A 112,030-nucleotide genomic window follows, 5' to 3' on the forward strand; every position below is an offset into this window, starting at 1 on the left:
AATTGCCCGGTGAGGAGGAGGCGCCGACCCGCGATTATTACCGCATCGAGGACAGCGAGGGACGCCGCTACTGGCTCTACCGCCAGGGCCTCTACAGCAGCGCCGCGCAGGCCGCGCCGCCGCGCTGGTTCATGCATGGGGTGTTCGCATGAACGCGCTGACCGTCATCCCCTATGCCGAGTTCGGCATAAGTTCGAATTTCTCCTTCCTGCGCGGCGCTTCGAAACCCGAGGAACTGGTGGTGACCGCGAAGTTCTACGGTTTTGCCTCGATCGGCCTTGCCGACAGGAACACGGTCGCCGGCGTCGTGCGCGCCTGGCAGCAGGCCAGGGTGGAGAAGATGGCCTATCACCCCGGCTGCCGCCTGGTTTTCGGTGACGGCACGCCGGATATCCTCGCCTATCCCCGCGACCGTCAGGGCTGGGGCCATCTCTGCCGCATGCTGACCCAGGCCAATCTGCGCGACGAGAACGAGAAGGGCGCGACGCTGCTGGAGCTCGGCGACCTGCTCGAATGGGGCGATCGGATGTCGCTGGCGGTCCTGCCCGGCCTGTCGGCAGGCACCGAGGACGGCTTGTCGTTTATTAGCCGGCTTAAGGATCGTTTCGGCGCGGCGCTTCGGCTGGCCGTGGCACCGGATTATGCCGGCAACGATCGCTTCCGCATCGAGCAGGCGGCGTCGATGGCCGAACACGCCCGCGTCCCGCTGATGGCGACCAACGACGTGCTCTATCACGCCGCCGACCGCCGACCGCTGCAGGACGTGCTCACCGCGATCCGCCTCAACACCCCGGTTTCCGAGGTCGGGCTCGAGCTGACCGCCAATGCCGAGCGCCACCTGAAGCCGCCGCTGGAGATGGCGCGGCTTTTCCGCCGCCACCCGCAGGCGCTGGCGGAGACGCTGCGCTTCGCCGACGAGCTCACCTTCTCGCTCAGCGACCTCGAATACAATTATCCGGACGAGCCGACCGAATCCGGGCTCGGACCGCAGGCCGAGCTCGAACGCCTGGCGCGGGAAGGGGCGGTCAGGCGCTATCCGGCCGGCGTTCCCGATTATGTGCTGAAACGCATCGACAGTGAACTCGCTTTGATCGAGCGCCTGAACTATGCGCGCTATTTCCTCACCGTCCACGACATCGTCAAATTCGCCCGCAGCCAGGACATCCTTTGTCAGGGCCGCGGCTCGGCCGCCAATTCGATCATCTGCTTCTGCATCGGCATCACCGAGGTCGGCCCGGAACGCATCGACACCTTGTTCGAGCGCTTCATCTCGGAAGAGCGCAACGAGCCGCCAGACATCGACGTCGATTTCGAGCATGAGCGGCGTGAAGAGGTCATTCAGTACATCTATACGAAATACAGCACCAAGCGCACCGCCTTGGCCGCCGCCGTCATCAGCTATCGCGGCCGCTCCGCCTTGCGCGAGGTGGCCAAGGCCATGGGCCTGTCGGAAGATGTCCGCAGCGCGCTGTCCAGCACCATCTGGGGCTGGTCGACCTCCGAGCTCGGCGAAAAAGAAGCCAATGCCGGCGGCCTCGACCGCACCGATCCGCTGTCCAGACAGGTGCTTGAGCGCGCCAACGAGATCATGGGCTTCCCCCGCCATCTTTCCCAGCATGTCGGCGGCTTCGTCATCACCCGCGACCGGCTCGACGAGGTCGTGCCCATCGTCAAGACGGCGATGGAGGAGCGAAAGATGGTCGAGTGGGACAAGGACGATCTCGACGCGGTGAAGATCCTCAAGGTCGACGTGCTGGCGCTCGGCATGCTGACCTGCCTGAAGCGCGCTCTGACCTTGCTCACGCAGCATTATCCGCAGGCGCGGGACGATTACGGCCGGCCCTACAGCTTGGACTCTATCCCGCCGGAGAACCAGCGCGTCTACGACATGATCTGCCGGGCCGACACTCTTGGCGTCTTCCAGATCGAATCCCGCGCTCAGATGTCGATGCTGCCGCGGCTTAAGCCCCGCGAATTCTATGATCTCGTCATCGAGGTGGCGATCGTGCGGCCCGGGCCGATCCAGGGCGACATGGTGCATCCTTATCTGCGTAGACGACAGGGCAAGGAGAAGGCCGAATACCCCAAGCCTGAGTTGGAAGAGATCCTTGGCAAGACGCTCGGTGTGCCTTTGTTTCAGGAGCAGGCGATGAAGATCGCCATTGTCGCCGGCGGCTTCCGGCCGGGCGAAGCCGACGAACTGCGCCGCGCCATGGCGACCTTCAAGCGAACCGGCACGATCGGCAACTATGAAACGCGGATGGTCGAAGGGATGGTCGAGAAAGGCTATCCCAGGGAGTTCGCCGAACGCTGCTTCAAGCAGATCGAAGGTTTCGGCGAATACGGCTTTCCCGAAAGCCACGCCGCGTCCTTCGCGCTGCTCGTCTATGCCTCCTGCTGGTTCAAGACCTTCTTTCCCGATGTGTTCTGCGCCGCCATCCTCAACGCGCAACCGATGGGCTTCTACCAGCCGGCGCAGCTCGTGCGCGACGCGCGCGACCATGGCGTCGAGGTGCGCGAGGTCGACATCAACCATTCCGTCTGGGACTGCACGCTGGAGGCCACCGTCTTCAATCCGTCCCGCATCCTCGAGCGCCACGCCTCGATGCGCGGCGTCATCGAGACGGCGCATGCCGTCCGCCTCGGCTTCCGCCAGATCAAGGGCCTGTCCGAAGAGCGCATGGATATAGTCGTTGCCCAGCGCGGCGATGGCTATCGGTCGGTCAGGGATGTCTGGTTGCGCTCGGGCCTCGATGTCGGCGAGATCGAGAAGCTGGCGCAGGCTGATGCGTTCCGCTCGATCGGCCTCGACCGCCGCGCCGCGCTCTGGGAGGTGCGGGCGCTCGACGGCAAGAGCGCAGCCGAGAAACTGCCGCTGTTCGACCGGCCCGCTCTCGGCCTGCGCGAGCTGGAGCCGGAAACGAAACTGCCGAAGATGCCGCTCGGCGAGCATGTCGTGCACGACTACCGCTCGCTCGGCCTGTCGCTGAAGGAGCATCCCGTCGCCTTCCTGCGCGAAAGGCTGGATCGCGCCGGCGTCACCGCCAATTCCCGCCTGCCGTCGGTGCGCGACGGCCGCCGCGTCTCCGTCGCCGGGCTGGTTCTGGTGCGCCAGCGCCCAGGCAAGGGCAATGCGATCTTCCTTACGCTGGAGGACGAAAAATCGATCGCCAACGTCATCATCTGGCCACGCGTCTTCGACCGCTTCCGCTCCGTCGTCATGGGCGCGCGCTTCATCCGCGTCACCGGCAAGCTGCAGCATGAATCGGACGTCATCCACATCGTCGCCGACCGGATCGAGGATCTGACCTCCTGGCTGAGCGTGTTGCTGGAGTCCAACCGCCCGGTCATCGAGCATAATCCCGCCGAACGGCCGGCTGGATCAGAGTCCGCCGCAAGCCGCGGCCTGCCGGTCCGCCAGGATATCGCCACGCTGTCGGGCACGGCACGCCAGGTCATGCCGAAGGGGCGGAATTTTCAGTAGCAGCGATTTCCAGCACAAAAAGGAACGCAGCAGAGGCAAGAAGCGTAATCGCCGCCTGCGCAAGCACACTCATGACGGCCCGCCGAGCCGCGGCGGCCGCGGCGCCAGCATGTCCTCGGCCGAGATCGTGCGCGCCTCCGAAGGCAGCATGATCGGGATACCGTCGCGCACCGGATAGGCGAGCTTCGCCACGCGCGAGACCAGTTCGCTGCGCTCGGGGTCCCAGGTCAGCGGCCCCTTGGTCAGCGGGCAGGCCAGCAGCTCCAGCAGCTTCGGGTCGACCTCGGCCTTCCGTCCGTCACGTCCGTCAGCCATGAACCCATTCCCGTACCGGCAACCTATTGCAGGCTTGACCCAAATTCATCATCCTCGCGCGCCAGCGTTATTTCGGTGATGGCGATCAGCGTCTCGGCGCGCGTCTTCAGGTCCGGCGCTTCCAGCAGCGCCTGTTTCTCGGCCGGTCCATAAGGCGCCATCATCGACAGCGCGTTGACCAGCATGCCGTTTTCGGCGCGGCTTACGCTTTCCCAGTCGGCCTCGAGGTCGTTGGCCTGCAGATAGGCGCGAAACGCCTTGAGCAGCGCCGGCCGGTCGACCTCGGCGCCGGCCGGGTCTTCATCGAGGTCGGCCAAAAACGGCCTGATCTTGCACTGCCGGAACGGCGCCTTTGCCGCGAGCTCCTGCACGATGCGAAACCGGCAGACGCCCTGCAGCGAGATCAGGTAGCGCCCGTCGCCGGTCTCGGCGAGCGAGATGATGCGCCCGGCGCAACCGACGCTGCACAGCTCGGGCTCGCCGTCATCGCGCAATGCGCCGTCAAGGCTGGGCTGGACCATGCCGATCAGCCGCGAGCCGGCCATCGCCAGGTCGATCATCTGCAGGTAACGCGGCTCGAAGACGTTGAGCGGCATGCGGCCGCCCGGCAGAAGCAGCGCCCCGGCAAGCGGGAACACCGGGATTGCCGCCGGCAGATCCTTGGCAAGCCGATAGAGTGCGTTACCGACGCGCACCGCGACCCTCCCAAAGCAACGCCGGCAAGCGCATCAAGCTGCAATCTCCTCTCGCACCGGCAAACGCGCCTCTATCGGCATCCGGCCCCGCCCTTATCTGGCGCTGACGTCCCGCTGCGCAAGCCTGCCGGCCACGACAGCCGGCAAAAAATTCACGGCAATTCGCGAAAAGTGCCTGGCGGTCAGGTTCGGCGACTTCGCCGTGGCCTCCCGTCCGGAATTGCGCAAAACCAAACTTAAAGCGGTTCGGCGATTCTGTGAAACGCCGAACCGCTCTAGGAAAACAGCAGCGACGAGAGCTTGCGGCGTGCCGCGAGCGTCGCCTCGTCGGTCATTCCCCAGGCCTCGAACAGTTTCAACAGCTGCGCCCTGGCGCCGTCGTCGTTCCAGGTCCGGTCGGCCTTGACGATCGCCAGCAGGTTGTCGGCGGCCGCGTTGCGCTCGCCGCGCGCGTTCTGGATCATCGCCAGGTCGAAGCGCGCCTGATGGTCGGCCGGGTCGGCGGCGAGCCGGCGCTCGAACTCGGCCGGATTGCCGAGCGCGGCCGCTTCCGCGGCAAGCGTCATCTTGGCGCGCAGCGCCGCCAGCGCCGGCGCGTCCTTCTTGTCCTCGGGCGCCCGCGCCAGCACGGCTTCGGCGCCTTCCGCATCCCCGGCATCGAACAGGATCTCGCCCAGGCCCGCGACCGCCTCGATCGTCTCCGGCGCCTGCTCGAGGATCGCATCGTAGATGTCGGCCGCGGTCTGGACGTCGCCGGCCGTACGCGCCTCCGCCGCCGCGGCAAGCGCGTCCGCGATCTGCGGCGCACCGCCGCCCTTGCCGCCGACCTTCTGGATGAACTGGGCGATCTGGCTTTCCGGAACAGCGCCCATGAAGCCGTCCACGGGCTGGCCGTCCTTGAAGGCGATGACGGCGGGGATAGACTGGATGCCGAGTTGGCCGGCGATCGAGGGATGATCGTCGATGTTCATCTTGACCAGCTTGACCTTGCCGCCGGCGTCCTTCACCGCCTTTTCGAGCTGCGGCGTCAGCTGCTTGCAGGGCCCGCACCATGGCGCCCAGAAGTCGACCAGCACCGGCTGGCGGCGCGATTCCTGGATGACGTCGGCGGCGAAGGTGGCGGTCGTGGTGTCCTTGATCAGGTCGGCCGCCGCCGGCGCGTCGCCGAGCGAAACCTTGGCGCGGTCGCCGCCGCCATATTGCACCGTCTGGGCGTACTGGCCGCCATTGCCGCCGAACGCGCCGCTATACGGATTGTCGTCACTCATATTCTCGCCCTTTCGGTCACGCTCTCGGGCGTCGGCGCCCGGCGCGTCATTGTCGGATTTCAAAAACCGCCTTCCATGTGGCGATCAGCCCCCGAGTTTCAAGGTAACGGGACTTTCAAGGTCATGAGACTTTCAGGATAACAGGATCGTGGCCGGTTGCCTCGACGAATCTGATCAGGTCGGCGGCGGCGATCGAGGTCGTCGCCTCATTGGTCAGCGGGTGGCCGTTGATGACGTCGTGGCTCATCAATGCCTGGTCGAGCACGATCTTCACCTTCCCTTCCGTGTCGTTGATCAGGCCGAAAACGGTGACCGCGCCGGGGATGACGCCGAGCAGTTCCATCAGCATTTCCGGCTTGCCGAAGGACACCCGGCTGGCGGCGCCGATCAGGTGGTGTATCTGTTTCAGGTCGACCACGGCGTCCTCGCCGACGGTGACGAGGAAGTAATTGTCCTTCTTGTCCTTGAGGAACAGGTTCTTGGTGTGGCCGCCGGGGATTTCGCCGCGCAGGCCTTGCGAATCGGCGACCGTGAACAGCGGCGGGTGCCGCACCGTCGTGACGGCAATGCCGAGATCGGCAAGAAAGGCGTTGAGCTCGGCTTCGGTCTTCGGCATCGGTCCTCGCGCAATCAGAAAGGGGTCATGCCGTTTACGGCCAACGGCGCCCTCGGGGCAAGGCCGCCGCAGCGATTCCAGGCAAGGCGAACGGCGGCTTTGCCCGGGGACTCGCAACCGGCCCGATTTTGGCCCCGCTTCGATGCTTTCGAAGCGAACTTCGCCGCGGGAGGAATTCACTCCAAGAAGACCGTCATTTCCCTGTTGCAATCGCCGCGCTCTTCGGCCATATAGGCGCGGCTTGCGGCCCAAGGCCGCGCGAGCGGGTGTAGCTCAGGGGTAGAGCACAACCTTGCCAAGGTTGGGGTCGAGCGTTCGAATCGCTTCACCCGCTCCAATTTCCTCAAGGAAGTTAAGCGCTATGAAAAAGGGCCGGATCGATCCGGCCCTTTTCATTTTTGCCGCTGACATACGCTGTTGGACACTCATGGCTGCCACTTGGCGGAGCCTTTCGCGGATCATTTCGCGATTGCCCCTCGCACCGGAGATACGCTAACAACGGCAAGGCAGGCCTTGGCGGGGCGCTTGTCGCGTAACGCAGGCACGCTTGCCGCAGTATCTGGCCTGAACAGGCTCCATACCCATGACCTTTCCTCTCTCATCAACGGTTACTCGGCGCGCCGCGATTGTCGATCCGGTCACCACGGGGGCGTGCGCTGCGCGGGTGCCGCGTGTACCAGCCTGATTGCTCACAGGCCGATTTGGAGGCCCGCAACGGGCTGGCGGAGGCGCTCTCGCCTCTATTGCAGGGTTTTGTTCGGGCTCCCTCCGGATCCGGGCCTGCCGAAGCGATTTATGGCTTGTTCGCGCGTTTCAAGCGACGTTTCGCCGAGCCGGCGGGGCACTGGGCGCAGAATAACCTTGCGGCGCACCGGACCATGGTCGAGACCATTTTCTATCCTTTCGGCGGCCCGGACCTGCTGTTCCCCCTTCACCTTTTCCCGCAAGCTCGAGAATATATCCTGGTTGGCGCCGAACCATGCGGTCCCTGGCCGCTCGCGGAAAGACCGGACGACTTCGCGTTGGCCGGCATAGTGGACATCTTGCGGCACTATCTCGACTGCTCCTATTTCGTCACCAAGGACCTGCGATCGCAGCTGACGGGCAGCAGCATAGGGGGCGTCCTGCCGCTCCTGATCGCGCAGATCGCCCATGCCGGGCTGCCGCTGCACCGGATCGATCCCGTCGACGGCACGGGGATCCATATCCTGTTCGGTGACCGGGCGGCGCCAATCCGCCTCACCTATTTCCAGCAGGACCTTCGCGACGAACACTGGGCGCGCGAGAGCCCGCTCAGCCGTCACCTCGGGGCCACGCGCCGCTTGGCGACCTTTGTCAAGAGCGCGAGCTATCTCCTGCACGAACCGCCCTTCGAGCGGCTTCGCGGTCTTCTGCGGGAACGGACCGATGTCCTGGTGCAGGATCCAAGCGGCATCCCCTACCGCCTGTTGCGCGACTGGGGATGGCATATCGAGCTGCATGGACGCTTTGTCGCCGATATTCCGGTGTTCGCGAAGTATGATCAGTCGGAGCTGGCCGCGGCCTATGGCGACAGGGGCGACGGTCCGGCCCTGCCCTTCGGGATCGGCTATCTCAACGACGCCGCAAGGGCCGGCCTTATCGTCGCCGTGCCTCAGCGCCGCTTATAGGGGCCGGCATGCGGCTCCTGATGACCCAACGCGCGCTTGTCGACTTCCACGGGTCGGAGATGGTCACCGTCGAGGTCGCCCGCGAAATGGCCGAGCGCGGCCACGAAATCACGGTTTTCAGCCCTCGTCTCGGCGGTGTCGCCAAACTGCTCTGGCCAAGCGGCGTGCGTGTGGTATCCCGCCTGGACGACGTGCCGTGGACCCCGGACCTGATCCACGCCCACCATCATCTGCCGGCCATGGCGGCCATGGCGCGCTTCGAAACAACGCCTGCCGTCTACTATTGTCACGGCGCCATACCATGGGTGGAGCAGCCGCCCATGCACCAGCGCATCCACTGCTACGTGATGATGTGCGAATGGATGGTGCGACGCGCCATCGCCGAGTTCGATCTCGATCCCGGGCGTGTTTCCTGCGTGCCGAACTTTGTCAACACGACGCGCTTCTCCGAGGTGCGCTCGCCGCCTCGGGAGATGCGCCGGGCGCTGCTCTTCCAGAGCAGTGGCCTGCCCGAGATCGAGCTTTCGCAACTGGAATCCGGTTGTGCCGCGCTCGGTCTCCAACTCGACAAGATCGGCGCGGCCTATGGCAACAGCCAACCCCGGCCGGAGATGCTGCTGCAGCAATATGATCTCGTCTTCGCAAGCGGCAAATCCGCGCTGGAAGCAATGGCGACCGGTTGCGCGGTGATGACGCTGGCGCCGACCCAGGCCGGTGGACTGGTGACCGTGGAGAACTTCGACCGCGGCTCCTTCTTGAATTTCGGACCCCGCTACTACAGCGGCGCGACGCCGATCAACGAGGCATGGCTGCGCCGGGAGCTTGCTCTCTATTCGCCGGAGGACGCGGCCCAGGTGACGGCAAAGGTGCGGCGCGAACGAACCCTCCAGATTGCGGTCGACGGGCTGGAAGGCCTTTATCGAAAAGCGCTGGAATCCGGTGCGCCGGAGCCGGCGGTGGGTCCGTTCGCGCCCTATCTCGAACGCCTGGCAAGCGAGGTTGACGCGATGTGGCTGGAGAGGGAAAGCTTGCCGGCGCTGCGCGGGCGCATCGCTTATCTGGAAAGGAAGCTCGCGCGGAGATGGCCGTCTCGTCTCAAAAAAATCATCAAATCCATCTCGCGCAAACGTGGGCATGAATAGGGCAGCGCGTCTTGGCGCCGCGCATGGCCCGAAAAACGTCCCCGCCTGAACCGATCGCCTGTGCGCCTTCCGTCACGGACTTCCCGCAAAATGGATCAAGCAGATGTAATCACGCGATATTTCTCCCGGGTAGTAGCATTCGCCACCCCGAAAATATCGGCAACCCGTCAGACTTGGGTCGCATGCCGAAGGGACTGTAGAACCTCTTTTGCCGGGCGCCCGACAATTATATGTTGAGCGAAAGTGCCGGAATTGATCCGGCCGGGCAGTCTCGCGGGGAACCATTCCCGCAAGTCGTTACGTTGGGGCATAGCTAAACAAAACGGCCATGAGGTTCACAGCCTTACAGGATCCGTGCGGCCAATGGATGGTATACGATCTGCGGTCCGGTTGCCCGGCGCAGATGCCGGACATGGTGCTACTGGGTCTCACGCGCGAGCAAGCGGAGGAGTTCGCCAGCCAGGCGAATGAACTCCTCTCGACACCGCGGCCGGCGGTACTTTCCCGATATTCCAGCCTTTTATCGATACTTTACTGGCCTGCGCTGGAACAATCGGACTCTGTTTCAACTGCCATGCGTGTCGTGGGAGCGCGCCGCGGTTCCGGGGCAACCACGTGGGCCAAACAAAGACTTAGGCCGGTCAGCGATTCCGTGAACACCGAGCCCGCTTTAGCTACGCTGAAACAAGGCGCGTCAATGCGGTTCGCAGCGATGCGAGATCCATGCGACGACTGGCTTGTGTGTGATCTGGCCTTCGACATCCCGGCGGAGATGGTCGGCCGGCCGCTGATCGGCCTGACGCGCGGCGAAGCCGAGCAGCTTGCCGACCTCGCCAATGCCAGGCTTGGCGGACAGACTGCCAGTTCGCCGATCCCGTTCGCCAGCGTCGCCTGAAGACCCCGGCCCGCGCATTGGCGATTCAACGCCCGTTCACATCGGATAACGTTTGCGTTCCACCCTCGTTTCAACGCCGGGGCGGCTTCTATATGTCTGCTTTGGGCCGAGAAACGCCGGCGGTGAATGGCCAGCACCGCGACACGACGCGACAGGACGGCCCGTTTCGGAAAAAGCGGTTTTGCCGCTTCTTCCATCGCAGGGAGATGTCATCATGCGTTCTTTCATCCCAAAGCTCATTGCGGCCGCCTCGATCTTCGCGGCCATACCGCTTTCCAGCGCCTATGCCGTGCACCGCCACCATAGAGCGGCGGTCGACACGACAACCACGGCGTCAGTGCCGATGGATCCGGAGGCGAGAGCCGCAACGGAGCAGCTGCTTGGCGTCAAGCAAGGTATCCGCAACGCCAGGGAGCTCGGCAAGATCTCTGAAGGCAAGGCCCGCGAGCTGATGCAGCAGGCCGATAGCATCCAGCGCGGCGGATCGGCGATCGGGCAGATCAACGAGCTGGATCAGCGGCTTCAGGACGCCACCGGCCAGGGAACCTATATGGGCGACGGCTCGGACGGCGGCTATTATCCGAACGGCTGACTAACATGCGTTCTTCGCAAGGCGGCTGCCGGTGTGATCGGGCCTTCCCAGGCTTCACACCGGCGCGCTGCCGTACAATGCCGCTGCAGCGACGGCGCCGGCATCCGTCATACCAGGCTACGCTCTTTGGCGGTCTCGCTATCTGCGCCATGCGCAATCCCGTCGCCTGACGCGTCGCATAACGCTCTTTGGGCCGCCGGTCGTCCCGGCCCTCGCGAATCTGTGATGTGACGGAGGGGCCGGCCGGCCCGCTCGACTACGCCAGCCGCGCCCGCGTTGTCCTCGGCGTCGCCAAGAGCAGGCTTGTCTCGCTTCCCGTTATGCCAGGGATCAGCCTTATGCGCCGCAGCACGGCGTCGAAATCCGTCAGCGTGGCGGTGCCGAGCTCCACCACCAGGTCCCAGCGGCCGTTGGTGGTGTGGATAGTCGAGACCTCGGCGAGGCCGCCGAGCGCCTTGACGACGCGGTCGGCGGCATGGCCCTCGATCTCGATCGTCATCACACCGCGTATCTTCTGATCGACCGCGTCGGCGCGCAGCACCACCGTGTAGCCGATGATCTCGCCGGACTTTTCCAGCCGTTCCATGCGCGACCTGACCGTGGCGCGTGACACGCCGAGATCGATGGCGAGGTCGGATACGCTGCGCCGAGCATCATGCCTCAGCAGCGTCACCAGCTTCTCGTCCAGAGCGTCCATGGCTTTCCATTTCGATCAAATCATTTGACCAATATGATAGATTAGTCTTCTCGAAATGCCAATTTTCGCCGTTCAAACCGCCAGCAGGTGATGGTTCACTCTTTCGATCAATCGCAAGGTGAGAAAAAATGCGCTGCAGGATCGTCGGCGCGCCGGTGCAGGACGGCGCGGGCAGGATGGGATGCGAAATGGGGCCGAGCGCGCTGCGCACGGCGGGGCTGGTCTCGGTGCTGGCCGAGCTCGGCCACGAGGTCGAGGACTGGGGCGCGGTCGAGAAGGCCGCGGCGCGGCCCGTGGTCCACGGCAACCTGGCGCTGAAGGCGCTGCCGGAGATCTCCGCCTGGACGGCGGCGATCGCCGAGACCGCCTACGCCGCTTCCAGGGACGCCATGCCGATCTTCCTCGGCGGCGACCATTCGATCTCCGCCGGCACCGTGTCCGGCGTGGCGCGCCGCGCTGCCGAGCGCGGCCGGCCGCTCTTCGTGCTGTGGCTCGACGCGCATCCCGATTTCCACACGCTCGACACCACCACCAGTGGCAATCTGCACGGGGTGCCGCTCGCCTATGCCAGCGGCCAGGCGGGTTTCAAGGGTTATTTCCCGGATCTGCCGCAAGCGGTCGACCCGGCCCGCATCTGCGCCATCGGCCTGCGCAGCGTCGACCCGGCCGAGCGCCGCGCGCTCACTGAAGCCGGCGTCACCGTGCATGACATGCGCGCCATCGACGAGCACGGCATCGCGCCCTTGCTGCGCGCCTTCCTGGCCCGCGTCGAGAAGGAGAACGGGCTCCTGCATGTCAGCCTCGACGTCGATTTCCTCGACCCCTCGATCGCGCCGGCCGTCGGCACCACGGTGCCCGGCGGCGCCACCTTCCGCGAGGCGCATCTGGTGATGGAGATGCTGTCCGACTCAGGCCTGGTTTCGAGCCTCGACCTGGTCGAATTGAACCCGTTCCTCGACGAGCGCGGCCGCACCGCGACCCTGATGGTCGACCTCACCGCCAGCCTGATGGGCCGCCGCATCATGGACCGCCCGACCCGCAGCCACTCCGGAAGCCTCTGACCATGACCCAGCCTTCGCGCCTTGCCATCGTCCCCTTCGTCAGCGTCGACCGCATGATGAAGCTTGTGCTCGCCATCGGCGTCGAGCGCTTCCTGACCGAGCTCGCCGCCTATATCGAGGAGGATTTCCGCCGCTGGGAGCTGTTCGACAAGACCCCGCGCATCGCCTCGCACAGCCATGACGGCGTCATCGAGCTGATGCCGACCAGCGACGGCAAGATGTACGGCTTCAAATATGTCAACGGCCATCCGAAGAACATGCGCGAGGGCCGCCAGACGGTCACCGCCTTCGGCGTGCTCGCCGATGTCGGCTCCGGCTATCCGATGCTCTTGACCGAGATGACCATTCTGACGGCGCTGCGCACCGCCGCCACCTCTGCCGTCGCGGCCAAATACCTGGCGCCGAAGGGCAGCCAAGCCATGGCCATCATCGGCAACGGCGCCCAGTCCGAGTTCCAGGCCATCGCCTTCAAGGCGCTGCTCGGCATCGATAGGCTGCGGCTCTACGACATCGACCGCTCGGCTTCCGAAAAATGCGCCCGCAACCTCGCCGGCAAGGGTTTCGACATCACCATCTGCGCGACAGGACAGGATGCCGTGGAAGGCGTCGACATCATCACCACGGTGACCGCCGACAAGCAGTACGCCACCATCCTCACCGACAACATGGTCGGCTCCGGCGTCCACATCAATGCCGTCGGCGGCGACTGCCCCGGCAAGACCGAGCTGCACCGCGACATCCTCGTGCGCTCCGACATCTTCGTCGAGTTCCCGCCGCAGACCCGCATCGAGGGCGAGATCCAGCAGCTCGACGCCGATCATCCGGTGACCGAGCTGTGGCAAGTGATGACCGGCCAGGCTGAGGGCCGCAAATCGGCCAAGCAGATCACGCTGTTCGATTCCGTCGGCTTCGCCACGGAAGATTTTTCCGCGCTGCGCTACGTCCGCGACCAGCTCCAAGCCACCGGCCTCTACGAGGAGCTCGACCTGCTCGCCGACCCCGACGAGCCGCGCGACCTGTTCGGGATGCTGCTGAGGGCGGCCGTGCAGCCGGCGACTTGAAGCCAATCGCATAGGGCGTCCCCCTCTCCGTCTTATGTAGCGCTGGTCGACCCCCACTCCGTCTCGGCTTCGCCGAGCCACCTCTCCCCCGTTCGACGGGGGAGAGGAAAGGCGCCAAGCTTCTTGCCGTCAACGCTCGTCCAGCAACGCTCCCTTCCTTTCCCTCCGGAGGGGGAAAGGTGGCGCTGCGAAGCAGCGACGGATTGGGGGAACCACCTGGCAATCAAGCCTCCGCCTGATCGGTCACGCCAGTCACAGAAGGTGTGCATAGCAGTGGGGGAGAGGTGGATCGGCGCGCAGCGCCGAGACGGAGCGGGGGCTGGCGCCGGCGTCGACAATCACAAACACTACCGCCGCGCCGCGCAGCTTTCCCTTTCGACCAGCACCGGCGCCAGCACCTCGCGGCGCGAGGGCGCGGCCGGATCGCCGAGCCGTTCCAGCAGCAGGCTCACCGCCCGCGTGCCGATCTTTTCGACTGGCTGCGCGATCGTCGTCAGCGGCGGCCAGGTGGTGACGGCATAGGGGATGTCGTCGAAGCCGACCATCGACATGTCGTCGGGAACCCGCAATCCGCGCGAGCGCAGCAGGGTCAGCGCGCCCATCGCCATCAGATCGTTGCAGGCAAACAGCGCCGTGATGTCGGGCGCCTGCGCCATCAGCTGCTCCATCGCCAGCCGGCCGCCGGCGAAATGATAGTCGGAATCGACGATCGAGGACGGCGGCAGCTCGAGGCCTGCCTCGCCAAGCGCGCGGACAAAGCCGCGCAGGCGGGCGGGGCTGGAGCTCGAATCGCGCGGCCCGCCGATGACGCCGATCTTCCGGTGGCCGAGCCCGGCCAGGTATCTGCCGGCGAGATAGCCGCCATGGTCGTGGTCGACCAGCACGGAATCGACATTGACGGACTGGATCTCGCGGTCGAGCAGCACCGCCGGCACGCTGGGCAGGAGGCGGGCGAAGACCCGCGCGTGGTCGGACGAGCCGGCGAAGATCAGCCCGTCGATCTGCTTGGCCATCAGCACCGAGAGATAGCGCTCCTCCTTCTCGGCATTGCCGTCGGAGTTGCACAGGATCACCGTGTAGCCGGAGACGAAGCCGGCATCCTCGATCTGCCGCGCGACGCTGGCGAAGAACGGATTGGAATTGTCCGGAAGCAGCAGGCCGATGGTCTTGGTCTCGCCGCGCCGCAGGCTCCGCGCCACCGAGTTCGGGCTGTAGCGCAGCGCCGCGATCGCGGCGCGCACGCGCTCTGCCGTCTCCGGCTCGACATGGCGGGTATGGTTCATCACATGCGAGACGGTAGCGACGGATACCCCCGCATGGCGCGCGACATCGGCGATCGTCGTCATGGCCCGTTCCCCTCAGCGGATCCTCCGCAACAGCCTCTCCCGGTACGCGTCTAGGATGACCGCGAGCACGATGACAAGGCCGATTACGATGGGTTTGAAATTGTCGCCGACGCCGAGCAGCTGCAATCCGGTGGAGAGCACCTGCAGGATGCAGGCGCCGACCAGCGTGCCGATGATCGAGCCCTTGCCGCCGCTGAGGCTGGTGCCGCCGATGATGACGGCGGCGATCGCGTTGAGCTCGTAGCCGACGCCGGCGATCGGGCTGCCGATGTTGAGGCGCAACAGATAGACCATGGCGGCGATGCCGGCGGTGAGCCCGCTGATGGTGAAGGCGGCGACCTTGTAGAAATCCGGATTGTGGCCCGACAGCCGCACCGCCTCGTCATTGGTGCCGACGGCGAAGATCATGCGGCCGAAGACGGTGAAGCGCAGCACGAACCAGCCGGCCGCGATCACCAGCACCGCGACCAGGAAGATCGACGGCAGGAAGCCGCCGATGATCAGGTTGCCGAAATCGACGAAACTCTGCGGCAGGCCGGTGATGGTGGAATTGTCGCTGACGACGCGGGCAGCGCCTGCCGCCATGTTGAGCATGCCGAGCGTGACGATGAAGGAGGGTATCTTCCAGCGCGTCGAGATCCAGCCATTGAGGAAGCCGCACACCGCGCCCGTCGCCATGCAGGCGAGCAGCGCCAGCGTGATGGCGACGGCCGGCGACAGGCTCTCGTCGATCATCACGGTGGCGCCGACGACCGTGCACAGCGCCAGCACCGAGCCGACCGAAAGGTCGATGCCGCCGGTGAGGATGACGAAGGTCATGCCGGCCGCCAGCACCGTGTTGATGGCGATCTGCACGAAGATCTTCAGCGCGTTGCCGGAGGTGGCGAAATAAGGGGCGGTGGCCGAGAAGAACAGCGTGATCAGCACCAGTGCCAGGAGCACGCCGGCATCGCGCACCAGGAAGCGCAGGAACTTCGCCCGGCCCGGAGAAACAGGCGCCGCCACGGCTATCTCGGACGTCTCGCTCATGGTCGCACATACTCCTGATAGGCGAGCGACAGGATGCGCTCCTGGTCGAATTCGGATCGCGGCACCTCGCCGACGATCCTGTTCCTGGAAAAGACGATGATGCGGTGGCACATGCCCATCAATTCGGGCAGGTCGGACGACACCATGATGATGCCCTTCTGCTGCGCCGCCAGCATCCAGAGCAGCTGGTAGATCTCGCGCCGCGCGCCGATATCGACGCCGCGCGTCGGCTCGTCGAGGATCAGCGTCGAGGTGCCGCGGAACAGCCATTTGGCCAGAACCACCTTCTGCTGGTTGCCGCCGGAAAGGTTGCGCACCGCCTGCTCGATCGAGCTTGCCTTGACGCGCAGCTGGCCGACCAAATCGTTTGCTGCCGCGCTCTCCGCCCGGCGGTTGAGCAGCCCGTTGCGCGAGACCTTGGCGAGATCGGTAATGGTGATGTTCTTGTCGACGGCCATGTCGAGCAGCAGGCCCTGGCTCTTGCGGTCCTCGGTGAGCAGGCTCAGGCCGTGCCGCACCGCGTCCTTGGGCGCGGCGATCGCCACCGGCTTGCCGTCGATCTCGACGACGCCGTCGAGCTTGGGATCGGCGCCGAACAAGGCGCGCATGGCCTCGGTGCGGCCGCTGCCGACCAGGCCGGCGACGCCGAGGATCTCGCCATGGCGCACGGCGAAGGAGATGTCCGGCGTCGCGGCGTCGCGCTTCAGATTGGCGACGCTGAGCGCGACCTTGCCCGGCACGATCGAAGCGTCGAAACCGTATTCGTCGGCGATGTCGCGGCCGATCATCATGCGCACAAGGTCGGGCACGGTGAGGCCCTCGAGATCGCGGGTCGCGACCAGCCTGCCATTGCGCAGCACCGTCACCCGGTTGCCGATCTCGAACACCTCGTGCAGCCGGTGCGAGATATAGATGATGGTGACGCCCTTGGCCTTCAGCCGCTTGATGATGGAAAACAGCCGTCCGATCTCCGGCGGCGTCAGCGTCGCCGTCGGCTCGTCCAGCACCAAGAGCTTCGAGTCGTAGCTCAGCGCCTTGGCGATCTCGACCAGCTGCATCTGCGCGACGCCCAAGGCCTCGACGCGCGTGCGCGGATCGATGTCGAGGCCGACTTCCTTCAGCAGCGCCACCGCGCGGCTGTTGAGCGCCCTGCGGTCGACGATGCCGAAGGCGCGGCGCGGCAGGCTTTCCAGCATCAGGTTCTCGGCGATGCTGAGATAGGGCAGGAGGTTCAGCTCCTGATGCACGACGCGGATGCCGCTCTGTTGCGCGTCATGCGGTGTCTTCGGCTGGTAGGGCTGGCCATTGAAGGCGATCTTGCCCGAGTCCGGCTGGTAGATGCCGGCCAGGAGCTTGATCAGCGTCGACTTGCCGGCGCCGTTCTCGCCCAGGATGATATGGGTCTCGCCACGCGCGATCGACAGCGACACATCGCTCAGCGCGACGGCGCCGGGAAAGATCTTTCCGACCCCTTCAAGGGAAAGAATCACGTCGTTCATGCGGCAATCCTGAACAGCGCTCTTCTACCGCAACGGCGGTACGAGCGCGCGGTCATCGTCGCCGGCAGGTGGCCGGCGACGATGACGAGACAAGCAGAACACCGGAGGGAGTCCCGGCGGCGGCTCGCCTCAGGCGGTGATCAGCTTGATGTCGGTCTTGACCCAGCCGGAGAATTTCTCGCCGGCAAGCTCGCGCAGGCCGTAGTCGATGCCCATGGCCGCCATCTGCGCGCCATACTGCTCGACGGTGGCGAGCATCTTGCCGTCCTTCAGCAGCGGGCCGACGGCCGGGATGTTGTCGAAGCCGACGACCTTGATCTGGCCGGATTTGCCGGCCGCGTCGATCGCCTTGACGACGCCGAGCGCCATCGAGTCGTTGGCCGCCATCACGCCCTGGATATCCGGATGCTGGGTGAGGAAGTTGGTCATCAGCGTGTTGGCCTCCTCGGTTTCCCAATGCGCGGTCTTGGAATCGAGCAGGTCAAGGCCGTTTTCCTTCACCGCGTCGTCGAAGCCGAGCTTGCGTTCCTTGGCGTTGTCGGCCTCGGGATTGCCTTCGAGGATAACGACCTTGCCGCCCTTGCCCAGCGCCTTGCCGAGCGCGTCGCCGGCGAGTTTGGCGCCGGCGCGGTTGTCCGGCCCGAAGAAGGCGAGGTCGATGCCGGCTTTCTTCTTGGCCTCGGTATCGAGCGAGACGTCGATGTTGATCACCTTGATGCCGGCCTTCAGCGCCTTGGCGATCGGCGTGACCATGGCCTTCGAATCGGCCGGCGCCACGACGATGATGTTGTAGTTCTGGGTGATGAAGTTCTCGATCGCGTCGACCTGCGCGGCGAAGTCGCGCTCGTCCTTCATGCCGACGGCGGCGAAATCGAACTTGTCCTTGTTCTTGGCCGCGTAGTCCTCCGCGCCGGCCTGCATCTGCTTGAAGAACTCGTTGGCGAGCGACTTCATGACCAGGCCGACCTTCGGCTTGTCGGCTGCAAGCGCCGGGCCGAGCGGCAGAGCGAGCGCGCCTGCAGCCAAGGCGCTGGTCTTCAGGAACTGGCGGCGTGAGAACGGGCCAAGCCCGTGCGTGTCCGAAATCTTGCTCATAGTCTCCTCCACTTGATTGAGCCGTAATCGGTTACGTAACCGATTACGCTACAAAGTAGATTGCTATTTTATCAGATGTCAACGTCGTGGGTAAGGACGGGAGGAGCGCCGGCGCCGAAGCTGCCGATCTCCCCGCAAGGGGGAGATTACGCCATTTGCGGTTTTCGCCACATCACCTCCACCCCAGCGCCGGCGCGACGTGCTTCAGGATAGACTCGAGGACATGGGCGTTGTAGTCGACGCCGAGCTGGTTGGGCACGGTGAGCAGCAGCGTGTCGGCCTCGGCGATCGCCTCGTCCTCCTTGAGCTGTTCCGCCAGCTTGTCCGGCTCGTCGGCATAGGTGCGGCCGAACACGGCGCGCTTCTCGGGCTCGATATAGCCGAAATGGTCCTCGCCCTCGCTGCCGCCGAAATAGGCGCGGTCCATGTCGTTGACGAGGGCAAAAATGCTGCGGCTGACCGAGACGCGCGGCTCCCTTGTATGGCCGGCTTCCTTCCAGGCGGCGCGGTAGGCTCTTATCTGCTTGGCCTGCTGGACATGCAGCGGCTCGCCGCTCTCATCGAATTTCAGCGTCGAGCTTTGCAGGTTCATCCCGAGCTTGGCCGCCCATACCGCGGTCGCGTCGGTGGCGGCGCCCCACCAGATGCGGTCGCGCAGGCCGGCCGAGAAGGGTTCCAGCCTAAGCAGGCCGGGCGGGTTGGGGAACATCGGTCGCGGATTGGGCTGGGCAAAGCCTTCGCCGCGCAACAGGTCGAGGAAGATTTCCGAATGCCGGCGCGCCATGTCGGCGTCGCTCTTGCCCTCTTCGGGCACATAGCCGAAATGGCGCCAGCCATCGATCACCTGCTCGGGCGAGCCGCGGCTTATGCCCAACTGCAGACGCCCGCCGGCGATGAGGTCTGCAGCGCCCGCGTCCTCGGCCATGTAGAGCGGGTTCTCGTAGCGCATGTCGATGACGGCGGTGCCGAGCTCGATACGCCGGGTTTTGGCGCCCGCCGCGGCAAGCAACGGAAACGGCGAGGCGAGCTGCCGGGCAAAATGGTGGACGCGGTAATAGGCGCCGTCGGCGCCGAGCTCCTCGGCCGCGACCGCGAGGTCGATCGACTGCAAAAGCGCGTCGGCGCCCGAGCGCGTGCCCGATTGCGGCGAGGGCGACCAATGCCCGAACGACAGAAATCCGATCTTCTTCATGGCTCCATTCCTGCTGCAGCGGCCCATCGACCGCTCGAACTCCCTGTTGCTCCAGCAGATAGCCAGGGCAGTGGCGCGATACAACGGACACCGAACGGATACAGACCGTCAACGGGTAAGGCCCCCCAGCGCGCCGGTCGGTCCCGTGATCCACGGCCGGCGTTGTCACACGGATGTAATGAACATTTCGGAGTGTCGGTGCCGTAGCGATTGCTACGAACCTTCCTGACGAATGGCCGACCATCATGACATCCGACGATTCCGCCGACCGGCAAAGCGCTTTCGACGATCGTGTCGAGGCGGCCTTCGAAACCCTGCCGCCGGCCGAGCAGCGCATGGCGCGCTTTTTCGTCGGCCAGAAGCAGGCGGTGCTGCTGGGATCGGCGGCCGAGATCGCCGCGCTTGCCGGCGCCAGCGACGCAACCGTGGTGCGCACGGCACGCTCGCTCGGCTTCGACAGCCTGTCGGCGCTGCGCCAGGTGCTGCTCGCGGACCTGACCGGCACGGCCTCACCCGGCAGGCGGCTGGCCCGCACCTTGCAGGAGACCGGCGGCGACAGCGCCGCGGCGCTGCGCCATGTCGTCGGCCTCCATGAAAGCGCGCTCGAGGCGCTGAAGCGGCCGGAGATGGAAGCGTCTTTCGCCAACGCCGTCGATCTCCTGGCCGCCGCCCGTCGCCGCCACATCTTCGGCATCGGCCCCTCGGGCGCCATGGCCGAATACGCGGCCCTGCAATTCAACAGGATCGGCCTGCCGAGCAGCGCGCTTTCCGTGTCGGGCGTAGCGCTTGCCGACCGCCTGCTGTGGCTGGAGAGCGGCGATGCCGTGTTGATGATGGCCTACGCACCGCTTTACCGCGAGGTCGAGATCGTCCTCGACCAGGCCGGCCTGCGTGACGTGCCGGTGGTGCTGATCAGCGACAATCTCGGGCCGCTCGTCTCCGACAAGGTGGCTGTGACGCTCCCGGTCCCGCGCGGCAAGGCAGACCACCTCGCCACCCATGGCGGCACCATGGTGCTCATCGAGGCAATGATCATCGCCCTGGCCGCCAAGGCCGGCGAGACCGCGTTCGACAGCCTGGACCGGTTGAGCGGCCTGCGCGGCGCGATCGACAAGGCATGGATAAAACGCGGGACGCGCAAGAAGTAAATGCCACTGACATAAAAATGTCAGCCAAAGAGGTATAATATACAATTGGTATTACTTTGCCTTCTCGAAACAACAGGAGAGCGAGATGACTATAAAGACAACGCTTGGACTTGCGTTGAGTTTGACGGTTCTATCCATCGCCGCGCCGGCCTGCGCCGCGGATCTGGTGCTCTATGACGCGCTCGACTTTGCCGGCCCGGTCGCCAAGGCCTTCCAGGCCAAGACCGGGCTGACCGTCGACATCGTCGAGCCCGGCAGCACCGGCGAAACGCTGGGCAAGATCGCAGCTGAAGGCAATAACCCGCAATTCGACATCGTCTGGCTCGACGGCTCCGCCGTGATGGAGCGCATGGCGGCCGACCACGTGCTGCAGCCGGTGCCGACCGACGAATTCGACAAGATCGCCTGGACCGATCTCGGCAAGTCGCTGATCCCGCAGAGCCACGCCTTCCTGCCGACCGGCACCAGCACCACCGCGATCGAGGTCAACACCAAGAAGGTCAAGGCCGACAAGATGCCGAAATCCTGGGCCGATCTGCAAGGCTTCGCCGGCAGCGTCGCCGCCAAGGACCCGAACCTCTCCGGCCCGGCCTATCAGTGGCTTGCCGGCCTGTTCCAGACCAACGGCGTCGATGCCGGCAAGGAGCTGCTCGCCAAGACGCTGACCAACAAGTCGCTCTCGGGGCTCTCCAGCGGCGGCAAGGTCAACAAGGCGGTGCTGACCGGCGACGCCTCGGTCGGCATCAACCAGGACAGCGCCATCTTCTCCAAGATCGCCGCCGGCGAGCCTGTCGCCGCCGTCTATCCGAGCGAGGGTTCGGTGTCGCTGCCGCAGGGCCTCGGCATCAGCGCCAGGACGCAGCATATGGATGCTGCGCGCAAGTTCATCGAATTCGTCACCAGCGCCGATGGCCAGGCCGCGATGCAGAACGGCGACGACACCGACTTCTTCTACATTCCGATCGTCAAGGGCGTGAACCCCAAGCCCGGCCGCGAGACCAGCATCGCCTACACCCATCTCGACGACGCGACGGCCTCGGCGCACGAGACGGAGTGGAAGCAGTGGTACAAGGAAAAGTTCGTCCAGTGACCGCGCTCGCCTGGCAATGACGATGGTGCAGAAATTCGATGCCGCCGCCGGCGGCATCGGCTCGAGCGGGTGGGCGCGCGGACGCCTGCCCGCGCTGGCGCGCCTTGGCGGGCCGCTGGCGGTCTATGCCGTCTTCGCTCTGCTGATCGGCCTGCCGCTGGCGCTCGTGCTGCTGCAGGCCGTGGTGCCTGGGCTGTTCGCGGTCGACGGCGCGCAAGGCCTCTTCAGCGCCGAGCCGCTCGCGCGCGTCTTCTCCTCACCCTATATCGCCGGCTCGATCCTGCATTCGCTGGAGCTCGGCCTGCTTGCGGCCCTGACGACGACCATGCTCGGCGGCGCCTTCGCCGTGCTGGTGCAGCGTTGCGACATCCCGCTGCGCGGCCCGCTTTCGCTGGTGCCCTGGCTGGTGTTCCTGACGCCGTCCTATCTGAAGGCGCTGGCCTGGGTGCTTTTGATGTCCTCCGGCGGCTACCTGGCGCAGCTTGGCTTTTTGCCGCCTTGGCTCGGCGCTTCCTTCTTCGGGCTGGCCGGCCTGGTCTTCGTGCACACGCTGAGCCTCTTCCCGCTCGCGGCTTTCATCATCGGCAGCGCGCTGGCGGGGCTCGGCAGCGAGCTGGAGGACGCCGCGCGCCTGTCGGGCGCCGGGCCGCTCAGGATCTGGCTGCGCGTCAACGGCCCGTTGCTGGCGCCGGCGATTGTGCTGAGCTTCATCGCCACCTTCGCCGAAGTGCTCTCCGATTTCGGCCTGGCCTCGACGATTGCCAGGATGTCGAGCTTCGGTGTGCTGACCTATGGCATCTATGCCGCGGCGAGCGACTATCCCGTCGACTTCCCGGCCGCCGGCGCGCAGGCCCTGGTGCTGCTGGCGCTGGTTCTGCTCGTCATCGTGGCCGACAGGCTGCTGCGCCGCCGCGCCGATCCGCGGCTGATTTCCGGACGGGCCAGGCCGGCCCGGCGCTATCGGCTCGGCGCCTGGCGCTGGCTCGCTTTTGCGATGGCACTGCTGGTCGCCTTCCTCGCGCTCATATTGCCGCTCGGCGCCATCGCGGTGCGGGCGCTCACCAGCACGCTCGGCAACGGTCTGGCGCCGGACAATTTCACCCTCGCCAATCTCGGCGCGGCGCTTAGCCTGCACACGGCGGCCAATGAAGGGCTCATGCGCAGCCTCTTTTACGCCGGCTTTGCGGCGGTCATCGCCAGCACGCTGGCCTTGCTGCTTTCGGCCCAGCTCGATCGTTCGAGCCCTGTCATGCGCACTGCGGTGCTTGGCCTGTCGCTCGGCGCGGTCGCGATCCCCGGCATCGTGCTCGGCTTCGGCTACATCCTGGTCTGGAACCGGCTGCCCGGTTTTCGCGACTGGCCGTTCCCGCATTACGGCGACGGCTCGCTGCTGGTCATGGGCTATGTCGCGGCGGCGCTGCCCTATTGCCTGGTCGTCATCCTCTCGGCCGTCGGCCAATTGGCGCCGAGCCTGACCGACGCCGCGCGGATCTCCGGCGTCGGCGCGGTCCGGCGTCTCATCTCGGTGACCTTGCCGCTGATCCTGCTCAGCGTCGTCACGGCCTTCCTGCTTACCTTCATCCGCACCGTGTTCGAATTGCCGATGTCGCAGATGCTGATCCCGCAAAGCGGTCCGCCGGCGCCGACGCTCATCCTGAAATTGTTCAGCCATGACCGCGACGGGCTGGCCTGCGCCATCGCGCTCGCCGCCATGGCCGCCGCCGGCGGCGCCGCGGCGTTGATCTGGTATCCGCTCAAGCGCTTCATTGCATTTGGCCGGCCGCAAGGCACTCCGGCCGCGTCGGGAGGGCCGGCATGACCGCTTCGCTCCATTGCGCCGGCATCTCGAAGTCGCTCGGCGGGCGCGCCGTGCTCAGCAACCTCGACCTCGCCATCAGGGCCGGCGAGGTGGTCTCGCTGCTCGGCCCGAGCGGTTCCGGCAAGACCACGCTGCTGCGCAGCATTGCCGGGCTGGTCGACCCTGACAGCGGCACGATCGCGCTCGGCGACCGTGTCGTCTGGAGCGAAACATCCGTCCTGCCCGCTGAAAAGCGCAGGATCGGCATGGTGTTCCAGGACTACGCGCTCTGGCCGCATATGACGGTGGCCGGCAACCTGTCGTTCGGGCTGCGCGCGCAGCGGCTCGCCGAACCGGAGATCGCCGTCCGTGTCGGCCATGCGCTGGAGGTCGCGCGGCTCGCACCCTATCGCGATCGCTACCCCTCGGAACTGTCGGGTGGACAGCAGCAGCGCGTCGCCATCGCCCGCTGCCTTGCGGCGCGGCCGGCGCTGATGCTGTTCGATGAGCCGCTCAGCAATCTCGACGCGGCGCTTCGCGAGGACATGCGCATCGAGATGATGGAGCTGGTGCGGCGCGAAGCTGCCACCGTCATCTATGTGACGCATGACCAGGCCGAAGCCATGGCCGTTTCGGATCGCATCGCGGTGATGCGCGACGGCCGCATCGCCCAGTTCGACACGCCGCGGGCGATCTACGAGCGGCCGGCCGATTCCTTCGTCGCCGGTTTCATCGGCGGCTTTTCGGTGGTGCCCGGCACCGTGCGCGACGGGCTGTTCAGCGTGCGGGGCGCCGCCGCCGACAGCCTGCGCACACCCGGGGCGAAATCCGGCGACGGCATGCTTGTGGTCCGGCCGGAAGACGCGCGGCCGGCCGAGGCGCATCCCGGCAACCGGCTGCAGGGCAAAGTGCTGTCGAGCGCCTTCCAGGGCCGCTGCTGGCGGCTGGCGGTGGAGCTCGGCCCGCAACGCGTCCGCCTCGACTGGCCGGAAGCGCCGCCGGTCGGCTCCTCGCTGGCGTTCTCGCTGCCGCCCGAACGCTGTATCGTTCTCGCCAACTGATGATTCCGAACTATAGGATGCCTGCATGCATGGCCTGACACCCATACTTTCCACCGTGACGGCCTCTTTCCTGGCCTCCTTCGTCGAGGTGGTCGAAGCCTTGACGATCGTACTCGCCGTCGGCGTGACGCGCAGCTGGCGCCCGGCGCTGACTGGCGCGGCGCTGGCGCTTGCCGTGTTGGCGGCGCTGGTGCTGGCGTTCGGACCGCTGCTGGCGCTCGTTCCCATCACCGTCCTGCAATTCGTGGTCGGCGTGCTTTTGATCCTGTTCGGCATGCGCTGGCTGAGGAAAGCGATCCTGCGCAGCGTCGGTGTCATCGCGCTGCATGACGAGGAGCAGGCCTTTTCCAAGGAGACGGCGGCGCTGCAGCGGCAGGCCGACGACCGCCGCGCCGACTATCTGGCGGCCGTCGCGTCGTTCAAGGCGGTGCTGCTCGAAGGCGTCGAAGTGGTGTTCATCGTCATCGCCGTCGGCGCCGCGCATGGCCGGACGCTCTATGCCGGCCTCGGCGCGCTGGCCGCCTTCGTGCTGGTGACGCTGATCGGCCTCGCCGTGCACCGGCCTTTGGCGCGCGTGCCGGAAAACGCCCTGAAATTCGTCGTCGGGCTGATGCTGACCAGCTTCGGCGTGTTCTGGACCGGCGAAGGCCTCGGCGCCGAATGGCCGGGCGCCGACCTCGCTCTGCTCGCCATCTTCGCCATCATTGCCGCCGCATCCTTCGCCATCGTGCGCTGGCTGCGCGGCGCCTATCCGACGCCCGCCGAAGGAGTCGCCCGATGACCATGATCCGTCTTGTCTTCAAGGAGCTCCTCGGCATGTTCGTCGACGATGGCAGCCTGGCGCTGCTGGCGCTGATCCTCATTGCACTGATCGCCGCCGCGGTGAAGTTCCTGGGGCTGCCGCCGCTCATCGGCGGCTGGCTGCTTCTCGCCGGCTGCCTGGCAATTCTTCTGCAGAGCACGCGCCGCGCCGCGCGCGGCAGGGCGCGCTGATCGCGTAACGCTGGAGATTGGCGGAAGCTTCCCAGCTTCGTCATTCCAGGGCGGAGCAGCCGCGAAGCGGCGTCGCGGAGACCCTGGAATCCATGCCGTGCCCTCAGCCGTGGAATGCAGCGAGGCAGAATTCTGCACCGTTGTGACGCTTCAAAGTAATGGCATGGATCCTATGGTCTGCGCGCGTCGCTTCGCTCCTTGCTCCGCCATAGGATGACGATCGCGATGGGCGCTTCAGACAATCTCAAAGCATGCCGCCTGCCAAGGCAAAGCATAGCCGCCGGCCAAATCCGCGCCGGAAAACTAATAGACCGTAAAAAGCGTCGGCAGGTCGCCGCTGAGGCGGAAATACTCCACCGCCTCGATGACCGGGAACAGCGCCAGGAAATAGAGCCCGTCGCGGAACGTGTTCCGCAGCGCGCGCGTCGAAAACAGCCACTGGGCCTCGTCGCGGTAAAGCAGCGGATTCGGCCAGAAGCGCGGCGTGCGGTCGGCATAGGCCGCGTAAGCCGCACCGAACTTGCCGGCGAGGTATTCGGCCTCCTTGCGCGCGGTGAAGCGGAAGACGAGGAAGCTCGCCAGCCCGAGCATCGCGGCGGCCAGCAGCGAGCCGAACATCAGGCCGATGCCGGCAGCGCCGACGGTCGAGAAGAAATAGAGCGGGTTGCGGGTCATCGAGAACGGACCGGACATGATCAGCTCGTCATTCTTCCTGCCGCCGACGAATAGGATGCTCCACAGCCGGCCAAGGAAACAGATCAGCACCATCGCGAACCCGATCGTCTCGACGATTTCGTGCCCGTCCGACCCTTCGGCCAGCGCCGGCTTGCTGAACAGGAGCAGGATGACGGCAAGCACGGCGGCCGCCTGCACGACGATCAGACGCTTGTGCTGGTCGAACGCCTTCGGCGCCGATTTGAGGGACGTATAGGCCATTCTTCTCACCGCTCCGGCGCCGACAGGGGCGCCGAGGCTTCTCTAGCTGTTCCGCCGCGGGATGACGAGGCCCGGTAGAGGTTTTCGGCCGACCTTACGAATTTGTAAGCGCGCGGACAGGCCGCGGTGAATTCGCCCGTCTAGCCTGACGATCGCCGCCAAACGCGATTTCGGGCGGCGAATGGATCATCAACCTCGGGATAATGTCATGAACAAATTTGCCCTTGCTTTCGCCTTTGCCGCTACCGCGATCATCGTTCCCTTGGCTTCGGCGATTGCCGCCCCGACGCCTTGCGAGACGGCTCTGAAGGACCTGCGCGCCGCCGAGGCCAAGGCGACACCTAACGATGCCGACAAGAACAAGGTTTCCGAACTGGAGACGAAGGGCATCGAACGTTGCAACGCCGACGACGACAAGCGCGCCGACGACTTCTTCGCCCAGGCTATGAAGATTCTTGGCAAGTAAGCGGCGGAGGAACCGGAAATGGATATCGCCATGACCGTGGCAAGCCACGCACACGAGTCCGAATTGAACCGCGTTCCGGACGTCGCCATCGATTTCTGGCTGATCAAGATCATGGCGGTGACCATGGGCGAGACGGCGGCCGACTATCTCGCCGTCAATCTCGGCCTCGGCCTTACCGCGACATCCTTGATCATGAGCGGCATCCTGGTCGTCGCGCTTGTCCTGCAGTTCGCGCAGAAGCGCTACGTGCCCTGGGCCTATTGGCTCGCGGTCGTGCTGATCAGCGTCGTCGGCACCCTGGTCACCGACAACCTCGTCGACAATTTCGGCGTGCGGCTGGAGACGACGACGATCGTCTTCTCGGTCGCCCTCGCACTGACTTTCGCGGCCTGGTACGCCAGCGAAAAGACGCTCTCGATCCACACCATCTTCACCACCAGGCGCGAGATCTTCTATTGGCTGGCGATCCTGTTCACCTTCTCGCTCGGCACGGCCGCCGGCGATCTGGTGGCCGAGCGTTTCGACATGGGTTATCTCACCACCGGCCTCATCTTCGGCGGCGTGATCGCGGCGATCGCGCTCGCCAGGTTCTTCCTCGGCCTGAACTCTATCCTCGCCTTCTGGCTCGCCTATATCCTGACCCGGCCGTTCGGCGCCTCCTTCGGCGACCTGCTGTCGCAACCGGTCGAGTATGGCGGCATGGGCTTCGGCACCACCGCCACCAGCCTGACCTTTCTCGGCTGCATCGTGGTCATCGTTCTCTATATGACGCTGAGGAACCTGATCGACGAAGACGAACAGGCGCTGCTCGACTAAACCGCTTCTCGCAAAAATGTGTTGCGGCCTTCGCTCCGGCAGCGCTTAAAAACAGATGGTTAGAGCAATTCCAGCAACGGGTGGCGCGGGATTTCCGTCAGGAACCGCGTCCAACGAAGAGATAGACCGGCCAAGAAAAAACCGCAGCCGGCGCTACCATGCCGGTGAGGTTGAGGCGGCAAGGACAGCACGGGGCGATGCGACTTCTGCTTGTTGAAGACGATCCGAGAACCGCCGACTACATCGTCAGGGGGCTGACCGAGGCCGGCCATGTCTGCGATCTGCTGCGCGACGGCCATGACGGGCTCTTCGCCGCGACCCGCAACGCCTATGACGTGATCGTCGCCGACCGCATGGTTCCCGGCCTCGACGGCCTGTCGATGATCAAGGCTGTGCGCGCCGCCGGCATCCGCACGCCGGCCATTTTCCTGACCTCCATCGGCGGCGTCGACGACCGCGTCGAGGGCCTCGAAGCGGGCGGCGACGACTATCTGGTCAAGCCCTTCGCCTTTTCCGAGCTGCTTGCCCGCATCCATGCGCTCGGCCGCCGGCCGGCGGCGCAGGAGCAGAAGACGGCGCTGCGCGTCGCCGACCTCGAAATGGACCTGATCCTGCGCCGCGTGACCAGGCAGGGCCAGCCGATCGACCTGCAGCCGCGCGAATTCAGCCTGCTCGAGGTGCTGATGCGCGGCGAGGGCCGCGTCATCACCCGCACCATGCTTCTGGAGCGCGTCTGGGACTTTCATTTCGACCCCAAGACCAGCGTCGTCGAAACGCATATCAGCCGGCTGCGGGCCAAGGTCGACAGGCCCTTCGACGTGCCGCTGATCCACACCGTGCGCAACACCGGCTACAGCCTGCATGTCCCGGCCTGATCTCGCGGCCGCACGTGCGGGGCGACCCACCGCGATCGCATGAGCGCGACACGCTCCAGCCTGCTGCGCAGCACGCCGTTCAGGCTGGCGCTGACCTTCGCCTTTCTGTTCCTGCTGGCCTTCATCCTGTCCGGCGCGATCGTCTATCAATTGATGAGCGCCTCGCTCGCCAGGCAGCTCGATCAATCGATCAAGGAGACCTATTCGCTGATCGCCGCGACCTATGCCGAGAGCGACGAGGAGGATCTCGTCTCCACGGTCAGGGACCATGCCCAGTTCAGCCAGGACAAGGACGAGATCTTTTCCCTCACCGACAAGGACGGCAACCGCCTTGCCGGGGATTTCACCGCCTCCGCGCTGCCGGACGGCTTTTCCATGTTCGCCGCCAATTTGCCGGGCGTGCCGCCCGACACCGAGTATCGCGCCTATTCGGGCGTGGTCGGCGACAACAATTTGACGGTCGCCTTCTCGCTTTCGGAAACCGAGGATCTGGAAAGGATCGTGCTGATGAGCTTCGGCTGGGCCACGCTCTTCATCACCGTCCTGGCGATCGTCGGCGGCGCCGTGCTTGCCTCGCGCGTCCAGCGGCGCCTCGACGGCATCGCCAGCACCATGGTCGACGTCTCGCATGGTCGTCTCGATGCGCGCATTCCGCTGATCGGCAGCGGCGACGACATCGACGCCGTCTCGGCCCAGGTGAATGCGGCGCTCGAGCGCCTGTCGGCGCTGGTCGACGGCATGCGCGAAGTGAGCGCCAACATCGCCCATGACCTCAAGACGCCGCTCAACCGGCTGCAGATGATCCTGGAATCGGCCGCCGACAAGACGGTGTCGGGCGAGGACGTCTCGACCGAGCTGACCGACGCCCGCGCTGAGAGCCAGCAGATCAACAGCACCTTCGACGCTTTGCTTCGCATCGCCCAAATCGAAGCCGGCGCCCGCAAGGCGCGCTTCGTCGACCTTGATGTCGGCCCGGTCGTCGAGACCATCGGCGAAGTCTATGCCGACGTTGCCGAGGATGATGGCAAGTCCTTGTCCACAGGGATTATTCCGGGTACGAAATGGTATATTCACGGCGACCGCGACCTGCTGATGCAGATGCTCGCCAATCTGGTCGAGAACGCCCTCAGGCATTGCCCGCCGGGCACCGCGATTGAGCTCTCGGTGACCAGGGAAGGCAGCCACGTCCTCGTCCATGTCCGCGACAATGGTCCGGGCATCCCCGCCGAGGAGCGCGAAAAGGTGTTCCGCCGGCTCTACCGGTTGGATGCGAGCCGCACGACGCCGGGCAGCGGCCTGGGCTTGAGCCTGGTCAAGGCGGTGGCCGACCTGCATGGTGCGGCAATAACGCTCGAGGACCGCAACCCGGGTCTCGGCGTGACAATCAGCCTTCCGGCCGTGCGAGTTCCAGATGCCTGAGGCAGGCGGAGCCCGCGTCCCGGCCGCCTTACGCATTTGTATAGCCCCCGCCAGCCGCACGAAAACTCCGGTCTCTAGGCTTGTGCCGTTCCCGCCGGATCGGGAGCGCGGCCCGACGAGGTTCGGGCCGGAAACCTCAGAGAAGAAAGGAAAGAAGATGAAAAAATCCGCCATCGCAGCCGCAGCGATCGTGGCTCTCGCCTCCGCGACCGGGGCCTATGCCAAGGCGGCCAGCGGCACCATCGCCAGCGTCGACAAGAAGGGCGATTCCTTCACGCTGAGCGACGGCAAGACCTTTGCCCTGCCCGAAAACATCGAGGTTGAGACCCTCAAGGTCGGCGAAAAGGTCACCGTCACCTATTCCGCCAAGGCCGGCAAGCTCATGGTTTCGGCCGTCCAACCGGCCAACTGAGCCGACAAGCACGACACGCCGGCAGGGAGAACCCTGCCGGCGACGCCATTCGGCGATGCTACCGCGCGGCGCCCGCCCGGCGGAAATCGGAAGGCGACATGCCGGCGAGCTTGCGGAAGGATTTGTTGAAGGCGCTGAGCGAGCCGAAGCCCGATTCCATGGCGACCCTCAGCACATTGGCGTCCTCATGCATCAACAGCGCCTGCGCGTAGCTCAGGCGCAGCAGATTGAGATATTCGTTGAGCGTCATGCCGGTCGATTTCTTGAACAGGCTCATGGCATATTTGGGATGGATGTCGGCGGCAGCCGCAATGGTCACGCAGTCGATGTCGTAGAGGAAATTCTCGGCGATGTAATCGCACATGCGCCCGACATTGCGCGAGGATTGCTGGTCGAAGGGATTGCCCGCCCCTTGCCCGGAGGCCGCTCCTGGCACCAGGCGGTAGGGCTCGAAGCGCACCCGCTCGAGCCTCAGAAGCAACTCGTTGACGGCATGCTCGGCTCTGGCCGGATCGCCCGAGCGCGCATATTCGTTCCAGCGCCTGAAATTGTCGTTGTCCGACTGGTCGGTGGCGTTGGTCACCAGGGTCGCGCCGGTCATCAGCCGATGGCGTATGTCGGCCGGCAGATGCAGGCGGAAGAAATGCACCAGCGGCAGATGCGCGCCGGCATAGACGGCGTCGTCGGAGAGGTCGTCCATCTGGTGCGGCAGGCCGCCCCAGAACAGGCACATCTCGCCGGCCGACAGCGCAATCTCGTGCTCGGCCATGCGGTAATGCACGCTGCCTTGAACGATGAAATTCACCTCGACCTGGGCGTGCCAGTGCGGCTTCAGCATCACCAACGGGTGGTTGTGGAACATCTGCAAAACAAGCGGCAGTCCTTCGACGCTGCTCGCGCCAGGCTGGTAGAATGGACGCCCCGGCATCTTACTTTCCGCCAACTTCTTATTCCCTTCGTCGGGGACAAGCCTTCCGCGCCGCATAGTCTAGCCACGCTCACAGTGAGAGAGCAAATGAAATGGGAGGATTTCAATGCGCACTACACTGACCTGCGCCGCGCTTATGCTTGCCCTGGGCTCCGGCCCGGCCCTGGCGCAGTCCGGCGAGATCACCATCTGGAGCTGGAACATCGCCGCCTCGTCGTTGAAGGCGACGGTCGAGGGCTTCAACAAGAAATACCCCGACATCAAGGTCACGGTTCAGGACCTCGGCAACCAGCCCACCTATGACAAATCGATTGCCGGCTGCGCCGCCGGCGGCGTCGGCCTGCCCGATATCGTCTCGATCGAGAACGGCGAGGCGGAGAATTACTGGAGCCAGTTCCCGGACTGCTTCGTCGACCTGCACACGCTGGGTTACAGCGCCGAGGACCAGAAGAAATTCCCCGATTTCAAACGCACCGAGCTCGAAGTCGGCGACAGGGCCTATGCGATGCCCTGGGATTCCGGCCCGGTGGCCGTCTTCTACCGCCGCGACTTCTACGAGAAGGGAGGCGTCGACCCGGCCTCGATCAAGACCTGGGACGATTTCATCGCCGCCGGCAAGAAGATCCAGGCCGCCAATCCGGGCGTGTCGATGACCAATGCCGATTTCAACGGCGACACCGAATTCTTCCGCATGATCTCCAACGAGCAGGGCTGCGGTTACTTTGCCGAGGACGGCCAGTCGATCACCGTGGCCGAGCCGAAATGCGTCGACGCCCTGACCAAGGTCAAGGAGATGAAGGACGCCGGCATCGTGTCGTCGGCCGACTGGTCCACCAAGATCACCAACAACACCGCCGGCACCGTCGCCAGCCAGGTCTATGGCGGCTGGTATGAAGGCACGATCCGCACCGAATCACCGAAGGAGAGCGGCAAATGGGGCGTCTATCTGATGCCGAGCCTGACCGCCGACGGCCCGCGCGCCGCCAATCTTGGCGGCTCGTCGCTGGCCATCACCTCGGCCTCCAAGAACAAGGAGGCGGCTTACGCCTACCTGAAATATACGCTGGAGACCAATGAGGGCCAGATCACCATGCTGAAGGATTTCGGCCTGGTGCCCTCGCTGATCTCGGCGCTCGACGACCCTTATGTCGCGCAAGGCCAACCCTATTGGGGCGACCAGGCGGTCTGGAAGGATATCCTGGCGACCCTGCCCAAGGTGGTGCCGAGCCGCGGCACGCAGTTCCAGAGCGACGCCGAGATCATCATGCGCGCCGTGCAGACCAAATATCTGGCCAGCGGCTACCCCGACGCCAAGGCCGCGCTCGACGACGCCGCCAAGCAGATCGCCGCCGCGACTGGTTTGCCGGTGAAGTAGGCGATTAGCACCTTCTCCCCTTGTGGGAGAAGGTGGATTGGCGCGCAGCGCCAAGACGGGGTGCTCCAGCGGAGTGAGACGTCGGCTTTCCCTGGAACACCCCTCATCCGGCCGCTGCGCGGCCACGTTCTCCCACAAGGGGAGAAGGAAAAGACAAGAGAAAGGAGGAAGACGATGCGCACGCAGAACGCCACCGCGTACCGCTTCCTCGCGCCTTATCTTTTGATCTTCGCCATCTTCTGGATCTGGCCGATCATCTCGTCCTTCCTGATCTCCTTCCAGGCGACGCGCACCGTGCCGTGGCGCTTCGCGCCCGCCTTCAACTGGGGCCGCCTGATCGGCGACCCCGCCTTCTACAATGCGCTGAAGAACACGCTGCTGATCCTGGTCATCCAGGTGCCGGTGATGATTGCGCTGGCGATCGTCATGGCGGTGCTGCTGAACTCGCCGCTGCTCAAGGCGCGCGGCCTCTACCGCTTCGCCTTCTTCGCCCCGGTGGTGGTCGGTGAGGTCGCCTATTCGGCCGTCTTCCGGCTGATGTTCAGCCTCGATTTCGGCATCGTCAACAAGCTCTTGAACAGCGTCGGGCTGCCCAAGATCGACTGGTTCTCCAACGTCACGCCGGCCATGGCGCTGATCATGATCGCCGTGACCTGGCGCTGGGCGGGCTACAACGCCATCATCATCCTGGCCGGCCTGCAGTCTATCCCCGAGGACGTCTACGAGGCGGCGACACTCGACCGTGTCAGCCGGCTGAAGCAATTCTTCTACATCACCTTGCCATTGCTGAAGCCGGTCATCGTCTTTTGCGCCGTGCTGTCGATCATCGGCACCATGCAGCTCTTCACCGAGCCGTTCCTGATCACCGAACGCGGCGGACCGGGCGGCGGCACCGAGACGCTCGGCCTGCTGCTCTACCGCCAGGGCTTCCGCTCGCTCAATTTCGGCTACGCTTCCGCCGTCGCCTACACCATGGCCGGGCTGGCCATCGCCATCACCCTGGTGCAGCTCTGGCTGATGAGGGAGCCGAAATGACCTCGCGCTCGCAGGCAAGGCTCGGGCGCGTCATTGCGCTGCATCTTTTCCTGACGCCGCTGGCGCTGGTCTGGCTGTTTCCGCTGTGGATGATGGTGGTGTTTTCCACCATGCCCGACAACGGCATCTTCAGCCCCGGCATCGAGCTTCTGCCGCACGACAATTTCCTCGACAATGTCGCCAACCTGCAGCGCGACACCAATTTCATCGGCGCCATCGGCATCTCGGTCTCGGTCGCGGTGACCTACACGATCCTCTCGGTGCTGCTCACCTCGATGGCCGGCTGGGCGCTGGCGCGCTACGAATTCCACGGCAAGGGCGCGGTGGTGGCGATCATCTTCGGCACCATCACGCTGCCCTACGCGGTGGTGCTCATCCCGCAATTCATCATGGTGGCGCGCGACTTCGCTCTGGCCAACACCTGGATCGCGCTGATCGTGCCGCCACTGTTCAATTCGCTGGGCGTGCTCTTCATGCGGCAGGCTTTCTCGATGATGCCGGCGGAGCTGTTCGACGCGGCGCGCGTCGAGGGCGTCAAGGAATGGCGCATCTTCCTGTTCGTGGCGCTGCCGCTGGCCCGCCCGATGCTCGCGGCGCTCGCGATCATTCTCTTCCTCGCCTCGTGGAACAACTATCTCTGGCCGCTGCTGATCAACAGCCAGCCGGGCGCGATGACCGCGCCGGTGGCGCTCGGCACGCTGATCGGCCTGACCAAGGTTTCGTGGGGCGGCATCATGGCCGGCGCCGTCATGCTGACGGTGCCGATGCTCGTTGTCTTCGTGCTGTTGCAGCGTCATTTCATCGCCGGCATCGCCGCCGGCGCGGTCAAGTAGGAAGGAGCGCAATGGCGGCCGTCACCCTCACCAATGTCGTCAAACGCTTCGGCGTCTTCGAAGTCGTCCACGGCGCCAACATCGACATCGCCGACGGCGAGTTCGTCGTCTTCGTCGGTCCGTCCGGCTGCGGCAAGTCCACGCTTCTGAGGATGATCGCCGGGCTGGAGGACATCAGCGGCGGCGACATCGCCATCGGCGGCAAGGTGATCAACGATGTCGAGCCGGCCGAGCGCGGCATCGCCATGGTGTTCCAGTCCTACGCGCTCTACCCGCATATGACCGTCGAGCAGAACCTCTCCTTCGGCCTCAGGATGAACGGCAACCCGAAGGCCGACACCGAGCGCCGGGTCAGGAAAGCCGCCGAAATCCTGCGCATCGACGAATTGATGCAACGCCGGCCGAAGCAACTCTCCGGCGGCCAGCGCCAGCGCGTCGCCATCGGCCGCGCCATCGTGCGCGAGCCGCAGGTCTTCCTGTTCGACGAGCCGCTCTCCAATCTCGACGCCGAGCTAAGAGTCCAGATGCGCGTCGAGATCTCGCGCCTGCACAAGGAACTCGGCGTCACCATGATCTATGTGACGCACGACCAGACCGAGGCCATGACGCTGGCCGACCGTATCGTCGTGCTGAAGGCCGGCAATGTCGAGCAGATCGGCGCGCCGCTCGATCTCTACGACGACCCGGCAAACCGTTTCGTAGCCGGCTTCATCGGCTCGCCGAAGATGAATTTCCTCAGCGCCAAGGTCGTGGAGATCTCCAACAGCGCGACAATCGTCGAGCTCGTCCATCATGGCGGCGCGCGGTTGCGCAAACCGCTCGCCGAAGCTTTTCCCGCCCTTGATGCCGAGGTCGTGCTTGGCGTCAGGCCGGAGCATTTCTTCGAGGCCGGCGAGGGCGATTGCGACATCCCGGTCAAGGCCGACGTCGCCGAGCATCTCGGCTCGGTGAGCTATGTCTACGCCAATGCCGGACCCGAGGAGCTGATCGTCGAGCGCGAGGCCTCGCGCCAGCGCGCCAGCGGCGATCATTTCACGGTCTCGATCAAGGCGGAACGGGCGCTGCTCTTCGACAAGGCAGGCGCAAGGATCCGCTGACCCGAAAGTTTTCTTTGCCGGCATGCCAGGCGTGGCGGCGACCCATGGAGTATTTGATATGACATCCTCATCCAAGAAAATCCGCTGGGGCATCCTCGGGCCCGGCAGCATCGCAAAGTCCTTTGCCGGCGGCGTGGCGCAGTCGCGCACCGGCACGCTCGAGGCGCTCGGCGCCCGCAATCCGGGCAAAGCGGGGCTTGCCGAGACCTTTCCAGGCGCGCGCATCCTCGACGGCTACGACGCGCTGCTTGCCGACGATGGAGTCGACGCCGTCTACATTTCGATCCCGCATCCCGGCCATGCCGAATGGGCGATCAAGGCTGCCGAAGCCGGCAAGCATGTCTTATGCGAAAAGCCGCTGGCCCTGACCGCCTTCGAAGCCGACGCCATGATGCATGCGGCACGCAAGGCCGGCACCTTCCTCGGCGAAGCCTTCATGTACCGGCTGCATCCGCAGACCCTGCAACTGGTCGAGCTGATCAAGTCGGGCGCCGTTGGCGAGGTGCGCATGATCAAGTCGAGCTTCGGCTTCGCCATGCCGGGCTTCATGCCGGAGCACCGGCTTTACGCCAACGAACTCGCCGGCGGCGGCATCCTCGATGTCGGCGGCTATCCCGTATCGATGGCGCGGCTGATCGCGGGCGCTACGATCGGCCAGCCTTTCGCCGAGCCCGACAAGGTTGTGGGCGCCGCCCATCTTGGCCAGTCCGGCGTCGACGAGTGGGCTTCCGCGCTGCTGCATTTCCCCGACGGCATCGTCGCCGAAATCTCCGGCAGCATCTCGCTCGACCAGGACAATGTGCTGCGTATCCTCGGCACCAAGGGCCGCATCGAGGTGCCCGATTTCTGGTTCGCCGGTGGCAACCGCGATGTCGGACCGGGCCGGATCGAGGTGATCCGGTCCGGGGCCGCTCGCGAGGTGATCAGCCTCGGCGAGACCTGCCACCTCTATTCCTTCGAGGTCGACGCCGCCGGCGAGGCGATCCTCGCCGGACGGCAGGAATTCGCCTGGCCCGGCATGTCCTGGGCCGACAGCCTCGGCACGCTGCGCGTCCTCGACAGATGGCGCGCCGCTGTCGGGCTCGAATACGAGATCGAGAAGCCGGCTAAGCGTGTCAACACCATCTCCGGCCGGCGGCTGCGAACCAACGGCGCCGCCATCGGCAAGCGTGACATTCCCGGCCTGTCGATGCCCGTCTCGCGGCTGGCACTCGGCTTCGAGGATTTCCGCAGCTTCTCCTCCGGCTCGATCCTGCTCGATGCCTGTTTCGAGGCCGGCGGCAATCTGTTCGACACCGGCTTTGTCTACGGCGCCGGCTACACCGAGACGCTGCTTGGCCAATGGCTCGCCAATCGCGGCATGCGCGCGCAATCGGTGATCATCGCCAAGGGCGCGCATTCGCCGCTCTGTTATCCCGACGTCATCGGCAAGCAACTGGCACAGTCGCTCGACCGGCTGCAGACCGACCATGTCGACATCTATTTCATGCATCGCGACAATCCGGACGTGCCGGTCGGCGAATTCGTCGACGCGATGGACGCGGAGGCCAGGGCCGGCCGCATCCGCGGCCTGTTCGGCGGCTCCAACTGGACGATGGAGCGCATGGACGCGGCCATTGCCTATGCCGAGAAGAACGGCAGGCAGAAGCCCGGCGCGCTGTCCAACAATTTCTCGCTGGCCGAGATGCTGGAGCCGATCTGGGCCGGCTGCGTCACCTCGTCGACCGACGCCTGGAAAGCCTGGCTGGCGGCGCGGCAGATGCCGAACTTCGCCTGGTCGAGCCAGGGCCGCGGCTTCTTCACCGACCGAGCCGGCCGCGACCGGACCGACAATGAGGAGTTGGTGCGGGTCTGGTACTCGGAAAAGAATTTCGGCCGCCGCGACCGCGCCATCGAACTGGCGCGAAAGCTCGGCAAGAGCCCGATCCATGTCGCGCTGGCTTACGTGCTGGCGCAGCCCTTTCCGTCCGTGCCGCTGATCGGCCCCCGCACGCTGGACGAGTTGGAGGACAGCCTCAAGGCGCTGGATATCAAGCTGACGCCGGAGGATGTGGCGTGGCTGGACGAGGGGCCGGAAAGGCGCAGGGCGTAGGGGATAGACCACGAGCGAAATGACGGACGTCGCGTCCCTTCGCCCCCTCTCTGCCCTGCCGGGCATCTTCCCCTCAAGGGGGGATCAGATGTCACGCCGGCTTTCGCCAATCACCAATGTTGCAGAAAAGGTGCCAGCGTCGAAGCTGCCAATCTCCCCCCTTGAGGGGGAGATGTCCGGCAGGACAGAGAGGGGGGCCTCGCGCCGGCGCCTCCTTCGTCATTCTAGGGCGGAGCAAGGAGCGAAGCGACGCGCGCAGACCCTAGAATCCATACCGTGACATTGGCCATAGAATGCAACGACCCAGAATAGCTGTTGGTCGTAGCGCCAGGTAAGATCGCCACATGACAGGCTACGTCTACATGACCGCGAGCCAGAAGGGCGGCACGATCTATATCGGTGTCACCAACGACCTTGCTCGTCGCATGCCAGAGCACAAGACCGGCCAAGGCTCCAGCTTCACCAGCCGTTACGGTGTGCAGCGTCTGGTCTGGTACGAGGAATATCTCGACATCACCGACGCCATCCAGCGTGAGACATCATTGAAGCGCTGGCCGTGCCAATGGAAGGTTGAATTGATCGAGAAGAGCAATCCTGAATGGTTCGAGTTGTTTCGCGGAATTGGCTGGTGAGCGTTCTGGACCGTGGCGGCGCTCAGGCGTCACGGCATGGATTCTAGGGTCTGCGCGCGTCGCTTCGCTCCTTGCTCCGCCCTAGAATGACGAAGGAGGCGCCGGCGCGAGGCCCCCCTCTCTGTCCTGCCGGACATCTCCCCCTCAAGGGGGGAGATTGGCAGCTTCGACGCTGGCACCTTTTCTGCAACATTGGTGATTGGCGAAAGCCGGCGTGACATCTGATCCCCCCTTGAGGGGAAGATGCCCGGCAGGGCAGAGAGGGGGCGAAGGGACGCGACGTCCGTCATTTCGCTCGTGGTCTATCCCCTACGCCCTGCGCCTTTCCGGCCCCTCGTCCAGCCACGCCACATCCTCCGGCGTCAGCTTGATATCCAGCGCCTTGAGGCTGTCCTCCAACTCGTCCAGCGTGCGGGGGCCGATCAGCGGCACGGACGGAAAGGGCTGCGCCAGCACGTAAGCCAGCGCGACATGGATCGGGCTCTTGCCGAGCTTTCGCGCCAGTTCGATGGCGCGGTCGCGGCGGCCGAAATTCTTTTCCGAGTACCAGACCCGCACCAACTCCTCATTGTCGGTCCGGTCGCGGCCGGCTCGGTCGGTGAAGAAGCCGCGGCCCTGGCTCGACCAGGCGAAGTTCGGCATCTGCCGCGCCGCCAGCCAGGCTTTCCAGGCGTCGGTCGACGAGGTGACGCAGCCGGCCCAGATCGGCTCCAGCATCTCGGCCAGCGAGAAATTGTTGGACAGCGCGCCGGGCTTCTGCCTGCCGTTCTTCTCGGCATAGGCAATGGCCGCGTCCATGCGCTCCATCGTCCAGTTGGAGCCGCCGAACAGGCCGCGGATGCGGCCGGCCCTGGCCTCCGCGTCCATCGCGTCGACGAATTCGCCGACCGGCACGTCCGGATTGTCGCGATGCATGAAATAGATGTCGACATGGTCGGTCTGCAGCCGGTCGAGCGACTGTGCCAGTTGCTTGCCGATGACGTCGGGATAACAGAGCGGCGAATGCGCGCCCTTGGCGATGATCACCGATTGCGCGCGCATGCCGCGATTGGCGAGCCATTGGCCAAGCAGCGTCTCGGTGTAGCCGGCGCCGTAGACAAAGCCGGTGTCGAACAGATTGCCGCCGGCCTCGAAACAGGCATCGAGCAGGATCGAGCCGGAGGAGAAGCTGCGGAAATCCTCGAAGCCGAGTGCCAGCCGCGAGACGGGCATCGACAGGCCGGGAATGTCACGCTTGCCGATGGCGGCGCCGTTGGTTCGCAGCCGCCGGCCGGAGATGGTGTTGACACGCTTAGCCGGCTTCTCGATCTCGTATTCGAGCCCGACAGCGGCGCGCCATCTGTCGAGGACGCGCAGCGTGCCGAGGCTGTCGGCCCAGGACATGCCGGGCCAGGCGAATTCCTGCCGTCCGGCGAGGATCGCCTCGCCGGCGGCGTCGACCTCGAAGGAATAGAGGTGGCAGGTCTCGCCGAGGCTGATCACCTCGCGAGCGGCCCCGGACCGGATCACCTCGATCCGGCCCGGTCCGACATCGCGGTTGCCACCGGCGAACCAGAAATCGGGCACCTCGATGCGGCCCTTGGTGCCGAGGATACGCAGCACATTGTCCTGGTCGAGCGAGATGCTGCCGGAGATTTCGGCGACGATGCCGTCGGGGAAATGCAGCAGCGCGGAAGCCCACTCGTCGACGCCGGACTGGCCAAGATGGGCGGCGCCCACAACCTTGTCGGGCTCGGCGAAAGGCTGGCCGATCGTAGCGCCCGCGATCAGCCGCGCCATCGATACGGGATAGCCGCCGACATCGAGGATGCCGCCGCCGGCGAGTTCGTTGGCGTAAAGCCGGTGCTCCGGCATGAAGCCCGGCATGGCGAAGCCGAAGCTCGACTTGATCATGCGCACCTCGCCAACGGCGCCCGACTTGATCAGCTCGACCAGTTGCAGGGTCTGCGGATGCAGCCGGTACATGAAGGCTTCGCCGAGGAAGGTGCCGGCCTTGCGTGCCGCATGCATCATGGCGTCGGCTTCGAAGGCGGTCAGGGCCAGCGGCTTTTCGCATAAGACATGCTTGCCGGCTTCGGCAGCCTTGATCGCCCATTCGGCATGGCCGGGATGCGGGATCGAAATGTAGACGGCGTCGACTCCATCGTCGGCAAGCAGCGCGTCGTAGCCGTCGAGGATGCGCGCGCCTGGAAAGGTCTCGGCAAGCCCCGCTTTGCCCGGATTGCGGGCGCCGAGCGCCTCGAGCGTGCCGGTGCGCGACTGCGCCACGCCGCCGGCAAAGGACTTTGCGATGCTGCCGGGCCCGAGGATGCCCCAGCGGATTTTCTTGGATGAGGATGTCATATCAAATACTCCATGGGTCGCCGCCACGCCTGGCATGCCGGCAAAGAAAACTTTCGGGTCAGCGGATCCTTGCGCCTGCCTTGTCGAAGAGCAGCGCCCGTTCCGCCTTGATCGAGACCGTGAAATGATCGCCGCTGGCGCGCTGGCGCGAGGCCTCGCGCTCGACGATCAGCTCCTCGGGTCCGGCATTGGCGTAGACATAGCTCACCGAGCCGAGATGCTCGGCGACGTCGGCCTTGACCGGGATGTCGCAATCGCCCTCGCCGGCCTCGAAGAAATGCTCCGGCCTGACGCCAAGCACGACCTCGGCATCAAGGGCGGGAAAAGCTTCGGCGAGCGGTTTGCGCAACCGCGCGCCGCCATGATGGACGAGCTCGACGATTGTCGCGCTGTTGGAGATCTCCACGACCTTGGCGCTGAGGAAATTCATCTTCGGCGAGCCGATGAAGCCGGCTACGAAACGGTTTGCCGGGTCGTCGTAGAGATCGAGCGGCGCGCCGATCTGCTCGACATTGCCGGCCTTCAGCACGACGATACGGTCGGCCAGCGTCATGGCCTCGGTCTGGTCGTGCGTCACATAGATCATGGTGACGCCGAGTTCCTTGTGCAGGCGCGAGATCTCGACGCGCATCTGGACTCTTAGCTCGGCGTCGAGATTGGAGAGCGGCTCGTCGAACAGGAAGACCTGCGGCTCGCGCACGATGGCGCGGCCGATGGCGACGCGCTGGCGCTGGCCGCCGGAGAGTTGCTTCGGCCGGCGTTGCATCAATTCGTCGATGCGCAGGATTTCGGCGGCTTTCCTGACCCGGCGCTCGGTGTCGGCCTTCGGGTTGCCGTTCATCCTGAGGCCGAAGGAGAGGTTCTGCTCGACGGTCATATGCGGGTAGAGCGCGTAGGACTGGAACACCATGGCGATGCCGCGCTCGGCCGGCTCGACATCGTTGATCACCTTGCCGCCGATGGCGATGTCGCCGCCGCTGATGTCCTCCAGCCCGGCGATCATCCTCAGAAGCGTGGACTTGCCGCAGCCGGACGGACCGACGAAGACGACGAACTCGCCGTCGGCGATGTCGATGTTGGCGCCGTGGACGACTTCGAAGACGCCGAAGCGTTTGACGACATTGGTGAGGGTGACGGCCGCCATTGCGCTCCTTCCTACTTGACCGCGCCGGCGGCGATGCCGGCGATGAAATGACGCTGCAACAGCACGAAGACAACGAGCATCGGCACCGTCAGCATGACGGCGCCGGCCATGATGCCGCCCCACGAAACCTTGGTCAGGCCGATCAGCGTGCCGAGCGCCACCGGCGCGGTCATCGCGCCCGGCTGGCTGTTGATCAGCAGCGGCCAGAGATAGTTGTTCCACGAGGCGAGGAAGAGAATGATCGCGAGCGCCGCGAGCATCGGGCGGGCCAGCGGCAGCGCCACGAACAGGAAGATGCGCCATTCCTTGACGCCCTCGACGCGCGCCGCGTCGAACAGCTCCGCCGGCATCATCGAGAAAGCCTGCCGCATGAAGAGCACGCCCAGCGAATTGAACAGTGGCGGCACGATCAGCGCGATCCAGGTGTTGGCCAGAGCGAAGTCGCGCGCCACCATGATGAATTGCGGGATGAGCACCACCGCGTAGGGCAGCGTGATGGTGCCGAAGATGATCGCCACCACCGCGCCCTTGCCGTGGAATTCGTAGCGCGCCAGCGCCCAGCCGGCCATCGAGGTGAGCAGCACCGAGAGGATCGTGTAGGTCACCGCGACCGAGACCGAGATGCCGATGGCGCCGATGAAATTGGTGTCGCGCTGCAGGTTGGCGACATTGTCGAGGAAATTGTCGTGCGGCAGAAGCTCGATGCCGGGGCTGAAGATGCCGTTGTCGGGCATGGTGGAAAACACCACCATCATCCACAGCGGAAACAGCCAGACCAGCGCCAGCGGCGTCAGGAAAAGATGCAGCGCAATGACGCGCCCGAGCCTTGCCTGCGAGCGCGAGGTCATTTCGGCTCCCTCATCAGCCAGAGCTGCACCAGGGTGATGGCGATGGCCAGCCCGGCCATGGTGTAGGCGACGGCGGAAGCGTAGCCGAAATTGAGCGAGCGGAAGCCCTGGCGGTAGAGCAGCAGGCCGAGCGTCTCGGTGCCGCCGCCCGGTCCGCCGCGTTCGGTGATCAGGAACGGCTCGGTGAAGAGCTGCATGGTGCCGATGATCGACAGCACGGCGCAAAAGACGATGACCGGCTTCAGCAATGGCAAGGTGATGTAGAAGAATTGCTTCAGCCGGCTGACACGGTCGAGTGTCGCCGCCTCGTAGACGTCCTCGGGGATAGACTGCAGGCCGGCCAGGATGATGATGGCGTTGTAGCCCGCCCAGCGCCAGGTCACGGCGATCATGATCAGCGCCATGGCCGGCGTGACGTTGGAGAACCAGTCGATCTTGGGCAGCCCGACGCTGTTCAAGAGCTTGTTGACGATGCCGAAATCGAGGCTGAACATCAGCCGGAAGACGGCCGAATAGGCGACCTCACCGACCACCACCGGGGCGAAGAAGGCGAAGCGGTAGAGGCCGCGCGCCTTGAGCAGCGGCGAGTTCAGCAGCACCGCCATGACGATCGCCAGCGCAATCATCACCGGCACCTGGATGACCAGGATCAGCAGCGTGTTCTTCAGCGCATTGTAGAAGGCGGGGTCGCCGATCAGGCGGCCCCAGTTGAAGGCGGGCGCGAAGCGCCACGGCACGGTGCGCGTCGCCTGGAAGGAGATCAGGAAGGACGAGATGATCGGCCAGATCCAGAAGATGGCGAAGATCAAAAGATAAGGCGCGAGGAAGCGGTACGCGGTGGCGTTCTGCGTGCGCATCGTCTTCCTCCTTTCTCTTGTCTTTTCCTTCTCCCCTTGTGGGAGAACGTGGCCGCGCAGCGGCCGGATGAGGGGTGTTCCAGGGAAAGCCGACGTCTCACTCCGCTGGAGCACCCCGTCTTGGCGCTGCGCGCCAATCCACCTTCTCCCACAAGGGGAGAAGGTGCTAATCGCCTACTTCACCGGCAAACCAGTCGCGGCGGCGATCTGCTTGGCGGCGTCGTCGAGCGCGGCCTTGGCGTCGGGGTAGCCGCTGGCCAGATATTTGGTCTGCACGGCGCGCATGATGATCTCGGCGTCGCTCTGGAACTGCGTGCCGCGGCTCGGCACCACCTTGGGCAGGGTCGCCAGGATATCCTTCCAGACCGCCTGGTCGCCCCAATAGGGTTGGCCTTGCGCGACATAAGGGTCGTCGAGCGCCGAGATCAGCGAGGGCACCAGGCCGAAATCCTTCAGCATGGTGATCTGGCCCTCATTGGTCTCCAGCGTATATTTCAGGTAGGCGTAAGCCGCCTCCTTGTTCTTGGAGGCCGAGGTGATGGCCAGCGACGAGCCGCCAAGATTGGCGGCGCGCGGGCCGTCGGCGGTCAGGCTCGGCATCAGATAGACGCCCCATTTGCCGCTCTCCTTCGGTGATTCGGTGCGGATCGTGCCTTCATACCAGCCGCCATAGACCTGGCTGGCGACGGTGCCGGCGGTGTTGTTGGTGATCTTGGTGGACCAGTCGGCCGACGACACGATGCCGGCGTCCTTCATCTCCTTGACCTTGGTCAGGGCGTCGACGCATTTCGGCTCGGCCACGGTGATCGACTGGCCGTCCTCGGCAAAGTAACCGCAGCCCTGCTCGTTGGAGATCATGCGGAAGAATTCGGTGTCGCCGTTGAAATCGGCATTGGTCATCGACACGCCCGGATTGGCGGCCTGGATCTTCTTGCCGGCGGCGATGAAATCGTCCCAGGTCTTGATCGAGGCCGGGTCGACGCCTCCCTTCTCGTAGAAGTCGCGGCGGTAGAAGACGGCCACCGGGCCGGAATCCCAGGGCATCGCATAGGCCCTGTCGCCGACTTCGAGCTCGGTGCGTTTGAAATCGGGGAATTTCTTCTGGTCCTCGGCGCTGTAACCCAGCGTGTGCAGGTCGACGAAGCAGTCCGGGAACTGGCTCCAGTAATTCTCCGCCTCGCCGTTCTCGATCGAGACGATATCGGGCAGGCCGACGCCGCCGGCGGCGCAGCCGGCAATCGATTTGTCATAGGTGGGCTGGTTGCCGAGGTCCTGAACCGTGACCTTGATGTCGGGGTATTTCTTGTTGAAGCCCTCGACCGTCGCCTTCAACGACGAGGCGGCGATGTTCCAGCTCCAGATGGTGATCTCGCCGGACTGCGCCAGGGCCGGGCCGGAGCCCAGGGCAAGCATAAGCGCGGCGCAGGTCAGTGTAGTGCGCATTGAAATCCTCCCATTTCATTTGCTCTCTCACTGTGAGCGTGGCTAGACTATGCGGCGCGGAAGGCTTGTCCCCGACGAAGGGAATAAGAAGTTGGCGGAAAGTAAGATGCCGGGGCGTCCATTCTACCAGCCTGGCGCGAGCAGCGTCGAAGGACTGCCGCTTGTTTTGCAGATGTTCCACAACCACCCGTTGGTGATGCTGAAGCCGCACTGGCACGCCCAGGTCGAGGTGAATTTCATCGTTCAAGGCAGCGTGCATTACCGCATGGCCGAGCACGAGATTGCGCTGTCGGCCGGCGAGATGTGCCTGTTCTGGGGCGGCCTGCCGCACCAGATGGACGACCTCTCCGACGACGCCGTCTATGCCGGCGCGCATCTGCCGCTGGTGCATTTCTTCCGCCTGCATCTGCCGGCCGACATACGCCATCGGCTGATGACCGGCGCGACCCTGGTGACCAACGCCACCGACCAGTCGGACAACGACAATTTCAGGCGCTGGAACGAATATGCGCGCTCGGGCGATCCGGCCAGAGCCGAGCATGCCGTCAACGAGTTGCTTCTGAGGCTCGAGCGGGTGCGCTTCGAGCCCTACCGCCTGGTGCCAGGAGCGGCCTCCGGGCAAGGGGCGGGCAATCCCTTCGACCAGCAATCCTCGCGCAATGTCGGGCGCATGTGCGATTACATCGCCGAGAATTTCCTCTACGACATCGACTGCGTGACCATTGCGGCTGCCGCCGACATCCATCCCAAATATGCCATGAGCCTGTTCAAGAAATCGACCGGCATGACGCTCAACGAATATCTCAATCTGCTGCGCCTGAGCTACGCGCAGGCGCTGTTGATGCATGAGGACGCCAATGTGCTGAGGGTCGCCATGGAATCGGGCTTCGGCTCGCTCAGCGCCTTCAACAAATCCTTCCGCAAGCTCGCCGGCATGTCGCCTTCCGATTTCCGCCGGGCGGGCGCCGCGCGGTAGCATCGCCGAATGGCGTCGCCGGCAGGGTTCTCCCTGCCGGCGTGTCGTGCTTGTCGGCTCAGTTGGCCGGTTGGACGGCCGAAACCATGAGCTTGCCGGCCTTGGCGGAATAGGTGACGGTGACCTTTTCGCCGACCTTGAGGGTCTCAACCTCGATGTTTTCGGGCAGGGCAAAGGTCTTGCCGTCGCTCAGCGTGAAGGAATCGCCCTTCTTGTCGACGCTGGCGATGGTGCCGCTGGCCGCCTTGGCATAGGCCCCGGTCGCGGAGGCGAGAGCCACGATCGCTGCGGCTGCGATGGCGGATTTTTTCATCTTCTTTCCTTTCTTCTCTGAGGTTTCCGGCCCGAACCTCGTCGGGCCGCGCTCCCGATCCGGCGGGAACGGCACAAGCCTAGAGACCGGAGTTTTCGTGCGGCTGGCGGGGGCTATACAAATGCGTAAGGCGGCCGGGACGCGGGCTCCGCCTGCCTCAGGCATCTGGAACTCGCACGGCCGGAAGGCTGATTGTCACGCCGAGACCCGGGTTGCGGTCCTCGAGCGTTATTGCCGCACCATGCAGGTCGGCCACCGCCTTGACCAGGCTCAAGCCCAGGCCGCTGCCCGGCGTCGTGCGGCTCGCATCCAACCGGTAGAGCCGGCGGAACACCTTTTCGCGCTCCTCGGCGGGGATGCCCGGACCATTGTCGCGGACATGGACGAGGACGTGGCTGCCTTCCCTGGTCACCGAGAGCTCAATCGCGGTGCCCGGCGGGCAATGCCTGAGGGCGTTCTCGACCAGATTGGCGAGCATCTGCATCAGCAGGTCGCGGTCGCCGTGAATATACCATTTCGTACCCGGAATAATCCCTGTGGACAAGGACTTGCCATCATCCTCGGCAACGTCGGCATAGACTTCGCCGATGGTCTCGACGACCGGGCCGACATCAAGGTCGACGAAGCGCGCCTTGCGGGCGCCGGCTTCGATTTGGGCGATGCGAAGCAAAGCGTCGAAGGTGCTGTTGATCTGCTGGCTCTCAGCGCGGGCGTCGGTCAGCTCGGTCGAGACGTCCTCGCCCGACACCGTCTTGTCGGCGGCCGATTCCAGGATCATCTGCAGCCGGTTGAGCGGCGTCTTGAGGTCATGGGCGATGTTGGCGCTCACTTCGCGCATGCCGTCGACCAGCGCCGACAGGCGCTCGAGCGCCGCATTCACCTGGGCCGAGACGGCGTCGATGTCGTCGCCGCTGCCGATCAGCGGAATGCGCGCATCGAGACGACCATGCGAGACGTCGACCATGGTGCTGGCGATGCCGTCGAGGCGCCGCTGGACGCGCGAGGCAAGCACGGCGCCGCCGACGATCGCCAGGACGGTGATGAAGAGCGTGGCCCAGCCGAAGCTCATCAGCACGATCCTTTCCAGATCCTCGGTTTCCGAAAGCGAGAAGGCGACCGTCAAATTGTTGTCGCCGACCACGCCCGAATAGGCGCGATACTCGGTGTCGGGCGGCACGCCCGGCAAATTGGCGGCGAACATGGAAAAGCCGTCCGGCAGCGCGGAGGCGGTGAAATCCCCGGCAAGGCGGTTGCCGTCCTTGTCGGTGAGGGAAAAGATCTCGTCCTTGTCCTGGCTGAACTGGGCATGGTCCCTGACCGTGGAGACGAGATCCTCCTCGTCGCTCTCGGCATAGGTCGCGGCGATCAGCGAATAGGTCTCCTTGATCGATTGATCGAGCTGCCTGGCGAGCGAGGCGCTCATCAATTGATAGACGATCGCGCCGGACAGGATGAAGGCCAGCAGGAACAGAAAGGCGAAGGTCAGCGCCAGCCTGAACGGCGTGCTGCGCAGCAGGCTGGAGCGTGTCGCGCTCATGCGATCGCGGTGGGTCGCCCCGCACGTGCGGCCGCGAGATCAGGCCGGGACATGCAGGCTGTAGCCGGTGTTGCGCACGGTGTGGATCAGCGGCACGTCGAAGGGCCTGTCGACCTTGGCCCGCAGCCGGCTGATATGCGTTTCGACGACGCTGGTCTTGGGGTCGAAATGAAAGTCCCAGACGCGCTCCAGAAGCATGGTGCGGGTGATGACGCGGCCCTCGCCGCGCATCAGCACCTCGAGCAGGCTGAATTCGCGCGGCTGCAGGTCGATCGGCTGGCCCTGCCTGGTCACGCGGCGCAGGATCAGGTCCATTTCGAGGTCGGCGACGCGCAGCGCCGTCTTCTGCTCCTGCGCCGCCGGCCGGCGGCCGAGCGCATGGATGCGGGCAAGCAGCTCGGAAAAGGCGAAGGGCTTGACCAGATAGTCGTCGCCGCCCGCTTCGAGGCCCTCGACGCGGTCGTCGACGCCGCCGATGGAGGTCAGGAAAATGGCCGGCGTGCGGATGCCGGCGGCGCGCACAGCCTTGATCATCGACAGGCCGTCGAGGCCGGGAACCATGCGGTCGGCGACGATCACGTCATAGGCGTTGCGGGTCGCGGCGAAGAGCCCGTCATGGCCGTCGCGCAGCAGATCGCAGACATGGCCGGCCTCGGTCAGCCCCCTGACGATGTAGTCGGCGGTTCTCGGATCGTCTTCAACAAGCAGAAGTCGCATCGCCCCGTGCTGTCCTTGCCGCCTCAACCTCACCGGCATGGTAGCGCCGGCTGCGGTTTTTTCTTGGCCGGTCTATCTCTTCGTTGGACGCGGTTCCTGACGGAAATCCCGCGCCACCCGTTGCTGGAATTGCTCTAACCATCTGTTTTTAAGCGCTGCCGGAGCGAAGGCCGCAACACATTTTTGCGAGAAGCGGTTTAGTCGAGCAGCGCCTGTTCGTCTTCGTCGATCAGGTTCCTCAGCGTCATATAGAGAACGATGACCACGATGCAGCCGAGAAAGGTCAGGCTGGTGGCGGTGGTGCCGAAGCCCATGCCGCCATACTCGACCGGTTGCGACAGCAGGTCGCCGAAGGAGGCGCCGAACGGCCGGGTCAGGATATAGGCGAGCCAGAAGGCGAGGATAGAGTTCAGGCCGAGGAAGAACCTGGCGAGCGCGATCGCCGCGATCACGCCGCCGAAGATGAGGCCGGTGGTGAGATAACCCATGTCGAAACGCTCGGCCACCAGATCGCCGGCGGCCGTGCCGAGCGAGAAGGTGAACAGGATCGCCAGCCAATAGAAGATCTCGCGCCTGGTGGTGAAGATGGTGTGGATCGAGAGCGTCTTTTCGCTGGCGTACCAGGCCGCGAAAGTCAGTGCGAGGGCGACCGAGAAGACGATCGTCGTCGTCTCCAGCCGCACGCCGAAATTGTCGACGAGGTTGTCGGTGACCAGGGTGCCGACGACGCTGATCAGCACGACCGCGAGCCAATAGGCCCAGGGCACGTAGCGCTTCTGCGCGAACTGCAGGACAAGCGCGACGACCAGGATGCCGCTCATGATCAAGGATGTCGCGGTAAGGCCGAGGCCGAGATTGACGGCGAGATAGTCGGCCGCCGTCTCGCCCATGGTCACCGCCATGATCTTGATCAGCCAGAAATCGATGGCGACGTCCGGAACGCGGTTCAATTCGGACTCGTGTGCGTGGCTTGCCACGGTCATGGCGATATCCATTTCCGGTTCCTCCGCCGCTTACTTGCCAAGAATCTTCATAGCCTGGGCGAAGAAGTCGTCGGCGCGCTTGTCGTCGTCGGCGTTGCAACGTTCGATGCCCTTCGTCTCCAGTTCGGAAACCTTGTTCTTGTCGGCATCGTTAGGTGTCGCCTTGGCCTCGGCGGCGCGCAGGTCCTTCAGAGCCGTCTCGCAAGGCGTCGGGGCGGCAATCGCCGAAGCCAAGGGAACGATGATCGCGGTAGCGGCAAAGGCGAAAGCAAGGGCAAATTTGTTCATGACATTATCCCGAGGTTGATGATCCATTCGCCGCCCGAAATCGCGTTTGGCGGCGATCGTCAGGCTAGACGGGCGAATTCACCGCGGCCTGTCCGCGCGCTTACAAATTCGTAAGGTCGGCCGAAAACCTCTACCGGGCCTCGTCATCCCGCGGCGGAACAGCTAGAGAAGCCTCGGCGCCCCTGTCGGCGCCGGAGCGGTGAGAAGAATGGCCTATACGTCCCTCAAATCGGCGCCGAAGGCGTTCGACCAGCACAAGCGTCTGATCGTCGTGCAGGCGGCCGCCGTGCTTGCCGTCATCCTGCTCCTGTTCAGCAAGCCGGCGCTGGCCGAAGGGTCGGACGGGCACGAAATCGTCGAGACGATCGGGTTCGCGATGGTGCTGATCTGTTTCCTTGGCCGGCTGTGGAGCATCCTATTCGTCGGCGGCAGGAAGAATGACGAGCTGATCATGTCCGGTCCGTTCTCGATGACCCGCAACCCGCTCTATTTCTTCTCGACCGTCGGCGCTGCCGGCATCGGCCTGATGTTCGGCTCGCTGCTGGCCGCCGCGATGCTCGGGCTGGCGAGCTTCCTCGTCTTCCGCTTCACCGCGCGCAAGGAGGCCGAATACCTCGCCGGCAAGTTCGGTGCGGCTTACGCGGCCTATGCCGACCGCACGCCGCGCTTCTGGCCGAATCCGCTGCTTTACCGCGACGAGGCCCAGTGGCTGTTTTCGACGCGCGCGCTGCGGAACACGTTCCGCGACGGGCTCTATTTCCTGGCGCTGTTCCCGGTCATCGAGGCGGTGGAGTATTTCCGCCTCAGCGGCGACCTGCCGACGCTTTTTACGGTCTATTAGTTTTCCGGCGCGGATTTGGCCGGCGGCTATGCTTTGCCTTGGCAGGCGGCATGCTTTGAGATTGTCTGAAGCGCCCATCGCGATCGTCATCCTATGGCGGAGCAAGGAGCGAAGCGACGCGCGCAGACCATAGGATCCATGCCATTACTTTGAAGCGTCACAACGGTGCAGAATTCTGCCTCGCTGCATTCCACGGCTGAGGGCACGGCATGGATTCCAGGGTCTCCGCGACGCCGCTTCGCGGCTGCTCCGCCCTGGAATGACGAAGCTGGGAAGCTTCCGCCAATCTCCAGCGTTACGCGATCAGCGCGCCCTGCCGCGCGCGGCGCGGCGCGTGCTCTGCAGAAGAATTGCCAGGCAGCCGGCGAGAAGCAGCCAGCCGCCGATGAGCGGCGGCAGCCCCAGGAACTTCACCGCGGCGGCGATCAGTGCAATGAGGATCAGCGCCAGCAGCGCCAGGCTGCCATCGTCGACGAACATGCCGAGGAGCTCCTTGAAGACAAGACGGATCATGGTCATCGGGCGACTCCTTCGGCGGGCGTCGGATAGGCGCCGCGCAGCCAGCGCACGATGGCGAAGGATGCGGCGGCAATGATGGCGAAGATGGCGAGCAGAGCGAGGTCGGCGCCCGGCCATTCGGCGCCGAGGCCTTCGCCGGTCCAGAACACGCCGAAGCTGGTCAGCATCAGCCCGACGACGAATTTCAGGGCGTTTTCCGGCACGCGCGCCAAAGGCCGGTGCACGGCGAGGCCGATCAGCGTCACCAGCACGAAGGCGGCCAGCGCGCCGAGGCCGGCATAGAGCGTCCGGCCATGCGCGGCGCCGACGGCGATGACGATGAACACCACTTCGACGCCTTCGAGCAGCACCGCCTTGAACGACGCGACGGCCGCCAGATAGTCGGCGCGGCGGTCGTCGGCCTGCCGCTGCAGCGCCGCCGTCTCCTTGGAAAAGGCCTGCTCCTCGTCATGCAGCGCGATGACACCGACGCTGCGCAGGATCGCTTTCCTCAGCCAGCGCATGCCGAACAGGATCAAAAGCACGCCGACCACGAATTGCAGGACGGTGATGGGAACGAGCGCCAGCAGCGGTCCGAACGCCAGCACCAGCGCCGCCAACACGGCAAGCGCCAGCGCCGCGCCAGTCAGCGCCGGGCGCCAGCTGCGCGTCACGCCGACGGCGAGTACGATCGTCAAGGCTTCGACCACCTCGACGAAGGAGGCCAGGAAAGAGGCCGTCACGGTGGAAAGTATGGGTGTCAGGCCATGCATGCAGGCATCCTATAGTTCGGAATCATCAGTTGGCGAGAACGATACAGCGTTCGGGCGGCAGCGAGAACGCCAGCGAGGAGCCGACCGGCGGCGCTTCCGGCCAGTCGAGGCGGACGCGTTGCGGGCCGAGCTCCACCGCCAGCCGCCAGCAGCGGCCCTGGAAGGCGCTCGACAGCACTTTGCCCTGCAGCCGGTTGCCGGGATGCGCCTCGGCCGGCCGCGCGTCTTCCGGCCGGACCACAAGCATGCCGTCGCCGGATTTCGCCCCGGGTGTGCGCAGGCTGTCGGCGGCGGCGCCCCGCACGCTGAACAGCCCGTCGCGCACGGTGCCGGGCACCACCGAAAAGCCGCCGATGAAACCGGCGACGAAGGAATCGGCCGGCCGCTCGTAGATCGCCCGCGGCGTGTCGAACTGGGCGATGCGGCCGTCGCGCATCACCGCGATGCGATCCGAAACGGCCATGGCTTCGGCCTGGTCATGCGTCACATAGATGACGGTGGCAGCTTCGCGCCGCACCAGCTCCATCATCTCGATGCGCATGTCCTCGCGAAGCGCCGCGTCGAGATTGCTGAGCGGCTCATCGAACAGCATCAGCGCCGGCCGCGCCGCAAGGCAGCGGGCGATGGCGACGCGCTGCTGCTGTCCACCCGACAGTTCCGAGGGGTAGCGATCGCGATAGGGTGCGAGCCGCGCGACCTCCAGCGCATGGCCGACACGGACGGCGATCTCCGGTTCGGCGAGCCGCTGCGCGCGCAGCCCGAACGACAGGTTGCCGGCCACCGTCATATGCGGCCAGAGCGCGTAGTCCTGGAACACCATGCCGATCCTGCGCTTTTCAGCGGGCAGGACGGATGTTTCGCTCCAGACGACACGGTCGCCGAGCGCGATCGTGCCGCTGTCAGGGTCGACCAGCCCGGCAATGCTGCGCAGCAGCGTGGTCTTGCCGGAACCGCTCGGGCCGAGCAGCGAGACCACCTCGCCGGCCCTGATGGCGAGGTCGAGGTTGCTGAGCACGGCGCGCCCGCCGAGCGACTTCGAGATGCCGGCGCAATGGAGCGAAGCGGTCATGCCGGCCCTCCCGACGCGGCCGGAGTGCCTTGCGGCCGGCCAAATGCAATGAAGCGCTTGAGCGGATACCAGATCAACGCCGCGGCGCCGCCGGCGGCGGCCATGGCGGCGAGCGCGATGGCGCAGGCCAGCCCGTCGCGGTCATGGCTGAACAATTTCAGGATGAGCGTCGGCGCCGGCGGACCGCTTTGCGGGATCAGCATCTGCGACATCGGCAATTCGAACACGGTGCGGATGAAGGTAAGCAGGAAGGCCGTGACGACGCTGAGCAGGATCAGCGGCAAGGTCACCGAGATGAGACGCCGGACCGCGCCGACGCCGGAGATCCGCGCGGCGTCGGTCAGGCTCGGCGCCAATTGGCCGACGGCCGAGAGGATGACGACCAGGCAATAGGGCAGCGCCGCCGCGACATAGCCCATGACCAGCAGCGAGCCGTCGCCGTAATGCGGGAACGGCCAGTCGCGAAAACCGGGCAGCCGGTTCCAGACCAGGATGTAGCCGAAGCCGAGCACGATGCCGGGGATCGCGACCGCGCCGAGCGACAGGCCAAGCACCGCAGTGCGCATGACAGGGCTCGAACGATCGAGCTGGGCCGAAAGCAGCAAGGCCAGCGTGCTGGCGATGACCGCCGCAAAGCCGGCGTAAAAGAGGCTGCGCATGAGCCCTTCATTGGCCGCCGTGTGCAGGCTAAGCGCCGCGCCGAGATTGGCGAGGGTGAAATTGTCCGGCGCCAGACCGTTGCCGAGCGTGCTGGTGAGCGCCCGCACCGCGATGGCGCCGAGCGGCAATATGAGCGCGAGGAAGGCGACCAGCAGTGCCATCGCAAAAGCGAGCCAGCGCCAGGCGCCGAGCCGATAGCGCCGGGCCGGCCTGGCCCGTCCGGAAATCAGCCGCGGATCGGCGCGGCGGCGCAGCAGCCTGTCGGCCACGATGACGAGCAGAACCAGCGCCAGCAGCACCAGGGCCTGCGCGCCGGCGGCCGGGAAGTCGACGGGATAGTCGCTCGCCGCGGCATAGATGCCATAGGTCAGCACACCGAAGCTCGACATCCTGGCAATCGTCGAGGCCAGGCCGAAATCGGAGAGCACTTCGGCGAAGGTGGCGATGAAGCTCAGCACAATCGCCGGCGCCAGCAACGGGCCGTTGACGCGCAGCCAGATCCTGAGCGGCCCGGCGCCCGACAGGCGCGCGGCGTCCTCCAGCTCGCTGCCGAGCCCCGCCAGCGCGCTGCCGATGATGAAAGCCGCGAGCGGGAAGAGGCTCAGCGTGTGCACGAAGACCAGGCCGGCCAGCCCGAAGAAGGAAGCGCCGAGCCAAGGCGGCAAAAAGCCAAGCTGCGCCAGGTAGCCGCCGGAGGACATCAAAAGCACCCAGGCCAGCGCCTTCAGATAGGACGGCGTCAGGAACACCAGCCAGGGCACCAGCGAAAGCGGGCCGCGCAGCGGGATGTCGCAACGCTGCACCAGCACGGCGAAGGCGCCGCCGAGCATGGTCGTCGTCAGGGCCGCAAGCAGGCCGAGCTCCAGCGAATGCAGGATCGAGCCGGCGATATAGGGTGAGGAGAAGACGCGCGCGAGCGGCTCGGCGCTGAAGAGGCCTTGCGCGCCGTCGACCGCGAACAGCCCAGGCACCACGGCCTGCAGCAGCACGAGCGCCAGCGGCAGGCCGATCAGCAGAGCGAAGACGGCATAGACCGCCAGCGGCCCGCCAAGGCGCGCCAGCGCGGGCAGGCGTCCGCGCGCCCACCCGCTCGAGCCGATGCCGCCGGCGGCGGCATCGAATTTCTGCACCATCGTCATTGCCAGGCGAGCGCGGTCACTGGACGAACTTTTCCTTGTACCACTGCTTCCACTCCGTCTCGTGCGCCGAGGCCGTCGCGTCGTCGAGATGGGTGTAGGCGATGCTGGTCTCGCGGCCGGGCTTGGGGTTCACGCCCTTGACGATCGGAATGTAGAAGAAGTCGGTGTCGTCGCCGTTCTGCATCGCGGCCTGGCCATCGGCGCTGGTGACGAATTCGATGAACTTGCGCGCAGCATCCATATGCTGCGTCCTGGCGCTGATGCCGAGGCCCTGCGGCAGCGACACCGAACCCTCGCTCGGATAGACGGCGGCGACAGGCTCGCCGGCGGCGATCTTGGAGAAGATGGCGCTGTCCTGGTTGATGCCGACCGAGGCGTCGCCGGTCAGCACCGCCTTGTTGACCTTGCCGCCGCTGGAGAGCCCCGAGAGCGACTTGTTGGTCAGCGTCTTGGCGAGCAGCTCCTTGCCGGCATCGACGCCGTTGGTCTGGAACAGGCCGGCAAGCCACTGATAGGCCGGGCCGGAGAGGTTCGGGTCCTTGGCGGCGACGCTGCCGGCGAAGCCTTGCAGATCGGCCCAGGATTTCGGCATCTTGTCGGCCTTGACCTTCTTGGTGTTGACCTCGATCGCGGTGGTGCTGGTGCCGGTCGGCAGGAAGGCGTGGCTCTGCGGGATCAGCGACTTGCCGAGATCGGTCCAGGCGATCTTGTCGAATTCGTCGGTCGGCACCGGCTGCAGCACGTGGTCGGCCGCCATGCGCTCCATCACGGCGGAGCCGTCGAGCCAGACGATGTCGAATTGCGGGTTATTGCCTTCAGCTGCGATCTTGCCCAGCGTTTCGCCGGTGCTGCCGGGCTCGACGATGTCGACGGTCAGCCCGGTCTTGGCCTGGAAGGCCTTGGCGACCGGGCCGGCAAAGTCGAGCGCGTCATAGAGCACCAGATCCGCGGCGCAGGCCGGCGCGGCGATGGATAGAACCGTCAAACTCAACGCAAGTCCAAGCGTTGTCTTTATAGTCATCTCGCTCTCCTGTTGTTTCGAGAAGGCAAAGTAATACCAATTGTATATTATACCTCTTTGGCTGACATTTTTATGTCAGTGGCATTTACTTCTTGCGCGTCCCGCGTTTTATCCATGCCTTGTCGATCGCGCCGCGCAGGCCGCTCAACCGGTCCAGGCTGTCGAACGCGGTCTCGCCGGCCTTGGCGGCCAGGGCGATGATCATTGCCTCGATGAGCACCATGGTGCCGCCATGGGTGGCGAGGTGGTCTGCCTTGCCGCGCGGGACCGGGAGCGTCACAGCCACCTTGTCGGAGACGAGCGGCCCGAGATTGTCGCTGATCAGCACCACCGGCACGTCACGCAGGCCGGCCTGGTCGAGGACGATCTCGACCTCGCGGTAAAGCGGTGCGTAGGCCATCATCAACACGGCATCGCCGCTCTCCAGCCACAGCAGGCGGTCGGCAAGCGCTACGCCCGACACGGAAAGCGCGCTGCTCGGCAGGCCGATCCTGTTGAATTGCAGGGCCGCGTATTCGGCCATGGCGCCCGAGGGGCCGATGCCGAAGATGTGGCGGCGACGGGCGGCGGCCAGGAGATCGACGGCGTTGGCGAAAGACGCTTCCATCTCCGGCCGCTTCAGCGCCTCGAGCGCGCTTTCATGGAGGCCGACGACATGGCGCAGCGCCGCGGCGCTGTCGCCGCCGGTCTCCTGCAAGGTGCGGGCCAGCCGCCTGCCGGGTGAGGCCGTGCCGGTCAGGTCCGCGAGCAGCACCTGGCGCAGCGCCGACAGGCTGTCGAAGCCGAGCGAGCGTGCCGTGCGCACCACGGTTGCGTCGCTGGCGCCGGCAAGCGCGGCGATCTCGGCCGCCGATCCCAGCAGCACCGCCTGCTTCTGGCCGACGAAAAAGCGCGCCATGCGCTGCTCGGCCGGCGGCAGGGTTTCGAAGGCCGCCTCGACACGATCGTCGAAAGCGCTTTGCCGGTCGGCGGAATCGTCGGATGTCATGATGGTCGGCCATTCGTCAGGAAGGTTCGTAGCAATCGCTACGGCACCGACACTCCGAAATGTTCATTACATCCGTGTGACAACGCCGGCCGTGGATCACGGGACCGACCGGCGCGCTGGGGGGCCTTACCCGTTGACGGTCTGTATCCGTTCGGTGTCCGTTGTATCGCGCCACTGCCCTGGCTATCTGCTGGAGCAACAGGGAGTTCGAGCGGTCGATGGGCCGCTGCAGCAGGAATGGAGCCATGAAGAAGATCGGATTTCTGTCGTTCGGGCATTGGTCGCCCTCGCCGCAATCGGGCACGCGCTCGGGCGCCGACGCGCTTTTGCAGTCGATCGACCTCGCGGTCGCGGCCGAGGAGCTCGGCGCCGACGGCGCCTATTACCGCGTCCACCATTTTGCCCGGCAGCTCGCCTCGCCGTTTCCGTTGCTTGCCGCGGCGGGCGCCAAAACCCGGCGTATCGAGCTCGGCACCGCCGTCATCGACATGCGCTACGAGAACCCGCTCTACATGGCCGAGGACGCGGGCGCTGCAGACCTCATCGCCGGCGGGCGTCTGCAGTTGGGCATAAGCCGCGGCTCGCCCGAGCAGGTGATCGATGGCTGGCGCCATTTCGGCTATGTGCCCGAAGAGGGCAAGAGCGACGCCGACATGGCGCGCCGGCATTCGGAAATCTTCCTCGACCTGTTGCGCGGCGAAGGCTTTGCCCAGCCCAATCCGCGACCGATGTTCCCCAACCCGCCCGGCCTGCTTAGGCTGGAACCCTTCTCGGCCGGCCTGCGCGACCGCATCTGGTGGGGCGCCGCCACCGACGCGACCGCGGTATGGGCGGCCAAGCTCGGGATGAACCTGCAAAGCTCGACGCTGAAATTCGATGAGAGCGGCGAGCCGCTGCATGTCCAGCAGGCCAAGCAGATAAGAGCCTACCGCGCCGCCTGGAAGGAAGCCGGCCATACAAGGGAGCCGCGCGTCTCGGTCAGCCGCAGCATTTTTGCCCTCGTCAACGACATGGACCGCGCCTATTTCGGCGGCAGCGAGGGCGAGGACCATTTCGGCTATATCGAGCCCGAGAAGCGCGCCGTGTTCGGCCGCACCTATGCCGACGAGCCGGACAAGCTGGCGGAACAGCTCAAGGAGGACGAGGCGATCGCCGAGGCCGACACGCTGCTGCTCACCGTGCCCAACCAGCTCGGCGTCGACTACAACGCCCATGTCCTCGAGTCTATCCTGAAGCACGTCGCGCCGGCGCTGGGGTGGAGGTGATGTGGCGAAAACCGCAAATGGCGTAATCTCCCCCTTGCGGGGAGATCGGCAGCTTCGGCGCCGGCGCTCCTCCCGTCCTTACCCACGACGTTGACATCTGATAAAATAGCAATCTACTTTGTAGCGTAATCGGTTACGTAACCGATTACGGCTCAATCAAGTGGAGGAGACTATGAGCAAGATTTCGGACACGCACGGGCTTGGCCCGTTCTCACGCCGCCAGTTCCTGAAGACCAGCGCCTTGGCTGCAGGCGCGCTCGCTCTGCCGCTCGGCCCGGCGCTTGCAGCCGACAAGCCGAAGGTCGGCCTGGTCATGAAGTCGCTCGCCAACGAGTTCTTCAAGCAGATGCAGGCCGGCGCGGAGGACTACGCGGCCAAGAACAAGGACAAGTTCGATTTCGCCGCCGTCGGCATGAAGGACGAGCGCGACTTCGCCGCGCAGGTCGACGCGATCGAGAACTTCATCACCCAGAACTACAACATCATCGTCGTGGCGCCGGCCGATTCGAAGGCCATGGTCACGCCGATCGCCAAGGCGCTGAAGGCCGGCATCAAGGTGATCAACATCGACGTCTCGCTCGATACCGAGGCCAAGAAGAAAGCCGGCATCGACCTCGCCTTCTTCGGGCCGGACAACCGCGCCGGCGCCAAACTCGCCGGCGACGCGCTCGGCAAGGCGCTGGGCAAGGGCGGCAAGGTCGTTATCCTCGAAGGCAATCCCGAGGCCGACAACGCCAAGGAACGCAAGCTCGGCTTCGACGACGCGGTGAAGGAAAACGGCCTTGACCTGCTCGATTCCAAGACCGCGCATTGGGAAACCGAGGAGGCCAACACGCTGATGACCAACTTCCTCACCCAGCATCCGGATATCCAGGGCGTGATGGCGGCCAACGACTCGATGGCGCTCGGCGTCGTCAAGGCGATCGACGCGGCCGGCAAATCCGGCCAGATCAAGGTCGTCGGCTTCGACAACATCCCGGCCGTCGGCCCGCTGCTGAAGGACGGCAAGATGCTCGCCACCGTCGAGCAGTATGGCGCGCAGATGGCGGCCATGGGCATCGACTACGGCCTGCGCGAGCTTGCCGGCGAGAAATTCTCCGGCTGGGTCAAGACCGACATCAAGCTGATCACCGCCTGAGGCGAGCCGCCGCCGGGACTCCCTCCGGTGTTCTGCTTGTCTCGTCATCGTCGCCGGCCACCTGCCGGCGACGATGACCGCGCGCTCGTACCGCCGTTGCGGTAGAAGAGCGCTGTTCAGGATTGCCGCATGAACGACGTGATTCTTTCCCTTGAAGGGGTCGGAAAGATCTTTCCCGGCGCCGTCGCGCTGAGCGATGTGTCGCTGTCGATCGCGCGTGGCGAGACCCATATCATCCTGGGCGAGAACGGCGCCGGCAAGTCGACGCTGATCAAGCTCCTGGCCGGCATCTACCAGCCGGACTCGGGCAAGATCGCCTTCAATGGCCAGCCCTACCAGCCGAAGACACCGCATGACGCGCAACAGAGCGGCATCCGCGTCGTGCATCAGGAGCTGAACCTCCTGCCCTATCTCAGCATCGCCGAGAACCTGATGCTGGAAAGCCTGCCGCGCCGCGCCTTCGGCATCGTCGACCGCAGGGCGCTCAACAGCCGCGCGGTGGCGCTGCTGAAGGAAGTCGGCCTCGACATCGATCCGCGCACGCGCGTCGAGGCCTTGGGCGTCGCGCAGATGCAGCTGGTCGAGATCGCCAAGGCGCTGAGCTACGACTCGAAGCTCTTGGTGCTGGACGAGCCGACGGCGACGCTGACGCCGCCGGAGATCGGACGGCTGTTTTCCATCATCAAGCGGCTGAAGGCCAAGGGCGTCACCATCATCTATATCTCGCACCGGCTGCACGAGGTGTTCGAGATCGGCAACCGGGTGACGGTGCTGCGCAATGGCAGGCTGGTCGCGACCCGCGATCTCGAGGGCCTCACCGTGCCCGACCTTGTGCGCATGATGATCGGCCGCGACATCGCCGACGAATACGGTTTCGACGCTTCGATCGTGCCGGGCAAGGTCGCGCTCAGCGTCGCCAATCTGAAGCGCGACGCCGCGACGCCGGACATCTCCTTCGCCGTGCGCCATGGCGAGATCCTCGGCGTCGCCGGCCTGGTCGGCAGCGGCCGCACCGAGGCCATGCGCGCCTTGTTCGGCGCCGATCCCAAGCTCGACGGCGTCGTCGAGATCGACGGCAAGCCGGTGGCGATCGCCGCGCCCAAGGACGCGGTGCGGCACGGCCTGAGCCTGCTCACCGAGGACCGCAAGAGCCAGGGCCTGCTGCTCGACATGGCCGTCGACAAGAACATCACCATTACCGATCTCGCCAAGGTCTCGCGCAACGGGCTGCTCAACCGCCGGGCGGAGAGCGCGGCAGCAAACGATTTGGTCGGCCAGCTGCGCGTCAAGGCAAGCTCGATCGAGCAGGCGGTGCGCAACCTTTCCGGCGGCAACCAGCAGAAGGTGGTTCTGGCCAAATGGCTGTTCCGCGGCACCTCGACGCTGATCCTCGACGAGCCGACGCGCGGCGTCGATATCGGCGCGCGGCGCGAGATCTACCAGCTGCTCTGGATGCTGGCGGCGCAGCAGAAGGGCATCATCATGGTGTCGTCCGACCTGCCCGAATTGATGGGCATGTGCCACCGCATCATCGTCTTTTCCAGGAACAGGATCGTCGGCGAGGTGCCGCGATCCGAATTCGACCAGGAGCGCATCCTGTCGCTCGCCTATCAGGAGTATGTGCGACCATGAGCGAGACGTCCGAGATAGCCGTGGCGGCGCCTGTTTCTCCGGGCCGGGCGAAGTTCCTGCGCTTCCTGGTGCGCGATGCCGGCGTGCTCCTGGCACTGGTGCTGATCACGCTGTTCTTCTCGGCCACCGCCCCTTATTTCGCCACCTCCGGCAACGCGCTGAAGATCTTCGTGCAGATCGCCATCAACACGGTGCTGGCGGCCGGCATGACCTTCGTCATCCTCACCGGCGGCATCGACCTTTCGGTCGGCTCGGTGCTGGCGCTGTGCACGGTCGTCGGCGCCACCGTGATGATCGACGAGAGCCTGTCGCCGGCCGTCGCCATCACGCTGGCGCTGCTCGCCTGCATGGCGACGGGCGCGGTGTGCGGCTTCCTCAATGGCTGGATCTCGACGCGCTGGAAGATACCCTCCTTCATCGTCACGCTCGGCATGCTCAACATGGCGGCAGGCGCTGCCCGCGTCGTCAGCGACAATTCCACCATCACCGGCCTGCCGCAGAGTTTCGTCGATTTCGGCAACCTGATCATCGGCGGCTTCCTGCCGTCGATCTTCCTGGTCGCGGTGCTGGTGATCGCGGCCGGCTGGTTCGTGCTGCGCTTCACCGTCTTCGGCCGCATGATCTTCGCCGTCGGCACCAATGACGAGGCGGTGCGGCTGTCGGGCCACAATCCGGATTTCTACAAGGTCGCCGCCTTCACCATCAGCGGGCTCACCGCCGGCATCGCCGCCATGGTCTATCTGTTGCGCCTCAACATCGGCAGCCCGATCGCCGGCGTCGGCTACGAGCTCAACGCGATCGCCGCCGTCATCATCGGCGGCACCAGCCTCAGCGGCGGCAAGGGCTCGATCATCGGCACGCTGGTCGGCGCCTGCATCCTGCAGGTGCTCTCCACCGGATTGCAGCTGCTCGGCGTCGGCGACAATTTCAAACCCATCGTAATCGGCCTTGTCATCGTGCTCGCGGTCATCCTAGACGCGTACCGGGAGAGGCTGTTGCGGAGGATCCGCTGAGGGGAACGGGCCATGACGACGATCGCCGATGTCGCGCGCCATGCGGGGGTATCCGTCGCTACCGTCTCGCATGTGATGAACCATACCCGCCATGTCGAGCCGGAGACGGCAGAGCGCGTGCGCGCCGCGATCGCGGCGCTGCGCTACAGCCCGAACTCGGTGGCGCGGAGCCTGCGGCGCGGCGAGACCAAGACCATCGGCCTGCTGCTTCCGGACAATTCCAATCCGTTCTTCGCCAGCGTCGCGCGGCAGATCGAGGATGCCGGCTTCGTCTCCGGCTACACGGTGATCCTGTGCAACTCCGACGGCAATGCCGAGAAGGAGGAGCGCTATCTCTCGGTGCTGATGGCCAAGCAGATCGACGGGCTGATCTTCGCCGGCTCGTCCGACCACGCGCGGGTCTTCGCCCGCCTCCTGCCCAGCGTGCCGGCGGTGCTGCTCGACCGCGAGATCCAGTCCGTCAATGTCGATTCCGTGCTGGTCGACCACGACCATGGCGGCTATCTCGCCGGCAGATACCTGGCCGGGCTCGGCCACCGGAAGATCGGCGTCATCGGCGGGCCGCGCGATTCGAGCTCCAGCCCCGCCCGCCTGCGCGGCTTTGTCCGCGCGCTTGGCGAGGCAGGCCTCGAGCTGCCGCCGTCCTCGATCGTCGATTCCGACTATCATTTCGCCGGCGGCCGGCTGGCGATGGAGCAGCTGATGGCGCAGGCGCCCGACATCACGGCGCTGTTTGCCTGCAACGATCTGATGGCGATGGGCGCGCTGACCCTGCTGCGCTCGCGCGGATTGCGGGTTCCCGACGACATGTCGATGGTCGGCTTCGACGACATCCCCTATGCCGTCACCACCTGGCCGCCGCTGACGACGATCGCGCAGCCAGTCGAAAAGATCGGCACGCGGGCGGTGAGCCTGCTGCTGGAACGGCTCGGCGATCCGGCCGCGCCCTCGCGCCGCGAGGTGCTGGCGCCGGTGCTGGTCGAAAGGGAAAGCTGCGCGGCGCGGCGGTAGTGTTTGTGATTGTCGACGCCGGCGCCAGCCCCCGCTCCGTCTCGGCGCTGCGCGCCGATCCACCTCTCCCCCACTGCTATGCACACCTTCTGTGACTGGCGTGACCGATCAGGCGGAGGCTTGATTGCCAGGTGGTTCCCCCAATCCGTCGCTGCTTCGCAGCGCCACCTTTCCCCCTCCGGAGGGAAAGGAAGGGAGCGTTGCTGGACGAGCGTTGACGGCAAGAAGCTTGGCGCCTTTCCTCTCCCCCGTCGAACGGGGGAGAGGTGGCTCGGCGAAGCCGAGACGGAGTGGGGGTCGACCAGCGCTACATAAGACGGAGAGGGGGACGCCCTATGCGATTGGCTTCAAGTCGCCGGCTGCACGGCCGCCCTCAGCAGCATCCCGAACAGGTCGCGCGGCTCGTCGGGGTCGGCGAGCAGGTCGAGCTCCTCGTAGAGGCCGGTGGCTTGGAGCTGGTCGCGGACGTAGCGCAGCGCGGAAAAATCTTCCGTGGCGAAGCCGACGGAATCGAACAGCGTGATCTGCTTGGCCGATTTGCGGCCCTCAGCCTGGCCGGTCATCACTTGCCACAGCTCGGTCACCGGATGATCGGCGTCGAGCTGCTGGATCTCGCCCTCGATGCGGGTCTGCGGCGGGAACTCGACGAAGATGTCGGAGCGCACGAGGATGTCGCGGTGCAGCTCGGTCTTGCCGGGGCAGTCGCCGCCGACGGCATTGATGTGGACGCCGGAGCCGACCATGTTGTCGGTGAGGATGGTGGCGTACTGCTTGTCGGCGGTCACCGTGGTGATGATGTCGACGCCTTCCACGGCATCCTGTCCTGTCGCGCAGATGGTGATGTCGAAACCCTTGCCGGCGAGGTTGCGGGCGCATTTTTCGGAAGCCGAGCGGTCGATGTCGTAGAGCCGCAGCCTATCGATGCCGAGCAGCGCCTTGAAGGCGATGGCCTGGAACTCGGACTGGGCGCCGTTGCCGATGATGGCCATGGCTTGGCTGCCCTTCGGCGCCAGGTATTTGGCCGCGACGGCAGAGGTGGCGGCGGTGCGCAGCGCCGTCAGAATGGTCATCTCGGTCAAGAGCATCGGATAGCCGGAGCCGACATCGGCGAGCACGCCGAAGGCGGTGACCGTCTGGCGGCCCTCGCGCATGTTCTTCGGATGGCCGTTGACATATTTGAAGCCGTACATCTTGCCGTCGCTGGTCGGCATCAGCTCGATGACGCCGTCATGGCTGTGCGAGGCGATGCGCGGGGTCTTGTCGAACAGCTCCCAGCGGCGGAAATCCTCCTCGATATAGGCGGCGAGCTCGGTCAGGAAGCGCTCGACGCCGATGGCGAGCACAAGCTTCATCATGCGGTCGACGCTGACGAAGGGGACGATGGCAAGGCGCGAAGGCTGGGTCATGGTCAGAGGCTTCCGGAGTGGCTGCGGGTCGGGCGGTCCATGATGCGGCGGCCCATCAGGCTGGCGGTGAGGTCGACCATCAGGGTCGCGGTGCGGCCGCGCTCGTCGAGGAACGGGTTCAATTCGACCAGGTCGAGGCTCGAAACCAGGCCTGAGTCGGACAGCATCTCCATCACCAGATGCGCCTCGCGGAAGGTGGCGCCGCCGGGCACCGTGGTGCCGACGGCCGGCGCGATCGAGGGGTCGAGGAAATCGACGTCGAGGCTGACATGCAGGAGCCCGTTCTCCTTCTCGACGCGGGCCAGGAAGGCGCGCAGCAAGGGCGCGATGCCGTGCTCGTCGATGGCGCGCATGTCATGCACGGTGACGCCGGCTTCAGTGAGCGCGCGGCGCTCGGCCGGGTCGACGCTGCGCAGGCCGATGGCGCAGATGCGGGCCGGGTCGACCGCTTGCGGCAGATCCGGGAAATAACCCTTGAAACCCGCCTGGCCGCTGGCATAGGCGAGCGGCACCCCGTGCAGATTGCCACTGGTGGTGGTGTCGAGCGTGTGGAAATCGGGATGCGCGTCGAGCCACAGCACGAAGAGCGGCCGGCCGCGCTCGGCAGCGCGGCGCGCCACGCCGGACACGGTGCCGGCGGAGATCGAATGGTCGCCGCCGAGGAAGATCGGCATGGCGTCCCTGGAAGCGGCGTAGGCGGTCTCGGCGATCGCCGCCGTCCAGGCGGAGATCTCCGGCAGCGCCTTCAGCGCCAGGTTGCCGTGGACCACGGGCCGCGCCGCGGCCTTCTCGACCGCGCCCCAGTCCTCGACCTCGTGGCCGAGCTCGGCCAGCACCGAGACCAGCCCCGCCGTGCGCAGCGCGCTCGGCCCCATTTCGCATCCCATCCTGCCCGCGCCGTCCTGCACCGGCGCGCCGACGATCCTGCAGCGCATTTTTTCTCACCTTGCGATTGATCGAAAGAGTGAACCATCACCTGCTGGCGGTTTGAACGGCGAAAATTGGCATTTCGAGAAGACTAATCTATCATATTGGTCAAATGATTTGATCGAAATGGAAAGCCATGGACGCTCTGGACGAGAAGCTGGTGACGCTGCTGAGGCATGATGCTCGGCGCAGCGTATCCGACCTCGCCATCGATCTCGGCGTGTCACGCGCCACGGTCAGGTCGCGCATGGAACGGCTGGAAAAGTCCGGCGAGATCATCGGCTACACGGTGGTGCTGCGCGCCGACGCGGTCGATCAGAAGATACGCGGTGTGATGACGATCGAGATCGAGGGCCATGCCGCCGACCGCGTCGTCAAGGCGCTCGGCGGCCTCGCCGAGGTCTCGACTATCCACACCACCAACGGCCGCTGGGACCTGGTGGTGGAGCTCGGCACCGCCACGCTGACGGATTTCGACGCCGTGCTGCGGCGCATAAGGCTGATCCCTGGCATAACGGGAAGCGAGACAAGCCTGCTCTTGGCGACGCCGAGGACAACGCGGGCGCGGCTGGCGTAGTCGAGCGGGCCGGCCGGCCCCTCCGTCACATCACAGATTCGCGAGGGCCGGGACGACCGGCGGCCCAAAGAGCGTTATGCGACGCGTCAGGCGACGGGATTGCGCATGGCGCAGATAGCGAGACCGCCAAAGAGCGTAGCCTGGTATGACGGATGCCGGCGCCGTCGCTGCAGCGGCATTGTACGGCAGCGCGCCGGTGTGAAGCCTGGGAAGGCCCGATCACACCGGCAGCCGCCTTGCGAAGAACGCATGTTAGTCAGCCGTTCGGATAATAGCCGCCGTCCGAGCCGTCGCCCATATAGGTTCCCTGGCCGGTGGCGTCCTGAAGCCGCTGATCCAGCTCGTTGATCTGCCCGATCGCCGATCCGCCGCGCTGGATGCTATCGGCCTGCTGCATCAGCTCGCGGGCCTTGCCTTCAGAGATCTTGCCGAGCTCCCTGGCGTTGCGGATACCTTGCTTGACGCCAAGCAGCTGCTCCGTTGCGGCTCTCGCCTCCGGATCCATCGGCACTGACGCCGTGGTTGTCGTGTCGACCGCCGCTCTATGGTGGCGGTGCACGGCATAGGCGCTGGAAAGCGGTATGGCCGCGAAGATCGAGGCGGCCGCAATGAGCTTTGGGATGAAAGAACGCATGATGACATCTCCCTGCGATGGAAGAAGCGGCAAAACCGCTTTTTCCGAAACGGGCCGTCCTGTCGCGTCGTGTCGCGGTGCTGGCCATTCACCGCCGGCGTTTCTCGGCCCAAAGCAGACATATAGAAGCCGCCCCGGCGTTGAAACGAGGGTGGAACGCAAACGTTATCCGATGTGAACGGGCGTTGAATCGCCAATGCGCGGGCCGGGGTCTTCAGGCGACGCTGGCGAACGGGATCGGCGAACTGGCAGTCTGTCCGCCAAGCCTGGCATTGGCGAGGTCGGCAAGCTGCTCGGCTTCGCCGCGCGTCAGGCCGATCAGCGGCCGGCCGACCATCTCCGCCGGGATGTCGAAGGCCAGATCACACACAAGCCAGTCGTCGCATGGATCTCGCATCGCTGCGAACCGCATTGACGCGCCTTGTTTCAGCGTAGCTAAAGCGGGCTCGGTGTTCACGGAATCGCTGACCGGCCTAAGTCTTTGTTTGGCCCACGTGGTTGCCCCGGAACCGCGGCGCGCTCCCACGACACGCATGGCAGTTGAAACAGAGTCCGATTGTTCCAGCGCAGGCCAGTAAAGTATCGATAAAAGGCTGGAATATCGGGAAAGTACCGCCGGCCGCGGTGTCGAGAGGAGTTCATTCGCCTGGCTGGCGAACTCCTCCGCTTGCTCGCGCGTGAGACCCAGTAGCACCATGTCCGGCATCTGCGCCGGGCAACCGGACCGCAGATCGTATACCATCCATTGGCCGCACGGATCCTGTAAGGCTGTGAACCTCATGGCCGTTTTGTTTAGCTATGCCCCAACGTAACGACTTGCGGGAATGGTTCCCCGCGAGACTGCCCGGCCGGATCAATTCCGGCACTTTCGCTCAACATATAATTGTCGGGCGCCCGGCAAAAGAGGTTCTACAGTCCCTTCGGCATGCGACCCAAGTCTGACGGGTTGCCGATATTTTCGGGGTGGCGAATGCTACTACCCGGGAGAAATATCGCGTGATTACATCTGCTTGATCCATTTTGCGGGAAGTCCGTGACGGAAGGCGCACAGGCGATCGGTTCAGGCGGGGACGTTTTTCGGGCCATGCGCGGCGCCAAGACGCGCTGCCCTATTCATGCCCACGTTTGCGCGAGATGGATTTGATGATTTTTTTGAGACGAGACGGCCATCTCCGCGCGAGCTTCCTTTCCAGATAAGCGATGCGCCCGCGCAGCGCCGGCAAGCTTTCCCTCTCCAGCCACATCGCGTCAACCTCGCTTGCCAGGCGTTCGAGATAGGGCGCGAACGGACCCACCGCCGGCTCCGGCGCACCGGATTCCAGCGCTTTTCGATAAAGGCCTTCCAGCCCGTCGACCGCAATCTGGAGGGTTCGTTCGCGCCGCACCTTTGCCGTCACCTGGGCCGCGTCCTCCGGCGAATAGAGAGCAAGCTCCCGGCGCAGCCATGCCTCGTTGATCGGCGTCGCGCCGCTGTAGTAGCGGGGTCCGAAATTCAAGAAGGAGCCGCGGTCGAAGTTCTCCACGGTCACCAGTCCACCGGCCTGGGTCGGCGCCAGCGTCATCACCGCGCAACCGGTCGCCATTGCTTCCAGCGCGGATTTGCCGCTTGCGAAGACGAGATCATATTGCTGCAGCAGCATCTCCGGCCGGGGTTGGCTGTTGCCATAGGCCGCGCCGATCTTGTCGAGTTGGAGACCGAGCGCGGCACAACCGGATTCCAGTTGCGAAAGCTCGATCTCGGGCAGGCCACTGCTCTGGAAGAGCAGCGCCCGGCGCATCTCCCGAGGCGGCGAGCGCACCTCGGAGAAGCGCGTCGTGTTGACAAAGTTCGGCACGCAGGAAACACGCCCGGGATCGAGATCGAACTCGGCGATGGCGCGTCGCACCATCCATTCGCACATCATCACGTAGCAGTGGATGCGCTGGTGCATGGGCGGCTGCTCCACCCATGGTATGGCGCCGTGACAATAGTAGACGGCAGGCGTTGTTTCGAAGCGCGCCATGGCCGCCATGGCCGGCAGATGATGGTGGGCGTGGATCAGGTCCGGGGTCCACGGCACGTCGTCCAGGCGGGATACCACACGCACGCCGCTTGGCCAGAGCAGTTTGGCGACACCGCCGAGACGAGGGCTGAAAACCGTGATTTCGTGGCCGCGCTCGGCCATTTCGCGGGCGACCTCGACGGTGACCATCTCCGACCCGTGGAAGTCGACAAGCGCGCGTTGGGTCATCAGGAGCCGCATGCCGGCCCCTATAAGCGGCGCTGAGGCACGGCGACGATAAGGCCGGCCCTTGCGGCGTCGTTGAGATAGCCGATCCCGAAGGGCAGGGCCGGACCGTCGCCCCTGTCGCCATAGGCCGCGGCCAGCTCCGACTGATCATACTTCGCGAACACCGGAATATCGGCGACAAAGCGTCCATGCAGCTCGATATGCCATCCCCAGTCGCGCAACAGGCGGTAGGGGATGCCGCTTGGATCCTGCACCAGGACATCGGTCCGTTCCCGCAGAAGACCGCGAAGCCGCTCGAAGGGCGGTTCGTGCAGGAGATAGCTCGCGCTCTTGACAAAGGTCGCCAAGCGGCGCGTGGCCCCGAGGTGACGGCTGAGCGGGCTCTCGCGCGCCCAGTGTTCGTCGCGAAGGTCCTGCTGGAAATAGGTGAGGCGGATTGGCGCCGCCCGGTCACCGAACAGGATATGGATCCCCGTGCCGTCGACGGGATCGATCCGGTGCAGCGGCAGCCCGGCATGGGCGATCTGCGCGATCAGGAGCGGCAGGACGCCCCCTATGCTGCTGCCCGTCAGCTGCGATCGCAGGTCCTTGGTGACGAAATAGGAGCAGTCGAGATAGTGCCGCAAGATGTCCACTATGCCGGCCAACGCGAAGTCGTCCGGTCTTTCCGCGAGCGGCCAGGGACCGCATGGTTCGGCGCCAACCAGGATATATTCTCGAGCTTGCGGGAAAAGGTGAAGGGGGAACAGCAGGTCCGGGCCGCCGAAAGGATAGAAAATGGTCTCGACCATGGTCCGGTGCGCCGCAAGGTTATTCTGCGCCCAGTGCCCCGCCGGCTCGGCGAAACGTCGCTTGAAACGCGCGAACAAGCCATAAATCGCTTCGGCAGGCCCGGATCCGGAGGGAGCCCGAACAAAACCCTGCAATAGAGGCGAGAGCGCCTCCGCCAGCCCGTTGCGGGCCTCCAAATCGGCCTGTGAGCAATCAGGCTGGTACACGCGGCACCCGCGCAGCGCACGCCCCCGTGGTGACCGGATCGACAATCGCGGCGCGCCGAGTAACCGTTGATGAGAGAGGAAAGGTCATGGGTATGGAGCCTGTTCAGGCCAGATACTGCGGCAAGCGTGCCTGCGTTACGCGACAAGCGCCCCGCCAAGGCCTGCCTTGCCGTTGTTAGCGTATCTCCGGTGCGAGGGGCAATCGCGAAATGATCCGCGAAAGGCTCCGCCAAGTGGCAGCCATGAGTGTCCAACAGCGTATGTCAGCGGCAAAAATGAAAAGGGCCGGATCGATCCGGCCCTTTTTCATAGCGCTTAACTTCCTTGAGGAAATTGGAGCGGGTGAAGCGATTCGAACGCTCGACCCCAACCTTGGCAAGGTTGTGCTCTACCCCTGAGCTACACCCGCTCGCGCGGCCTTGGGCCGCAAGCCGCGCCTATATGGCCGAAGAGCGCGGCGATTGCAACAGGGAAATGACGGTCTTCTTGGAGTGAATTCCTCCCGCGGCGAAGTTCGCTTCGAAAGCATCGAAGCGGGGCCAAAATCGGGCCGGTTGCGAGTCCCCGGGCAAAGCCGCCGTTCGCCTTGCCTGGAATCGCTGCGGCGGCCTTGCCCCGAGGGCGCCGTTGGCCGTAAACGGCATGACCCCTTTCTGATTGCGCGAGGACCGATGCCGAAGACCGAAGCCGAGCTCAACGCCTTTCTTGCCGATCTCGGCATTGCCGTCACGACGGTGCGGCACCCGCCGCTGTTCACGGTCGCCGATTCGCAAGGCCTGCGCGGCGAAATCCCCGGCGGCCACACCAAGAACCTGTTCCTCAAGGACAAGAAGGACAATTACTTCCTCGTCACCGTCGGCGAGGACGCCGTGGTCGACCTGAAACAGATACACCACCTGATCGGCGCCGCCAGCCGGGTGTCCTTCGGCAAGCCGGAAATGCTGATGGAACTGCTCGGCGTCATCCCCGGCGCGGTCACCGTTTTCGGCCTGATCAACGACACGGAAGGGAAGGTGAAGATCGTGCTCGACCAGGCATTGATGAGCCACGACGTCATCAACGGCCACCCGCTGACCAATGAGGCGACGACCTCGATCGCCGCCGCCGACCTGATCAGATTCGTCGAGGCAACCGGCCACGATCCTGTTATCCTGAAAGTCTCATGACCTTGAAAGTCCCGTTACCTTGAAACTCGGGGGCTGATCGCCACATGGAAGGCGGTTTTTGAAATCCGACAATGACGCGCCGGGCGCCGACGCCCGAGAGCGTGACCGAAAGGGCGAGAATATGAGTGACGACAATCCGTATAGCGGCGCGTTCGGCGGCAATGGCGGCCAGTACGCCCAGACGGTGCAATATGGCGGCGGCGACCGCGCCAAGGTTTCGCTCGGCGACGCGCCGGCGGCGGCCGACCTGATCAAGGACACCACGACCGCCACCTTCGCCGCCGACGTCATCCAGGAATCGCGCCGCCAGCCGGTGCTGGTCGACTTCTGGGCGCCATGGTGCGGGCCCTGCAAGCAGCTGACGCCGCAGCTCGAAAAGGCGGTGAAGGACGCCGGCGGCAAGGTCAAGCTGGTCAAGATGAACATCGACGATCATCCCTCGATCGCCGGCCAACTCGGCATCCAGTCTATCCCCGCCGTCATCGCCTTCAAGGACGGCCAGCCCGTGGACGGCTTCATGGGCGCTGTTCCGGAAAGCCAGATCGCCCAGTTCATCCAGAAGGTCGGCGGCAAGGGCGGCGGTGCGCCGCAGATCGCGGACGCGCTTGCCGCGGCGGCGGAGGCGCGTACGGCCGGCGACGTCCAGACCGCGGCCGACATCTACGATGCGATCCTCGAGCAGGCGCCGGAGACGATCGAGGCGGTCGCGGGCCTGGGCGAGATCCTGTTCGATGCCGGGGATGCGGAAGGCGCCGAAGCCGTGCTGGCGCGGGCGCCCGAGGACAAGAAGGACGCGCCGGCGCTGGCGGCGCTGCGCGCCAAGATGACGCTTGCCGCGGAAGCGGCCGCGCTCGGCAATCCGGCCGAGTTCGAGCGCCGGCTCGCCGCCGACCCGGCCGACCATCAGGCGCGCTTCGACCTGGCGATGATCCAGAACGCGCGCGGCGAGCGCAACGCGGCCGCCGACAACCTGCTGGCGATCGTCAAGGCCGACCGGACCTGGAACGACGACGGCGCCAGGGCGCAGCTGTTGAAACTGTTCGAGGCCTGGGGAATGACCGACGAGGCGACGCTCGCGGCACGCCGCAAGCTCTCGTCGCTGCTGTTTTCCTAGAGCGGTTCGGCGTTTCACAGAATCGCCGAACCGCTTTAAGTTTGGTTTTGCGCAATTCCGGACGGGAGGCCACGGCGAAGTCGCCGAACCTGACCGCCAGGCACTTTTCGCGAATTGCCGTGAATTTTTTGCCGGCTGTCGTGGCCGGCAGGCTTGCGCAGCGGGACGTCAGCGCCAGATAAGGGCGGGGCCGGATGCCGATAGAGGCGCGTTTGCCGGTGCGAGAGGAGATTGCAGCTTGATGCGCTTGCCGGCGTTGCTTTGGGAGGGTCGCGGTGCGCGTCGGTAACGCACTCTATCGGCTTGCCAAGGATCTGCCGGCGGCAATCCCGGTGTTCCCGCTTGCCGGGGCGCTGCTTCTGCCGGGCGGCCGCATGCCGCTCAACGTCTTCGAGCCGCGTTACCTGCAGATGATCGACCTGGCGATGGCCGGCTCGCGGCTGATCGGCATGGTCCAGCCCAGCCTTGACGGCGCATTGCGCGATGACGGCGAGCCCGAGCTGTGCAGCGTCGGTTGCGCCGGGCGCATCATCTCGCTCGCCGAGACCGGCGACGGGCGCTACCTGATCTCGCTGCAGGGCGTCTGCCGGTTTCGCATCGTGCAGGAGCTCGCGGCAAAGGCGCCGTTCCGGCAGTGCAAGATCAGGCCGTTTTTGGCCGACCTCGATGAAGACCCGGCCGGCGCCGAGGTCGACCGGCCGGCGCTGCTCAAGGCGTTTCGCGCCTATCTGCAGGCCAACGACCTCGAGGCCGACTGGGAAAGCGTAAGCCGCGCCGAAAACGGCATGCTGGTCAACGCGCTGTCGATGATGGCGCCTTATGGACCGGCCGAGAAACAGGCGCTGCTGGAAGCGCCGGACCTGAAGACGCGCGCCGAGACGCTGATCGCCATCACCGAAATAACGCTGGCGCGCGAGGATGATGAATTTGGGTCAAGCCTGCAATAGGTTGCCGGTACGGGAATGGGTTCATGGCTGACGGACGTGACGGACGGAAGGCCGAGGTCGACCCGAAGCTGCTGGAGCTGCTGGCCTGCCCGCTGACCAAGGGGCCGCTGACCTGGGACCCCGAGCGCAGCGAACTGGTCTCGCGCGTGGCGAAGCTCGCCTATCCGGTGCGCGACGGTATCCCGATCATGCTGCCTTCGGAGGCGCGCACGATCTCGGCCGAGGACATGCTGGCGCCGCGGCCGCCGCGGCTCGGCGGGCCGTCATGAGTGTGCTTGCGCAGGCGGCGATTACGCTTCTTGCCTCTGCTGCGTTCCTTTTTGTGCTGGAAATCGCTGCTACTGAAAATTCCGCCCCTTCGGCATGACCTGGCGTGCCGTGCCCGACAGCGTGGCGATATCCTGGCGGACCGGCAGGCCGCGGCTTGCGGCGGACTCTGATCCAGCCGGCCGTTCGGCGGGATTATGCTCGATGACCGGGCGGTTGGACTCCAGCAACACGCTCAGCCAGGAGGTCAGATCCTCGATCCGGTCGGCGACGATGTGGATGACGTCCGATTCATGCTGCAGCTTGCCGGTGACGCGGATGAAGCGCGCGCCCATGACGACGGAGCGGAAGCGGTCGAAGACGCGTGGCCAGATGATGACGTTGGCGATCGATTTTTCGTCCTCCAGCGTAAGGAAGATCGCATTGCCCTTGCCTGGGCGCTGGCGCACCAGAACCAGCCCGGCGACGGAGACGCGGCGGCCGTCGCGCACCGACGGCAGGCGGGAATTGGCGGTGACGCCGGCGCGATCCAGCCTTTCGCGCAGGAAGGCGACGGGATGCTCCTTCAGCGACAGGCCGAGCGAGCGGTAGTCGTGCACGACATGCTCGCCGAGCGGCATCTTCGGCAGTTTCGTTTCCGGCTCCAGCTCGCGCAGGCCGAGAGCGGGCCGGTCGAACAGCGGCAGTTTCTCGGCTGCGCTCTTGCCGTCGAGCGCCCGCACCTCCCAGAGCGCGGCGCGGCGGTCGAGGCCGATCGAGCGGAACGCATCAGCCTGCGCCAGCTTCTCGATCTCGCCGACATCGAGGCCCGAGCGCAACCAGACATCCCTGACCGACCGATAGCCATCGCCGCGCTGGGCAACGACTATATCCATGCGCTCTTCGGACAGGCCCTTGATCTGGCGGAAGCCGAGGCGGACGGCATGCGCCGTCTCGATGACGCCGCGCATCGAGGCGTGGCGCTCGAGGATGCGGGACGGATTGAAGACGGTGGCCTCCAGCGTGCAGTCCCAGACGGAATGGTTGATGTCGACCTCGCGCACCTCGACGCCATGGTCGCGCGCGTCGCGCACGAGCTGCGCCGGCTGGTAGAAGCCCATCGGTTGCGCGTTGAGGATGGCGGCGCAGAACACATCGGGAAAGAAGGTCTTGAACCAGCAGGAGGCATAGACGAGCAGCGCGAAGGACGCGGCGTGGCTTTCGGGAAAGCCGTATTCGCCGAAACCTTCGATCTGCTTGAAGCAGCGTTCGGCGAACTCCCTGGGATAGCCTTTCTCGACCATCCCTTCGACCATCCGCGTTTCATAGTTGCCGATCGTGCCGGTTCGCTTGAAGGTCGCCATGGCGCGGCGCAGTTCGTCGGCTTCGCCCGGCCGGAAGCCGCCGGCGACAATGGCGATCTTCATCGCCTGCTCCTGAAACAAAGGCACACCGAGCGTCTTGCCAAGGATCTCTTCCAACTCAGGCTTGGGGTATTCGGCCTTCTCCTTGCCCTGTCGTCTACGCAGATAAGGATGCACCATGTCGCCCTGGATCGGCCCGGGCCGCACGATCGCCACCTCGATGACGAGATCATAGAATTCGCGGGGCTTAAGCCGCGGCAGCATCGACATCTGAGCGCGGGATTCGATCTGGAAGACGCCAAGAGTGTCGGCCCGGCAGATCATGTCGTAGACGCGCTGGTTCTCCGGCGGGATAGAGTCCAAGCTGTAGGGCCGGCCGTAATCGTCCCGCGCCTGCGGATAATGCTGCGTGAGCAAGGTCAGAGCGCGCTTCAGGCAGGTCAGCATGCCGAGCGCCAGCACGTCGACCTTGAGGATCTTCACCGCGTCGAGATCGTCCTTGTCCCACTCGACCATCTTTCGCTCCTCCATCGCCGTCTTGACGATGGGCACGACCTCGTCGAGCCGGTCGCGGGTGATGACGAAGCCGCCGACATGCTGGGAAAGATGGCGGGGGAAGCCCATGATCTCGTTGGCGCGCTCAAGCACCTGTCTGGACAGCGGATCGGTGCGGTCGAGGCCGCCGGCATTGGCTTCTTTTTCGCCGAGCTCGGAGGTCGACCAGCCCCAGATGGTGCTGGACAGCGCGCTGCGGACATCTTCCGACAGGCCCATGGCCTTGGCCACCTCGCGCAAGGCGGAGCGGCCGCGATAGCTGATGACGGCGGCGGCCAAGGCGGTGCGCTTGGTGCTGTATTTCGTATAGATGTACTGAATGACCTCTTCACGCCGCTCATGCTCGAAATCGACGTCGATGTCTGGCGGCTCGTTGCGCTCTTCCGAGATGAAGCGCTCGAACAAGGTGTCGATGCGTTCCGGGCCGACCTCGGTGATGCCGATGCAGAAGCAGATGATCGAATTGGCGGCCGAGCCGCGGCCCTGACAAAGGATGTCCTGGCTGCGGGCGAATTTGACGATGTCGTGGACGGTGAGGAAATAGCGCGCATAGTTCAGGCGCTCGATCAAAGCGAGTTCACTGTCGATGCGTTTCAGCACATAATCGGGAACGCCGGCCGGATAGCGCCTGACCGCCCCTTCCCGCGCCAGGCGTTCGAGCTCGGCCTGCGGTCCGAGCCCGGATTCGGTCGGCTCGTCCGGATAATTGTATTCGAGGTCGCTGAGCGAGAAGGTGAGCTCGTCGGCGAAGCGCAGCGTCTCCGCCAGCGCCTGCGGGTGGCGGCGGAAAAGCCGCGCCATCTCCAGCGGCGGCTTCAGGTGGCGCTCGGCATTGGCGGTCAGCTCGAGCCCGACCTCGGAAACCGGGGTGTTGAGGCGGATCGCGGTGAGCACGTCCTGCAGCGGTCGGCGGTCGGCGGCGTGATAGAGCACGTCGTTGGTCGCCATCAGCGGGACGCGGGCGTGTTCGGCCATCGACGCCGCCTGCTCGATGCGGAAGCGATCGTTGCCGGCATAATCCGGTGCCACGGCCAGCCGAAGCGCCGCGCCGAAACGATCCTTAAGCCGGCTAATAAACGACAAGCCGTCCTCGGTGCCTGCCGACAGGCCGGGCAGGACCGCCAGCGACATCCGATCGCCCCATTCGAGCAGGTCGCCGAGCTCCAGCAGCGTCGCGCCCTTCTCGTTCTCGTCGCGCAGATTGGCCTGGGTCAGCATGCGGCAGAGATGGCCCCAGCCCTGACGGTCGCGGGGATAGGCGAGGATATCCGGCGTGCCGTCACCGAAAACCAGGCGGCAGCCGGGGTGATAGGCCATCTTCTCCACCCTGGCCTGCTGCCAGGCGCGCACGACGCCGGCGACCGTGTTCCTGTCGGCAAGGCCGATCGAGGCAAAACCGTAGAACTTCGCGGTCACCACCAGTTCCTCGGGTTTCGAAGCGCCGCGCAGGAAGGAGAAATTCGAACTTATGCCGAACTCGGCATAGGGGATGACGGTCAGCGCGTTCATGCGAACACCCCATGCATGAACCAGCGCGGCGGCGCGGCCTGCGCGGCGCTGCTGTAGAGGCCCTGGCGGTAGAGCCAGTAGCGGCGTCCCTCGCTGTCCTCGATGCGGTAATAATCGCGGGTCGGCGCCTCCTCCTCACCGGGCAATTGCCGCCACCATTCGGCGGCGATGCGCTCCGGCCCCTCGGCGCGGGCGACGCGGTAGAGCGCGCGCCGCCAGCGGAAATTCATCGGCGGACCTTCCGGTATCTCGGTCGCCGGCACCTCGATCGGCTCGGGCGAGCGGAACAGGCGCACCGGCCGCTCCGGCGGATAGACGGTCATCGGCGGCGCCGTTCGGGGGGGTGCTGCCCGGCCGGCCGGAGCGCGTCTTTGCGGCGCTTCGGCGAAAGGCACGGTTTTGACAGCGCGTTCCGGCAGATGGCTTTCGACGGCCACCGGCTTCAGCATGGCGGTCTCGCCGAGACGGGCGCGGACGCGGTCGGCGAAGAGCGCGATGTCGGCGTCATCGTCGTTCGTCTTGCCGGTGAGGTCGCCCTGAGCCAAGTCGAAGGCCGCGACCGACAGCACGGACAACCGCACGAGGTCGAAGCCGAAGCCGGCGTCGATGGTCTGCTCCAGCGCGGTGAGCCGCTCATGGAACAGTCTTTGGATCAGCCGCGGCTCGCGCATCGGGCGCGAGGTGCCGACGGCGATGCGGCTGACGGCGCCGTCGACGCGGAAGAGAAGCAGCGCCAGCGTGCGCGCGCCCTCGCCGCGGCGTTCGAGGTCGGTCTTCAAGGCGATCGCCAGCCGGCTCACCAGCCGCTCGATGTCGTCGGTGAGCACGACCGGCTCGGCAAGGTGGCGCTCGACCGAGAGCGGCGCGACGGGAAGGCGCGGCGACACGGCCTCGTCGAGGCGGCCGAGCGCCTGGTCGAGGCGCAGAAGCAAGGTGGCGCCGAAGCGGCGGGCGAGCGGCGCGCGGGGCGCGGCCATCACCGCGCCGGCGGTGCGCAGGCCCACACTTTCCAGGCCGACGCGGGTTTCCGGCGTGATGCGCAGCGCCGACAGTGGCAATGACGCCAGGAGCGCCTCCTCCTCGCCGCCGGCGATGATGCGGTCGCCATGGAAGCGCGCCGCCGCCCAGGCGGCGCCCGGCGTCGAAGCCAGCCCGGCGCGGACATCGAAGCCCTGCTGGAAGAAGCGGGTGAGGATCTCGTCCTGCATGGCGCGCTCGCCGCCGAACAAATGCGTGCAGCCGGTGACGTCGAGGAACAGCCCGTCCTCGCCGTCGATCGCCACCAGCGGCGTGTAGCGGTCGCACCAGTCGGCAAGGCCTTCGAGCAGCCGGCGGTCGGCTTCCGCATCGGCCTCGACCACATCGATCGAGGGATGCATGGCGCGCGCATCGGCGATGCCCATGCCGCGCTTCAATCTGAGCGCCTCAGCCCGCTCGTCGAGGGCCGCGATGCGCTGGGTGTTGTTGTCGCGATGGCTGATCACAAGCGGCGGGTGAGGTGACGGCAGGTGATGCGGGGGCCGGGAACGCCAGGACCGCCCCAGGCGCTGGCGCAGGATCCGCTCCGCGGCCAGATGCGGGAACCACAGCGACAGAATTCTCTGTTCTTTCTGCAAAAGCGTGCTCATTTGGGTTCCACTCCAGTGTGAATTGTCCGGGCAGGGCCGTGCGGCTCTTGCCGATATCGAGTTTGAAGGCGGGGCGGCCGATCGAGCCGGCGAGCGGCCCAGCGACGGTTTCGCGGCTTGCCGCCGCCGCCGCCGAGACGATGAGGCGCACCGGGGCGGCGGTGGGGTCGGCCTCGCCGGCCTGGCGCAGCAAAAGCAGCGGCCGGCCGGCATTCTGGGCGCGGGCGTGCAGCCGGCGCGTGGCGGTGAGGTCGAGCCGCTGCGGACTGCCGCGGATCTCGAGGATGACCGCGGCAAAGGCCGTCATGCGGGCGGCCTCCTCGGCGATCCACAGCGCATCGAGCAGTTTTGGCGCCTCGGAAAACAGCAATTGCTCCGGCTCGATGCCGAACAGGGCGTGAAGGCCCCTGGCATAGGGAAAGCCGGCCTCATGGAAGATTTCCGCCGTCCCGACCCAGAGGATCGGCAGGCCCTGCTTCTCTCTGAGGACCAGGCTTACGAGCGACAGCGCGAAGCCGGCAACGGCGCCGGCATCGCGGGTCTCCAGGCCATGGATTTCGCTGAGCGCCGCCTTGGGCAGGCCGCCGCCGAGGGCGGCGTCGAGGCGACCGATGCCGGTATGCAGGAAGGCGTCCGCCGAAGCCACGGCGAGGCCACGCCGGACGATCGTCCTGTCCGATCGAGTGGCATCCACGATACCACCGGCCGTCGGCGCCTGCAGGCGCTCGGGCAGCGTTCCCTCGATCTTCGCGATCTGGCGGCGCAGGGCAAAAACAGTGTCCCGCGCCACGGCGCTCATCGCCATGACATTCACTTCCGACAGCAATTGTTCCTGTTATGTTCCTATAGATTCCAGAGGGTGCCGGAAGAGTCAAGCGGAGTCATAAGGAATTTATTCCCAATTATATACTTGAGAAAGTATGGGAATATGTCCTATGATCCGGGCCGACAGGCCGGCACTGAAAAGACTGAGGAAATCGAGCCCATTGAAATCACGCCAGAGATGATCGAGGCGGCGGTTTATGAGCTTAAATATGGTGAGGCACGCGAGCTAGCAGATATAGCTCGCGCCGTTTACGTGGCGATGGTCACGGAGGAGCGCCTTGCGCGTCGCAAGGCATAGACTCAGCCTCTTCCATGAGTTTGCGCATGTAGGCGACAGCTAGGTTTCCCACCGCTCCGGGAGATGTGTCGTCGAGGTCCATCTGCAAGTGCTTGGTGGGAGGATTGAAGCTGTCACTGAACCGATCATCTGTGACCCTTACCAGTCTCAGTCGATGGTCGATTGACTGCTGCAAAACCCGAGAGATTACATCTCGCTCTGGCCCTTGCCCGTCATTGACTTTGATCTTAACAGCCCTTGGCTCGGCGTCGTCTTGGTTCTTGAATTTGAAATCAATGCCAGACTCACCCATCCCAAATGCGCCGCTAGTCTTGATCGAAAAACCTTGCGGTACGCTAGCAGTCACGTCTGCCAATCCATGTGTATCGGAGTCGCGCGCGTGGTGAAGGTAGGATAACAATGGGTCTGTCCTTCGCAGATGTTTTACGCGACCAAACCATGCGGTACACCGCCCGCAGCACTTTGCCCCCTGTTCCAGTTTCGAATAAGCTCCAGATACGCCGACGAGAAAGCTCCACCAATGGCGGCGAGCGGCTTCAACATCGGACGCTGTGTCGGCCGCGTCAAATGCGGCGAGGGCGTCTTGAGCTGAGTGTAGCCGTTGAGCCGCTTGATGAACGGATTTCGGTATCATGAACGCACCAGACCAAAAGCAAACTGATGAAGCCAAGTTCAACGAAACGCTTAAGCGGATGCTGAAGACGCCACCAGCGCCGCACGATAGCGACAAGAGTAAGCAGAGTCAGGCGGAAAAGAGAAAGGCGAAAGTCGTTAAGGCTTCGCCCTCCTTTTCCTCAAAAAGATAAGCCTTCGTGCCTTCTGCTTAAGCGTTCTGGGCTTCACCAATCCGCCGATAGGTGAGGCGCTTGCCTTCGATCATGGCTAGCAATTGGTCGTGGCGTTCCGTATCCGAAACATTCAAGGCGGGCGACGGTTGTAGCGGAAATCGAATTCGGCAAGGTAGCGATGCAAATGAGCCTCGCCGCAATGCTGGTACGTGCCGACCATGCCGCGCTTGAAGACTGAGAATACGCTTTCGATGGTATTGGTGTGGACATCGCCGCGAGCATATTCCTTGGCTGAATGCTTCACCGTGTCATGATTGGCGAACTCAAGCCCGGTGACCGGATAGAGGTTGCTTTCGTCGGTGTAAAGCGTGGATTTGCGGTCGGCGTTGCGGACCAGCACTTCGCGGACTTCCGCCTTATTGGCGTGCTGGACATGGAACATACGGGCCTTGCCGCCGCGCTCGACCAGACCGACGACAGCGTTTTTCATCGGCTTCTTGCGCTTGAGGTAGGGCAGGCCCTTGCGGTGCGGCGAAACATAGCCGTCTTCGCGGCGGCCGAAATAGGTTTCGTCGGCTTCGACGGTCTTGCCTTCGCCACCAAGCGGACCGGACGACTTAACGTCTTCTGCCATCGCTTCGCGGATGCGGTGCGCCATGAACCAAGCGGTCTTGTAGGTGACGCCAAGCATACGGTGCAGCTGGTGAGCGCTCATGCCCTTTTTGGACGAAGCCATGAGGAACGTCGCCAGGAGCCACTTATTCAAAGCGATCTTAGAGCGCTCAAAAACAGTTCCGACAGTAACGGTGAACTGTTCGCGGCATTCCATGCAGTTGTACAGGCCGGGACGGTGAGCCTTGCCTTCCATCTTCTTGATGCGATCCGGGCGAGCGTTGCCACAATGCGGGCAGTTCGGACCTTCCGGCCAGCGCTGAGCCTCAAGATGCTCGCGGGCGGCTTCGGTATCTTGGAAGATCGGGCTATCGAGGCGCATTTGGCTAACTCCTTGGATTCATTTATCCCAAGGGGCGCCTGCTTTGTCAAGTATATAATTGAGAATTTATTCCTTCGCCCTTTACCCTGAAAGCGAACGCCCAGCCGGCTCATTTGCCTCTATCGGCGCGAAAGCCTATATGCCGGGATCAAAGGAAATTTCATGGCCCGCATCTACAAGACACGCACCTGGCACGACCAGCTCTCCCCGTCGATGGACGAGATGGAGCTTCTGGCGCTGGAGACCTATGCCCATCTGCCGGACGAATTCCGCAAGCTCACCGGCGAGATCATCATCCAGATCGCCGATTTCCCGACCGACGAGATCATGGACGATCTGTCGCTGGAGACGCCCTTCGACCTGCTCGGCCTGTTCGAGGGACGCGGCATCGCCGAGCGCTGGAACCCGCAGACCGGCGAAGGTCCGAACCGCATCACGCTCTACCGCCGCGCCATACTCGACTACTGGGCCGAGAACGAAGAGACGATGGGCGACATCGTCACCCACGTGCTGATCCACGAGATCGGTCACCATTTCGGCCTGTCGGACGACGACATGGAGCGCATCGAGGAGGCGGCCGAGCAGGCGGCGGCGGGCTGAGCGCGCACTTCGTCATCCTAGGGCGAAGCAAGGAGCGAAGCGACGCGCGCAGACCCTAGGATCCATGCCGTTCCATCAACACCAAACCCGCGGTGCAGAACGGAACGCTTGCCGCCCGACACCCGCAAACGTCCCCTATATTCTGATCCGCTGCGCCTTTCGGCTCAGGTAACGGCATGGATTCCAGGGTCTTCGCGACGGAGCTTCGCTCCTGCTCCGCCCTAGAATGACGAAGTTGGGGGCTGCCGCCCTTTCTACCAGTCGCTGAGCTTGGTGTCCGGGCCGTAGTCCTGGCCTTCGACATCCTTCACCACGGCCTGGCCGCAGCGCATCGACTTGGTCTTCTTGTCATAGGCGTAGGTCGGCGAGCCGAACAGGTGCCAGCCCTTGTTCAGCGCCGCCGTCACCTTGTGGCAGAAGGTTGAATCGTCCGGGCCGGACAGAAAGCGGTAGAGTTTCATTTTCGAGCCTGTCTTGAATATCGGCGCATCATGCGCCGATGATTATCGCCTTCGCCAGAAGTTTCTCGGCTTCCGCCAGATGCAGCCGCTCGACCATGCGGCCGTCCATCGCGATCACGCCCCTGCCGGCATTTTCGGGCCGCGCGAACGCATCCCTGATCGCACGCGCCCTGGCCAGCGCCTCGGGCGACGGCGAAAAGGCATGGTTCGCCGGTTCGATCTGGGCGGGATGGATCAGCGACTTGCCGTCGAAACCCATGGCCGCGCCGTCGGCGCATTCGCGCGCCAGGGCGTCGAGGTCGCGAAAATCATTGGCGACGCCGTCGATCACGTCGAGGCCGCCGGCCCGCGCGGCGAGCACCAGTTGCATCAGCCAAGGCATCATATAGCGCCGGTCGGGCGTCGCCAGGATGCCGGTCGCCTTCACCAGATCATTCGTTCCGGCAACGAAACAAGCGAGGCGCGACGCTGGATCGCGGCCAAGCTCGGCGATGGCGCCGATGTTGAGCAGCGCCTTGGGCGTCTCGACCATCGCCCATAGTTTCACGCTGTCCGGGGCGAAATTGTCGTCGAGCAGGTCGCCCGCCTCGAGGATGTCGCGCGGCGTGCCGATCTTGGGCAGGAGAATGCCGTCGGGCTCGGCCTTGGCCACGGCCAACAGGTCGTCGGCGCCCCATTCGCCGGCGAGCGGGTTGATGCGCACCACCATCTCGCAGCGTTTTTCGCGCCCGGCGAGAATGCGGGCAATCTTGTCGCGCGCCGCCTTCTTGTCGGCGGGCAGGACGGCGTCCTCGAGATCGATGATGACGGCGTCGCAGGCCAAGGCGCCGATCTTGGCGAGCGCCTTGTCGTTCGAGGCGGGAATGTAAAGCACCGAGCGGCGCGGGCGGCAGGGTTCCTGAGCCATGGCCGATCTATGCAGGGTGATGGCGGATGAGGCAAGGCGGGGAGTAATCTTCTCCTTGAGGGGCCGCAAGGGTGAGATGCCCGGCAGGGCGGAGGCGCACGCTGTCCTGCCAACCCGTCCTGCTCGGGCATCCGGCGAGCAAGGTCGTTGGTGACACCAATATAGATCGTGCCGCCTTTCTGGCTTGCGGTCATGTAGACGTAGCCTGTCATGCTTCGATCTTACCTGGCGCCATCGCCAACGGCTATTCTGGACGGCAGCATTCTACGGCTAATGTCACGGCATGGATTCTAGGGTCTGCGCGCGTCGCTTCGCTCCTTGCTCCGCCCTAGAATGACGAAGGATAGATCGCAGCTTCACGCGCAAGAACCCTCTCTATCGCCTTTGACGGCATCCCAGGGGCTGGCACCGCCATATGCGATGCCGTACTCGAGCGTCTCGGGCGCCGGCGCCAGGCTGTCTTGCACCAAATCTGCAAATCTGTGCGGAAAACCTCCTCCAATCCGCCGCGCGTTCACCGTGTCCGTCGGCGAAACCGGCGGCATGCGAACACCTCACACATCCCGCTGGTTCCTGCCGCGCCGGCTCCGCGACGAAGGCTGGTGGCTCGTCGAGCCGCAAAGGCGGCGCGTGACGGCGACGGTGCTTCCGTTCAGATCGCGGCCGGCATGCGGCGGCGCTAACACAGCCAGGAAAGCCCAGCGATGACGACGATGACCGTGACGGCGCCGGCGAGCACGACATCGCCTGTCCCGAGCTACTGCCGCCGCGTCGGCGCCGCCGCGCTGCTGGTGGCGCTGGCCGATTTTCTTTTCTACGGCCAGCCGGTCGGGATCACCGTCTTCATCTTCGCGACCGTGCTCGCCGCCACGGTCGTCGCCATGCATCCGGCGGCGCTCAGCGACGGCCGGGTCTGGCTGAAGCCGGCCGCGCTGTTCGCCGCGCTGCTGCCGCTGGTCGAAAATGTCAGCCCGCTTTCGCTGCTGGTCGCAGTCGCGGCACTTGCGGTCTTCGCGCTGTCGTTGGCCGGGCGGCTGCGCGGCGAACCTGCCCGAATAGCCCGCCAGCTCAGCCTGTTCCTGATCGCAGCGCCCTTCCGCTTCGCCCGCGACTTCTTCCGCTGGCGCAAGGCAGCGCGGGAACTCGGCCAGCGGCGGCTTCAGCTTACGGCGATTGTCGTCTGGATCATGCCCTTGACGCTTGGCGTCGTCTTCCTGGCGCTGTTCGGCACCGCCAATCCGATCATCGAGCACTGGCTGTCGTTGATCGACCTCTACGCGCTCTTCGAAAAAATCGAGTTCGCGCGGCTGATCTTCTGGCTGATCGTGCTTGCCGGCGTCTGGGCGTTCCTGCGGCCGCGCCTGCCGCGCTTCGCTTTCCGTGTCAGGCGCGTTTTGCCTGTTACGCCTGCAGCGAGACCGGCGAAGGCCGAGGACATCCTCTTCGGCAAGGCGGCCATCCTGCGCGCGCTGATTGTCTTCAATGGCTTGTTCGCGGTGCAGAGCGCGCTCGACGCCACCTATCTCTGGGGCGGAGTCGCCCTGCCCAACGGGATGACCTATGCCGCCTATGCGCATCGCGGCGCCTATCCGCTGGTCGCCACCGCGCTGCTCGCCGCCGGCTTCGTGCTGGCGGCGCTGCGCTCGGGCAGCGAGACGTCCCGGGATCCGCTGATCCGCGGGCTGGTCTATCTCTGGGTGGCGCAGAACATCGCGCTGGTGATCTCCTCGATGCTGCGGCTCGATCTCTATATCGACGTCTATGCGCTCACCTATCTGCGCATCGCCGCCTTCATCTGGATGGGACTGGTGGCGGCGGGGCTGGCCCTCATCGTCGCCCGCATCGCGCTTCAAAAATCCGGCGAATGGCTGCTTTCCGCCAATCTTGTGACACTATCGGCGACGCTTTATGCCTGCTGCTTCGTCAACTTCGCAGCAACGATCGCCAACTTCAATGTCGACCATTCCCTGGAAATGACCGGATCCGGCACTCCGCTCGACACGCCGTATCTGCATTCGCTCGGCGCTGTCGCCATGCCGGCGCTGGACCGCTACCACACACACAAGATCGGAATGCCGACCACTTATCTGGCCGACCAGGTGATGATCGACAATTATCTCGCCGAACAAAAGAAATGGCGCGCCTGGAGCTTTCGCGACTGGCGGCTGGTACGGGTTCTCGACAACAGAGGCCCGCTCGTGCTTCCTCCATCTGTGCAACCGTCCGCACCGGGCCATTGATCGATGCCACACAATATCCTCGTCGCCGACGACGACCCGCATATCCGCGAGATCATCTGCTTCGCGCTGGAAAAGGCCGGCATGAAGACGGCCGCCGTCGCCGACGGCGCCGCAGCACTCCAGGCGGTCGAGCGCCGCGCGCCCGACCTCATCGTGCTCGACATCGGCATGCCGGAGATGGACGGGCTCGAGGTCTGCCGCAGGCTCAGGCAAAAATCCGACGTGCCGGTGCTGTTCCTGTCCGCGCGGGATGAAGAGATCGACCGCATTCTGGGTCTGGAGATGGGCGGCGACGACTATGTGACCAAGCCGTTCAGCCCGCGCGAGCTGGTCGCCCGCGTCAATGTCATCCTGCGGCGCGCGCGGCCGGCCGCCGCGGAGGAAGAGGCGGACGATCGTGAATTCACGCATGGCAAGCTCATGCTCGTCCCGGCAAGCCATGAAGCAAGTTTCGGCGGCAAGCCGCTCACCTTGACGGCGATCGAGTTCGCGATCCTGAAAGGCTTCCTCGCCCGTCCGCAGCACGTGCTTGGCCGCGACGCGGTGATGGCCAATGCCTATGCCTCCAACATTCATGTCTCGGAACGCACGGTCGACAGCCACATCCGCAACGTGCGGGCCAAGCTGGCCGCGGTCGGCTGCATCGATGCGATCGCGACGGTGCATGGCGTCGGCTTCCGGCTCGGCCGATGCGGTGGTTGAGCAAGGAAAGGTGGCGGCCGCGGCTCGCCACCGTCGTCGTCGTCATCTTGATCCTGGTCATGGCGTTGCCGCTGGTTGGGCTGTTCTTCTTTCGGCTTTATGAGAACCAGCTGATCCGCCAGACCGAGGGCGAGCTGATCGCGCAAGGGGCGGTCGTCGCCGCCGTCTATGCCAGCGAGGTGCGCGCGGCCGGCATCGCCCCGGAAAGACTGGGGGCGCCGGTCTCGGCCGATCCGGCAAGGGACAACAACTATCCCTATGATCCGATCGAGCCGCGCCTCGACCTTGCCTCGGACGATGTCATGCCGTCGCGGCCGGCGGCGCTTCCCGCCACGCCCGATCCCGCCTTCGCGGCAATAGGCGCGCGGCTCGACGGCATTCTCGACGAGACGCAGAAAACGACGCTCGCCGGCTTCCGGCTGCTCGATCCACGCGGCGTGGTGATCGCCGGTGGCGACGAGGTCGGCCAGTCGCTCGGCCAGATCGAAGAGGTGCGGACCGCGCTTTCCGGCACCTATGCCAGCGAGCTCAGGCTGCGCATCCCCGACCAGCCGACCCCGCCGCTCTATTCGGTCAGCCGCGGCACCAAGGTGCGCGTCTTCGTCGCCATGCCGGTCGAGCTCGACGGCCGGGTCGCCGGCGTCGTGTACCTGTCGCGAACGCCGAACAACATCGTCAAGCACCTCTATGGCGAGCGCGGCAAGGTGACGTTGGCGGCCATCGCCATCCTCGGCGGCACACTTTTGATCGCGCTGGTGTTCATCCGCACCGTCAGCCGGCCGATCTACGCGCTGATCGACCGCACGAAGCGCATCGCCGCCGGCGACCGCGACGCAATCAGGCCGCTCGACCATCACGGCACGCGCGAGATGGCGGCGCTGTCCGCGGCCTTCCTCGACATGGCGCAAAAGCTGCAGGCGCGCTCCGACAGCATCCAGACCTTCGCCACCCATGTCTCGCATGAATTGAAATCGCCGCTGACGGCGATCCAGGGCGCGGCGGAGCTGCTCAGGGATTCCGGCGGCGCGATGGACGAGGCCGAGCGGCGGCGCTTCTCCAACAACATCGTCACCGACGCCGGGCGGCTCAATCTCCTGGTGCGCCGGCTGCTCGACCTGGCGCGCGCCGAGAACCTGGAACCGAGCGGTGACAGCACGACGCTTCATGCGGCCCTGGCATCGTTGCCGATCGACACCAGGCTGGAAGCGCGGCTTGAAGGCGGCGGCGACATCAGGCTCGGCATCTCGGCCGAGAATCTCGGCATCGTGCTCGCCAGCCTCATCGACAACTCGGCGAGGCATGGCGCCCGACAGGCGGCGATCCATGCCTCAGCCGATGGCGAGCGCGTGTCGGTCCAGATCGGCGACGACGGCGACGGCATCTCGGCCGCCAACCGCGCCAGGATCTTCGAGCCGTTCTTCACCACGCGGCGCGAGTCCGGCGGCACCGGCATGGGGCTCGGCATCGTACTGGCCCTCCTGAAAGCGCATGATGGCACGATCAGGCTGGTTGACTCCGAGCGCGGCACGCGCTTCGAGATCGACTTGCCGGTTGCGTGAAGACGCGACCGAATGATCGGAGAAAAAATGCGCTACGACATCGTCATCATCGGCGGAGCCATCGTCGGGTCCTCGGTCGCCTACTACCTGCGCGATGAGGGCTTTACCGGCTCGATCGCGCTGATCGAGCGCGATCCGCAGTTTCCGCACGCGGCGACGACCTTGTCGCTCGCCTCGATCCGTCAGCAATTCTCCATCCCGGAAAACATCCGCCTGTCGCAGTTCACGCTGAAACTGTTCCGGCGGCTGAAGGAGATTTTCGGCGCCGACGCCGATATCGGCTTTCGCGAGGGCGGCTACCTCATCCTCGCCGGCGAGGCCGGCCTACCGATCCTCAAGGCCAATCACGAGACGCAGGTCGCCGAGGGCGCCGATATCCTGCTCGAGGACCCCGGGCAGCTGGCGCGCCGCTTCCCGTGGCTGTCGGTCGAAGGCATCACCGCCGGCGCCTTTGGCCGCAGCGGCGAGGGCTGGTTCGACGCGCATGCGCTGCTGGCGCTGTTCCGCAAGGCGCTGCGCGACAAGAAGATCGATTTCATCGCGGCTTCCGCCACCGGCATTTCGCGCGAGGGCAATCGCGTCACCAGTGTAAGCCTCGACAATGGCGAGACGCTGGAAGCGGGCATTGTCGTCAACGCCGCCGGGCCGAATGCCGGCAAGGTGGCGGGTTTTGCCGGGCTTGCGCTGCCGGTCGAGCCGCGCAAGCGCAACGTTTTCGTCTTCGAGGCGCGCGAGAAATATGCCGACATGCCGCTGCTGGTCGATCCGTCGGGCATCTATGTGCGGCCGGAAGGCTCCGTCTACCTCACCGGCGGCGCCGAGCCGGAGGAGGGCGATGTCGCGCCCGACCCGAAGGACTTCGACGTCAACTGGCCGCTGTTCGAAGAGGTGATCTGGCCGACCTTAGCCGCCCGCATCCCGGCTTTCGAAGCGATCAAGCCGACGCGCGCCTGGGTCGGGCATTACGACTACAACACGCTCGACCAGAACGCGGTGATAGGGCCGCATCCGGAGGTCGAGAACTTCCTCTTCGCCAACGGTTTCTCCGGCCACGGCCTGCAGCAGGCGCCGGCGGTCGGCAAGTCGCTCGCCGAGTTGATCGTGCATGGCGGGTACAGGACGGTGGACTGCAGGGCGTTTGGATATGAACGGGTGGCGGAGGGAAGGGCGTTCAGGGAATTGAATGTGATCTAGCGTCAGCGCTCCCTTCCCCCACAAGGGGCACAAGGGGCGAAGGGGCGGCCGCGCCGGCAAAATAGCCCTGCAGCCATCCAAGCACCCGCGCCCAGCCTTCGGCATGTTCGGCCGCCGCATCCGGGAAACCCGCGAAGCCGCCATGGCAGACGGTGAGCCGCGTGCCGCCGCCGATCGGCTCAAGCAGATAGGCCACCGTCGTCTCGTGATGCCCCAGCGCCGGATGGTCCCAATCGTAGCGCCGCGTCTGCACGATGCGGCGCGGCATCTCGATTTCGAGGAATTTTCCGCCGGCGGGGAGGTGTCTGCCGTCGGCGGCCTGCACCGTGACGTTCCAACCGCCGCCGACGCGCAGATCGGCGGACCAGTCGGTCATGCGGTAGGTTTCGGGCGAACCCCACCAGCGCTCGACTTCACTGGTGACCAGCGCCGCGATAACCTCGCCCGGTGAGGCGCAAAGCTCGGCCGAGGCCATGACCGTGTCTGCATTCGCCATGGCTTGCGGTAACGACAAGTGAAGCATCAGATTCAATCCCACCAAGGATTGTCTCGTATCCGAAACGAACGTTCACCCCTTTGACGGCGGGCGCTCGAAACCCTTGCCGGTTTCAAGCAGGCTCTTGAGGCTCGCCAGAACCAGCGGCCAGCCCTTGGAGACGTTCGGGATCAGCCTGTGCGGGCCGTCGGCCTCGTGGATGACGGCGAGCTTCATCAACTCGCCGTCGGGCTCTACGGTGAAGGTGCAGCGGGTGTAGCCGTCCTCCTTGACCTCGGGCATCCATTCGTTGCGCCATTTGATGACCAGGCGTTTTGGCGGGTCGACCTCGAGAATCTCGCCCGAGTCGGCGACGCGCCCGTCGGGGAAGATCAGTTTCCAGCTCGAGCCGACCTTCCAGTCGCTCTCCTGATAGGAGCAGAGGAAGAACTGCCGGTTGAATTCCGGATCGGTCAGCGCCTGCCAAAGTTTTTCAGGCGTCGTGCGGATATAGGTGACATAAACAAAGCTGTTCTCGCTCACGGCTCTTCCCTTTCAAGGCGTTGCTTCAGGTGGCTGAGGGCAGCAAGCCGCCCCCGCTCGAACTTGCCGATCCAGCGCTCGGCGATCTCGTTGATCGGAACGGGGTTGAGGTAGTGCTCCTTCTCGCGGCCGCGGCGCATGGTGGTGACGAGGTTGGCCTCCTCGAGGATCGCCAGGTGCTTGGTCACCGCCTGGCGCGTCATCTCCATGTGCTCGCAGAGCGCGTTCAGCGTCTGCCCGTTCCGGGCATGGAGACTGTCCAGCAATTGCCGGCGGGTCGGGTCGGCCAAAGCGCGAAAGACGGCATCCATGCTCATGGCTCTAATATGCAACCATTTGGTTGCATGTCAAGCGGTGGCAAAAATATTCTGCCGCCTGATGACTGCTTGCCTAAGTTTTCTTGCTTGCCGGATTGTGCCTGTCTTGAGGTGGCTTCGCTTTTGAGCAGCGCCTTCCCCCACTCCGTCGCTGCTTCGCAGCGCCACCTCTCCCCCCTCCGGAGGGAGAGGAAGGGAGCCAGGGTCGGCGACCTCGCACGGTTCCTCTCCCCGGTCGATCGGGGCAGAGGTGTCGAGCGAAGCTCGACGGAGTGGGGGTCGATCTGGCTCGCCGGTTCCAGGCAGGAGTCGGCTCCGATATCGGTGGCGGTTCAGGTCAGCGTTTGCGGGAGAACCAGAAGGCGTCGCTCATGCGCGTCATGCCGATGCGCTCGTAGAAGCCGACGGCGTCGGGCATCGAGATCAGGCTGATGGCGACGGAAGGGCCAAGGTGGCGCTGTGCTTCGTCCATCAGGCCCTTGCCGACGCCGAGACCCTGTGCCGAAGCGGATACGGCGAGTTCGGAGATGTAGCAGACCCAGGAAAAATCGGTGATGCCGCGCGCGACGCCGATCAGCGGCTTGCCCTCGATGTCGAGCCGCGCTGTCAGCACCAGATTGGCATTGCCGAGCATTGTCTTAAGGCGCGCTTCGTCGTCCACGGGCCGTGTTTCACCGAGGCCGGATTCGATCAGCACACGGCGGAATTCGGCGACGTCGAGGGCAGGCTCGCTGGCGTAAAGGACTTTGGAAGGCTCAACCATGATCGCAGACTGCACCAGCCGGCCAGGATTTCGAAGCCGTTTTTTAGGTATTGCAGCTCCGGCGCGCATGCCATGCTCGACTTGGCCCAAGGCCCGCGCACGAACAGTTGCCTTTCATTTGCCGCCGGCTTTGTGTAAACCGTCCCGCAAAACTCCCCGCAAGCCAAGAAGACGGGCAAGGATCATGGATAAATTCACCAAGCTCACCGGCGTCGCCGCGCCCATGCCGATCGTCAATGTCGACACCGACATGATCATCCCGAAGGATTATCTGAAGACGATCAAGCGCACCGGGCTCGGCACCGGCCTGTTCGCCGAGATGCGCTACAACGAGGACGGTTCGGAGAACCCGGATTTCGTGCTCAACAAGCCGGCCTACCGCAAGGCGCAGATCCTGGTCGCCGGCGACAATTTCGGCTGCGGCTCGAGCCGCGAGCATGCGCCCTGGGCGCTGCTCGATTTCGGCATCCGCTGCGTGATTTCGACCTCGTTCGCCGATATCTTCTACAACAACTGCTTCAAGAACGGCATTCTGCCGATCACCGTCAGCCCGGAAGACCTCGACAAGCTGATGGACGACGCCTCGCGCGGCTCCAACGCGACGCTGTCGATCGATCTGGAAGCCAAGGAAATCCGCGGGCCGGACGGCGGCGTGGTGACCTTCGACCTCGACGACTTCAAGCGCCATTGCCTCTTGAACGGCCTCGACGACATCGGGCTGACCATGGAGAAGGCCGGCGCCATCGCATCCTTCGAGAAGAAGAATGCCGAGCAGCGCCCCTGGGCCTGAGCACCTAAGCTATATCGATAGGCCCCGGCCATGGCAGGCCGGGTTCGTGGCGGCTGAATGGAGGGACAGTCATGACACGCTCGCTTCTGGCTGCTTCGGTGGCACTCGCTCTCGCCACAATCGGCGCGAATGCGCAGACCGCCGCGCCGGCCACGCAGCCGGCGCCCGCGACGTCCGACCAGCCGGCCGCCGATCAAGGCGCATCCGACCAGGGATCGGGCAGCGACCAGGCCGCGTCGGATGACGACAAGCAGGCGCCGATCCCGTTCGAAGGCGGCCAGCTCACCATCACGCAGCCGGAGCAGGACGGCGAGAAGGTGCTGTCCTATGACGGCAAGCAGCTGGCCAGCAATTACGACGTCTTCTTCGACAGGATCGTCAAGATCGGCGACGTCAACGTGGCGCTGGTCGATGTCGGCGACGGCGGCAACCAGTGCGGGCCGGCCAAGGTCATCGTCTGGAAGCCGAAGGACGGCGAGATCCAGACCACCACGGTCGAGCAGGACGAATGCGGCGCGCCGCCGGCGGCAGTCTCCGACAGCGCCATCTATTTCGTGCCCTATCTGCTGCCGGGCGATTCCAAGCCGGCGCTGCAATGGTCGCCTACGGAAGGGCTGACGACCTCCGGCAACCTGACCTACACGCCCGAACCCGGCACCGGCTGGAAGGATGTCGACCCGTCGAAATACGACAACATCATCGACGCCTTCCACAACGAGGCCGTCTACAAGGCCGGACAGGCGCTGCTCGGCAAGGACATGCCCGACATGGCGACCAGCCTGCTGGTCGGTGGCGGCACCGAAAAGACGGCCTCGGGCACCTTCTACGCCACCGGCTGCGTGCCGCATGACTGCGGCGGCAATGACGGCTTCATGGCGGTCGACCCGGCCAAGCAGAAAGTCTATTTCGCCCGCCGCGGCGACAATGGCGAGCCGCACGCCTGGCCACCGGTCAAGGACTGGCCGGATGACATCAAGAAGGCCTATGACGACGCGCAGGGGAACTAGGGCGACCATCCGTGCCTTCGTCATTCTAGGGCGGAGCGACGCGTAGCGGAGCGCAGACCCTAGAATCCATGCCGTGACGGTTACCGTAGGGTGCAAACGGTGCAGAATTCTGAAACGCTGCGGCGCTTCGACGTCACGGCATGGATTCCAGGGTCTGCGCGCGTCGCTTCGCTCCTTGCTCCGCCCAGGAATGACGACCGGAGGGAGGTTTCGGCCAATCACCCATGTCGCGCTTACCTTTCCTGACAACGGTCCGCCTGGCTTGGCCCACGACCAGACCCGTCTTCCCCTGCTAGAGGGGGCGCAACCATCACGAGGAGGCCCCATGCGCAAGCTCATCTCCACTGGCTCCCCCTTCGAGAAGACCGCCGGCTATTCGCGCGCGGTGGTGCAGGGCGACTGGTGTTTCGTGTCCGGAACGACCGGCTACGACTATGCCACCATGACCATGCCGGATACGGTCGAGGCGCAGACGCGCAATTGCCTCGCGACCATCGCCAAGGCGCTGGCCGATGGCGGCTTCGACATGGCCGACGTGGTGCGGGCGCATTATTACATCACCGACCAGGCCTTCGTTGACGTGGTCTTCCCGATCCTCGGCGAGGCGTTCGGCGACATCCGCCCGGCAGCGACGATGATCGTGTGCCAGCTCAACAAGCCGGAGATGAAGATCGAGATCGAGGTGACGGCGCTGCGGCGCACGGCATAGGAGCTGAGGGATGGCGGTTCGGCGCATCGTAACCAACATCGCCACAAGGGACATCGCCGCGGCGAAGCGCTTCTATCGTGACGTGCTTGGCCTCGATCTGCTCATGGATATGGGCTGGATCGCCACCTACGGCTCCGAGGAACGGATGCAGGTGCAGGTGAGCTTCATGGCCGAGGGCGGATCGGGGACGCCGGTGCCGGACCTGTCGATCGAGGTCGACGACGTGGATGCGGCGCTTGCGGGTATGGAGAAGGCCGGTTTTGCCATCGAATACGGCCCGGCCGATGAACCCTGGGGCGTGCGTCGCTTCTATGTGCGCGACCCGTTCGGCCGGCTGGTGAATGTTCTGTCGCATCGGTAGGCGCTGCCGGTCTTCTTTGAGACGCTGGCGGGACAGCACCCCTCTCTGTCCTGCCGGACATCTCCGGCAAGGGGGAGATTGGCAGCTTGGCCGCCCCGCTCCTCTTTTTCAACGTCGGCGATTGGCGAAGGCCGAAGTGCATCGATCTCCCCCCTTGCGGGGGAGATGCCCGGCAGGGCAGAGGGGGGTGTGAAGGATCTCGGCGCTCGTCCCCTTGCGCCGCAAGCGCTTGCCGTTTAGCAAGGCGCCGGTTCAATTCTCTCACCGGACGGTTCTCCATGGCTTCGAAAAATCTCTTCCTGCTCGCCGGCGACGGCATCGGCCCCGAGGCCATGGCCGAGGTGAAGAAGCTGATCAAGGCCATGAACGACAAGCTCGGCAGCGGCTTCGCCACCGACGAGGGGCTTGTCGGCGGCTGCGCTTACGATGCGCATGGCGCGGCGATCTCCGATGCAGACATGGCAAAGGCGATGGCGGCGGATGCGGTGCTGTTCGGCGCCGTCGGCGGGCCGAAATGGGATGCCGTGCCCTACGAGATGCGCCCCGAGGCCGGCCTGCTGCGGCTGCGCAAGGACATGGAGCTGTTCGCCAACCTCAGGCCGGCGATCTGCTACCCGGCTTTGGCCGCCTCTTCCTCGCTCAAGCAGGACGTGGTCGAGGGCCTGGATATCCTGATCGTGCGCGAGCTCACCGGCGGCGTCTATTTCGGCGAGCCGAAGCAGATCATCGATCTCGGCAACGGCCAGAAGCGCGGCATCGACACCCAGGTCTACGACACGTTCGAGATCGAGCGCATTTCGGGCGTCGCCTTCGAGCTGGCGCGCACGCGCAAGAATCACGTCACCTCGATGGAAAAGCGCAACGTCATGAAGTCGGGCGTGTTGTGGAACGAGGTGGTCAGCCAGACGCACAAGGCCAGATACAGCGACGTCAAGCTCGACCACATGCTGGCCGATGCCGGCGGCATGCAGCTGGTGCGCTGGCCGAAGCAGTTCGACGTCATCGTCACCGACAATCTGTTCGGCGACATGCTCTCCGACATCGCCGCCATGCTGACCGGCTCGATCGGCATGTTGCCGTCGGCCTCGCTCGGCGCGCCGGATGTGAAGACCAAGAAGCGCAAGGCGCTCTACGAGCCGGTGCACGGCTCGGCGCCCGACATCGCCGGCAAGGGCATCGCCAACCCGATCGCGATGATCGCGTCCTTCGCCATGTGCCTGCGCTATTCCTTCGGCATGGTCGCCGAGGCCGACAAGCTCGAAGCGGCGATCGCCGCCGTGCTCGACGACGGCCTGCGCACCAAGGACATCTTCTCGGAAGGCATGAAGGAAGTCGGCACCACCGAAATGGGCGACGCCATCATCGCCAAGTTCCTGGGGTGAAACCAGCCGGTCAGCCCGACGTTGCGGGAGCCGGCAGCCACCACGCCTTCGTCATTCCATGGCGGAGCAAGGAGCGAAGCGACGCAGCACAGACCATGGAATCCATTCCGTGACCTATGAGCGTCGCAGCGGTTCAGAAAAAGCCTTCGTTCCGCACCGTTGCGACTCTTCGCGCGAGGTCACGGAATGGATCCTCGGGTCTACGCGTCCGCTTCGCTCCCGCTCCGCCCGTGGATGACGAAGTTCGGACGCTTCAGCTAATCTCCGAGGTTGGCGATCTACCCGGCGCTCGCCGCGGGTCGGCTTCCAACTTCCGTCGCGATCTTACGCTGGCCGCTTCTTCTGCTTCTTGCGCTTTGCCGACTGGTCGGATTTCGGCTTGTCGAACTTCGCCTTTGCCGGCTTCTTCGCCCAAGATTTCGCCTCGCCGCCAGGCTGTCGCTCGCCCGGTTCCCGCTTCTCGAATCTGGGGCTCTTCTGGTCGAAAGCACCCTTGCCGCGATGCGGCTTCTTGTCCGGCTTCGGCGGCTGGTAGCCGGCCCGCGACAGGTCCGGCGTGCCGTCGATCCGCTTGACCGCGATGTTGCCCTGAAGCTTGCGGTCGGGGCCGATCGCGGCGACGAATCGGTCGGCCCAGTCGGCGGCGATCTGCACGAAGGTTTCTTCCGGCTGCATCTTAATGGCGCCGATCTCGCGCTTGGACATGCCGGCGGTGCGGCATAGCATCGGGATCAGCCAGCGCGGCTCGGCATTCTGCCGGCGGCCGACCGAAAGCGAGAACCAGACGCTGTCGCCGAAATCGTCGCGGCGCCTGGGTGTCTCCTCCCGGCGCGCGAATTTCTCGCCCGCCAATCTTTCATGCGAAGGCGTGAACGGCGCGACGTCGAGCAGGTCCTCAGGCGCCGAGCGGCTGCTGCGGCAAAGCCGCACAAAGGCAGCCGCCACTTGTTCGGCGCCGTGCTGGTCGAGCAGCGTCTCGATGAAGGAGCGCTCCTCCTCGTTGATCGGTTCGGCAAGCGCGGGATCGGCCAGAATGCGCTCGTCGTCGCGGCGCAGCACATCGTCGGCCGAGGGCGGGCTCGCCCATGTCGCCTTGATGCCGGCATTGTGCAGCAGCCGCTCGGTGCGCCTGCGGGCATTGCCCGGCACGATGAGCGCGCTGACGCCTTTGCGCCCGGCGCGGCCCGTGCGACCACTGCGATGCAGCAGCGTCTCGGGGTTGGTCGGCAGATCGGCATGCACCACCAGCTCGAGATTGGGCAGGTCGATACCGCGCGCCGCGACATCCGTTGCGATGCAGACTTTTGCGCGGCCGTCGCGCATCGCCTGCAGCGCGTGGCTGCGCTCGTTCTGGCTGAGCTCGCCCGACAGCGCCACGACGGAGAAATTGCGGTTGTTGAAGCGCGCCGTCAGGTGGTTGACCGCCGCGCGTGTGTTGCAGAACACCAGCGCGTTTTGCGCCTCGTAGTAGCGCAGCACGTTGATGATGGCGTTTTCCCGGTCAGCCTGGGCAACGCTGAGCGCTCGGTATTCGATATCGAGATGCTGCTTTTCCTCGCCGCCGGCGGAGATCCGCACCGCATCGCGCTGGTAGCCCTGGGCGAGCGTGGCGATGGAGCGCGGCACGGTGGCGGAAAACATCAGCGTGCGGCGCTCGGGCGGCGCGGCATCGAGGATGAATTCGAGGTCTTCGCGAAAACCGAGGTCTAGCATCTCGTCGGCCTCGTCGAGCACCACCGCCTTCAGCGCCGACATGTCGAGCGCGCCGCGCGTGATGTGGTCGCGCAGCCGCCCCGGCGTGCCGACGACGATGTGGGCGCCGCGTTCCAGCGCGCGCCGCTCGGTGCGCATGTCCATGCCGCCGACGCAGGAGGCGATCTGCGCGCCAGTCAGTTCGTAAAGCCATTCGAGCTCGCGCCGCACCTGCAGCGCCAGCTCGCGTGTCGGCGCCACGACCAGCCCCAGCGGCGCGCCGGCGCCGGCGAAACGCTCAGCGCCGCCAAGCAGGGTCGGCGCCACGGCGAGGCCGAAGGCGACGGTCTTGCCGGATCCGGTCTGCGCCGAAACCAGCGCGTCGGCCTGGCCGAGCTCCGTCTCCAGCACCGCCTTCTGCACCGGCGTCAGCGCTGAATAACCGCGCTTTTCCAGCGCCTCCGCCAGCGCAGGAACGATCGTTTCGAAACTGGACATTTTCTTCTTTCGGAATTCGGGGTTCTGTGCTCGTCGTGGAGCACAAGGCCGGCACTGCGCCAGCCAAAGGATATCTGGGCGTTCGTACTTCTTGCGGCCTCACTTGTATAGTGCATGGGCTCCACCAGGACCGCGACCATGCTGTGCCGGCGACTGGCGAAACCGCTCGCGAGAGCGCCCTCTCCCCGTCACTATACGGGAGAGGATGCCGGCAGGCAGGTGAGGGGCAGCGCGACCGCTGATAGGTAAGGCAGGGGCGGGGCTTCAGGCCTCACTTCCGGACGAGCTAACTGTCGAAGTCGGCGCCGCCCCTCATCCGCCCTTCGGGCACCTTCTCCCCGTATAGTGACGGGGAGAAGGAGAGCGTTGCGCCGATTGACTCTTCTATCAAACCGCGTAAAAGCCCGCGTCGAACGGGATCGTTTTTCAATGCGCGGCCTTTTGATGGCTCTTCTTGCATTCGACTCCCCCAGCCACAATGTAACGCATTGGGCTGGGCGCTTAGACGCGTCCGTCCGTTCCAGCAAAACTACGGCCAAAACCACCACCAAAACGGTGTGATTCCCTTGGCCTAACCACCCTCTCCCGGGTCTGGCCCGGGGACGGAACCCGCATGAGGCCGGCGGGTTTCTCCAACAACCAAGCGGAGAGGGACAGGAGATATCAGATGAGTTTCAAGGTTGCGGTAGTCGGCGCCACGGGCAATGTGGGTCGCGAAATGCTCAACATTCTGGACGAACGCGGCTTCCCGGTGAGCGAAGTGGTGGCGCTGGCGTCGCGGCGCAGCCAGGGCACCGAAGTGTCCTTCGGCGACCGCACGCTGAAGGTCAAGGCGCTCGACCAGTACGATTTTTCCGATACCGACATCTGCGTCATGTCGGCGGGCGGCAATGTGTCGAAGGAATGGTCGCCGAAGATCGGCAAGCAAGGCTGCGTCGTCATCGATAATTCGTCGGCCTTCCGCTACGATCCGGACGTGCCGCTGATCGTGCCGGAGGTCAACCCGGACGCGATCTCGCTGTTTACACGCAAGAACATCATCGCCAACCCGAACTGCTCGACCGCGCAGCTCGTCGTGGCGCTGAAGCCGCTGCATGACGTCGCCACCATCAAGCGCGTCGTCGTGGCCACCTACCAGTCGGTCTCCGGCGCCGGCAAGGAAGGCATGGATGAGCTGTTCACCCAGACCCGCGCGGTGTTCGTCGCCGACCAGGTCGACGTCAAGAAGTTCACCAAGCGCATCGCCTTCAACGTCATCCCGCATATCGACGTCTTCCTCGACGACGGTTTCACCAAGGAAGAGTGGAAGATGGTCGCCGAGACCAAGAAGATGCTCGACCCCAAAATCAAGCTGACGGCGACCTGCGTGCGCGTGCCGGTATTCATCGGCCATTCGGAAGCCGTCAACATCGAGTTCGAGAAGCCGATCACGGCGGATGAGGCGCGCGAGATCCTGCGCGAGGCGCCCGGCTGCCAGGTGCTCGACAAGCGCGAGAACGGCGGCTACATCACGCCGCTCGAATCGGCCGGCGAGGACGCCACGTTCATCTCGCGCATCCGCGAGGATTCGACCGTCGACAACGGCCTGTCGATGTGGGTGGTCTCCGACAATCTGCGCAAGGGCGCGGCGCTGAACGCCGTGCAGATCGCCGAGCTGCTGGTCGAGCGCGGCCTCATCCAGCCGAAGAAGAAGGCGGCCTGACGGCAGTTTGTTTTCGCTCACGGGCCGTATCGCCGCTGCCGCGGCTGGCCCTCCGCGAGGGCGCCGGACGACCGGCGGCCCGCGGTCGCGGGCTCGGCCTTCGGCAGTTGTTTTCGCTCACGGGCCGTATCGCCGCTGCCGCGGCTGGCCCTCCGCGAGGGCGCCGGACGACCGGCGGCCCGCGGTCGCGGGCTCGGCCTTCGGCAGTTTGTTTTCGCTCACGGGCCGTGTCGCCGCTGCTGCGGCTGGCCCTCCGCGGGGGGCGCCGGACGACCGGTGGCCCGCGGTCGCGGGCTCGGCCTTCGGCCGGGACGCCCTTCCTTCTCCCCGTTCAACGGGGAGAAGGAAGGGCGGATGAGGGGCAGCGCCGGCCTATGAGTGACCGGACCGAAATCACCCTGCGCCCGGCCATCGGCTCCGATGCCGCCACCATCGCGAAATATCCGGCAGGCCTTCCTTGTTGGCCGAGCCGTCGCCGAAACCATCTCTACGCGCTCAGGCGCTGAGTTCACCCACCGCTTTCCGCCGCCAACCGCTGCAATATGGCCAGCGCTTCCTCGGCCCGGTCGGCGGGCACGAAGAGATGGTCGTGGTAAAAGGCCGAGACCGGATTGACGCCCATGCCGGCCGCCGCGAGCCGTCTCGTGATGGCGGCGAGGAAGCCGACGGCTTCCAGCGAGGAGTGCACGTTCAATGTTATCATTCGGCAGCGGAACGTGCCGGCGAGGCCGGCTGATTTCGCCTCGTCTTCGGTTGTGATCAGGGTCAGGCCTTCCCGCTCGCGAAATTGCATGATGGGATCGAGTCTCGCCGGGACCGGCGTGTCCGGCGTCAGCGTCGCGAACACATAGACGTCGGCAAGCAGTTGCGGCGTCATCGACGCGAGCAGTTTTTGCAGGTCGGTCTCGCCCGTCATCGTCGCTCCTCCTCTTGGCAGTCGCAGTCGCATGTCTCAATACATGCAAGGGCCGACGGTCCGGCCGTGCCGACGACATCTCGATGTCGCTTGCTGTCGCGCCGCGGGCATCGACCGCACAATAAGACATCAAAGCCAAGCCGGCTTGCAAAGGTTAACCCGATGATCGTCCGACCGCGCCCGACATTCCTGCAATTGTTCTTCATCATGCGTGGTTCGGTGGTGCCGCGCATCCTGCCGCAGATTTTCGGCTTCGCCCTCTATTCGGCGGTCATCCTGCTTCTGGCGCGACAGTTCCATCTCGACCTCAGCGCTTTCAGCATCGCGCCTTTCGGGCTCGTCGGCGTGACGCTCTCGATCTATCTGTCGTTCCGCAACAACGCCGCCTATGACCGCTGGTGGGAGGCGCGCAAACTCTGGGGCGCGCTGGTTTTCGAGATACGCAACCTGGCGCGCGCCACCACCAGCCTGGTCGGCGAACGCGCCGAGCAGCGCGCGCTTCTGATGGAGGCGCTTGCCTTCTGCCACCTGCTGCGCGGGCAACTGCGCAAAATCGACAGCATAAAGGACGCCCGCGCCTTCATCGGCGACGAGGTCGACAAGGCCGCCGCCCGCACCAATCCGGCCGACGACATGGTCCGCCGCATGGGCCGGCGCGCCAATGCGCGGCGCGAGGCGGGCGCGCTCGACCCGATCGGCTTCCGCATCCTCGATGAAAGGCTGGCCGCGATCGCCGCCATCCAGGCCGGCTGCGAGCGGATCGCCGGCACGCCCTTGCCCTTCGCCTATACGCTGCTGGTGCACCGCACGGCCTATGTCGTCTGCCTGCTCTTGCCGATCGGCCTGGTCTCGACCACGGGTTGGGCGACGCCGCTGTTCACGGCGCTGATCGCCTATACATTCTTCGGCCTCGACGCGCTGTCGGAGGAGCTCGAGGACCCGTTCGGCATCGAGGCCAACGACTTGGCGCTCGACGGCCTTTGCCGCGTCTGCGAGATCTCCGTGTTCGAGGCGATGGACGAGACGCCGCCGAAGATGATCGCGGCCGACAAGTTCTACTTCTCTTAGGAGGTCGATCCACGAGGGCTCTGCCCTCGGAGATTGGTCGAAAGCGCTGTGTTCTCTTCGTCATTCTAGGGCGGAGCAAGGAGCGAAGCGACGCGGCGCAGACCCAGAAGTTAAGATCGCCTGGCTGGAGCTTCATTCTAGAGCGCTGCATTCTTCGTTCGACGTCACGGCATGGATACTCGGGTCAAGCCCGAGTATGACGAAGGCGTGTAGGATCGCGGCATGTTCCTTCGTCCTTGGATCGAACCCGGCAAATGGCCGGCATTCGAAACCATCAGGAGGGAATATCCATGAGCATTTCCGAAGCCGCGCCTGCTTCAAAAGGCGCTTTGTGGGCCGGGCGCGCGCTCAGCGGCGTCATCGTCCTGTTCATGATCTTCGACGGCGCCATCAAGCTGCCGCCGCTCGACATCGTCACGCAAACGATGGCGCAGCTCGGCTGGCCGGCCGATCCGAATGTGGCGCGCATGCTGGGCGTCATCGGCCTGGTCTCGACCGCGCTCTACGCATGGCCACGCACGTCGGTGCTCGGCGCCATCCTGCTCACCGCCTATATGGGCGGCGCGATTTCGACGCATGTGCGGATTGGCAACCCGCTGTTCTCGCACACGCTGTTCGGCGTCTATCTCGGCATTATCCTGTGGGGCGGGCTCTATCTGCGCGACGCAAGGGTGCGCGCGCTGATCCCGTTTTCGCGATAGGGAGGAGAAGAGATGTTTGCCACCATCCTCATCATCCTGGCCCTCATCATCGCCGCCGTGCTGGTCTATGCCGCGACCCGGCCGAACGATTTCGTCGTCACCCGCTCGGCCAGCATCAAGGCGCCTGCCGAGACGATCTTCCCGCTGATCGACGATTTTCGGCGCTGGCCCGAATGGTCGCCCTACGAAAAGCTCGATCCGAAGATGAAGCGCACGCTCTCCGGCGCCGAAAGCGGCAAGGGCGCGGCCTATGCCTGGGAGGGCAATTCCAAGGCCGGCAAGGGGCGCATGGAAATCGTCAACTCGGTGCCGTCCTCGCTGGTTTCGCTCAAGCTCGATTTCGAAAAGCCGTTCAGGGCCAACAACACTGTCGATTTCTCGCTTTCGCCGTCCGGCGAGGGCACGACCGTGACCTGGGCGATGCGCGGCGCGAGGCCCTTCGTCGCCAAGCTGATGGGCCTGTTCATGAATTTCGACACGCTGATCGGCAAGGATTTCGAGGCTGGGCTGAGCAATCTGAGACGCCTCGCCGAGCGGTGAAAACCGCGAAGTTTCAATGCGTTGGCGCTCAGTGCCGTAAATCCGGCCGGCGCGTAGCCGGCCAATCTTCATCATCTGCGGGATCAATTCAGCTGTTCGTGAGTTTAGGGCATGGCGGCGAGGACGGCGCTTGAGAGAGGAACAGCAATGAAGAAAGCAATTACCATCCTGGTGCTGACGGTGGCCCTTGGCGCCTGCTCGCAAACAGAAAAGGGTGCTGCGATCGGCGGCCTGGGCGGTGCGGCGGTCGGTGCCGCGGTGGCAGGCGATCCGGTGCAAGGCGCGGTGGTCGGCGGCGCTGTTGGCGCAGTGGCCGGCGCGCTGATCGGCCATGCCAGCGAAGCCGGCCAGTGCCGCTACCGCGACCGCTACGGACGCGTTTATGTGGCGCGCTGCCCGTCCGGCTATTGAGGCATCGGACCGGACAATCGAATAAAAAACGGCGGGCATGGGCCCGCCGTTCTCGTTAACGAAAAAGCCGTGATTACTCGGCGGTGGCGGCTTCAGCCTCGGCCGGCGCGGCGGTCGCCGCGGCGGCGGCAGCGGCCGCGTCTTCCTGGGCCTTCTTCAACAGGGCGGCGCGTTCTTGCGCCTTCTTGCCGGGCAGGGCCTTGTTCGGGTTCGAGCGGGTCTCGCGCTTGGCAAGGCCGGCCTCGTCGAGGAAGCGCAACACGCGGTCGGTCGGCTGGGCGCCATGCGACAGCCAATGCTTGACGCGATCGGCGTCGACCTTGACGCGCTCGCCGTCCTTCGGCAGCAGCGGGTTCCACGAGCCGAGCGACTCGATGAACCGGCCGTCGCGCGGCGAACGGGCGTCGGCGACAACGACGTGGTAGTAAGGACGCTTCTTCGAGCCCGCACGGGCCAGTCTGATCTTCAGTGCCATTGTTTTCTCCTAAAGCTCTGATTTCGTTGAATAAGTCTGGGTTTCTTCAACCCGTTTTCGTCACACCGTTGGAAGCGGCGATCTGTTCGTGATGCCGGATCACCTCGCGGACGACGAAGTTCAGGAACTTCTCCGCGAAATCCGGGTCGAGGTTCGCATCTTTCGCCAACTGGCGAAGGCGGGCGATCTGCTGTTGCTCGCGCGACGGGTCGGCGGGCGGCAGGCCATGCTCGGCCTTCAGGACGCCGACCGCCTTGGTGCAGCGGAAGCGCTCGGCCAGCATATGGATGAGGGCGGCGTCGATGTTGTCGATCGAAGCGCGGTGGCCAGCCAGGATGGCGCGTGCGTCGGCCATGTCTTTCTCCTCGTTCATCGCCCCCTCACTTCTTTTTCCCGAGGCCGGGCAGCCCGCCGCCGCCGAGGCCCGGAAGACCCGGAAGCTTCATGCTGCCGGGCAGGTCCGGCAGTCCGCCGCCACCGGGAAGTCCGCCCGGCATGCCTTTGCCGAGACCGGCGGCCTGCGCCTGCTTCTGCAGGGCCTCGAGCTGCTTGGGATCCATCCTGGAAAGATCGGGCATGCCGCCGCCCGGCATCATGCCGCCAAGGCCCATTTTCGAGGCGAGGCCGCCCATCATACCGCGCATGAGGCCGCCGCCTTTGCCCTTGCCGCCCATCGCCTTCATCATGTCGGCCATGCCGCGGTGCATCTTCAACAGCTTGTTGATCTCGGCCGCGTCGGTGCCGGAGCCGGTGGCGATGCGCTTCTTGCGCGAGTGTTTGAGCATGTCGGGGTTGGCGCGCTCGGCCTTGGTCATCGAGGAGATGATGGCGAGCTGGCGGCCGAACATCTTGTCGTCGAGGCCGGCGGCGGCCAGCTGGTCCTTCATCTTGCCCATGCCGGGCATCATGCCCATGATGCCGCCCATGCCGCCCATTTTCGACATCTGCTGAAGCTGCTGGGCCAAGTCGTTCAGGTCGAACTTGCCCGACTGCATCTTCTTGGCCATCGCCGCCGCCTGCTCGGCGTCGATGGTTTCGGCGGCCTTCTCGACGAGCGAGACGATGTCGCCCATGCCGAGGATGCGGTCGGCGATGCGCTTGGGGTGGAATTCCTCCAGCCCGTCCATCTTTTCGCCGGTGCCGATCAGCTTGATCGGCTTGCCGGTCACGGCGCGCATCGACAGCGCCGCGCCGCCGCGGCCGTCGCCGTCCATGCGGGTCAGAACCAGGCCGGTGATGCCGACGCGTTCGTCGAAGCTCTTGGCAAGGTTCACGGCGTCCTGGCCGGTCAGCGAGTCGGCGACCAGCAGGATCTCGTGCGGGCTCGACACCTTCTTGATGTCGGCCATCTCGACCATCAGCGGCTCGTCGATATGGGTGCGGCCGGCGGTGTCGAGGATGACGACGTCATGGCCGCCAAGCCTGGCGGCCTGCACGGCGCGCTTGGCGATATCGACCGGGCTCTGGCCGGCGATGATCGGCAGCGTCGCCACTTTGGTCTGCTCGCCGAGCTGGCGCAGCTGCTCCTGCGCGGCCGGACGCCGCGTGTCGAGCGAGGCCATCAGGACCTTCTTGTTCTGCCGCTCGGTCAGGCGCTTGGCGATCTTGGCCGAGGTGGTCGTCTTGCCGGAGCCCTGCAGGCCGACCATCATGACGACGACGGGCGCCGGCGCGTTGAGGTCGATGGCGACGCCCTCGGCGCCGAGCATGTCGACCAGCTCGTCATGGACGATCTTGACGACCATCTGTCCAGGCTTGATCGACTTCAGCACCGCGGCGCCGACCGCCTTCTCGCGCACTTTGTCGGTGAAGGAGCGAACCACTTCCAGCGCGACGTCGGCCTCGAGCAGCGCACGGCGCACCTCGCGCAAAGCCGCCGAGACATCCGCCTCGGACAGCGCGCCGCGGCCAGTCAGGCCGTTCAGGATGGAGCCAAGACGCTCCTGTAGTGATTCAAACATTCTTCTTCCTTTTCCCTGGCACCTGTGGATGCCCGAGAGGTAGTGCGTTCGCAGCAAGTCGCCAAGCAAAAGCGCAAAGCCAAAAAGCACCCGGGGGCGCATCGCGCTGCCGGATGTTGGCCTCCAGGATCTCTTTACAGCACCCGCCTCAAAGAGGCTTCGGCGTCCTGGGCGGCTTTCGCGAAAGAAAACTCGTCGCGGAATTCAGCAGCTCTAGACAGGAAATTGGCCGCGGAGTCAAGGCTGATGCATGTCGCGCAAAAGTGCGCAGCGGTTTTGCGGCAACGGCATCCATCAAAAAACAATGCCGGAATCCGAGCCAAAACGCCGCTATTGGCGATTCAGCCCAGGCTTTGCTTGCTCGTCCCGACCCTGAGCGGCGAGCGCCGGTGCAAAAGCAGCAGCATCGTCAAAAGCGTGCTGACGATACCGATCGCGGCGATGAGAACGGCGTCCAGATTGGTCCAGCCGGGGCCTTCGAGGGGCTTGGCATTAAGCAGCGCGAAGCCATTGTAGCCCTCCTGGTGCGAGATCAGCAGGAAGCCGGTCAGATTGTTGCCGAGATGGGCGCCGAAACCGGCGCCCAGATTGCCGGTGACATAGACCAGGAGTGTGAGCAGCAGCGCAAAGGTGCCGATCGAGACCAGCACGCAGGCATTGATGGCAAGTGTCGAGGCCGAATTCCAGTGCAGCGACGCGAACAGCAGCCCGGGCAGCAGCGCCCAGACCAGCGGGCTGCTGAAGCGATAGGCGAGGCCGCGCAGCAGATAGCCGCGAAACAGCATCTCCTCCGACGAGGTCTGCAGGAAGGCGAGCAGCACGATCGGCACCAGGAAGAGCAGCCAGGACGAAAAGGCGATCGGTCCGCGCGCGATCTCGGGCTGCAGCCAATAGAGCAAGACCTCGGAAAAGAGCGAGGTGATCATCACCGCGGCCAGGCCCTTGAGGAAATCGCCGCCCGCGACGCGGCGGCTGACGCCGAACAGGGCCGACAGCGGCTCGCCGTGGACGAAGCGCATCGCCACCCACAGGCCGATCCAGATGCCGGCAAAGGAGGTCAGGGCGCTCAGGATGCCGGTGGGCGATGCCAGGAAGTCCTGCATGTAGCGCCCGGTCGAGGGGCCGGGGAGACGCCAGACAATGTAGACATAGGTGCCGGCAAACAGCACCAGAGCCGTCATCGCCATCCAGAAGGCGATGACGATCGCCGTCCCGAAGAACAGGCGCAGCAAATTGGTCTTTTCGTTCGGCGAGCGGCGATAGCGCTCGAAGGCGGCATTTTCGATCGTCACGCGGCTCCCCTGCCGAAGGCTTTCGCCACATGGGTCTAGGAGATCGGCAGTTACCGCGCAATTACCGTCCACGCGGAGTTGCCGCGCGCAGGATCAAAAAACGGCCGCCAGCGATGGCGGCCGTTATCTGACAGCGATCAAGCCCGATCAGCGCATCACATAGACGATGCGCCGCGTGCCAGGGTCGACCAGCGCCGGCTGGTTGTTCACATAGACGTAGCGATACCGGTAATCGGGGATCTCGCGCAGCTCGACCGTGTCGGGCAGTGTGGCGCCGGTCACCACCTCGCCGTCGAGATAGACCGGGTCGACCCGGTGCGTGGCGACATAGGTGCCGACCTCGGCCGGCGGCCTGCCGATCGACTCAATGGCGTCGTCGTTGGAAACGATGGCGCCGGTGTAGGTATCGGTCGTGTAGATGTTGTCGGTCGGCGGGGCGACGACGGCGATCTCGGCATTGGCCGGGCGGCGGGTCACGACGACGCGGCTGCCGCCGAAATCGCCCGTCACATAGTCGGAATAGACCCAGCCCTTGCCGTCGGCTTCGGCGATCGTGCACCATTTGCTGCCTTCGATGCAGCCGTTAAGCGTGGCCGACTGCCCTGCCGCCAGCACGCCGATAACCGGATATTGCGGCCCGGGGCCAGCGCGAACGTTCAAGTCGGTCACCGCCTGTACGGGAGTGTCGGCGAAAGCTGCGCCCGAGATTGTGAGCAGCGCACCGGCCAGAGCCGGAAACAACACGCGTGTCATGGTTCTTCTCTCCGTTTTCAACGCTCCCTCGGGATCGGAAACGAAACAAAGGCTTATGCGTTCCGGCTAAAGTGCTTTGCGCCCGCTCACGAATTGTTCCAGGCCTTTTTCGGCGCGCCTGTCAAAAGATCGTGCACGAATGCGAGTTTGCGCGCCGCCACCTCGGAAATCACGAAGGGGTAAAGATCCGGCAGACCCATGCAGCGGTTGATCGAGTTGGATGCCTCCGACAATACCAGCCAGCGGGCCAGGATCCTTTCAAATGGCTCCGGATCCAGGTCGGGATCGGCGGGCGCCGGGTGCAGACGGCCACCAGTGTCGCCGCGCGGGATGGCGTCGGCATCCACCGTCTCCAGCCGGCCCAGCGGAAAATTCAGCGCATGGACCATTTCCAGCGTGTCGGCGATGTGGAGATGATGCGCCCAGGTCTCGGCCCAGTCCTCCCAGGGATGGGATGCGGCATAGGCGGAGATGTGGCGTTGCTGCCAGTCCGGCGGCGCGCCATTGGCGTAGTATGCCTTCAGGGCCTGTTCGTAATCGGCCTGCTCGTCGCCGAAGAGCGCGCGGAAGACTGAAAGCCGAGCGGGATCGCCACGGATCAGCCGGTCCCAATAATAATGGCCAAGCTCGTGGCGGAAATGGCCGAGCAGGGTGCGGTAATTCTCGCCCATTTCGACGCGTCGTCGCTCGCGCTCGACGGAATCGGCCTCGGCAACGTTGAGCGTGATCAGGCCGTTGTCATGGCCGGTCAGGATGCGCTCTCCGCCCGGACCGGCGCCGATCGGATCGGCGAGGAGGTCGAAGGCAAGGCCGATCTCATCCTTGGCGTCGGCCTTGGGAACGACCGGCAGGCCAAAGGCGAGCAGTGAATAGACGGCCCGCTTCTTCGCTGCTTCGACCCGGATCCAGCGCCGACGGTTGCCGTCGATGGAAAGGTCGGGAATGACCTGGTTGAGGGCGCAGGCGCGGCAGAAAGTCCGGCCAGCCTCGGCCCGCCAGTTGCAGGCGCATTCATCGGCATTGCCGCATGCGGCAACGCCGCTCGCACCCGCCAGCAGGAAACGTGCTTCGTACGGGTCGTAGAGCACCAGGCTGGAACAGTTCAGACACTGGGCGTTCTCGAAATAAAGGCGGTGGCCGCAGTTTGGACAGTCGAACAGCTTCATCTTGTTTTCAACATGCGGAAGAGGTGGAAGCCTCGTCGAAACGTCCGCCGGGCCTCCGGCGTTCCGAAGCTATTTCGTAGCGAGCTGGGCAATGACCTGCCGGGCCACGCTTTCGCCCGAAAGCCTGGCGCCGCCGCAGGTCTGGATCAGCGGGCCGGCGACATGCTCGCCGGCGAAGAAGATCTTTTCCGCCAGCGGCTGCAGCAGCGTCGCGCGCGCCTCCGAACGGCCAGGGCGCGCCGCGGCATAGGCGCCGCGCACAAAGCGCTCCGCGCCCCAGTTCGTCATCATGGCGCGGCCGACATGCTTCCTCACGTCGCCGCCGAAGATGCCGCACAGGCGGTCGACGACGAAATCGACCCCGGCCGCCTCGCCGGCGGCCGACATTTCCCAGGCGAAGTCGCCGCCGACGAAACCGACCATCAGGTCGAGATCGAAGGGGAAGCAGAGGAAATAGATGTCGTGCCTGGCCATGCGTTCGATCAGAAGGTCGTCGAAAGGTTCAAGGCCGAGCCGCGTGCCCTTGATCTCCACCGGCAGCTTGGTCAGCATGCCCATGGGCAGGTCGAAGAAGGCGCCGAAATGCGCGTCTGGCAGCGCCGGCGAGAACTCGATCTCCTCGAAGGCGAGCACGGCCGGCGAGGCGGTGACGATCACCGCCTTCGCGCGCACCGTGCCGCGGTCGGTGACGCAGGCGACGCCCGGTACATCCCAGAGGATCTTGCGCACCGGCGTCGACAGCTCGACCGGCACATCGAAGCCGAAGCGCGCGACCAGCGCGCCGAACCCTTCCTTGCTGAAATAATTGGGGTCGAGGTCGGCCGCCGCCTGGAAGTCACGGATCGAGATCTCGTCCTCGTCGGCGCCGAAATCCATCGGGCCGGCGAAGGTGGCGGCCGCGCGCGGCGCCTGGCCCTTGGCGAGCAGCGCCGACAGCCGGTCGTCGTCGCCTTCCTCGACCTGGTGATTGGCGAGCAATTCGAACAGCTTGGCATCGGCCGCCTTCATCTCGGCCTCTTCCTCCTCGCCCGCCTTGCGCTTGCGGTAATAGAGGTGGTCGACATTCATGTCGTGGTGATGCAGCGTCCAGCCGGCCGCCTGGGCGTCCGGAAAATAAGGATTGCGGTCTGCCGCGTGCAGCCAGGCGCAGCCAATGTCGAAGGGCACACCGAAATGGCGGTCGCTGGTCCAGGCGCGGCCGCCGATCCGATCCATCGCCTCGAGAAGAATGAAGGAAAGCCCGGCCGCTCGAAGCGTCTTGGCCGCGGCAAGCCCCGCGGAACCGGCGCCAATGATCACGACGTCAACGTCTTTCATGAGGCAAGCCCGCCACACCTGATGCCTGATCGTAGGCAAATTGCCCTTCTTTCGCCAGTGTCGGGTGTCACGTCCCCGGCGGGGGCGGTGACAATCAGGCGTTTCGCTGGCAAATTCGCAACCGGGACGTGATTCAAGGCAACCAGGAGACGGATATGGCATTTTTTGCCAAGGGAAGGATTTTCGTGGCCACCGCGGCGGTGGTGGCGATGTTTGGGCTGGCGACAGGCGCCGAGGCCGCGGCCAGCTGCGGCAAGAACGGCGCCGGCTTCGACGCCTGGAAGCAGGACTTTGCCGCCGAGGCCAAGGCCAACGGCGTCGGCCAAAGGGGCCTTTCGGCGCTGGCCGGGGCGACCTACGCGACAAGGACGATTTCGGCCGACCGCGCCATCCACAAGGCTTTCAGCGGCTCCGTTGAGGCGTTCATGAAACGTCGCGGCGCTTCCGCCATCATCTCGAGAGGCCGTGCGCTGAAGAAGGCGAACGCGGCGATGTTCGCCAATATCGAGCGGACCTATGGCGTGCCGCCGGGCGTGCTGCTGGCCATCTGGGGCATGGAGACCGGCTTCGGCGCCTCGATGGGCAACCAGAACACGGTGTCGGCCATCCTGACGCTCGCCTATGACTGCCGCCGCCCGGACTATTTCACGCCGCACGCCATTGCGGCGCTCAAGCTGGTCGATCGCGGCGCGCTCAGCGCCGCCTCGGTGGGCGCCATGCATGGCGAGATCGGCCACACCCAGTTCCTGCCCGGAAACGTGCTGAAATACGGCGTCGGCAGCGGCAACCTGCGCGACCGCAACACGGCGCTGGCTTCCACCGCCAACTACCTCAAGGGCCATGGCTGGCACGCCGGCGCGAGCTATGAGGCCAATATGGGCGCAATCGCCGGCTGGAATTCGGCCAGCGTCTACCAGCAGGCCATCGCCCGCATCGCCGAGGCGATCGACGCGGATTGATCTTTGAATCTCTGTTGAGCAGAACAGCCCGGCCATGCGCCGGGCTTTTTTGTTGGACTTGGAGATTGGCGAAAGCCGGGATGATGGCCAATCTCCCCCCTTGCGGGGGAGATGTCCGGCAGGACAGAGGGGGGTGCTGTCCCTCCAGCCTGTCCGGCAATCCTCACCATTTTCACGCTGGCGCCCAGCTGCAAATCAGAGAGGCAGCGATCCTTCACACCCCCCTCTGCCCTGCCGGGCATCTCCCCCGCAAGGGGGGAGATTAGCAGCTTCAGCGACGGTTCCTTGCCGCCAGCGTCCGCAGCCGCAGGCCATTAAGGCGAATGAATCCCTCGGCGTCCTTCTGGTCGTAGGCGCCGCGGTCGTCCTCGAAGGTGACCAGCGCATCGGAATAAAGCGTCTTCTTCGACTTGCGGCCGGTGACCATGACATTGCCCTTGTAGAGCTTCAGCCGCACCGTGCCTTCGACGTCTTCCTGGCTCTTGTCGATCATCGCCTGCAGCATGAGGCGCTCGGGCGAAAACCAGAAGCCGTTATAGATGAGCTCGGCGTAGCGCGGCATGAACTCGTCCTTGAGGTGGGCGGCGCCGCGGTCGAGCGTGATCGATTCGATGGCGCGATGGGCGGCGATCAGGATGGTGCCGCCGGGCGTCTCGTAGACGCCGCGCGACTTCATGCCGACAAAGCGGTTCTCGACCAGATCGAGGCGGCCGATGCCGTTGTCGCGGCCGAGGTCGTTGAGCGCCGCCAGCATGGTGGCCGGCGACAGTTTCTTGCCGTTGAGCGCGACCGGGTCGCCCTTGAGGAATTCGATCTCGATCTCGGTGACGGCATCGGGCGCGTCCATTGGCGAAACGGTGCGCTGATGCACGAATTCCGGCGGCTCGCTCCACGGATCCTCCAGCACCTTGCCCTCGGAAGAGGAGTGCAAAAGGTTGGCGTCGACCGAGAAGGGCGCTTCGCCGCGCTTGTCCTTCGCGACCGGGATCTGGTGCTGCTCGGCGAAGTTGATCAGATCGGTGCGCGACTTGAACGTCCAGTCGCGCCAGGGCGCGATGACCTTGATGTCGGGGTTGAGCGCATAGGCGGACAATTCGAAGCGGACCTGGTCGTTGCCCTTGCCGGTGGCGCCATGGGCGATCGCGTCGGCGCCGGTCTCTTTCGCGATCTCGACCAAGTGCTTGGAGATCAGCGGCCGGGCGATCGACGTGCCGAGCAGGTAG

At 65.0% G+C, this 112,030-nt stretch carries 108 protein-coding genes, 2 tRNA genes and 2 pseudogenes (2 of these 112 running past the window's edge); 56 read left to right on the forward strand and 56 right to left on the reverse strand.

All coding sequences use genetic code 11. From position 1 onward, the window contains the following. Both FJ417_RS08915 and FJ417_RS08920 read left to right on the forward strand, forming a co-directional pair. Positions 1-152, forward strand: partial view of a DUF6504 family protein gene (locus FJ417_RS08915; protein WP_140783195.1) — the 3' end only. It extends 1,336 nt beyond the left edge of the window; the window shows 152 of its 1,488 coding nt (coding positions 1,337-1,488); the start codon falls outside the window, past its left edge; it ends in the stop codon at positions 150-152. Beyond that, entirely contained in the window at positions 149-3,484 is a 3,336-nt protein-coding gene (locus FJ417_RS08920; protein ID WP_140783196.1) for an error-prone DNA polymerase, read from the forward strand. Before FJ417_RS08915 ends, FJ417_RS08920 begins: the two co-directional genes overlap by 4 nt. 69 nt (positions 3,485-3,553) lie before the next feature. Here FJ417_RS08920 and FJ417_RS08925 read toward each other — a convergent pair whose 3' ends face one another. The 4 genes from FJ417_RS08925 to FJ417_RS08940 all read right to left on the reverse strand — a co-directional run bounded on the left by FJ417_RS08925 (position 3,554) and on the right by FJ417_RS08940 (position 6,378). Then, a complete protein-coding gene (locus tag FJ417_RS08925; RefSeq protein ID WP_140783197.1) occupies positions 3,554-3,799 on the reverse strand; it encodes a Trm112 family protein in 246 nt (81 codons plus the stop codon). Between the two features lie 23 nt (positions 3,800-3,822). Then, positions 3,823-4,494, reverse strand: coding sequence for an LON peptidase substrate-binding domain-containing protein (locus tag FJ417_RS08930; protein ID WP_140783198.1), 672 nt, complete (start codon positions 4,492-4,494; stop codon positions 3,823-3,825). Between the two features lie 275 nt (positions 4,495-4,769). After that, a complete protein-coding gene (gene trxA, locus FJ417_RS08935; protein ID WP_140783225.1) occupies positions 4,770-5,762 on the reverse strand; it encodes a thioredoxin in 993 nt (330 codons plus the stop codon). 121 nt (positions 5,763-5,883) lie between these two features. Beyond that, positions 5,884-6,378, reverse strand: coding sequence for a prolyl-tRNA synthetase associated domain-containing protein (locus FJ417_RS08940; RefSeq protein ID WP_140647207.1), 495 nt, complete (start codon positions 6,376-6,378; stop codon positions 5,884-5,886). Positions 6,379-6,640: 262 nt separating this feature from the next. On the opposite strand from FJ417_RS08940, the gene FJ417_RS08945 reads away from it, so the two are divergent. From FJ417_RS08945 to FJ417_RS08960, 5 genes are all read left to right on the forward strand, one after another. After that, a tRNA-Gly gene (locus tag FJ417_RS08945) sits at positions 6,641-6,715 on the forward strand. 289 nt (positions 6,716-7,004) lie between these two features. Next, positions 7,005-8,027 (forward strand): hypothetical protein, encoded by a 1,023-nt coding sequence (locus tag FJ417_RS08950; protein WP_140783199.1) that lies wholly within the window; start codon positions 7,005-7,007, stop codon positions 8,025-8,027. 59 nt (positions 8,028-8,086) lie between these two features. Further along, the gene (locus FJ417_RS08955) at positions 8,087-9,169 is read left to right on the forward strand and encodes a glycosyltransferase family 4 protein (protein ID WP_181183189.1); all 1,083 of its coding nucleotides are present in this window, start codon (positions 8,087-8,089) and stop codon (positions 9,167-9,169) included. A 739-nt stretch (positions 9,170-9,908) separates the two neighbouring features. Beyond that, a complete protein-coding gene (locus FJ417_RS33075; RefSeq protein ID WP_181183190.1) occupies positions 9,909-10,064 on the forward strand; it encodes a hypothetical protein in 156 nt (51 codons plus the stop codon). A gap of 214 nt (positions 10,065-10,278) precedes the next feature. Continuing rightward, positions 10,279-10,656, forward strand: a complete 378-nt coding sequence (locus FJ417_RS08960; RefSeq protein ID WP_140647216.1) for a hypothetical protein — start codon at positions 10,279-10,281, stop codon at positions 10,654-10,656. A gap of 256 nt (positions 10,657-10,912) precedes the next feature. On the opposite strand, the gene FJ417_RS08965 is transcribed toward FJ417_RS08960, so the two are convergent. After that, a complete protein-coding gene (locus FJ417_RS08965) occupies positions 10,913-11,353 on the reverse strand; it encodes an Lrp/AsnC family transcriptional regulator (RefSeq protein ID WP_095769871.1) in 441 nt (146 codons plus the stop codon). Positions 11,354-11,481: 128 nt separating this feature from the next. On the opposite strand from FJ417_RS08965, the gene rocF (FJ417_RS08970) reads away from it, so the two are divergent. Further along, positions 11,482-12,414, forward strand: a complete 933-nt coding sequence (rocF, locus tag FJ417_RS08970) for an arginase (RefSeq protein WP_140659063.1) — start codon at positions 11,482-11,484, stop codon at positions 12,412-12,414. 2 nt (positions 12,415-12,416) lie between these two features. Next, positions 12,417-13,475 carry an ornithine cyclodeaminase gene (locus tag FJ417_RS08975; protein ID WP_140783201.1) on the forward strand — a complete coding sequence of 353 codons (1,059 nt, stop codon included), beginning with the start codon at positions 12,417-12,419 and terminating at the stop codon, positions 13,473-13,475. Positions 13,476-13,822: 347 nt separating this feature from the next. Here the strand turns inward: FJ417_RS08975 and FJ417_RS08980 are convergent, their stop codons facing one another. From FJ417_RS08980 to FJ417_RS09000, 5 genes are all read right to left on the reverse strand, one after another. Further along, positions 13,823-14,821: a substrate-binding domain-containing protein gene (locus FJ417_RS08980; RefSeq protein WP_140783202.1), complete on the reverse strand. Its 999-nt coding sequence runs from the start codon at positions 14,819-14,821 to the stop codon at positions 13,823-13,825. A gap of 12 nt (positions 14,822-14,833) precedes the next feature. Then, entirely contained in the window at positions 14,834-15,850 is a 1,017-nt protein-coding gene (locus FJ417_RS08985) for an ABC transporter permease (RefSeq protein ID WP_140783203.1), read from the reverse strand. Then, positions 15,847-17,349: a sugar ABC transporter ATP-binding protein gene (locus tag FJ417_RS08990; protein ID WP_140783204.1), complete on the reverse strand. Its 1,503-nt coding sequence runs from the start codon at positions 17,347-17,349 to the stop codon at positions 15,847-15,849. The genes FJ417_RS08985 and FJ417_RS08990 overlap by 4 nt, the downstream gene beginning before the upstream one ends. A 129-nt stretch (positions 17,350-17,478) precedes the next feature. Beyond that, entirely contained in the window at positions 17,479-18,444 is a 966-nt protein-coding gene (locus FJ417_RS08995; RefSeq protein WP_140783205.1) for a sugar ABC transporter substrate-binding protein, read from the reverse strand. A gap of 172 nt (positions 18,445-18,616) precedes the next feature. Further along, a complete protein-coding gene (locus tag FJ417_RS09000) occupies positions 18,617-19,636 on the reverse strand; it encodes an LLM class flavin-dependent oxidoreductase (RefSeq protein WP_140783206.1) in 1,020 nt (339 codons plus the stop codon). Between the two features lie 245 nt (positions 19,637-19,881). Here FJ417_RS09000 and FJ417_RS09005 point away from each other — a divergent pair, with 245 nt between their 5' ends. From FJ417_RS09005 to FJ417_RS09030, 6 genes are all read left to right on the forward strand, one after another. Then, positions 19,882-20,784 (forward strand): MurR/RpiR family transcriptional regulator, encoded by a 903-nt coding sequence (locus FJ417_RS09005; protein ID WP_140783207.1) that lies wholly within the window; start codon positions 19,882-19,884, stop codon positions 20,782-20,784. A gap of 85 nt (positions 20,785-20,869) precedes the next feature. Next, the gene (locus FJ417_RS09010; RefSeq protein ID WP_140783208.1) at positions 20,870-21,874 is read left to right on the forward strand and encodes an extracellular solute-binding protein; all 1,005 of its coding nucleotides are present in this window, start codon (positions 20,870-20,872) and stop codon (positions 21,872-21,874) included. A 22-nt stretch (positions 21,875-21,896) separates the two neighbouring features. Then, positions 21,897-23,693, forward strand: a complete 1,797-nt coding sequence (locus tag FJ417_RS09015) for an iron ABC transporter permease (RefSeq protein ID WP_181183191.1) — start codon at positions 21,897-21,899, stop codon at positions 23,691-23,693. Continuing rightward, a complete protein-coding gene (locus FJ417_RS09020) occupies positions 23,690-24,733 on the forward strand; it encodes an ABC transporter ATP-binding protein (RefSeq protein ID WP_140783222.1) in 1,044 nt (347 codons plus the stop codon). Before FJ417_RS09015 ends, FJ417_RS09020 begins: the two co-directional genes overlap by 4 nt. A gap of 25 nt (positions 24,734-24,758) precedes the next feature. After that, complete coding sequence (locus tag FJ417_RS09025; RefSeq protein WP_140783210.1) at positions 24,759-25,514, forward strand: COG4280 domain-containing protein; 756 nt, start codon at positions 24,759-24,761, stop codon at positions 25,512-25,514. Beyond that, entirely contained in the window at positions 25,511-25,726 is a 216-nt protein-coding gene (locus tag FJ417_RS09030; protein ID WP_140783211.1) for a hypothetical protein, read from the forward strand. Before FJ417_RS09025 ends, FJ417_RS09030 begins: the two co-directional genes overlap by 4 nt. A 303-nt stretch (positions 25,727-26,029) precedes the next feature. Here the strand turns inward: FJ417_RS09030 and FJ417_RS09035 are convergent, their stop codons facing one another. Then, positions 26,030-26,662 (reverse strand): isoprenylcysteine carboxylmethyltransferase family protein, encoded by a 633-nt coding sequence (locus FJ417_RS09035; protein ID WP_140783212.1) that lies wholly within the window; start codon positions 26,660-26,662, stop codon positions 26,030-26,032. 208 nt (positions 26,663-26,870) lie between these two features. Between FJ417_RS09035 and FJ417_RS09040 the strand changes: the two genes are divergently transcribed. The 5 genes from FJ417_RS09040 to FJ417_RS09060 all read left to right on the forward strand — a co-directional run bounded on the left by FJ417_RS09040 (position 26,871) and on the right by FJ417_RS09060 (position 30,650). Continuing rightward, positions 26,871-27,128 (forward strand): hypothetical protein, encoded by a 258-nt coding sequence (locus FJ417_RS09040; protein ID WP_140783213.1) that lies wholly within the window; start codon positions 26,871-26,873, stop codon positions 27,126-27,128. 18 nt (positions 27,129-27,146) lie between these two features. Next, positions 27,147-27,944: a hypothetical protein gene (locus FJ417_RS09045; protein ID WP_246687422.1), complete on the forward strand. Its 798-nt coding sequence runs from the start codon at positions 27,147-27,149 to the stop codon at positions 27,942-27,944. Positions 27,945-28,141: 197 nt separating this feature from the next. Continuing rightward, positions 28,142-28,819, forward strand: coding sequence for a winged helix-turn-helix domain-containing protein (locus tag FJ417_RS09050; protein ID WP_042645381.1), 678 nt, complete (start codon positions 28,142-28,144; stop codon positions 28,817-28,819). Positions 28,820-28,858: 39 nt separating this feature from the next. Next, entirely contained in the window at positions 28,859-30,238 is a 1,380-nt protein-coding gene (locus FJ417_RS09055; RefSeq protein ID WP_140783214.1) for an ATP-binding protein, read from the forward strand. Between the two features lie 157 nt (positions 30,239-30,395). Beyond that, positions 30,396-30,650, forward strand: coding sequence for a DUF1344 domain-containing protein (locus FJ417_RS09060; RefSeq protein WP_140783215.1), 255 nt, complete (start codon positions 30,396-30,398; stop codon positions 30,648-30,650). A 58-nt stretch (positions 30,651-30,708) separates the two neighbouring features. On the opposite strand, the gene FJ417_RS09065 is transcribed toward FJ417_RS09060, so the two are convergent. Then, positions 30,709-31,578 (reverse strand): helix-turn-helix domain-containing protein, encoded by an 870-nt coding sequence (locus FJ417_RS09065; protein WP_140783216.1) that lies wholly within the window; start codon positions 31,576-31,578, stop codon positions 30,709-30,711. A gap of 106 nt (positions 31,579-31,684) precedes the next feature. On the opposite strand from FJ417_RS09065, the gene FJ417_RS09070 reads away from it, so the two are divergent. The 6 genes from FJ417_RS09070 to FJ417_RS09100 all read left to right on the forward strand — a co-directional run bounded on the left by FJ417_RS09070 (position 31,685) and on the right by FJ417_RS09100 (position 38,642). Next, the gene (locus tag FJ417_RS09070) at positions 31,685-32,953 is read left to right on the forward strand and encodes an ABC transporter substrate-binding protein (RefSeq protein WP_140783217.1); all 1,269 of its coding nucleotides are present in this window, start codon (positions 31,685-31,687) and stop codon (positions 32,951-32,953) included. Positions 32,954-33,127: 174 nt separating this feature from the next. Beyond that, positions 33,128-33,988 (forward strand): sugar ABC transporter permease, encoded by an 861-nt coding sequence (locus FJ417_RS09075; RefSeq protein WP_140783218.1) that lies wholly within the window; start codon positions 33,128-33,130, stop codon positions 33,986-33,988. Continuing rightward, positions 33,985-34,821: a carbohydrate ABC transporter permease gene (locus FJ417_RS09080; RefSeq protein WP_140707360.1), complete on the forward strand. Its 837-nt coding sequence runs from the start codon at positions 33,985-33,987 to the stop codon at positions 34,819-34,821. Before FJ417_RS09075 ends, FJ417_RS09080 begins: the two co-directional genes overlap by 4 nt. A gap of 11 nt (positions 34,822-34,832) precedes the next feature. Further along, the gene (gene ugpC, locus FJ417_RS09085; protein ID WP_140783219.1) at positions 34,833-35,918 is read left to right on the forward strand and encodes a sn-glycerol-3-phosphate ABC transporter ATP-binding protein UgpC; all 1,086 of its coding nucleotides are present in this window, start codon (positions 34,833-34,835) and stop codon (positions 35,916-35,918) included. A 58-nt stretch (positions 35,919-35,976) separates the two neighbouring features. Then, the gene (locus FJ417_RS09090) at positions 35,977-38,010 is read left to right on the forward strand and encodes an aldo/keto reductase (protein WP_140783220.1); all 2,034 of its coding nucleotides are present in this window, start codon (positions 35,977-35,979) and stop codon (positions 38,008-38,010) included. A gap of 344 nt (positions 38,011-38,354) precedes the next feature. Beyond that, positions 38,355-38,642, forward strand: a complete 288-nt coding sequence (locus tag FJ417_RS09100; RefSeq protein ID WP_140783221.1) for a GIY-YIG nuclease family protein — start codon at positions 38,355-38,357, stop codon at positions 38,640-38,642. A 309-nt stretch (positions 38,643-38,951) separates the two neighbouring features. Here FJ417_RS09100 and FJ417_RS09110 read toward each other — a convergent pair whose 3' ends face one another. The 5 genes from FJ417_RS09110 to FJ417_RS09130 form a co-directional block, all read right to left on the reverse strand. After that, positions 38,952-40,985 carry an aldo/keto reductase gene (locus FJ417_RS09110; protein ID WP_140783220.1) on the reverse strand — a complete coding sequence of 678 codons (2,034 nt, stop codon included), beginning with the start codon at positions 40,983-40,985 and terminating at the stop codon, positions 38,952-38,954. Between the two features lie 58 nt (positions 40,986-41,043). Then, the gene (gene ugpC, locus FJ417_RS09115; RefSeq protein WP_140783219.1) at positions 41,044-42,129 is read right to left on the reverse strand and encodes a sn-glycerol-3-phosphate ABC transporter ATP-binding protein UgpC; all 1,086 of its coding nucleotides are present in this window, start codon (positions 42,127-42,129) and stop codon (positions 41,044-41,046) included. 11 nt (positions 42,130-42,140) lie between these two features. Beyond that, a complete protein-coding gene (locus tag FJ417_RS09120; protein ID WP_140707360.1) occupies positions 42,141-42,977 on the reverse strand; it encodes a carbohydrate ABC transporter permease in 837 nt (278 codons plus the stop codon). Then, positions 42,974-43,834 carry a sugar ABC transporter permease gene (locus FJ417_RS09125; RefSeq protein ID WP_140783218.1) on the reverse strand — a complete coding sequence of 287 codons (861 nt, stop codon included), beginning with the start codon at positions 43,832-43,834 and terminating at the stop codon, positions 42,974-42,976. The genes FJ417_RS09120 and FJ417_RS09125 overlap by 4 nt, the downstream gene beginning before the upstream one ends. A 174-nt stretch (positions 43,835-44,008) precedes the next feature. Then, positions 44,009-45,277, reverse strand: a complete 1,269-nt coding sequence (locus FJ417_RS09130) for an ABC transporter substrate-binding protein (protein ID WP_140783217.1) — start codon at positions 45,275-45,277, stop codon at positions 44,009-44,011. 106 nt (positions 45,278-45,383) lie between these two features. On the opposite strand from FJ417_RS09130, the gene FJ417_RS09135 reads away from it, so the two are divergent. Beyond that, a complete protein-coding gene (locus FJ417_RS09135) occupies positions 45,384-46,253 on the forward strand; it encodes a helix-turn-helix domain-containing protein (RefSeq protein WP_140783216.1) in 870 nt (289 codons plus the stop codon). 58 nt (positions 46,254-46,311) lie between these two features. On the opposite strand, the gene FJ417_RS09140 is transcribed toward FJ417_RS09135, so the two are convergent. The 5 genes from FJ417_RS09140 to FJ417_RS09160 form a co-directional block, all read right to left on the reverse strand. Then, positions 46,312-46,566 carry a DUF1344 domain-containing protein gene (locus FJ417_RS09140; protein ID WP_140783215.1) on the reverse strand — a complete coding sequence of 85 codons (255 nt, stop codon included), beginning with the start codon at positions 46,564-46,566 and terminating at the stop codon, positions 46,312-46,314. Between the two features lie 157 nt (positions 46,567-46,723). After that, positions 46,724-48,103 carry an ATP-binding protein gene (locus tag FJ417_RS09145; RefSeq protein ID WP_140783214.1) on the reverse strand — a complete coding sequence of 460 codons (1,380 nt, stop codon included), beginning with the start codon at positions 48,101-48,103 and terminating at the stop codon, positions 46,724-46,726. A gap of 39 nt (positions 48,104-48,142) precedes the next feature. After that, entirely contained in the window at positions 48,143-48,820 is a 678-nt protein-coding gene (locus FJ417_RS09150) for a winged helix-turn-helix domain-containing protein (protein WP_042645381.1), read from the reverse strand. A gap of 197 nt (positions 48,821-49,017) precedes the next feature. Beyond that, entirely contained in the window at positions 49,018-49,815 is a 798-nt protein-coding gene (locus FJ417_RS09155; RefSeq protein ID WP_246687422.1) for a hypothetical protein, read from the reverse strand. A gap of 18 nt (positions 49,816-49,833) precedes the next feature. Further along, positions 49,834-50,091: a hypothetical protein gene (locus FJ417_RS09160; RefSeq protein ID WP_140783213.1), complete on the reverse strand. Its 258-nt coding sequence runs from the start codon at positions 50,089-50,091 to the stop codon at positions 49,834-49,836. A gap of 208 nt (positions 50,092-50,299) precedes the next feature. Between FJ417_RS09160 and FJ417_RS09165 the strand changes: the two genes are divergently transcribed. Then, positions 50,300-50,932 carry an isoprenylcysteine carboxylmethyltransferase family protein gene (locus tag FJ417_RS09165; RefSeq protein ID WP_140783212.1) on the forward strand — a complete coding sequence of 211 codons (633 nt, stop codon included), beginning with the start codon at positions 50,300-50,302 and terminating at the stop codon, positions 50,930-50,932. Between the two features lie 303 nt (positions 50,933-51,235). Here the strand turns inward: FJ417_RS09165 and FJ417_RS09170 are convergent, their stop codons facing one another. From FJ417_RS09170 to FJ417_RS09195, 6 genes are all read right to left on the reverse strand, one after another. Continuing rightward, positions 51,236-51,451, reverse strand: a complete 216-nt coding sequence (locus tag FJ417_RS09170) for a hypothetical protein (RefSeq protein ID WP_140783211.1) — start codon at positions 51,449-51,451, stop codon at positions 51,236-51,238. Beyond that, positions 51,448-52,203: a COG4280 domain-containing protein gene (locus FJ417_RS09175; protein WP_140783210.1), complete on the reverse strand. Its 756-nt coding sequence runs from the start codon at positions 52,201-52,203 to the stop codon at positions 51,448-51,450. Before FJ417_RS09175 ends, FJ417_RS09170 begins: the two co-directional genes overlap by 4 nt. Before the next feature lie 25 nt (positions 52,204-52,228). After that, on the reverse strand, positions 52,229-53,272 hold the full coding sequence (locus FJ417_RS09180; RefSeq protein WP_140783222.1) for an ABC transporter ATP-binding protein: 1,044 nt from the start codon (positions 53,270-53,272) through the stop codon (positions 52,229-52,231). Next, the gene (locus FJ417_RS09185; RefSeq protein WP_181183191.1) at positions 53,269-55,065 is read right to left on the reverse strand and encodes an iron ABC transporter permease; all 1,797 of its coding nucleotides are present in this window, start codon (positions 55,063-55,065) and stop codon (positions 53,269-53,271) included. Before FJ417_RS09185 ends, FJ417_RS09180 begins: the two co-directional genes overlap by 4 nt. A 22-nt stretch (positions 55,066-55,087) precedes the next feature. Continuing rightward, positions 55,088-56,092, reverse strand: coding sequence for an extracellular solute-binding protein (locus FJ417_RS09190; RefSeq protein ID WP_140783208.1), 1,005 nt, complete (start codon positions 56,090-56,092; stop codon positions 55,088-55,090). 85 nt (positions 56,093-56,177) lie between these two features. Then, positions 56,178-57,080, reverse strand: a complete 903-nt coding sequence (locus tag FJ417_RS09195; RefSeq protein WP_140783207.1) for a MurR/RpiR family transcriptional regulator — start codon at positions 57,078-57,080, stop codon at positions 56,178-56,180. A gap of 245 nt (positions 57,081-57,325) precedes the next feature. Here FJ417_RS09195 and FJ417_RS09200 point away from each other — a divergent pair, with 245 nt between their 5' ends. From FJ417_RS09200 to FJ417_RS09220, 5 genes are all read left to right on the forward strand, one after another. Beyond that, positions 57,326-58,345, forward strand: coding sequence for an LLM class flavin-dependent oxidoreductase (locus FJ417_RS09200; protein WP_140783206.1), 1,020 nt, complete (start codon positions 57,326-57,328; stop codon positions 58,343-58,345). Between the two features lie 172 nt (positions 58,346-58,517). Beyond that, positions 58,518-59,483: a sugar ABC transporter substrate-binding protein gene (locus FJ417_RS09205; protein WP_140783205.1), complete on the forward strand. Its 966-nt coding sequence runs from the start codon at positions 58,518-58,520 to the stop codon at positions 59,481-59,483. Between the two features lie 129 nt (positions 59,484-59,612). Next, positions 59,613-61,115, forward strand: coding sequence for a sugar ABC transporter ATP-binding protein (locus tag FJ417_RS09210; RefSeq protein ID WP_140783204.1), 1,503 nt, complete (start codon positions 59,613-59,615; stop codon positions 61,113-61,115). Next, positions 61,112-62,128, forward strand: coding sequence for an ABC transporter permease (locus FJ417_RS09215; RefSeq protein ID WP_140783203.1), 1,017 nt, complete (start codon positions 61,112-61,114; stop codon positions 62,126-62,128). Before FJ417_RS09210 ends, FJ417_RS09215 begins: the two co-directional genes overlap by 4 nt. Before the next feature lie 12 nt (positions 62,129-62,140). After that, a complete protein-coding gene (locus FJ417_RS09220) occupies positions 62,141-63,139 on the forward strand; it encodes a substrate-binding domain-containing protein (RefSeq protein ID WP_140783202.1) in 999 nt (332 codons plus the stop codon). A 347-nt stretch (positions 63,140-63,486) separates the two neighbouring features. Here the strand turns inward: FJ417_RS09220 and FJ417_RS09225 are convergent, their stop codons facing one another. Further along, positions 63,487-64,545, reverse strand: a complete 1,059-nt coding sequence (locus tag FJ417_RS09225) for an ornithine cyclodeaminase (protein WP_140783201.1) — start codon at positions 64,543-64,545, stop codon at positions 63,487-63,489. Positions 64,546-64,547: 2 nt separating this feature from the next. Then, positions 64,548-65,480: an arginase gene (rocF, locus tag FJ417_RS09230; RefSeq protein WP_140659063.1), complete on the reverse strand. Its 933-nt coding sequence runs from the start codon at positions 65,478-65,480 to the stop codon at positions 64,548-64,550. 128 nt (positions 65,481-65,608) lie between these two features. Between rocF (FJ417_RS09230) and FJ417_RS09235 the strand changes: the two genes are divergently transcribed. Then, positions 65,609-66,049, forward strand: a complete 441-nt coding sequence (locus FJ417_RS09235; RefSeq protein WP_095769871.1) for an Lrp/AsnC family transcriptional regulator — start codon at positions 65,609-65,611, stop codon at positions 66,047-66,049. A 256-nt stretch (positions 66,050-66,305) separates the two neighbouring features. Here FJ417_RS09235 and FJ417_RS09240 read toward each other — a convergent pair whose 3' ends face one another. The 5 genes from FJ417_RS09240 to FJ417_RS09255 all read right to left on the reverse strand — a co-directional run bounded on the left by FJ417_RS09240 (position 66,306) and on the right by FJ417_RS09255 (position 70,321). Beyond that, entirely contained in the window at positions 66,306-66,683 is a 378-nt protein-coding gene (locus tag FJ417_RS09240) for a hypothetical protein (protein ID WP_140647216.1), read from the reverse strand. Positions 66,684-66,897: 214 nt separating this feature from the next. After that, entirely contained in the window at positions 66,898-67,053 is a 156-nt protein-coding gene (locus tag FJ417_RS33080) for a hypothetical protein (protein ID WP_181183190.1), read from the reverse strand. Between the two features lie 739 nt (positions 67,054-67,792). Then, a complete protein-coding gene (locus FJ417_RS09245) occupies positions 67,793-68,875 on the reverse strand; it encodes a glycosyltransferase family 4 protein (protein ID WP_181183189.1) in 1,083 nt (360 codons plus the stop codon). 59 nt (positions 68,876-68,934) lie between these two features. After that, positions 68,935-69,957 carry a hypothetical protein gene (locus FJ417_RS09250; protein ID WP_140783199.1) on the reverse strand — a complete coding sequence of 341 codons (1,023 nt, stop codon included), beginning with the start codon at positions 69,955-69,957 and terminating at the stop codon, positions 68,935-68,937. 289 nt (positions 69,958-70,246) lie between these two features. Next, positions 70,247-70,321, reverse strand: a tRNA-Gly gene (locus tag FJ417_RS09255). Positions 70,322-70,583: 262 nt separating this feature from the next. Between FJ417_RS09255 and FJ417_RS09260 the strand changes: the two genes are divergently transcribed. The 4 genes from FJ417_RS09260 (at position 70,584) to FJ417_RS09275 (ending at position 73,408) form a co-directional block, all read left to right on the forward strand. Next, positions 70,584-71,078, forward strand: coding sequence for a prolyl-tRNA synthetase associated domain-containing protein (locus FJ417_RS09260; protein ID WP_140647207.1), 495 nt, complete (start codon positions 70,584-70,586; stop codon positions 71,076-71,078). A 121-nt stretch (positions 71,079-71,199) separates the two neighbouring features. Next, positions 71,200-72,192: a thioredoxin gene (gene trxA, locus FJ417_RS09265; protein ID WP_140783225.1), complete on the forward strand. Its 993-nt coding sequence runs from the start codon at positions 71,200-71,202 to the stop codon at positions 72,190-72,192. Between the two features lie 275 nt (positions 72,193-72,467). Further along, positions 72,468-73,139, forward strand: coding sequence for an LON peptidase substrate-binding domain-containing protein (locus FJ417_RS09270; RefSeq protein WP_140783198.1), 672 nt, complete (start codon positions 72,468-72,470; stop codon positions 73,137-73,139). 23 nt (positions 73,140-73,162) lie between these two features. Continuing rightward, the gene (locus FJ417_RS09275; protein WP_140783197.1) at positions 73,163-73,408 is read left to right on the forward strand and encodes a Trm112 family protein; all 246 of its coding nucleotides are present in this window, start codon (positions 73,163-73,165) and stop codon (positions 73,406-73,408) included. Positions 73,409-73,477: 69 nt separating this feature from the next. On the opposite strand, the gene FJ417_RS09280 is transcribed toward FJ417_RS09275, so the two are convergent. Genes FJ417_RS09280 through FJ417_RS33485 form a run of 3 tightly spaced genes read right to left on the reverse strand, consistent with a single transcriptional unit; the run spans position 73,478 to position 79,246 of the window. Further along, positions 73,478-76,813 carry an error-prone DNA polymerase gene (locus tag FJ417_RS09280; protein WP_140783196.1) on the reverse strand — a complete coding sequence of 1,112 codons (3,336 nt, stop codon included), beginning with the start codon at positions 76,811-76,813 and terminating at the stop codon, positions 73,478-73,480. Beyond that, positions 76,810-78,297: a DUF6504 family protein gene (locus tag FJ417_RS09285; protein ID WP_140783195.1), complete on the reverse strand. Its 1,488-nt coding sequence runs from the start codon at positions 78,295-78,297 to the stop codon at positions 76,810-76,812. The genes FJ417_RS09280 and FJ417_RS09285 overlap by 4 nt, the downstream gene beginning before the upstream one ends. Then, positions 78,239-79,246: a hypothetical protein gene (locus FJ417_RS33485; protein ID WP_140783194.1), complete on the reverse strand. Its 1,008-nt coding sequence runs from the start codon at positions 79,244-79,246 to the stop codon at positions 78,239-78,241. Before FJ417_RS33485 ends, FJ417_RS09285 begins: the two co-directional genes overlap by 59 nt. Before the next feature lie 123 nt (positions 79,247-79,369). Between FJ417_RS33485 and FJ417_RS33085 the strand changes: the two genes are divergently transcribed. Together FJ417_RS33085 and FJ417_RS33090 are read left to right on the forward strand one after the other, a co-directional pair. After that, positions 79,370-79,564: a hypothetical protein gene (locus FJ417_RS33085; protein WP_181183187.1), complete on the forward strand. Its 195-nt coding sequence runs from the start codon at positions 79,370-79,372 to the stop codon at positions 79,562-79,564. Positions 79,565-80,196: 632 nt separating this feature from the next. Continuing rightward, positions 80,197-80,370, forward strand: a complete 174-nt coding sequence (locus FJ417_RS33090; RefSeq protein ID WP_181183186.1) for a hypothetical protein — start codon at positions 80,197-80,199, stop codon at positions 80,368-80,370. A 17-nt stretch (positions 80,371-80,387) separates the two neighbouring features. Here FJ417_RS33090 and FJ417_RS09295 read toward each other — a convergent pair. Beyond that, positions 80,388-81,346, reverse strand: a pseudogene (locus tag FJ417_RS09295) (IS1595 family transposase). 162 nt (positions 81,347-81,508) lie between these two features. Between FJ417_RS09295 and FJ417_RS09300 the strand changes: the two are divergent. Beyond that, positions 81,509-81,946 carry a metallopeptidase family protein gene (locus FJ417_RS09300; RefSeq protein ID WP_140647199.1) on the forward strand — a complete coding sequence of 146 codons (438 nt, stop codon included), beginning with the start codon at positions 81,509-81,511 and terminating at the stop codon, positions 81,944-81,946. A gap of 254 nt (positions 81,947-82,200) precedes the next feature. Here the strand turns inward: FJ417_RS09300 and FJ417_RS09305 are convergent, their stop codons facing one another. The 3 genes and pseudogenes from FJ417_RS09305 to FJ417_RS09315 all read right to left on the reverse strand — a co-directional run. Then, positions 82,201-82,407, reverse strand: a complete 207-nt coding sequence (locus FJ417_RS09305; protein WP_140647198.1) for a DUF1737 domain-containing protein — start codon at positions 82,405-82,407, stop codon at positions 82,201-82,203. Between the two features lie 28 nt (positions 82,408-82,435). Continuing rightward, complete coding sequence (locus tag FJ417_RS09310) at positions 82,436-83,314, reverse strand: CoA ester lyase (RefSeq protein WP_140783193.1); 879 nt, start codon at positions 83,312-83,314, stop codon at positions 82,436-82,438. A gap of 122 nt (positions 83,315-83,436) precedes the next feature. Beyond that, a pseudogene (locus FJ417_RS09315) lies at positions 83,437-83,526 on the reverse strand (GIY-YIG nuclease family protein); the annotation flags it as partial. Between the two features lie 492 nt (positions 83,527-84,018). On the opposite strand from FJ417_RS09315, the gene FJ417_RS09320 reads away from it, so the two are divergent. From FJ417_RS09320 to FJ417_RS09335, 4 genes are read left to right on the forward strand one after another with little or no spacing between them, the layout of a single operon-like run. Further along, positions 84,019-85,554 (forward strand): DUF4173 domain-containing protein, encoded by a 1,536-nt coding sequence (locus FJ417_RS09320; protein ID WP_246687421.1) that lies wholly within the window; start codon positions 84,019-84,021, stop codon positions 85,552-85,554. Between the two features lie 3 nt (positions 85,555-85,557). Next, entirely contained in the window at positions 85,558-86,256 is a 699-nt protein-coding gene (locus FJ417_RS09325) for a response regulator transcription factor (RefSeq protein WP_140783192.1), read from the forward strand. Beyond that, positions 86,244-87,815 (forward strand): HAMP domain-containing sensor histidine kinase, encoded by a 1,572-nt coding sequence (locus FJ417_RS09330; RefSeq protein ID WP_140783191.1) that lies wholly within the window; start codon positions 86,244-86,246, stop codon positions 87,813-87,815. Before FJ417_RS09325 ends, FJ417_RS09330 begins: the two co-directional genes overlap by 13 nt. A gap of 27 nt (positions 87,816-87,842) precedes the next feature. Next, on the forward strand, positions 87,843-89,009 hold the full coding sequence (locus FJ417_RS09335; RefSeq protein ID WP_140783190.1) for an FAD-binding oxidoreductase: 1,167 nt from the start codon (positions 87,843-87,845) through the stop codon (positions 89,007-89,009). Here FJ417_RS09335 and FJ417_RS09340 read toward each other — a convergent pair. The 4 genes from FJ417_RS09340 to FJ417_RS09360 form a co-directional block, all read right to left on the reverse strand. Continuing rightward, positions 88,987-89,505 carry an SRPBCC domain-containing protein gene (locus FJ417_RS09340; protein ID WP_246687420.1) on the reverse strand — a complete coding sequence of 173 codons (519 nt, stop codon included), beginning with the start codon at positions 89,503-89,505 and terminating at the stop codon, positions 88,987-88,989. The genes FJ417_RS09335 and FJ417_RS09340 overlap by 23 nt on opposite strands. Positions 89,506-89,577: 72 nt before the next feature. Next, a complete protein-coding gene (locus FJ417_RS09345) occupies positions 89,578-90,027 on the reverse strand; it encodes an SRPBCC family protein (RefSeq protein ID WP_140783188.1) in 450 nt (149 codons plus the stop codon). Beyond that, complete coding sequence (locus tag FJ417_RS09350) at positions 90,024-90,344, reverse strand: metalloregulator ArsR/SmtB family transcription factor (protein ID WP_140647191.1); 321 nt, start codon at positions 90,342-90,344, stop codon at positions 90,024-90,026. The genes FJ417_RS09345 and FJ417_RS09350 overlap by 4 nt, the downstream gene beginning before the upstream one ends. A 337-nt stretch (positions 90,345-90,681) precedes the next feature. After that, the gene (locus tag FJ417_RS09360; RefSeq protein ID WP_140783187.1) at positions 90,682-91,107 is read right to left on the reverse strand and encodes a GNAT family N-acetyltransferase; all 426 of its coding nucleotides are present in this window, start codon (positions 91,105-91,107) and stop codon (positions 90,682-90,684) included. 184 nt (positions 91,108-91,291) lie between these two features. On the opposite strand from FJ417_RS09360, the gene leuD reads away from it, so the two are divergent. The 5 genes from leuD to leuB all read left to right on the forward strand — a co-directional run bounded on the left by leuD (position 91,292) and on the right by leuB (position 95,356). Beyond that, a complete protein-coding gene (gene leuD, locus FJ417_RS09365) occupies positions 91,292-91,897 on the forward strand; it encodes a 3-isopropylmalate dehydratase small subunit (protein WP_140647189.1) in 606 nt (201 codons plus the stop codon). Positions 91,898-91,968: 71 nt separating this feature from the next. After that, complete coding sequence (locus tag FJ417_RS09370; protein ID WP_140783186.1) at positions 91,969-92,904, forward strand: hypothetical protein; 936 nt, start codon at positions 91,969-91,971, stop codon at positions 92,902-92,904. Positions 92,905-93,229: 325 nt separating this feature from the next. Then, positions 93,230-93,613 carry a RidA family protein gene (locus FJ417_RS09375; protein WP_140783185.1) on the forward strand — a complete coding sequence of 128 codons (384 nt, stop codon included), beginning with the start codon at positions 93,230-93,232 and terminating at the stop codon, positions 93,611-93,613. Positions 93,614-93,623: 10 nt separating this feature from the next. Further along, a complete protein-coding gene (locus FJ417_RS09380; RefSeq protein ID WP_140783184.1) occupies positions 93,624-93,974 on the forward strand; it encodes a VOC family protein in 351 nt (116 codons plus the stop codon). A 278-nt stretch (positions 93,975-94,252) separates the two neighbouring features. Next, positions 94,253-95,356: a 3-isopropylmalate dehydrogenase gene (gene leuB / locus FJ417_RS09385; RefSeq protein ID WP_140783183.1), complete on the forward strand. Its 1,104-nt coding sequence runs from the start codon at positions 94,253-94,255 to the stop codon at positions 95,354-95,356. 324 nt (positions 95,357-95,680) lie between these two features. Here leuB and FJ417_RS09390 read toward each other — a convergent pair whose 3' ends face one another. Beyond that, positions 95,681-97,546: a DEAD/DEAH box helicase gene (locus tag FJ417_RS09390; protein WP_140783182.1), complete on the reverse strand. Its 1,866-nt coding sequence runs from the start codon at positions 97,544-97,546 to the stop codon at positions 95,681-95,683. A 667-nt stretch (positions 97,547-98,213) separates the two neighbouring features. Between FJ417_RS09390 and FJ417_RS09400 the strand changes: the two genes are divergently transcribed. Continuing rightward, positions 98,214-99,248, forward strand: coding sequence for an aspartate-semialdehyde dehydrogenase (locus FJ417_RS09400; protein WP_140647880.1), 1,035 nt, complete (start codon positions 98,214-98,216; stop codon positions 99,246-99,248). 508 nt (positions 99,249-99,756) lie between these two features. Here FJ417_RS09400 and FJ417_RS09405 read toward each other — a convergent pair. Further along, positions 99,757-100,164, reverse strand: coding sequence for an ACT domain-containing protein (locus FJ417_RS09405; RefSeq protein WP_140783180.1), 408 nt, complete (start codon positions 100,162-100,164; stop codon positions 99,757-99,759). 162 nt (positions 100,165-100,326) lie between these two features. Between FJ417_RS09405 and FJ417_RS09410 the strand changes: the two genes are divergently transcribed. The 4 genes from FJ417_RS09410 (at position 100,327) to FJ417_RS09425 (ending at position 102,884) form a co-directional block, all read left to right on the forward strand. After that, positions 100,327-101,232: a bestrophin family ion channel gene (locus FJ417_RS09410; protein WP_140783179.1), complete on the forward strand. Its 906-nt coding sequence runs from the start codon at positions 100,327-100,329 to the stop codon at positions 101,230-101,232. A gap of 290 nt (positions 101,233-101,522) precedes the next feature. Next, positions 101,523-101,933 (forward strand): DoxX family protein, encoded by a 411-nt coding sequence (locus FJ417_RS09415; protein WP_140647876.1) that lies wholly within the window; start codon positions 101,523-101,525, stop codon positions 101,931-101,933. Positions 101,934-101,945: 12 nt separating this feature from the next. Then, positions 101,946-102,473, forward strand: a complete 528-nt coding sequence (locus FJ417_RS09420) for an SRPBCC family protein (RefSeq protein WP_140783178.1) — start codon at positions 101,946-101,948, stop codon at positions 102,471-102,473. A 147-nt stretch (positions 102,474-102,620) separates the two neighbouring features. After that, entirely contained in the window at positions 102,621-102,884 is a 264-nt protein-coding gene (locus FJ417_RS09425; protein WP_095770014.1) for a YMGG-like glycine zipper-containing protein, read from the forward strand. A gap of 73 nt (positions 102,885-102,957) precedes the next feature. On the opposite strand, the gene rpsP is transcribed toward FJ417_RS09425, so the two are convergent. From rpsP to FJ417_RS09460, 7 genes are all read right to left on the reverse strand, one after another. Next, complete coding sequence (gene rpsP / locus FJ417_RS09430) at positions 102,958-103,359, reverse strand: 30S ribosomal protein S16 (protein ID WP_140658644.1); 402 nt, start codon at positions 103,357-103,359, stop codon at positions 102,958-102,960. A gap of 46 nt (positions 103,360-103,405) precedes the next feature. Then, positions 103,406-103,732, reverse strand: a complete 327-nt coding sequence (locus FJ417_RS09435) for a chorismate mutase (RefSeq protein ID WP_140783177.1) — start codon at positions 103,730-103,732, stop codon at positions 103,406-103,408. A 7-nt stretch (positions 103,733-103,739) separates the two neighbouring features. Beyond that, positions 103,740-105,320 (reverse strand): signal recognition particle protein, encoded by a 1,581-nt coding sequence (gene ffh, locus FJ417_RS09440; RefSeq protein WP_140783176.1) that lies wholly within the window; start codon positions 105,318-105,320, stop codon positions 103,740-103,742. A gap of 341 nt (positions 105,321-105,661) precedes the next feature. Continuing rightward, positions 105,662-106,612, reverse strand: a complete 951-nt coding sequence (locus FJ417_RS09445) for a type II CAAX endopeptidase family protein (protein WP_140783175.1) — start codon at positions 106,610-106,612, stop codon at positions 105,662-105,664. Positions 106,613-106,759: 147 nt separating this feature from the next. Further along, positions 106,760-107,365, reverse strand: coding sequence for a DUF1236 domain-containing protein (locus FJ417_RS09450; protein WP_140647871.1), 606 nt, complete (start codon positions 107,363-107,365; stop codon positions 106,760-106,762). Between the two features lie 86 nt (positions 107,366-107,451). Further along, positions 107,452-108,531 (reverse strand): putative zinc-binding metallopeptidase, encoded by a 1,080-nt coding sequence (locus tag FJ417_RS09455; RefSeq protein WP_140783174.1) that lies wholly within the window; start codon positions 108,529-108,531, stop codon positions 107,452-107,454. 69 nt (positions 108,532-108,600) lie between these two features. Then, entirely contained in the window at positions 108,601-109,848 is a 1,248-nt protein-coding gene (locus tag FJ417_RS09460; protein ID WP_140707260.1) for an NAD(P)/FAD-dependent oxidoreductase, read from the reverse strand. A 155-nt stretch (positions 109,849-110,003) separates the two neighbouring features. On the opposite strand from FJ417_RS09460, the gene FJ417_RS09465 reads away from it, so the two are divergent. Further along, positions 110,004-110,807, forward strand: a complete 804-nt coding sequence (locus tag FJ417_RS09465; protein ID WP_140647868.1) for a lytic transglycosylase domain-containing protein — start codon at positions 110,004-110,006, stop codon at positions 110,805-110,807. A gap of 271 nt (positions 110,808-111,078) precedes the next feature. Here the strand turns inward: FJ417_RS09465 and FJ417_RS09475 are convergent, their stop codons facing one another. Continuing rightward, positions 111,079-112,030 carry the 3' portion of an argininosuccinate synthase gene (locus FJ417_RS09475; RefSeq protein ID WP_140647867.1) on the reverse strand. 269 nt of this gene lie beyond the right edge of the window, so the window shows 952 of its 1,221 coding nt (coding positions 270-1,221); the start codon falls outside the window, past its right edge — the gene reads right to left on this strand; the stop codon is at positions 111,079-111,081.

This window comes from Mesorhizobium sp. B3-1-7 (genome assembly GCF_006439385.1).
Taxonomy (GTDB): domain Bacteria; phylum Pseudomonadota; class Alphaproteobacteria; order Rhizobiales; family Rhizobiaceae; genus Mesorhizobium.

Coding starts and splice junctions, on each gene's coding strand:
- FJ417_RS08920 (WP_140783196.1), top strand. CDS start 149: ATGAACGCGCTGACCGTCATCCCCTATGCCGAGTTCGGCATAAGTTCG.
- FJ417_RS08925 (WP_140783197.1), bottom strand. CDS start 3,799: ATGGCTGACGGACGTGACGGACGGAAGGCCGAGGTCGACCCGAAGCTG.
- trxA (WP_140783225.1), bottom strand. CDS start 5,762: ATGAGTGACGACAATCCGTATAGCGGCGCGTTCGGCGGCAATGGCGGC.
- FJ417_RS08940 (WP_140647207.1), bottom strand. CDS start 6,378: ATGCCGAAGACCGAAGCCGAGCTCAACGCCTTTCTTGCCGATCTCGGC.
- FJ417_RS08955 (WP_181183189.1), top strand. CDS start 8,087: ATGGTCACCGTCGAGGTCGCCCGCGAAATGGCCGAGCGCGGCCACGAA.
- FJ417_RS08960 (WP_140647216.1), top strand. CDS start 10,279: ATGCGTTCTTTCATCCCAAAGCTCATTGCGGCCGCCTCGATCTTCGCG.
- FJ417_RS08965 (WP_095769871.1), bottom strand. CDS start 11,353: ATGGACGCTCTGGACGAGAAGCTGGTGACGCTGCTGAGGCATGATGCT.
- rocF (WP_140659063.1), top strand. CDS start 11,482: ATGCGCTGCAGGATCGTCGGCGCGCCGGTGCAGGACGGCGCGGGCAGG.
- FJ417_RS08975 (WP_140783201.1), top strand. CDS start 12,417: ATGACCCAGCCTTCGCGCCTTGCCATCGTCCCCTTCGTCAGCGTCGAC.
- FJ417_RS08980 (WP_140783202.1), bottom strand. CDS start 14,821: ATGACGACGATCGCCGATGTCGCGCGCCATGCGGGGGTATCCGTCGCT.
- FJ417_RS08985 (WP_140783203.1), bottom strand. CDS start 15,850: ATGAGCGAGACGTCCGAGATAGCCGTGGCGGCGCCTGTTTCTCCGGGC.
- FJ417_RS08990 (WP_140783204.1), bottom strand. CDS start 17,349: ATGAACGACGTGATTCTTTCCCTTGAAGGGGTCGGAAAGATCTTTCCC.
- FJ417_RS08995 (WP_140783205.1), bottom strand. CDS start 18,444: ATGAGCAAGATTTCGGACACGCACGGGCTTGGCCCGTTCTCACGCCGC.
- FJ417_RS09000 (WP_140783206.1), bottom strand. CDS start 19,636: ATGAAGAAGATCGGATTTCTGTCGTTCGGGCATTGGTCGCCCTCGCCG.
- FJ417_RS09005 (WP_140783207.1), top strand. CDS start 19,882: ATGACATCCGACGATTCCGCCGACCGGCAAAGCGCTTTCGACGATCGT.
- FJ417_RS09010 (WP_140783208.1), top strand. CDS start 20,870: ATGACTATAAAGACAACGCTTGGACTTGCGTTGAGTTTGACGGTTCTA.
- FJ417_RS09015 (WP_181183191.1), top strand. CDS start 21,897: ATGGTGCAGAAATTCGATGCCGCCGCCGGCGGCATCGGCTCGAGCGGG.
- FJ417_RS09020 (WP_140783222.1), top strand. CDS start 23,690: ATGACCGCTTCGCTCCATTGCGCCGGCATCTCGAAGTCGCTCGGCGGG.
- FJ417_RS09025 (WP_140783210.1), top strand. CDS start 24,759: ATGCATGGCCTGACACCCATACTTTCCACCGTGACGGCCTCTTTCCTG.
- FJ417_RS09030 (WP_140783211.1), top strand. CDS start 25,511: ATGACCATGATCCGTCTTGTCTTCAAGGAGCTCCTCGGCATGTTCGTC.
- FJ417_RS09035 (WP_140783212.1), bottom strand. CDS start 26,662: ATGGCCTATACGTCCCTCAAATCGGCGCCGAAGGCGTTCGACCAGCAC.
- FJ417_RS09040 (WP_140783213.1), top strand. CDS start 26,871: ATGAACAAATTTGCCCTTGCTTTCGCCTTTGCCGCTACCGCGATCATC.
- FJ417_RS09045 (WP_246687422.1), top strand. CDS start 27,147: ATGGATATCGCCATGACCGTGGCAAGCCACGCACACGAGTCCGAATTG.
- FJ417_RS09050 (WP_042645381.1), top strand. CDS start 28,142: ATGCGACTTCTGCTTGTTGAAGACGATCCGAGAACCGCCGACTACATC.
- FJ417_RS09055 (WP_140783214.1), top strand. CDS start 28,859: ATGAGCGCGACACGCTCCAGCCTGCTGCGCAGCACGCCGTTCAGGCTG.
- FJ417_RS09060 (WP_140783215.1), top strand. CDS start 30,396: ATGAAAAAATCCGCCATCGCAGCCGCAGCGATCGTGGCTCTCGCCTCC.
- FJ417_RS09065 (WP_140783216.1), bottom strand. CDS start 31,578: ATGCCGGGGCGTCCATTCTACCAGCCTGGCGCGAGCAGCGTCGAAGGA.
- FJ417_RS09070 (WP_140783217.1), top strand. CDS start 31,685: ATGCGCACTACACTGACCTGCGCCGCGCTTATGCTTGCCCTGGGCTCC.
- FJ417_RS09075 (WP_140783218.1), top strand. CDS start 33,128: ATGCGCACGCAGAACGCCACCGCGTACCGCTTCCTCGCGCCTTATCTT.
- FJ417_RS09080 (WP_140707360.1), top strand. CDS start 33,985: ATGACCTCGCGCTCGCAGGCAAGGCTCGGGCGCGTCATTGCGCTGCAT.
- ugpC (WP_140783219.1), top strand. CDS start 34,833: ATGGCGGCCGTCACCCTCACCAATGTCGTCAAACGCTTCGGCGTCTTC.
- FJ417_RS09090 (WP_140783220.1), top strand. CDS start 35,977: ATGACATCCTCATCCAAGAAAATCCGCTGGGGCATCCTCGGGCCCGGC.
- FJ417_RS09100 (WP_140783221.1), top strand. CDS start 38,355: ATGACAGGCTACGTCTACATGACCGCGAGCCAGAAGGGCGGCACGATC.
- FJ417_RS09110 (WP_140783220.1), bottom strand. CDS start 40,985: ATGACATCCTCATCCAAGAAAATCCGCTGGGGCATCCTCGGGCCCGGC.
- ugpC (WP_140783219.1), bottom strand. CDS start 42,129: ATGGCGGCCGTCACCCTCACCAATGTCGTCAAACGCTTCGGCGTCTTC.
- FJ417_RS09120 (WP_140707360.1), bottom strand. CDS start 42,977: ATGACCTCGCGCTCGCAGGCAAGGCTCGGGCGCGTCATTGCGCTGCAT.
- FJ417_RS09125 (WP_140783218.1), bottom strand. CDS start 43,834: ATGCGCACGCAGAACGCCACCGCGTACCGCTTCCTCGCGCCTTATCTT.
- FJ417_RS09130 (WP_140783217.1), bottom strand. CDS start 45,277: ATGCGCACTACACTGACCTGCGCCGCGCTTATGCTTGCCCTGGGCTCC.
- FJ417_RS09135 (WP_140783216.1), top strand. CDS start 45,384: ATGCCGGGGCGTCCATTCTACCAGCCTGGCGCGAGCAGCGTCGAAGGA.
- FJ417_RS09140 (WP_140783215.1), bottom strand. CDS start 46,566: ATGAAAAAATCCGCCATCGCAGCCGCAGCGATCGTGGCTCTCGCCTCC.
- FJ417_RS09145 (WP_140783214.1), bottom strand. CDS start 48,103: ATGAGCGCGACACGCTCCAGCCTGCTGCGCAGCACGCCGTTCAGGCTG.
- FJ417_RS09150 (WP_042645381.1), bottom strand. CDS start 48,820: ATGCGACTTCTGCTTGTTGAAGACGATCCGAGAACCGCCGACTACATC.
- FJ417_RS09155 (WP_246687422.1), bottom strand. CDS start 49,815: ATGGATATCGCCATGACCGTGGCAAGCCACGCACACGAGTCCGAATTG.
- FJ417_RS09160 (WP_140783213.1), bottom strand. CDS start 50,091: ATGAACAAATTTGCCCTTGCTTTCGCCTTTGCCGCTACCGCGATCATC.
- FJ417_RS09165 (WP_140783212.1), top strand. CDS start 50,300: ATGGCCTATACGTCCCTCAAATCGGCGCCGAAGGCGTTCGACCAGCAC.
- FJ417_RS09170 (WP_140783211.1), bottom strand. CDS start 51,451: ATGACCATGATCCGTCTTGTCTTCAAGGAGCTCCTCGGCATGTTCGTC.
- FJ417_RS09175 (WP_140783210.1), bottom strand. CDS start 52,203: ATGCATGGCCTGACACCCATACTTTCCACCGTGACGGCCTCTTTCCTG.
- FJ417_RS09180 (WP_140783222.1), bottom strand. CDS start 53,272: ATGACCGCTTCGCTCCATTGCGCCGGCATCTCGAAGTCGCTCGGCGGG.
- FJ417_RS09185 (WP_181183191.1), bottom strand. CDS start 55,065: ATGGTGCAGAAATTCGATGCCGCCGCCGGCGGCATCGGCTCGAGCGGG.
- FJ417_RS09190 (WP_140783208.1), bottom strand. CDS start 56,092: ATGACTATAAAGACAACGCTTGGACTTGCGTTGAGTTTGACGGTTCTA.
- FJ417_RS09195 (WP_140783207.1), bottom strand. CDS start 57,080: ATGACATCCGACGATTCCGCCGACCGGCAAAGCGCTTTCGACGATCGT.
- FJ417_RS09200 (WP_140783206.1), top strand. CDS start 57,326: ATGAAGAAGATCGGATTTCTGTCGTTCGGGCATTGGTCGCCCTCGCCG.
- FJ417_RS09205 (WP_140783205.1), top strand. CDS start 58,518: ATGAGCAAGATTTCGGACACGCACGGGCTTGGCCCGTTCTCACGCCGC.
- FJ417_RS09210 (WP_140783204.1), top strand. CDS start 59,613: ATGAACGACGTGATTCTTTCCCTTGAAGGGGTCGGAAAGATCTTTCCC.
- FJ417_RS09215 (WP_140783203.1), top strand. CDS start 61,112: ATGAGCGAGACGTCCGAGATAGCCGTGGCGGCGCCTGTTTCTCCGGGC.
- FJ417_RS09220 (WP_140783202.1), top strand. CDS start 62,141: ATGACGACGATCGCCGATGTCGCGCGCCATGCGGGGGTATCCGTCGCT.
- FJ417_RS09225 (WP_140783201.1), bottom strand. CDS start 64,545: ATGACCCAGCCTTCGCGCCTTGCCATCGTCCCCTTCGTCAGCGTCGAC.
- rocF (WP_140659063.1), bottom strand. CDS start 65,480: ATGCGCTGCAGGATCGTCGGCGCGCCGGTGCAGGACGGCGCGGGCAGG.
- FJ417_RS09235 (WP_095769871.1), top strand. CDS start 65,609: ATGGACGCTCTGGACGAGAAGCTGGTGACGCTGCTGAGGCATGATGCT.
- FJ417_RS09240 (WP_140647216.1), bottom strand. CDS start 66,683: ATGCGTTCTTTCATCCCAAAGCTCATTGCGGCCGCCTCGATCTTCGCG.
- FJ417_RS09245 (WP_181183189.1), bottom strand. CDS start 68,875: ATGGTCACCGTCGAGGTCGCCCGCGAAATGGCCGAGCGCGGCCACGAA.
- FJ417_RS09260 (WP_140647207.1), top strand. CDS start 70,584: ATGCCGAAGACCGAAGCCGAGCTCAACGCCTTTCTTGCCGATCTCGGC.
- trxA (WP_140783225.1), top strand. CDS start 71,200: ATGAGTGACGACAATCCGTATAGCGGCGCGTTCGGCGGCAATGGCGGC.
- FJ417_RS09275 (WP_140783197.1), top strand. CDS start 73,163: ATGGCTGACGGACGTGACGGACGGAAGGCCGAGGTCGACCCGAAGCTG.
- FJ417_RS09280 (WP_140783196.1), bottom strand. CDS start 76,813: ATGAACGCGCTGACCGTCATCCCCTATGCCGAGTTCGGCATAAGTTCG.
- FJ417_RS33485 (WP_140783194.1), bottom strand. CDS start 79,246: ATGGCGATGAGCGCCGTGGCGCGGGACACTGTTTTTGCCCTGCGCCGC.
- FJ417_RS33085 (WP_181183187.1), top strand. CDS start 79,370: ATGTCCTATGATCCGGGCCGACAGGCCGGCACTGAAAAGACTGAGGAA.
- FJ417_RS33090 (WP_181183186.1), top strand. CDS start 80,197: ATGAACGCACCAGACCAAAAGCAAACTGATGAAGCCAAGTTCAACGAA.
- FJ417_RS09300 (WP_140647199.1), top strand. CDS start 81,509: ATGGCCCGCATCTACAAGACACGCACCTGGCACGACCAGCTCTCCCCG.
- FJ417_RS09305 (WP_140647198.1), bottom strand. CDS start 82,407: ATGAAACTCTACCGCTTTCTGTCCGGCCCGGACGATTCAACCTTCTGC.
- FJ417_RS09310 (WP_140783193.1), bottom strand. CDS start 83,314: ATGGCTCAGGAACCCTGCCGCCCGCGCCGCTCGGTGCTTTACATTCCC.
- FJ417_RS09320 (WP_246687421.1), top strand. CDS start 84,019: ATGACGACGATGACCGTGACGGCGCCGGCGAGCACGACATCGCCTGTC.
- FJ417_RS09325 (WP_140783192.1), top strand. CDS start 85,558: ATGCCACACAATATCCTCGTCGCCGACGACGACCCGCATATCCGCGAG.
- FJ417_RS09330 (WP_140783191.1), top strand. CDS start 86,244: ATGCGGTGGTTGAGCAAGGAAAGGTGGCGGCCGCGGCTCGCCACCGTC.
- FJ417_RS09335 (WP_140783190.1), top strand. CDS start 87,843: ATGCGCTACGACATCGTCATCATCGGCGGAGCCATCGTCGGGTCCTCG.
- FJ417_RS09340 (WP_246687420.1), bottom strand. CDS start 89,505: ATGGCGAATGCAGACACGGTCATGGCCTCGGCCGAGCTTTGCGCCTCA.
- FJ417_RS09350 (WP_140647191.1), bottom strand. CDS start 90,344: ATGAGCATGGATGCCGTCTTTCGCGCTTTGGCCGACCCGACCCGCCGG.
- FJ417_RS09360 (WP_140783187.1), bottom strand. CDS start 91,107: ATGGTTGAGCCTTCCAAAGTCCTTTACGCCAGCGAGCCTGCCCTCGAC.
- leuD (WP_140647189.1), top strand. CDS start 91,292: ATGGATAAATTCACCAAGCTCACCGGCGTCGCCGCGCCCATGCCGATC.
- FJ417_RS09370 (WP_140783186.1), top strand. CDS start 91,969: ATGACACGCTCGCTTCTGGCTGCTTCGGTGGCACTCGCTCTCGCCACA.
- FJ417_RS09375 (WP_140783185.1), top strand. CDS start 93,230: ATGCGCAAGCTCATCTCCACTGGCTCCCCCTTCGAGAAGACCGCCGGC.
- FJ417_RS09380 (WP_140783184.1), top strand. CDS start 93,624: ATGGCGGTTCGGCGCATCGTAACCAACATCGCCACAAGGGACATCGCC.
- leuB (WP_140783183.1), top strand. CDS start 94,253: ATGGCTTCGAAAAATCTCTTCCTGCTCGCCGGCGACGGCATCGGCCCC.
- FJ417_RS09390 (WP_140783182.1), bottom strand. CDS start 97,546: ATGTCCAGTTTCGAAACGATCGTTCCTGCGCTGGCGGAGGCGCTGGAA.
- FJ417_RS09400 (WP_140647880.1), top strand. CDS start 98,214: ATGAGTTTCAAGGTTGCGGTAGTCGGCGCCACGGGCAATGTGGGTCGC.
- FJ417_RS09405 (WP_140783180.1), bottom strand. CDS start 100,164: ATGACGGGCGAGACCGACCTGCAAAAACTGCTCGCGTCGATGACGCCG.
- FJ417_RS09410 (WP_140783179.1), top strand. CDS start 100,327: ATGATCGTCCGACCGCGCCCGACATTCCTGCAATTGTTCTTCATCATG.
- FJ417_RS09415 (WP_140647876.1), top strand. CDS start 101,523: ATGAGCATTTCCGAAGCCGCGCCTGCTTCAAAAGGCGCTTTGTGGGCC.
- FJ417_RS09420 (WP_140783178.1), top strand. CDS start 101,946: ATGTTTGCCACCATCCTCATCATCCTGGCCCTCATCATCGCCGCCGTG.
- FJ417_RS09425 (WP_095770014.1), top strand. CDS start 102,621: ATGAAGAAAGCAATTACCATCCTGGTGCTGACGGTGGCCCTTGGCGCC.
- rpsP (WP_140658644.1), bottom strand. CDS start 103,359: ATGGCACTGAAGATCAGACTGGCCCGTGCGGGCTCGAAGAAGCGTCCT.
- FJ417_RS09435 (WP_140783177.1), bottom strand. CDS start 103,732: ATGAACGAGGAGAAAGACATGGCCGACGCACGCGCCATCCTGGCTGGC.
- ffh (WP_140783176.1), bottom strand. CDS start 105,320: ATGTTTGAATCACTACAGGAGCGTCTTGGCTCCATCCTGAACGGCCTG.
- FJ417_RS09450 (WP_140647871.1), bottom strand. CDS start 107,365: ATGACACGCGTGTTGTTTCCGGCTCTGGCCGGTGCGCTGCTCACAATC.
- FJ417_RS09455 (WP_140783174.1), bottom strand. CDS start 108,531: ATGAAGCTGTTCGACTGTCCAAACTGCGGCCACCGCCTTTATTTCGAG.
- FJ417_RS09460 (WP_140707260.1), bottom strand. CDS start 109,848: ATGAAAGACGTTGACGTCGTGATCATTGGCGCCGGTTCCGCGGGGCTT.
- FJ417_RS09465 (WP_140647868.1), top strand. CDS start 110,004: ATGGCATTTTTTGCCAAGGGAAGGATTTTCGTGGCCACCGCGGCGGTG.